Raw genomic sequence first — 115,343 nt, forward strand, 5'->3', positions numbered from 1 at the left:
ACACCAGGTGGGAGAGTAGGTCGCCGCCTTCCTCAAAGCCCGATACATAACGTATCGGGCTTTTTTGTTCCTGAAAATTTAATATGGTGCTTATATTTGTACCCTAATATCTCTTAAAGCGTTTATTCTTGCCCCAAAAATCAAATCCGGTTTTATTAGAGGAAAAATGGAATGCGTACTCGCATGCCCTTGGTATTGTGCTGGCTCTTTTTGGGAGTGTAATTCTTCTTCAAAAACATATCAGGGATACACCGTACCTTTTTGGAAGTGTTTTGGTGTATTGCATATCGTTGGTACTGTTGTTTACAGCATCAACAGTATACCACTCCGTACAAGATCCAAGGTTGAAGAAGAGACTAAGGATTTTGGATCATATCAGTATTTATTATTTGATAGCCGGTACGTATACCCCAGTATGTCTTACCGTACTTTTGCCCTCCAAAGGATGGCTGTTGTTTTTTTTGGTCTGGGGAATCGCCTTGTTTGGAACGATGTTAAAACTGTTTTTTACAGGCAAGTTTGAGGTATTTTCTTTGGTGCTTTACGGTGTTATGGGCTGGCTTATTGTCATTGATGTTCCCTTTTTGGTTAAGCACCTTTCAGCAACAGGATTGTTTTATCTATCGTTTGGAGGAGCCTTTTATACCTTGGGCATTGTCTTTTATGCCGTTAAAAAAATACCGTTTAACCATTTTATCTGGCACCTTTTTGTGCTGGGTGGGGCCATGAGCCATTGGTATTTGGTGTCTCTATTGTTTGGTAACAACTCATAAAAAAAGAGGGCGAAAACTCGCCCCCTCTGCAGTTAATGATTAGGTTGGTTGTTTTTTAGAATAGGTAGGCGGGTACAAAGACCAACGCATTGAGCTGATCAGGGCTTATACTGATTTGGGCAATATGTTTTAGCAGGTTATTGGTTAAATCCACTTCAGCAATATGGGTAGAGCCATCTGCATCATCAAGGCAAAGAGCGTACAGTTTACCATTTTGGTCACTAACCAAGTTCCTGATGTAATAATCGTCTACATTGGTGTTTACAAAACCATCTAGGTCCAAAGCAATGGTTTCGCTGATTTCCCCATTGAGATTGGATTTATGAATGGTGGCAGAGATATCCCCTACCCATACTTCGCTGGTGGTATCACCATACGTAAGACCTAGACCGCAGCATAAATCGGCACCAGTAAAGCTTATGGGCACTGTATCTGTACCATCCGTGCCAAAGCTTATCAAAGACTCACCTGATCCTTGACCAAGCGACATGGTGGCCAAAATGTTTCCCTCTGGGGTCATGACCAAATCGGCCAATCCAGCCCAAGCGTCATTGGGATTGCTATTGATGGTGGTCGCTTGCATGGTTGACAAATCCACGGAGTGAAGCATAGACTTTTCCATGGCATATTTTGCGGTGGAAACATACAATTTACGATCCGCGTAGTTGTAGATGGCACCACGTACGCGCAAAAGGTCTTCCCCGTCCAGGGTTATTATAAAGGCCTCGCTCTTTGTACCAAGATTAAGATTTAGTGTGTAAAATTGCCCCGTATTTCTATCTGATGTCAATATTTCCACCTTATCCACCACAGCAACCTTAATATCCAGATCAGTGCTGCCCACTACGAATTTAGCCAATGCTATATCCGAGGTTTGGGGTACGGGGCTGGAGTTTATCCAGGTAAAAGAAAAATCATCCTTGGAAATGTCCATGATCCCATTGCTGATGTTTACCAAAATCTCATCGCCTTCCGTAAGGTCGGTGGGTTTGTCCGTGGAATAGGAATCGCCGCCATCCGTGGAATAGAGGAAGGTCAAGTCTTCCGGGGCGGTATATCCCGTTTTGTCTATAATGGCTGTGACCACGTCCAACGTTTCTTCGGTCACGTTGATGGTAATGTTGGCCGTTTTGGCGACATCTTCAACCTTGGCCTGTACGGTGGCCGTAATGGTGGGATTGGTGGCAAACACAAAAACGGACGGGTCCGCTACGGTCAGCTGCCCCGAACTGGCATTGATGCTCAAAGCCCCTGATGGGGTTTGCCCCGTTAAGCTAAAGACCAAGGTCCCCGTATTGGTGCTGGCCGATACCGTGCCCAAGACTTGGTTTTCCACTGGATTTTCCTCAACTGAGGTCTCAAAATTGGAGATGGTAATCTCGGGATCCAAAACCTCGGGTCCATCATCCTTACGACATCCAAAATGTAGCGCTATCAAAAAAACGCTCAATACAATACTTACTTTTTTCATGATTTCTAGTGTTATGGAGTTATGTTATGAAAACCAAAGTATCGTATCGGAACCATGAAATATGTACCCAATTGACGGATGCCACATTTGGATTCACGGAATTGGGATATGGATTGACGGGCAATCTGGAGAAAAAGGAAAATAGGGCCTAATCGGCCATCAGGTATGCTACATATGCAGGGTAAAGTAGGCCGTGGCAATCCCCAAGATGATCACCAACAGTTTTTGAAGGTTAAAGGAATGTCCCTTCGAACTTTCAAAAAGGATAATGGTGGAAATATGGAAAAATACCCCAATGGCCAAGGCGGTCAATATATGTCCATAGCCTTGGAGTTTGGGCAACTGTGCGGACAAAAAGCTGCCCAAAGGTGTCATCAGGGAAAAGAAGACCACAAATAGGATGGCCCATGCCAGTCTCATTTTGGAATTGATCAAAAAGATACTGAGAATGATGGCAACCGGGATTTTGTGAATGATGATGCCATACAAAATGGAATTATTGTCGTGGATGGGGACCCCTTCCACCAATGCGTGGATGGATAAACTCAAAAAGAGCAGAATGGGAAACCGGTTCTGCTTGATATCGATATGCATGTGCCCATGTTCGGCCCCTTTTGAGAAAAACTCCAAAAAAATCTGGAGCAGGATACCGGCCAAAATATATAGGGCTATGGTCTTGGGGTCATGCCCTTCGTATACTTCGGGTAACAGCTCCAAAAAGGTGAGCGACAACAAAAATGCCCCGCTGAAGGCAAGGAGCAAATTGATGTTCTTGATATTCTTGGGCCGTGCGATGTACGCAAAAGCAAAACTGGCCCAAACGGCCAATATGGGAACAATATAGATGACGTAGACCGGAAAATCCATAAATAGGGTTGAAGGGTCAAAAATAGCCTATTTTTGCGGAAAGATTTTAGGAAAACATGGCAGGAAATTTTAAAATGTTGGCAAAGACCCTTTTTGGCTTTGAACCTCTTTTGGCCAAAGAGCTTCGGAACTTGGGAGCGGGAAATGTTGAGGAAGGTGTGCGCAATGTGTCTTTTGAGGGGGATACGGGGTTCATGTACAAGGCCAATCTGTGCCTTAGGACCGCATTAAAGATCTACAAGCCTTTGCGAACTTTCAAGGTGTACAATGAGAAAGATCTGTATAAGGCAGTGTACGACATCAACTGGTCCTCCATTTTTGGTCCGGACCAGACTTTTGCGGTGGATACCAACATGAACACTGAGATTTTCAACAACTCCATGTTTGTTTCGCTTAAGGCCAAGGATGCCATTGTGGACAAGTTCAGACGGGTGGAACGTGAACGTCCCAATGTGAGTACCCAAGATCCTGATGTACGGATTCATATCCATATTCATGATAACACCTGTACCGTTTCCTTGGACAGCTCTGGAAATTCATTGCACCAACGAGGTTATCGAATATCGACCAATATTGCGCCCATCAATGAAGTATTGGCGGCAGGTCTTTTGCTGAAGAGTGGATGGGATGGACTTACCGACTTTTTGGATCCCATGTGCGGGAGTGGCACTTTTTTGATTGAAGCCGCCATGATTGCCTGTAATGTCCCGGCCAACATCAATCGGGAATCCTATGCCTTTATGAACTGGAAGGATTATGATGCCGAACTGCACCAAAAAATTGTTGATGCCAGCTTGAACAAGGTTCGTGAGTTCCGTCACAAGATATTCGGTTATGATAAGGCGCCCTCTGCGGTTCGAAAAACCCAAGAAAATGTTGAGAATGCCAACCTCTCGGAATACATTACCGTGGAACGGAAAGATTTCTTCAGAACGGAAAAACCGGTAGACACAAAATTGCACATGGTCTTTAACCCTCCTTATGGTGAACGGTTGCCCATAGAGGTTGATGAGTTTTATGCCAAAATAGGGGATACGCTTAAACAGGAATATCCAGGAACGGATGTCTGGATGATAACCTCCAATTTGGAGGCATTGAAATATGTAGGGCTAAGGCCTTCAAGAAAAATCAAGGCTTTTAACGGAAAATTGGAAGCAAGATTGGTGTATTACGAGATGTATGAAGGTAGTAAAAAGGCAAAATACAATAAAGAAGATCAAGGAGCGTAAAAGGGGATTTTTCCACCTCAATTATAAATTGATTAACTTTACCCTAACCATTGGCTTAGGTCTTTGTTAAAGAATAAGCTAATTGACTCAAAAGAATAGAAGGATTATTCTAGACTAACTCAATTCAATTACCAAAAGGAGCCTGATGATTCAGGCTTCTTTTTTTTACATGACCCTTTAAGGTTCTTGAACTTCGGTAGTGGGTTTCTTTTTGTTCGACTTTTTGTAGAGCGGAATAAAATAGGAAAGGGTATAGTTATAGCTTACTCCAAAATTGCTACCATCGGTCACCTTGTTGAACCCAGGAATCCAAAGGTTGGGAAAGCGCTCATCCTCTTTGTTGGTGACCAAGAATCCCATACGGGCGCTCATGCCAATGAAAATGTTGGCAAAAAGCTCTGCTTTGACCCCTACCACAAATTCCAACCAAGAGGCACTAAGGCCACTATACTCCACATTGGGCTCCGAACCGGGTAAAAACCCAGGATTGTAGTAACGGTTACTATCAAAAATTTGATAGTCGTTCAAGGTTTGGCTAAAACTGGCCACGGCATATCTTCCTCCAATGGTTATGGCATTGTTCATCCCAAACCAATTTTCATAGGTGTTTATGTCGATCCCTGCTTTGATATAGCTCCCTGCGGTTTTGTAACTGTACAGGTCGGTACCGCCCAAATCCTCGTTTTGGGTTTTGGTTTCGTTCCCTAATTCGGCGGCCAAGTAAAGTTTTTGGGTAAGTCGATAGTCGCCCACCAGTTCCAGTCCGGTGTAGTCCTCATCCGCAAAGGAAAAAATAAGTCTACTGAGATCCGCACCGACACGCAAACCGTATTCCTGCTTATACTCCACAGTATCCTTGGCCTGAAGGTCTATAGGTTTACTCTGCCCAACAACCAGCAAGGGCAGTAGAATGGTAAAAAGACTAATGGAATATCTTGACATGGACGTTGTTGGAATTTTCTATGTTCTGTTGGACAATACGGATGTCCTGAATCCAATTTTCGGCACTTTCAGGCAAGGTTACGGAGACACCTTCATAATTTATCACAAAACCACAAGCTCTTGAGACAAAAGCCTCGTTTGTGGTATAGGAAACGGTCAATGTATCGATACTGCCAATTTCTTCCCCGGTTTCCCCATCATCTGCAGAGTTAGTAATAAAGGCAAATTGGGTACTGATGGCATCCCCACGAAGTGGAATCCCTATGGAGTCCAAATTATCGGAGCGGTCGGTAAAGGTGTTCACCGATTCATCCAAAATCACTTCCTTGATACGAAGGGAAGGAACCTCCTTGGTTGCGGTGGTATCTTCAATATCATAAAAACCAACGACGAGGAGGGGGGTATCGCCTTCCACACAAATATCATCCTTTTCACAAGAGGAAACATAAACGAGCACGGCGGTGATCAATGCAATGGGGAGAATTTTTTTCATTCCTGTATAAAGCAGATTTTTCATCAAAGATTATACCCGTTTTTCCAAAAGTACAACATTTTCAACGTGATGGGTCTGTGGGAACATATCCACCGGCTGAACTTTTACAACCTCATATTTTTCCTTCATCAATTCCAAGTCGCGCGCTTGGGTGGCACTATTGCAGCTTACATATACAATCTTTTTTGGGGCCACTTGCAAGAGTTGCTCCACGACCAGTTTGTGCATTCCGTCCCTTGGCGGGTCCGTAATGATCACATCAGGATGGCCATGTTGTGCTATAAACTCTGAATTGAACACGTTTTTCATGTCCCCCACAAAGAATTCCACATTGGAAATCTGGTTGTGTGCCGCATTGGCTTTGGCATCTGCAATGGCTTCCGGAACAGACTCCACTCCAATCACCTTTTTGGCTTTTTTGGCCACGAACTGGGCAATGGTACCGGTTCCGGTATACAGGTCGTAGACCAGTTCATTTCCACTCAGGTTGGCAAAATCCCTAGTTACTTTATAAAGTTCGTAAGCCTGCTCCGAATTGGTCTGGTAAAAGGATTTTGCATTGATTTTAAACTGCAACCCTTCCATTTCCTCAAAAATGTGGTCCCTGCCAGCAAAGCAAATGACCTCTTGGTCATAAATGGTATCGTTTTGTTTGGAATTGATGACGTAGAGTAGGGCAGTGATTTTCGGAAATTTTTGTTGGATGTGGTTCAAAAGCAATTCGCGTTGTTCCAAATCGTCCTCAAAAAACTGGAACAATACCATGATTTCACCAGTGGAAGTGGTTCTGATCATCATGGTTCGTAAAAGCCCTTCTTGCTTTCTTGGATTAAAAAAGGCCATATCATGTGCAACGGCAAAGCGTTTTACCTCCAATCGGATGGCATTGGAAGGATCTTCTTGCAGGTGGCATTTTTCAATATCCAAAATCTTGTCCCACATGCCCGGAATATGGAATCCGAGGGCATTTCTATGCTCAAAATCCGTGTTGGAATCAATTTCCTCTTGGGTGAGCCATCGGCTATTGGAAAAGGAAAATTCCATCTTGTTCCGATAGAAATACTGTTTTTCCGAACCCAGAATAGGGCTGATTTCGGGAAGTTCAAGATGACCAATGCGCTTGAGGTTGTTTTCCACCTCCTTTTGTTTGAAATGGAGTTGGTGTTCATAGCCCATGTGTTGCCATTTGCATCCTCCGCAGACCCCGAAGTGTTGGCATTGGGGAGTGGTTCGTTTGTCGGAAAGTATATGGAAATGGGTGGCCACCCCCTCAAAATACGCCTTTCGTTTTTTGGTGGTCATCACGTCCACCACATCGCCGGGAACGGCATTGGACAAAAAAATCACCCGTCCGTCAGGGGCCTTGCCCACGGTTTTTCCCTTAGCTCCCGCATCAACTACTTCGACCTGTTCAAAGGTCTGTCGCCTACTTTTTTTACGCATGGGGCAAAAGTAACTTCTTTTTGGTATTTGGCATTGCCCGAGGTCTTAAATTGCCCCTAAACTTTATGGTGAAATTGGATTTGACAAGCCTTGGTTTTGCGCAATAATTTGTAATTTGCGGGCACTTCTAGGGATGATTTCTCTCCCACGCTGCTTTTTCGAGTCTTCGAAAGAATAAAGGTATTGTAGGAATGGTTGTTTTATAAATTTTAATTAGAACTAAAATGGCTGTTTTAGAGCATTTAACGTCGCAGCAAGCGATAGATTTGGAAAACAAGTACGGAGCCCATAACTACCACCCGCTTCCTGTGGTTTTGAGTAGGGGTGAGGGAGTCTATGTCTGGGATGTGGAAGGTAAAAAATACTACGATTTTTTATCGGCCTACTCAGCGGTGAACCAAGGACACTGCCACCCCAAGATTGTTGGGGCCATGGTGGAGCAGGCCAAGACCCTTACCTTGACATCCCGTGCCTTTTATAACGATATGTTGGGAAGGTTTGAGGAGTATGCCACTTCTACCTTCGGTTTTGACAAGCTTTTGCCCATGAATACAGGGGCCGAAGCCGTGGAAACTGCTTTAAAGATTTGTAGGAGATGGGCGTATCAGAAAAAAGGTATCCCTGAGAACCAAGCCAAGATTGTGGTCTGTGAGAACAATTTTCATGGACGGACAACGACCATTATCTCTTTCTCCAACGACCCTGTGGCCAATACGGATTATGGACCTTATACGGAGGGATTCATAAAAATTGAATACGATAACCTAACCGCACTGGAAAATACCTTGAAAAGCAATCCGCATGTGGCGGGCTTTTTGGTGGAACCCATTCAAGGGGAAGCAGGGGTTTATGTGCCTTCCGAAGGATATCTGGCCGCTGCCAAAAGCCTTTGCGAAGAGCACAACGTCCTTTTTATAGCCGATGAGGTGCAAACTGGTATTGCCCGTACCGGAAAACTTTTGGCCGTGGACCATGAAAACGTAAAGCCAGATATCTTGATTTTGGGCAAAGCCCTATCAGGAGGTGCCTATCCGGTTTCAGCTGTTTTGGCCAATGATGGTATCATGGAAGTGATCACCCCAGGAAGCCATGGAAGTACTTTTGGGGGCAATCCGGTAGCTGCTGCTGTAGGCATGGCTGCTTTGGAAGTGGTCAAAGAAGAAGGATTGGCCCAGAACGCGGAGGAATTGGGTGCGTTGTTCCGGGAAGAACTCAACAAGTTTATCCCCACTTCGGATTTGGTGGTGAAGGTTCGTGGAAAAGGACTTTTGAATGCTATTTTGATCAATGATACCGAAGAAAGTTCCACTGCATGGGACCTATGCATGGCCCTTAAAGAAAATGGTCTTTTGGCCAAACCCACCCACGGAAATATCATACGGTTTGCACCACCTTTGGTGATGAACCGAGAACAATTAATGGAATGTGTTTCCATCATCATAAAAACGTTCAAGGAGTTTAAAAAGTAATTGGGATCAATAAACTGCGGATTCCAACAATTCCATGGTCATTTTATCTGCATTGAATGCCGCTTGGATACCTACGGGAACCGTAAAATTATTGGGAACATGCCCAAAGCTCATACCATAGGCTGCGGGCAATCCCAATGGAGCAATCCGGTCCATGATGACTTCTTTAAGCGTGAAATTATCTGTTTTCTTTTCCCGATCACAGCCTTTGCATACCCCAAAAACGATTCCCTTGGCTTTTGAAAAGGTAGGGCCTTCAATGAGTTGGGTGAGCATACGGTCTATACGATAGGGAGCTTCTTCCACATCTTCCAAAAAAACGAGTTTGTCGGTAAAGTCAATTTCGTGGGGAGTTCCTACCAATGCATTGACCAGGGTAAGGCTTCCCCCTGCCAATTCCCCTTGACAAGTACCAGGTGTAATGGTATATCGTTCGTACTCACTATTGTCCAGAAATTCGGGGTCTTTCAGCTTTACATTTTCTATGACCTGGGAATCCTTTCCCTTCATCAATACCTTTCGGAAGTATTTTTGACTATATGAATCGTCTATAGTGCTGCCTACGGGTCCGTGAAAGCATATCAACCCCGTTTCCCTGTAAATACCCTGAATCAACGCGGTAATGTCACTAAAGCCGATCAAGGCTTTGGGATTGTTTCGGATAATGTTGTAATCCAAGTAGTTAAGGATTCGGGTGCACCCATACCCGCCCCGGGCACACAGAATACCATCTATTTCTGGGTTGGCGAACATTTCGTGCAGGTCTTTTACCCGCTCTTCATCCGTATTGCTGAAATATCCATAATTTCCCAAAATTCTCGTAGTATGATAGGTTTTGAAACCCATCTCTTGTAGCGTGTCCAGTGCTCTTTGCAATACTTCAGGCTTTATGGCATAACCTGGTGCCACCAAACCTATGGTATCTCCCTTTCGTAGTTTTTTGGGTTTGATCTTGGATGGAAGGGTAGGTTGATTTTCATTTCCCATTCCGATTTTGGGAAGTAGCAATGTGGCCCCCATGGCAGAGGCCGATTTTAAGAAATTTCTTCTTTTGGACATGTGTTCAGATTAAAGTATACAAGAAACCTTGGCGTGGCCAAGGATGTGCCATAAAAATAAACGGAAAGTATGATTTTACCAACTATTTGCCCCGGCGCTCTATGCGACGAAGCTGTCTTTGGATTTTCTTGATGGCCGATTCAATGGATCTTTCTGGTTCTATAATGTTGTATTCGCCCCAAAAGTCAGGGTCGGAAAAACCAATGGCCTCATCACTTAGGATGATGGATTTTCTAATGCGCTCACGGTTTTTGGGCAATTTCCCGGTAATATTGGGTTCCCAGTCCGTCACGGCCATTTCCGCGGTCATGCTGTACACGGAATTGAACAGACGGTCTTCCCAATCCACTTTAAACTCTAGCATAACACTGCTATATCCATAATACCATTTCCCGTTTTTTTCACGATAATCAACCCGGTAAGATACCTCGGTGGGCCAGACATCAACACCTACGGGTTTTCTTCGGACAAAAAGCTGGGAGGCCAAATCCCTATCCGTAATATTCAGGGAATAGGTGGCACTGGTCAAGGTTTTATTTTCCACATCAATAAAAAGCTCCCCATGGTACAAAGGGTCCAAAATGGTTTCCCGTTGGTCGAATTTGATGACATAGATCAAACGGTCATTGATTCTAGTGGATCGGTCAAATGAGAATTTATAATTTGAGATGGAGCCATCGTCGAAAAGAAATTCGGGATACTTCATGATGTCCACATACAAGGCGTTGTACGGCCCTCCCTGAAGTTTTAATGCAACCGTGTCCAGTTTGCTGTAATCTGTACTTTTTCTGGCCTTGTAGAGTTCAACGGCGTCTTTTCGAATAGAGTTGTAGGGCGATTTGTATACACTGACAACAGCTTCGGAAAGGGATACATTTTTTCGGCGTTTGCGTATGGTCTCCCTGTAAAATGCAGTCATCAATGTAGGGTCGTCAAAATAATTTTCGTCTTTTCTGGCCAAGGTTTCCTTGACCAGGGCAGTGGCATCCTTAGGGGCATTGATATTGATTTCTGAAAGCTCGGTTATCGAAATCAGCAATGAAATCTTGTTCTTTTCAGGGTCAAGGGTGGAGAGGGGTAGGGTCTTGCTCTTGTACCCCAAAAAAGATACAATGATATTGGCGTTGGTGATATCTTTGGGGACCTTGAGCAGAAAATTTCCCTCCGTATTGGTAATGGTACTGATGTTGGTGCCTTCCACGGAAAGTGTGGCAAATACCAAAGGCCGGTTGGTGGATTCATCGACCACCTCGCCCTGATACTGATTGAAATCGACTGAAGGGTCATCCTGAAAAGCCACTGCCTTTGAAGGAGTCAATAACACGCAGGCCCATAGTAAAACCATTCCTGGCATGATGATTTTTCCTTTGGAAAGAACATTGTTGAAGTGTTGGGAAGCCATACCTATTTACCTAAAGATTTACTTTTAAAGGTACAAAATTTTGAAATCCCATTAATGATGGAAAATCTTAAAATAATAGACTTTTTAGTTTGATAATCAGGCAAAAAGCAGCTTAGTCCACCATAAAAAGGGCGTTGGCGAAGAATAACTTTCCGTTCTCCCAAAATCCTCGGAAAAGGGGATTGTCAACCATATACACCACCTGGCCCCTGCCAAAGTTCTCCACACCATACACCAAAGATTCCCCTATGCTCTCTTGGGCTATGCTTCCCGCGAATCCAGAAAACGGTTTGGTGGAACGGTCAATGTAAACGGCATTACCATTCTTCAAATAGTTATAACCTGCATTGCCCAATTTTAAGGTAAAATAGTCATTGCCATAGCCATAGGCCAAAGGATGGGTGTTGTCTACCTTGGTCTTGAAAATGGCTCCTGTGATAGCCGTTTTGATCCGTTCCCTTTCCATATTCTTATGGGGACTGGGTCTATTTTCTGTAGAGTCGCCCTCAACTTCCTTTTTGGCAATGCCAAATCCATCCTCTCCGTCAATAGCGTCAATGGCTCCTCCCATGGCAATGAGTTTTCCTCCTTTTCTTACCCAGTCGCGAAGCCTTTTAAGCTGCTTTCCATTGAAATGATCGTTGTACCGTCCACCAGGTAAGATCAAAATATGGTACTCATCCAAATCCACCGTTGCGGCATAAGAGTCATCAATTACCGTTAATGGATAGTGTAATTGTTGTTCAAAGAAATGCCAAATTTCCCCAAAACGAAGGGTAGAGGTAGGACCTCCGGACAAAATGGCGACCTTGGGTTTGGAGATCATGGTAACATATCCCGAACCAAAATCCTTGCCGGAGTCCACAAAACCCGTATGGGCTGGGGTAAAGTCCACTTTGTGTTTGGAAGCCACATCCATTAAGGAAGCGTAAAAATCAGATTGGTGCTCATTGTCCCCTTTGGTGACAATCAAAGTGCCGCGGTCATAGGATTTTCCTTCCATGGTAAAAGGATGGTCCGCTTTCCTTACACGGATGCCTCGGGTCAAAAGCTCGGCCAAAAAACGGGCGTCCTTCATGCTGTTCCAATCAAAAAGATAGGCATAGGCCTGGTCATTGGGTTTTCCAACGGATGAGCTCACCACAGCATCTTGGGCTTGGCTGGCCGGAGTGGCATTGACCAAGGCAGTGGATGCAATGGCATCCAATCCATAGGCATAGGGCAAGGACCACGCAGTGATATCATAGGTAAGCGAATCGCTGAGTTTGGCGTTGGGTTCAAACAATACCTTGACCAAGGTGCCCTTGGTTTGATTGGTTGAAACAACCAAACTGTTCGCAGAGGTTGACATACTTCCATTGCTTCCGGTATTGTAGTTAAAACCTTTGACCGAACTATTGGAAGGATGGCCATATGCGATCTTGTGCTTGTCCAACAACGCTTTCAAGGCATCAATTTTGTCCTTGTTTCCATTGAGGACATAACTTTTGTACTTGAAATTCTGATTTTGATAGAATTTTTGAAACTCTGTATTCAGTTTTTCGGCATTTTGCGAAGAAACTTCCACGGTGGAAAGCCCTGTGGTAAAGTGGTGGGCAATACGGTCTTTTAAGGTAAGGGTATCCCCAATGCGGGTAATAATGCCCAGCCCGGCACGGCCACTGCCTCCTTGTTCATAGGTCATGCCAATGGCGCCATTGTAGGTGGGATAGGTGTCCCCATAACTTGGATAAAAAAGGTCGAAAACCTCCTTGGTAAAGTAAAACCATCCATTGGCATCGAAATATTTGGCATGGTTTCGCCCCAAAATGGTTTGAAAATTCCGTTGAAAGTCGGTGATCACTTCATGATAGGGTTCTGCCGCCGGGGCAAAATAGTAAGGGTTGTCCACTCCTTGTTCGTGAAAATCCACATGAACGTGGGGCAGCCATTCATTGTAAACTTTTATACGTTGCTGACTTTCAACCTGTGTCAACCAGGCCCAATCACGGTTCAAATCGAACATATAGTGGTTGCTTCGTCCATTCCACCAACCTTCATGATGCTCCTTACTATTGGGATCTACTTGGTTTGGTGTGTTCTTATATTGATTGTACCAATTGCTGTATCGATCACGACCATCCGGGTTGATACATGGGTCCATGATTACCACAGTGTTTTCCAGATAAGCACTTTTGGCGGTCAAAAGCTCATAAATGGTCTTCATGGAAGCCTCTGTGCTCACACTCTCATTACCGTGCACGTTATAGCTTAGCCAAACAATGGCCTTGGAGTTGCTGCCCGAGCCTTGGGTGCTCTTTAAGTGTTCCTGTCTAATGGATTCCAAATTGGCCATGTTCTGGGCCGAAGAGACATAGACCAACAATAAAGGTCTTCGCTCATTGGTTTGACCATAAACGGTGAGTTTTACCCTATCCGGGGCCTCATTGGCCAAATATTCATAATAATCCACCACTTCGTGGTGACGGGTAAATTCCGAACCCAATTCATACCCCAAAAATTCCGAAGGGGATTTTAGTTGTTGGGCCGTTACGGAAAAAGTGAATAGTACAGTGAGGGAAAATAAAAATCTTGTCATGTAAGGGTCAATTAGTCGTAACCAAATCTAACAATAAATTGATTGGCAGTCATATTTTTTTGTTCAGCTGGGGATTTGAAGGGCCAAAAAATGTAATTAACGTATTTTTAGGATGAGAAAAAAAGAAGAGGGCTATCTTTGATCACCTCATTTCAGTTTTAATGGAAGTAGATTGTATACCCTTTAAGGAAACCGGTTATTTCTCCAAGCTCATTTGTGATTATTTGGACCAACGGAAAGACTTGCAGCCATTTTATAACCGATTCCCCCTACCTGAAAATTTTGCGGAACAAATCAAGGAAAAGGAGGCAAATTATGCCTTTGCCCATAGGGCAACCTTGGTACAATCCCTACGCAAACAGTATAAGGGCATCACAATTTCTGAACATACCGAAGCAAACCTGACCGCGTTGAACGCGAAAAATACGTTTACCGTGGTGACCGGGCATCAGCTGAACCTGTTTACGGGACCTTTGTATTTTTTGTACAAGATTGTCTCCACCATTAATCTGACCAAGGAATTGGGTCGGTTATATCCCGATCATCAATTTGTCCCGGTGTATTGGATGGCCACTGAGGACCATGATTTTGATGAGATCAATTATTTCAACCTGAACGGCAAGAAAATACAATGGAACCGCTCTGCTTCCGGGGCCGTGGGTATGTTGGACACCAAGGGCTTGGATGTGGTTTTTGAAACCGTATCGGCGGAATTGGGGAAAACAGGAAATGCGGAAAACTTGAAGGCTCTTTTCAAACAGGCATATTTGGAGCATTCCAATTTAACAGAGGCCACCCGCTATTTGGTGAACGAACTTTTCGGGGAACATGGTTTGGTGATTGTTGATGGGGATGATATTGCCTTGAAGAGGTTACTGGTTCCCTATGCGGAAAAAGATATTTTTGAACAGATTCCCTTTCAAAAGGTAACCGAATCAATTGGGGCCTTGGAGCAAGTTTCCACGGACTATAAGGTACAGGTGAACCCGAGGGAAATCAACTATTTTTATCTTAAGGAAGGACTCCGCGAGCGAATTGTGGCAGAAGGGGACACTTATCAAGTGCTGAATACCGACTTAAAGTTTTCGGAACAAGAATTGCGTGAGGAGCTGCATGCATACCCGGAACGGTTTTCTCCCAATGTGATCGCAAGACCCTTATACCAAGAAGTAATATTGCCCAATCTCACCTATATTGGAGGAGGAGGCGAATTGGCCTACTGGTTGGAATTGAAATCCTACTTCAATGCCATGGATATCACTTTTCCCATGTTGTTGCTTCGTAACTCGGCCTTGGTCATCACAGAAAAGCAGGCTGAAAAGATAGAAAGGTTGGATCTGAAAGTGGCCCACCTTTTTCTAAAACAGAATACGTTCATCAACAAGAAAATCAGGGAAATCTCCAATATTGATATTGACTTTTCCCCACAGAAAAAATACCTGGAGGAGCAGTTCAAACACCTGTACGAGTTGGCAGCTGAAACCGATAAAAGTTTCTTGGGAGCTGTAAAGGCCCAGGAGGTCAAGCAGAAAAAAGGGTTGGACGCCCTGGAAAAAAGACTGCTAAAGGCACAAAAACGAAAATTGAAAGATCAGGTCATACGCATGACCGATATTCAAAACGAGCTTTTTCCGAATAAGTCCCTACAGGAGCGGCAGCTTAATTTTTCTGAACTCTATCTGGAACTAGGTGAAAGTCTCATACCAAGCCTTTTGGATTCTCTTGATCCATTTTCTGGAGCGTTTTCAATTTTGAAATACTAGTAGTTCTCAGGAGGGATTTAGGAATTAGTAAAAAAATCAAATAGAAAGTAGGGTATTTTTCTTGGTAGTTGTTATACTATTGAAAATTGCTATGAAGATTTAAATAATGAGTTGGTTAACTCATATGTTTAGGTTGGTTTTGATTTTATTGAAAAGCCCCGGAGTGGTTCCCGGGGCTTTTTGCTTTTTCTATATTTTATATTTCTGTCAGAACAAGTCTGCAAAATGCGACTTTATCTCAAACAAGGTCGCTTCTTTCATGGTGTCAAACCTCAGGTCTGCATGGCCCACACGGTCCTTTGGTCCAATTCCTACGCTATGGAACCCTCCCGTTTTGGCGGCATCAATCCCTTTTTCGGCATCTTCCACCACGATGCAATTGTTGGGGGGCAGCTGAAGTTTTTCAGAGGCATAGAGGAAAATATCGGGTTCCGGCTTGCTCTTGGATACGCTGTTGCCATCACCGATCACATCAAAATAGGGCATGGCGTTCAATTGCTGCAAAACTTTAAGGGCATTTTTGCTGGCACTGCCCAAGGCAACACTAAAACCCTCCGTGCGCAGATGTGTCAATAACTCCCTCGCCCCGGGTAAATAATCCTCGGGGGTCATTTGGTCCAGACTGGCTACGTAAATGTCATTCTTTTTAGTGGCTAGGTCAACAATGGTTTTCTCGTCCAATGAGACCTTGTTGTGGTCCATAATGACTTTGATGGAATCCATCCGCGATATTCCGCGAAGCTTCTCGTTGACCTCGCGATCAAACTCCCAGCCCATTTCATCGGCCAGTTTTTTCCAGGCTTCAAAATGTAGCTCGGCAGTGTCGGTAATCACGCCATCCAAATCGAAAATGAATCCTTTGATCATGGTTTGGTTTATTTAGCAACCGCAAATAAATGACTAAAAATGTTAAGAAAAAAACTACAAAACGTTATGTTCATTTCAAAAGATACTGAATTTTTGAGCAGCTATTGGTTTGAATTTTAAAAATGGATGCCCACTTTCCTGAAAACTGGTGACAAAGGTTTGGCTCTGCATAACTTTTGAAAAGTTGTCATAAATATCCTTTAAAAGATCCTTTTCCAAAAAAACCAAATTGCTATTTTTGCCCATGCATAACAACGTACTCATCCTAGACTTTGGTTCCCAGTACACACAATTGATCGCAAGACGCGTAAGGGAACTCAACATTTACTCAGAAATAAAACCCTATAACAAGCTTCCCGAGGATTTATCGGAATACAAGGCGGTTATCCTATCAGGGTCTCCATCGTCCGTGAGGGCAGAGAATGCCCCGCACCCGGATTTGTCGGAGATCAAGGGCAAGAAACCCTTATTGGGCATCTGCTATGGAGCCCAATACCTGTCCCACTTCAATGGGGGAAATGTGGCACCTTCCGCTACACGGGAGTATGGCCGGGCCAATCTTTCATTTGTCAAGGAGGGAGAAGACTTTTTGGAAGGTCTGGGTAAAGGAAGCCAAGTATGGATGAGCCATAGTGATACCATTAAGGAACTCCCTGAAGGAGCTGTTAGACTGGCCAGTACCCATGATGTGGAGAATGCCGCCTATAAAATTGAAGGAGAGACCACCTACGGGATCCAATTCCACCCTGAGGTGTACCATACCACAGATGGAGCCAAACTGTTGGAAAACTTTTTGGTGAACATCGCCGGATTGAAGCAAGATTGGACGCCAGATGCCTTTGTGGAAACCACTGTGGAGGAACTAAAGAAAGAAATAGGGGACGAAAAGGTAATTCTTGGACTTTCCGGAGGTGTGGATTCCAGTGTGGCGGCCATGTTGCTGCACAAGGCCATTGGAAGTCATCTCCATTGCATTTTTGTGAACAACGGATTGTTGCGGAAAAATGAGTTCGAAAGTGTATTGGACCAATACGAACACATGGGGCTCAATGTGAAGGGAGTTGATGCTTCGGCACGCTTTTTGGACGCGTTGAAAGGAGAATCGGACCCGGAGAAGAAACGAAAGATCATTGGAAGGGTCTTTATTGAGGTCTTTGATGACGAATCCCACAAAGTGGAAAATGCAAAATGGTTGGCCCAAGGTACCATTTACCCCGATCGGATTGAATCCGTTTCGGCCAGTGGTGGGCCCTCCGCGGTCATAAAAAGTCACCATAATGTTGGTGGACTTCCAGATTATATGAAGTTGAAGGTTGTGGAGCCTTTGAAGATGCTGTTCAAGGATGAGGTGAGAAGAGTGGGGGCAAGCATGGGCATGGAAGATTTCATTTTGGGTAGACACCCCTTCCCTGGTCCCGGATTGGGAATCCGTATCTTGGGGGATATCACCGCCGAGAAAGTGGCCATTTTACAGGAAGTGGATGCCATTTTTATTGATGGATTGAAAAAATGGGGACTTTATGATAAGGTCTGGCAGGCCGGAGCCATGCTTTTGCCCGTAGATAGTGTAGGGGTCATGGGAGATGAACGTACCTATGAAAAATGTGTGGCCCTGCGAGCGGTGGAAAGTACCGATGGAATGACGGCAGATTGGGTGAATTTACCCTATGAATTTTTACAAAAGACCTCAAATGATATAATAAATAAGGTCAAGGGCGTTAATAGAGTAGTGTACGACATTAGCTCTAAGCCACCTGCAACTATAGAATGGGAATGAAAAAATATATCTTACAATTGGGCTTGGCGGTCATTTTTATGACCTCTTTCCAAGCTTTCGCGCAAGAATATGCAACACACGCCGTAAAGGAGGGAGAGACCTTACAGAGTATCTCCCAACAATATAGGGTTACGCCTTATAGCATTTTACAGGCCAATAAGGAAATCAAAAGTGCTTCGGATGTAAAACCGAATATCATTTTGGTGATACCATTGAAGGGCCCTATTGTTCAAAAAGAGAAACCCAAGGAAGAGGAACAGGAAGAAATTAAACCCATAGGGTTTACCCGCCACCGGGTACGAAGAAAGGAAACCCTTTTTGGACTCACGCAGAAATACGAGATTACCGAAGAGCAATTGAAACGCTATAACCGTGAGTTGTATTCTGAGCCCCTACAAAAAGGAATGGTGCTACAGATTCCCCAATTCCCTGAGATGGACCCGGAAGATGAACGCGAATTGGATTTTGAAACCTATACCGTTCAGCCCAAAGAGACCCGTTGGAGTATTGCCCATAAATATGGAATTACCGTGGACAGTTTATTGGTCTTGAATCCTGATTTGAGCAAGACTTCCAATTACTTGGCTGCTGGGCAAGAATTGAAGTTACCCCGTCCCAAAGGAGATAGCTTAAAGGAACAACAAGTGGAACTCTTCACTTCTTATACAGTACCTCCCAAAATGACCCTGTACAGTTTGGGCAAGGAATATGGAGTTCCTTCGGATTCCATAGTCAAGTTGAACCCAGAGATCATGGCTCAAGGTGGGTTAAAAGAAGGAATGGTAATTCGTCTTCCCAAAAAACGTGATACTTCTGGGGAGGTAAACACGGATAATTTCATTTTTTATGAGGTGAAACCCAAACAGAACATCTTCAGGCTTACCCAAAACCTAAAGATTTCCCGAGAGGAGCTTTTCCGTTTGAACCCAGATCTGGAGAACGGCCTTAAGGCCGGAATGGTACTTAAATTGCCCAAGGAAAGAGCGGAAGGACTACAAGTGAAAAATGCACTGGTATTGGATAAGGTGAATCTGGTGGACAGTATCAATCTTGAAAATAAGCCCAAAGTGGTCTTTATGTTGCCGTTCAGGTTAGATCGTATCGACCTTAATGATACTAAAAAGACCCAAAGTCAGATTGCTACAAGAAGGGATTTGGCGCTAAGCCTTGGATTTTATTCGGGAGCCTTGGTTGCCTTGGATTCCATTAAAAAGCTGGGGGTTTCGGTGGATGTGAAAACCTATGATACCGAACTGAGCCAGGCCAAGGTGAAGGAAATCCTTTTTAGGGAGAACCTACAGGGCGTAAATGCCATTATAGGGCCAGTGGCTGCTGGTGCCCTGAACGAAGTTGCCGTTGTGGCCGCTTCCAAGAACATACCGGTAATTGCCCCAGTGGCTTCGGATAGTGAGTTGAGCCATAGCAATGTGTTCTTTTCGGTGCCTAGGGAGCAAATACTTCGTGAGAAGATGCTTTCCTACATGAAAAAAATCCATAATAACGAAAATGTGATCATTATTGCGGATGCAGAACATCAGGTAGCCCATGATTCTATTTTGAGCAAGTTTCCAGCGGCCCAGATTGCAAAAATCATCGACAATAAATCCTTGCATTTAGATCGGTTTCTATTAAAATTATCTGAAACCAAGGAAAACTGGGTGTTTTTGGAAACCGACCAGCCCAATATGATTTCCAGTGTGACCTCCATTTTGAACTCGGCCATTACGGAAGACGTTAAGGTGCGTATGTTCACCACGAGCTATAACAACAATGCTTATGAGGACGATGCCGTGTCCAACACCCATTTGTCCAACCTAAGATTTACTTACCCCTCATTTTATAGGGAAGCAGGGAACGATTTCTTTACCAAAGCGTATCAGAAACGATACAATGGTTTACGACCCGATCGGTATGCGGTCCGTGGGTTTGATATGACCTATGATGTGTTGTTGAAACTGGCGCACAAGAACAATCTTTTTGAAACTTCCAAGATCATAGGCCAGACGGAATATACAGGAAACAGTTTTGATTATATCAACGATTGGTCGTCTGGGTATTTTAACAGGGCCTGTTACATCATGGAGTATGATAATCTACAAATCAAAGAAGTGAAACAGGATGACCTCAAAAGTAACCTATAACGGCAACCTCAGGACCACCTGTGTCCATATACGGTCGGGTAACGAGTACATCACCGATGCTCCTGTGGACAACAACGGGAAGGGAGAGGCCTTTTCGCCAACGGATACCGTGGCCACGGGATTGGCCAATTGCATGATGACCATGATGGGCATCAAGGCTAGGGATATGGAGGTGGATTTGACCGGTTCCACCGCTGAGGTGACCAAGCATATGGCTGCCAATCCAAGACGGATCTCAAAGATTGAGGTGAAATTGGAGCTGCCGGCCCATGTTTCGGAAAAGCATCGGAAAATATTGGTGCATACGGCCAATACATGCCCTGTACATTACAGTCTTCATCCCGATATTGAACGTGTAATCGATTTTCATTGGGTAAAATAGCAACCATAGGATGTTTGTTGCTCCTTGGTTTTTTGGGTTCTGCACAGGAAATTGAGGAGGGTGTCCCTTGGGATGCCGGCAAACGTCTGGTTTGGGCCGATTTTAAGGGGAAAGTGCCCCCGGCAGCCGTTCCTGCCGCCACAACGGCCAGTGGCATCAGTTATACCTACTCCGCGAATTTGATGTACCATGAGGTAAAACTGGATTATGAGGTGACCGCCTATTTCTATCCCAATGAATCATGGTACAAACGTGAGCTCGCTAATGATACCATTTTGAGCCACGAACAGTTGCATTTTGATATTGCCGAGCTCTTTGCCCGCAAGATGCGAAACCGATTGGACCGCACTTCCTTTTCCGATAATGTAAAGGCCGAGGTTCGGGAAATCTATCAAGAGATTTTACAGGAACTCAAAGAGTTTCAGGAAGCCTACGATTGGGAGACCAACTTTTCCCGAAATGTGGAAAAGCAATTGGAGTGGAACGCCAAAATTGCCAAGGAACTTCAGGTAGTGGAATAATTCCCCAACGAGGGTTCGCGTATTTTCCGAAGGAAAATGTATCGAGAACTTGTTTCCAATTCTCGATACGATTTTTTCCGTTGCACGTCAAAAATCACTCGAACCGACGAGCAAACGCCATGTTTTATTTCTTGTATTTATCGATGAACTTCTGGTCCAGTTCCTCGGAATCCTTGTACTTCACCCGCAGGGCCTTTAATTCTTCCTTCAATTCCTCCCGAATTTCAGCATAGGCAGGGTCATCGTACACATTTTGCATTTCGTGGGGGTCTTTGGCAAGGTCGTACAACTCCCATTCATCCACATCATGGTAAAAATGAATCAACTTGTACTGTTTGTTAGCCATACCGTAATGGCGTTTAACCATGTGTTCCGCAGGATATTCGTAATAATGATAATACACATTTTCCCTGTCCCACTGTTCCAAATTCCCGGTCAAGATGGGCATTAGGCTTTCCCCCTGCATGTCATCCGGAATAGCGGCACCGGCAGCCTCCAAAAAGGTTTGGGCAAAATCCAGGTTTTGGACCATTTCATCGCTGGTGATACCAGGTTTTATGGTATTGGGCCAACGAATCAATAAGGGCGTTCCAAAGGATTCTTGGTACATGAACCGCTTATCGAACCATCCGTGCTCACCCAAGTAAAACCCTTGGTCAGACGTATAGACCACCAAGGTATTGTCAGCCAAATTGGTTTTATCCAAATAGTCCAGTACCCGACCCACATTGTCGTCCACCGAGGCGATGGTGGCCAGATAATCCTGCATATAGCGTTGGTATTTCCAGCGGGTCTTTTCGGTATCGTCCATATTTGGCCATTTGGCCTTGAAATCTTCGGCAATGGCATCCAAAATGGGGAGGTACTCCGCTTGTTGTTCCTCGGTGAGGCGCGCCACTTCCCCACGACTGAAAAGCGGTCCGTTCCTAGGGTCAGTGTTCATGCCCAGCTCATCGGCAAGCTCGGGATAGACCTTGCAGTCGTAGCTGAGGAGCATGTGCTTAAAAATGTTCATCTCGGCGGTACGAGCCGCGGTGCCCCTACCCGTATAATCATCAAAAAGAGAGGCAGGTTCAGGGATTTCCTTTTCCAGATAGGCCTTGAACTTGTCCGCTTTGGGCCACCATGGGCGGTGTGGGGCCTTGTGCAGGTACATCATCAAAAACGGTTTTTCTGGGTCCCGTTTTTGGTCCAGCCACTCCAAGGTCATGTCGGTGATGATGTCCGAGGCATAACCCATTTTTTGAATGGTATCTCCCTTGGGCGTGATAAAATCCGGATTCATGTAGCGACCCTGCCCGGGTACGATCATAAACTCATCAAAACCCTTGGGGCTGTTGCCAAAGTGCAACTTGCCGAACATGGCTGTTTGGTAGCCCGCCTTTTGCAGCAACTGCGGAAAAGTGACCTGCGTGGTATCAAAAGGGGAGATGTTGTCTATTTTTCCATTGATGTGGGTATGCTTTCCGGTCAAAATAGTGGCCCGCGAAGGCGCACAGATGGAGTTGGTGACCGAGGCATTGGTGAACAACATGCCCTCCTTGGCCAAACGGTCTATGTTGGGGGTCTGTATCAAGGTGGTGTCATAGGCGCTGATGGCTTGGTAAGCATGGTCATCGCTCATGATGAACAAGATGTTGGGCCGGGACTTGGTGGTTTCGGCTTTTTGGGTGGACTCTTTGCATCCCATGATAAGGGAAAAACAAAGAAGGGGTAATACGGTCAATCTTTTTTGCATGGATGGTCTATTCATAAAAATTGTTTCTTGGTCAGGTTCTATACTGCCAAATCCTCTCTTCTGTGGGTCCTCTCATTTTTGCCCTTGTTTTTCAAGAGGGCAAACCCAAACGTCAAAACCCCTACGCGACCTATGAACATCAATATAATGATGAGTATTTTGCCCATAGCGGACAATTCGCCCGTGATGCCTGTGCTTAGGCCCACGGTGCCCAAGGCCGAAGCCACTTCAAACAGGATTTTGTCAAAACCAAAAGGCTCGGAATAGGTCAGTAGAAAGGTAAACAAAAAAATAAGACTGGTGTAGAGGATAAAGGTGGAGGTGGCCACATATAATCTATCAATAGGGATGGTGCGCTTTAAAAAGGACACCTTTCGTTGGCTGAACAGTCTACTCTTTAAAACAGAGATCATGGCAGTGAGAGTGGTGATTTTCATCCCCCCAGCGGTTCCCGATGGCGATGCTCCCACATACATCAAAAAGATGACCAAGAGCAGAATGGGCAAGGACAAACCTCCCGTGGAAATGGTGTTGAAACCTACTGTGGTCATGGCGGTCATGGCCTGAAAAAAAGATTTCATCAAGGGACTTCCGGATTCGGCGGTCATCATGGGCTCGGTGGTATAAATCAAAAGGGTTCCCAACCCCAGTAGCACCAAAAAGCCATACACAATGATCTTGGTGGTAAAGGAAATATGCTTGGACCGGCCGGTGACTCTATACCAAAGGTCCGTGATGACAATAAAACCCAACGATCCAGCAATGGACAGTATAGAAATGGTGATATTGATCCAGGTATTGTTGGAAAGACTTTCAAAACTATCGTTGAAAAGTCCAAACCCGGCCGTACAAAAAGTGGACACACTGTGGAATATGGAAAACCAAACGGCCTTGGGACCGGGCATTCCCATTTGGTGGAATGAGATAAAGAACGCCACGGCCCCCAAGGTTTCCATGACCAGGGTGAACACAATCACACTTTTAATAAAATCATTGATCTTAATGGTGTTGGGCAGGGTGAATTCGGTGCCAATGATCTTTTGGTGCCAATGGGTAATGCGCTTGGTGGTGAACAAGAGGTAATATGTGGTGAGGGTCATATACCCAATGCCCCCGATCTGGATCAGCAACATGATCACTAACTGCCCCAGAAAATTGTAGGAATCATAGATGCTGATGGTGACCAGTCCCGTGGTGGATATGGCAGATGTGGAGGTAAAAAGATTGTCCAAAAAGGGTATGCGCTCCTTGTGCAAAAATGGCATGGAAAGTAGCACAAAACCTAAAAAGGCATACAAAAAAAAGCCCCAAACTAGGTTCATTTGGGGCGATTTGCTTATCTGGAACTTAAGGTATCTGGTTTGAAATTTATCCAACATGGTCTTCAGATTCTGAATAATGGGATCAAAGCTACGATGGAATGTTGACTTTACGGAAATATTCCTTGAAAATCCGTTTCTGCCCATTGATATGATCCGTTATCAGGAGCTGAAACGGTATTATCTCCCATTGGGAAGTCTCTTGAGCTCCTTTTCAATTTTTTCTTGCATTATGTGCCCTCTACGTACAATGATCTTGGCCATCCGTCGGGTGCGGTAGGCATAGGAAAGTTCATGGTCGGTCAGTTGGCGAAACTTTTTTGTTTTCAATTCCTCCAAAAATTCAAGCATATCATAATTGCCGATATAGCCGGGATTTTCGTTGTCAAATGGCCTAATTGAATTGATATAACTGCCGTATTCCGTATGATATCTTTTGGATAATTCAGTTTGTATTTTCATATCGGTGTAGAACTCGGACAAATCTTTTCGTAAACTATCATTGTTGATCAATCGTAAATTACCGGTACTTACGAGTTCTTGGTAGGCTCCATTATCCGCTAGATAAAAACCGGTAAATGAGGCAGCTCCTTTTGTGATGGTATTGATAAAATTTGTGGTGTCCACAATGGCATAGGGTGCTTCCATATAGGTTTTGGCAAACCGTAGATTTTCAATTTTTTCATCAAATTGATTCACATAAATGCGTTGCGTATTAAAAGTTAAGTTTTCCAGATCTGCCAATATGGATATAAGGTAATCTTGTTCGAGGGCGGTATTTTTACGTCCCTCGTTCCAATTATTGATCCGTAGGGCGATCAAGATACCAATGACCACCAATACGATCTCGCCAAGGGCGTAGAGCAAGTACTTGGAGAACTTATTCTCGGAGAGCAGCCGTTGCCTGATCTTTCTAAAGAATTTTATCATGGGTCAAGACGGGTGAAATGTTCTTTTGTGTCAATTCAATGGAAATGTCAATCCAACGGCAAACGCGCCCGAATACTGCTCAACAGTGGGCTGATAGAAATAGGTTAGTCCAAGGTCAACATTATTATTTCTACCCAATTCCAATCCGAGGGAGAAGGGTATATGATAAATGATTCCACTTCTACTGATATATTTAAAAACGGTGGATGTTTCAAATTTTCCAAGGGAAACCCCAATTCCTCCTTCCAAATAGGGAGCTACCCAAGGAATTGGTGCCCGAACTCTTACTTTTCCTCCAAGATTAAATGCTTTGGATTCTGCCTTTTCACTGGTTGGATTGTTGTTCAAGTCCTTTCCGTTTGAGTTCGTAAATATGACACCGGCATAAGGTCTCAATTCCACCCAAGAAGCCGCCTTCAATATGAGTTCACCTTGAAGGAAAAAACCACCATCCGCTACATTTCCAACACTGTTATATGGTACACTGATTCCATATCCTATTTGGGCATTTATTGATTTTTCTTTGATGAATTGTGCTTGGGTCAGGTATGAAGTCAGAAGTAGTATTGAAACAAATAATATTTTTTTCATAAGGTGCGGACAAAGGTTGGTTTGTGATTAGTTCTGAAGTTTTTCAATCCGTGAGGTTTAAAGATAGAGAAAGATTTGGATCATTAAATACCAAGTTTATGTTTGGTACGATAGATAGGGCTACTGTTTTGAAAACAATTCGAGAACTTGCAGAAACAAATCAATATGAACAAATATGCCATCCAACAATCCAATAATCCAACTATCCAATTTTATAGAGGATGCTTATGGCACCCCCGAAGTCTTGGCCCAACATTTAGATCTCGCGGTGGAAATGTTGTTTTATGTGGAAGAGGATACCTTTTCCCGAAGGGAACTGCAGGAGGTGGCGTCGGCGCTCATGAGTGTGATGCGGGTTTTGAGGGGAATCTAATCCCTCAACTGAAACAATAGATCCATGACCTCGATTTCGGGCGGTTCGGACATTTCATAGGCCGCTGGAATGCTCTTGGCCAGATCGGATTCCTTATAGGCCATCAACGCTTCCTTGGATTCCCAGATATAGATGCCGCTGTACAGGCCTTCGCCCCGCTTCACGTAGTATTTTTGCACCAGTCCGGGAAATGCCTTGAACTGCGGTTCGCGTTCCTTGGCCCGGCGCAACAATTCGTCCTCGGACAAAGGGCTCTTTACTTTAACGATCAGTAGTATCATACGGTTTGGTTTTGCGGTCATAGACGCTCAAGGCGTCCCTTTCTTTTCACGATATTTTTATAGTCCCATTGGATTTCCCTCGATTTTTTGAGCCAACGCTGGAGTTTGCCCTCTTCAATTTCAGCAACTTCATTGAAGAAAATGGAGGCATCCTTGAATTTTTTTCCCCTAACGTTTAAATCGTCCTCTTCAAAATCGGCCCCGCTCCAGAACATCAATCGCACCCCTTGCTTTTGTTTGCTGTACCCCACTATGGGGTTGTCGTTCAAAAACCAAACGGGATGGCCATGCCAGATTTTGCTCTCGGCCTCGGTCAGTTCTTGGTCTATGAGCTGGGCCAAGGTGTTGGCAATGGCTTCATCCGAAGCGGTCTGCTGGGCATTGTATGTGACTATTTCAGCGTTCATTCCATTTTTAAAAAAGAACCTGAATTAAATATCGCACCGCAAAAATCCATCCTTCAAGGCGGCGATCTTATCTTCCCAAGTGGTCAGGAACTCTTGGGCCACATACCCTGTAAACCCGGTTTCATGGATGGCCTTGATGATGGCCGGGTAGTAGAGCTCTTGGGTCTCATCGATCTCGTTACGGCCGGGAACCCCTGCCGTGTGGTAGTGTCCAAAATAGGGATGGTAGTTGCGTATGCTGCGGATAATATCGCCCTCTTGGATCTGCATGTGGTAAATATCGAACAACAACTTAAAATTGTCGCTGCCCAAGTGCTTGCAGAGTTCCACGCCCCAAAGGGAGTTGTCGCACATATAATCCTTATGGTCCACTTGGTTGAACAGCTCCATCTGGATGACCACCCCGTGCTCTTCGGCCAAGGGGATGATCTGCGACAGTCCGTCCACACAGTTTTGCAGTCCCACATAATCGTTCATGCCCCTGCGGTTGCCACTAAAGCAGATGAGGTTGGTGTAACCGGCCTCGGCCACCTTGGGAATCATCTCCGTATAATTTTTAATGAGCTGTTCGTGGTATTTAGGGTCGTTCCACCCTTCGGTAAGACTTATCTCGGCCCCGTTGCACATGGAGCAGTGGATGTCGTATTTTTTCAATAAGGGCCAATCCTTGGGACCGATAAGGTCAACAGCCTTGATGCCCAAACTGTTCAGGGTCTTTAGAAAATCCTCCAAGGGAATATCGGCAAAGCACCATTGGCAGACACTGTGGTTGATGTTGTTCTTCAGTTTGAATTCTTTCTGTGGCGTTTGGTCTTGCGCAAGGCCGGAAACCGATGCCAAACCCGCTGAACCAGCTGCCGCCGTGGCAATAAAATTTCTTCGCTTCATGTTTTCGGAGTGATTGTTCCGGGAAAGATAGTACATTGCCCCTACAAATGGAAATGCGACCGGATAGAGAACAGCTGTTGGAAATGGCCCATTACAGAATGCCCTTTGGTAAGTTTAAGGGGCGGTATTTGGTGGACTTGCCATTACCTTATTTGGTGTGGTTCAGGCAAAAAGGCTTTCCCGAAGGGAAACTGGGCAACTACCTGAACACCATGCTTACCATTAAGGACAACAACCTGGAACCGCTCATCAGAAAACTTCAAAAAGAATTTCCGAAGGAATCCTCCTGATTTCTGCGCTGCAATTTGTACCTTTACGCCCCGTAATAGAAAGATTAATATGTCACAGACCAAGTACATTTTCGTTACGGGAGGCGTAACTTCATCCTTGGGTAAAGGAATCATCGCCGCATCCTTGGCCAAATTGCTACAGGCCAGGGGTTACCGGACCACCATTCAAAAATTAGATCCCTATATCAACGTAGATCCAGGGACCCTGAATCCTTACGAGCATGGCGAGTGTTATGTGACCGATGATGGTGCAGAGACCGACTTGGACTTGGGACACTACGAGCGTTTTTTGAACGTGCGCACTTCCCAGGCCAATAACGTTACCACGGGACGTATCTACCAAAGTGTGATCGAGAAGGAGCGAAGAGGGGAGTTTTTGGGGAAGACCGTTCAGGTGGTGCCCCATATTACCAATGAAATCAAAGAGCGTATCCAGATTTTAGGCAAAAGTGGCGATTATGATATCGTGATCACCGAAATTGGCGGTACCGTGGGGGATATTGAGTCCCTACCTTATATTGAAGCTGTGCGTCAGTTGCTTTGGGAACTGGGTGAGCATAACGGTATTGTGGTACACCTTACCTTGGTGCCATTCTTGTCGGCTGCGGGTGAGTTGAAGACCAAGCCCACGCAGCACTCCGTAAAAACCTTGATGGAAAGTGGTATTAAGGCCGATATCTTGGTCTGCCGTACCGAACACAATATTTCCGAGGATATCAAAGAAAAACTGGCCCTCTTCTGCAATGTACGAAAAGAGGCCGTGGTACAGTCCATTGATGCCAGTACCATTTATGATGTGCCAATCTTGATGCAGGAAGAAGGTCTGGATACCGTGGCGTTGGAGAAATTGGCATTGCCCAATGATACCCAGCCCAATCTGGACCAATGGAAAGAATTCTTGAAACGCCACAAAAACCCGAAGCACAAAGTGGTCATCGGGTTGATTGGAAAATATGTGGAGCTTCCGGATTCCTATAAATCCATTCAAGAGGCATTTATCCATGCCGGAGCGGCCAATGAAGTGCAGGTTGAGGTACGTTCCATCCATTCGGAGCACCTTACCGCCAAGAACATCGACAAAAAATTGATGGGACTGGATGGTCTTTTGGTAGCACCCGGATTTGGGGAGCGCGGTATTGAGGGGAAAGTAATGGCCGTGCGGTATGCCCGTGAGAACGACATGCCCTTTTTGGGGATTTGTCTCGGGATGCAAATGGCCGTGATCGAGTTTGCCCGCAACGTTTTGGATATGAAAGGCGCCAATTCCACCGAAATGGACAAGGAAACTGCCTATCCTGTCATCAGTTTGATGGAAGAACAGAAATCCGTGACGGATATGGGAGGTACCATGCGTTTGGGAGCTTGGGATTGCCATCTTACCGAAGGCAGTCAAGTGCAAAAGGTATATGGGACCACAGATATTGCCGAACGTCACCGTCACCGTTACGAGTTCAACAACACCTACAAACAGCAAATGGAAGAAGCTGGACTGGTACCCACCGGGTTCAACCCCAAGACCGGTTTGGTGGAGGTTGTGGAAATACCTTCGCACCCATGGTTTATTGGTGTGCAGTACCACCCAGAGTACAAGAGTACGGTGGCCAACCCACATCCATTGTTCGTAGGATTTGTAAAGGCCGTACTGGAACAGAAACAAAAACAAAAGAATGCCAGTTTGGCATAAACTGCGGTTTTGGGCATATATTTGCGAGCTGAATACCGATAAAGAAGATTTCTACTAAATAATTTTCATGGAAGAAAAGAAGCTGGATATCAATTCCATAATTGGATTTGTATTGATTTTTGGGATACTGATTTTTATGTTTTACCAAAATCAGCCTACCCCAGAAGAGCTGGAAGCGCAGAAAGCAGAGCAAGAACAGATTGAAGCAGCGGCAAAACAAGCCGAAGCCGCCGAAACCACCACAACCCCGGTACAACAAACCCAGACCTTGGATTTGAACGATTCCACCGCAGTGGCCAATTACAAGGGCTCTGTTGGGGCATTTGGGTTTACCCAAGCGGCTGAGGGGACCACCAAGCTGGAGAATGAAGTACTCTACTTGGAGGTGTCCAACAAGGGAGGACAGATCGTGGAGGCCAGGATGAAGAACTTTGTCACGTATGACTCCGTTCCCGTTTATCTGGTAAAGGATGGCAATGCCAGTTTTGCGCTCAACTTTTCGGCCAATGACAATAGGGTGCTTAACACCGCAGACCTGTATTTTGAGCCTTCCCTTTCCAAAAGCGGGGACAACCAGGTGCTTTCCATGAAGGCCAAGGTTGCCGACAACCGTTTTTTGGAATATCGCTATGAGATCAAGCCCAATGATTATTTGGTGGATTTCACCATCCGTTCCCAAGGATTGAATGGGGTGATCAACAGCAGCAAACCGGTTACCTTGGATTGGGACATGAAGGGGATCAGACACAACAAGAGTGTCAAATATGAGAACCGTTACACGCGTTTGACGTACAACCATGAAGATGGTAAGATCAGCAAACTTTCCGAAAGCAGTGACTTGGATGAAGAGACCGAGGAAGATATTAAGTGGCTTTCGTACCGTCAACACTTTTTTAGCTCCATTTTAGCGACAAAAGACCATTTTAAGACCGCGGACCTCAGCTCCAAAAATTTAGTGGAGGAGGAAGGTAAGGACGTAATGTTCACCAAAGAATACAGTACCAAGGCTCCTTTGGAGTTGCAGGGCGGAGAGCTTTCACAGAACATGTATTGGTATTATGGCCCAACAGATGTGAAGGTGTTGGATAATTATAAGGAGTTGGGGCTGGTAGATTCCATACCCTTTGGTTGGGGAATTTTTGGATGGATTAACCGATATGTCTTTACACCTTTCTATGACTTTTTAAGCTCGTTCCTTCCATTTGGAATCGCGATAATCGTAATGACCATTTTGGTGCGTTTGGCCTTGTCGCCCGTTACCTATAAATCGTACTTATCACAGGCCAAGATGAAGGTTTTGAAACCAGAGATCACGGAGATCAACGAGAAGTACAAGGATAATGCCATGAAAAAGCAGCAAGAGACCATGAAGCTGTACAACAAGGCGGGGGTCAGCCCTATGAGCGGCTGTATTCCAGCGTTGCTGCAGTTGCCTATTTTCTATGCGTTGTTCATGTTTTTCCCGACTTCATTTACCTTGAGGCAAAAAGCTTTCTTGTGGGCGGAGGATTTGTCATCCTATGATTCCATTTTTGAGTGGACCACGAATATTCCGGTCATATCCAGCTTCTATGGAAACCACGTGAGTCTGTTCCCGATTTTGGCTTCGATTGCCATCTTCTTCTATATGATGATGACCACGGGGCAGAGCATGCAGATGCAACAGCAGCCCGGTATGCCCAACATGAAGTTCATCATGTACCTGTCTCCGCTGATCATGTTGATTTTCTTTAACAACTACGCCAGTGGTTTGAGTTTGTATTACTTTATTTCCAACCTGATCACCATCTTTATCATGTTGGCCATTAAGAACTACATCTTGGACGAGGACAAGATCCACGCGCAGATTCAGGAAAACAAAAAGAAACCGAAAAAGGAAAACAAGTTCCAACGCAAGATGCGTGAAATGATGGAACAGGCCGAAGAGCAGAAAAAGACCGGAAAGCGATAGGCATCGGTATTGAAGTTTATGGGGTGGCCCGTTAAACCTTTTGGGTTTAGGGAAGTCATAGAGGCATCTAACCATAAACTTTAGTACATATGAAACATTTTCGAGTAGCCCTGTTCTTCTTGGTATTGTTTTCTTTGGGTTCTGTGGAATATGCAGAGGCCCAGGTTCGAAGAACCCCTCAAGAAAGGCGTATCGTCAAACGAAAGGTCCGTAGGCATAACCGTAGGGTGGTGCGAAGGACATTACGACGTTTGCCTGCCAACACTCGCCCCATTGTTTTTAGAAAGGTTACGTATTATCCCGTTCGGGGAATGTACTACATCCAACGAAAAGGGATTTATGTAAGGGCTTTTCCACCCCGTGGATTCCGTTTACGGTTGTTGCCCGCAACCGCTGTGGCCCTTACCGTGAGAGGTATGGCGTACAGTTATGCGGATGGGGTCTATTACCGCAAGGTCGAGGATGAATATGAGGTGACCCAGCCTCCCATTGGTGCCGTTTTGGAGGAATTACCGGAAGATGCCCAAGAAATAGATTTTGACGGAATATCGGCCTATGAACTCAACGAGGCTGTTTATAAGGCCATTGAAGATGGTTATGAAGTAATCGATGTTCTGGAAGAAGAGCGCCAAGATTAGTTTTGTAGCTTCGGAGAAAGTCAAAAAAAAACTCCCTCAAAAACTTTGGGGGAGTTTCCACTTGTAGGTGTAGTTTGGAAAGATTTGGGACTTCAAAGATGCGGCATTGCTATCGGGAAAAAAATAAATAGTTGTAAAAACGGGGGTTTTGTATGGTAAAAGAATCCCTTTTGATGTGTCATCGATGAATGGTACATACCTATCGATAAAAAGCTCCCAAGAACAAATCCTTGGGAGCTTTTTCGTAGTAACCAGCCTGCTTGAATATTAGTTGCTAGTGTCTGGGACGAGTACGCCGTCCAAGACATGGATCACACCATTGATGGCCTGTACGTCCACGGCGTCAATCCCTATACCTGTATTGCCTGAACCATCGGTCACATCGGCAATATTGTCGCCTGTTCCGGGTAGGTTGATGGTAATGGCATCCCCTTCCAGGGTTGTGGCCATGATACCATCGGTTAAATCCCCGGAGCGAACATTGGCACCTGCTACCACATGATGTTGTAATATCGGAATCAAATCTGCCTCAGCTGGAATGGCAGGTAGTGCGGCAAAGGCATCATTGGTCGGGGCAAATACGGTGAATGGGTCATCACCTGCTCCGTCTTGGGCCGACAGAACACTGACAAAATCCACACTTGGGGTAAGTTCGGTCAGGGCCTGAACCAAAGTGGAGAAATTGGGGTCTGCCACGGCAAAGGTCACCACGGTTGGAAGATCAATGACGGCATCAACAGCATGAATCACCCCATTGGTAGCCACAATGTCGGCAATGGCCACATTACTGACCCCATTCAAGGTTACCCCATCATCCGTATTGATGTACATGCTTAAATTTTCATCCGTATCAAATTCTGCCGCAGTGTTCACATAGGAATTGGTCAATCCGGAAGAGAAGGCCGATGCTCCCACAATCACGTGATTGGAAAGAATGGCGTTCAAATCGTTGGAGTTGGGATTGGTAAATGCAGCAAAAGCATCATTGACCGGGGCAAAAACGGTAAATTCCTCTTCTTCGTTGGATAACAGGTCCGTAAAGGTAGTGTTTCCACCATCCGTTAGGGCCGCCACAAGGGAAGTAAGATTTGGATTGGCCACGGCGTGATCAACAATGTTGGGTAGGCCAATAACTGCATCCACTAAGTGTACCACACCGTTCAATGCTTTTACATCTGGAGTGACCACTGAGGATACTCCATTAAAGGTAACCCCATCTGAAGTATCAAAGAAGATACTGATATTGGCGTCTTGTGCCCCTGTTGCAAGCGTAGAAGTGTACCCGGAACCAAGCCCTGTGAGGTCTGTGCTATAAATTGCACCTTCAATAACGTGGTTCAAGAGTACCTGGGTAAGTACTTCAACAGGGATGTCATCCAAAGAAGCGCCATCCAAGAAGGTTTCAAATGCCGCATCGGTGGGGGCGAGTACGGTAAATGGACCGTCTCCCCTAAGCACATTGGGCAAATCACCATCTGCGGCCATAAGGGCAGCTACCAGGTTTTCAAGGTTTTCATTGCCAAGGGCCAAATCTGTAATGGGAACTAGAATAATGTCCGCCAATTCATCCAAGATGGCTTGAGGCAGTAACACCTTATCTATAATGTGTACCACTCCATTGGAAGTCTCCACATCGGCAGTGGTTACTTGGGCAGCTGTGCTGGTGGCATCGGAGATGAAAACACCTCCATCGGTGCTCACGGTCAAGGTAGATCCTTGAAGTGTGGTAAGCGTTTGTCCATTACTCAGGTCGGTGGACATTGCTGCGGTACCGCTTACGACATGATAGGTAAGTATCACGGCAAGCAAATCCTGTAGCTGTTCTGAGCTAAAGTCATCCAAGGAATCAAAACCATCCAATTGGGCCAACAAATCTGTAAAAGCAGCATTGGTAGGTGCAAAGACCGTGAAAGGCCCTTCACCACTCAAAGCACTAACCAAGTCATTGTTGGCGCTTTCATCGGCTTTTTGCAGGGCACTTACCAAGCTGCTCAGTTCTGCAGTGGCTTGTGCGGCTTCCACAATAGTTGTTGTGGTTTCTTCAGGAGGGGTCATTCCGTTATCATCGTCCGAACAGGATACGAACAATAAAGTAAGGATCATTAAGGGTAATCGAATGCGTTTAATTAGTGCTGTCATGGGATTGTTGTTTAAAAGTGTTTAACATTACGAATATAAAGTTAAACAAAATAAATCAATTCTGTTTAACAATATTTATAAAAAGTTTAACAAAATTAATTTTGATTTTAGTTTGAAAGCTGTCGTTCGGATTTTGTGAACCTACCCTACAGTAGTTTAAATGGCTGTTATTTTGTAATTTTGCATCTTATTGAACATGCTATGAAAAAGGTGGTTATCGGACTTTCCGGCGGAGTGGATTCAAGTGTCTCGGCGTATCTCTTAAAAGAGCAGGGCTACGAGGTCATTGGCCTTTTTATGAAAAATTGGGTCGATGATTCCGTAATCCTATCCGAAGAATGTCCATGGGTAGAGGACAGCAATGATGCACTCATTGTTGCTGAAAAGTTGGGGATTCCATTTCAAACCGTAGACTTAAGTGCGGAGTACAAGGAGCGTATTGTGGATTATATGTTCAGTGAATACGAAAAGGGGAGAACCCCCAATCCCGATGTGCTGTGCAATCGCGAGATAAAGTTTGATGTCTTTCTGAAAATTGCACTGCAGTTGGGTGCCGACTACGTGGCCACGGGTCATTATTGTAGAAAAGGCATTCTTAAAAACGAGGACGGTACCGAAACCTACCAATTGTTGGCAGGAAAGGACCAGAATAAGGACCAGTCCTATTTTTTGTGTCAGCTTTCGCAGGAACAGCTTTCCAAAACCCTGTTTCCCATTGGGGAACTCACCAAGCCTGAGGTGAGAAAGATTGCCACAGAGAACGATTTGATCACGGCAGATAAAAAGGATTCCCAGGGACTTTGCTTTGTGGGCAAGGTGCATCTACCCGAATTTCTACAACAAAAACTCAAACCCAAAAAAGGGGTGATTGTTGAGGTGCCCAACACAGCCTCACAGTTTTCGGTCACTGTCCCCAGTTTTCAAAACAAGCGGGAAGAGTTGGCATTTAATGCTGAAAAACCTGTGTATTCCCAATCCGATGGAAAGGTGGTAGGAGAGCATCAAGGCGCCCATTATTTTACCATTGGGCAACGGAAAGGTTTAAATGTAGGAGGTACCAAGGAACCTCTGTTTGTTATCGAGACCGATGTGGACAAGAACATTATTTACACCGGGCAGGGGAAAACCCATCCTGGATTGTATCGTTATACCTTGTTTGTAAAAGAGGATGAATTGCATTGGGTACGCCCGGATTTGGCCTTGGAGGTAGACGGGACCATGGAGGTCATGGCAAGGATACGGTACAGACAACCCTTGCAAAATGCCACTTTGTACAAAACAGAAACAGGACTATACGTGGATTTTGAAGAAAAACAATCCGCCATAACCGAAGGTCAGTTTGTGGCTTGGTACATCAATGATGAACTTGTGGGGTCGGGAGTAATTTCATAATACCTATATTGAGGTATGAAAATATTTCGAACCATGGTTATAGCCTTGACCTTTGGTCTAGTTGTTTCTTGGTATTTTGATATCTGGCATTCACCAGTTGAAACCATCGATGAATTGATTGGGAAAAATTATGATTTCGCTGCAAGAAATTATTTTAAAAGTCCTCCTCAATATCAATATGAGGTAAATGTGAATCATGAACTTTCAGAATTTGATGGAGCAATCTTGCACCATAAAGAAAAACTCAAAGATTCCATAGTTCAAGTGTATACCTGGAAATTTATAAATCGCAAGAAAACCATTTGGGTGGGTAAAACCTCTGAATCCGATTCACAAATTATCGATGCAATCCGATATAAGAATGATATTAAATTTTAACTCGCTTAGTTAGAATGCAAAACAGAATCACTGAACTTTTCGGAATTGAATATCCCATTATCCAAGCAGGGATGGTCTGGGCCAGTGGTTGGCGTTTGGCCTCCGCGGTTTCCAATGCAGGAGGTTTGGGGTTGTTGGGGGCAGGGAGTATGTATCCCGATGTCTTGGAAGAGCACATCATAAAATGTAAGAAGGCAACAGATAAACCTTTTGGGGTCAATGTTCCCATGCTGTACCCCGATATCGACAAATTGATGCGGATCATTGTGGACCATGGGGTGAAAATCGTGTTCACTTCTGCTGGAAACCCCAAGACATGGACCAGCTTTCTCAAAGAGAACGGAATTACCGTGGTACATGTGGTGAGCAGTGTAAAGTTTGCGCTGAAGGCCCAAGAAGCTGGAGTGGACGCCATAGTGGCCGAAGGCTTCGAAGCAGGAGGCCATAACGGAAGGGACGAGACCACGACCATGGTGCTGATTCCCTCGGTCAAAGAGAAAATAGAGATCCCACTCATTGCCGCTGGAGGTATTGCCACTGGAAAGGCCATGTTGGCGGCCATGGTCTTGGGTGCCGATGGGGTTCAAGTGGGTAGCCGTTTTGTGGCCAGTCCTGAAGCCTCATCCCACGAACTTTTTAAGCAATGGGTGGTAAAGGCCCAGGAAGGGGATACCCAACTGACCTTGAAGGAACTGGCACCGGTACGACTGCTGAAGAACAAGTTTTTCCAAGACGTTCAAGAAGCCTATGCCCATGGGGCCACGGTAGAGGAATTAAAAGCACTGTTGGGCAGGGCTAGGGCCAAACGCGGCATGTTTGAAGGTGATATGGAGGAAGGGGAGTTGGAAATAGGCCAAGTGTCCGGTTTGATACATGATATTACCCCCGCTGCGGAAATTGTCCGGGAAATGATGGCGGAATTCAACCTTGCCAAACAAAAAACACAAGAGTATTAGCAGTTTAGCGGTATAAATGCGCAACTTTTTCATACTTTTAACCGCGCATGAGAACACTAATCCCCACATTGGTCCTTTTTATGCTCGTTTCGCATGGATATAGTCAAGTGGAGCGGGACAAAGCACTTCATTTTTTAGGAGGTAATCTTTTCGGTCTGGCCGGAGCAGGTATTGCCAAACAAATGTCCGAGGGCAATCGGGTGTGGACCTTTGTAGGTTCCGTAGCCGGAAGCGCCCTTGTTGGGGTGGCCAAAGAAGCGGTGGATGCGGGGCAAAGCGGAAACGGTTGGGACAATGACGACTTGGCCGCTACCGTACTCGGAGGGGTCACGGTAGGGGTTACCATCGACATCTTTTCCAAAAAGAAGGACAAAAAAAGGCTAAGGGGCAATTATGCGTCCGTTCCCAAAAGAAAGTTGAATATCCCGAGCCATAATAAGAATTCCGAGGTATTGGTACTGCAGACCATGCCATTGTCTTTGAACTCCCTTACGCTTTTTCCAGCCATGGAAGAGTAAGGAATTTGAAATTAAATAAGTCCCCGAGCTTTTATTTCCAAGTATTTATTGATGGTGCTGATGGTCAAATTTTCGGGTTTGGTCAAAATGGTTTGAATGCCATGCTTGCGCAATTCGTTCACAATCAGCTTTTTTTCGTAGATGAACTTTTCCGCCATGGTCTGGTCAAAAATTTGACGAACGGTTTCCGCTTTCCTGTCCGCAAATTCATTCAGCTCCGTATTTTCAAAGAAGATGACCACCAATAAATGCTGTTTGGCCATGGCCAACAAATAGGGCAATTGTCTATGCAAGGCATCCAGCGTTTCAAAATTGGTGTAGAGTAGAAGGAGGCTACGTTGGTTCAGGTTTCGTTTCACATCAACGTACAAACGGCTAAAATCACTTTCAATAAAATTGGTTTCCAGATTATATAGCGTTTCCAGGATGAGGTTCATTTGTGAGCTTCTCCGTTCGGCCACGACCCGGTTCTCTATCTTATTGCTAAAGGAGAACATGCCTGCTTTATCCTGTTTTTTTAGCGCAATATTACTGATGACCAAGGTGGCATTGATGGCATAATCCAAAAGACTCAATCCATTGAAAGGCATTTTCATGACCCTTCCCTTATCAATTACCGAATAAATAGGTTGGGATTTTTCGTCTTGGAATTGGTTGACCATGAGTTGTCCCCGCTTTGCGGTAGCTTTCCAATTGATGTTGCGTATGTCATCGCCCAGAACGTAATCCTTGATCTGTTCGAACTCCATGGTGTGCCCGATGCGTCTTATTTTTTTCAACCCATACTCATGAAGCCGATTGGTAAATGCAATAAGGTCGTATTTCTGCAACTGCAAAAAAGAGGGATAAACAGGTACCTTCTGGGCTTGGTCAAAACTATATTTCCGAGCCAGTAACCCAATGGGGGAGCTGGCAAAGATGTTTAGGCTCCCAAAAGAATACACGCCCCTTTCTGTGGGCCGTAGCTCGTAATCGTATGTCTTGCTATTGCCCGAAGCTATTTTACTGACCAGACCGAAATCCCTTTTCTGGAATTGAAATGGAATTTCATCAATGATCTTTACCACCACCTGAAAAAGATAGGTGTTGGTAATCTTCAACAGGATGGGGTTCTCGTCCCCATTGGAAAGCTTATCGGGGAGCACACGTTTCCCTTCAATTCTTCCTTTGGAAGCGAACAGCAACAATACATCAACAATAACAAGGAGGACCAAAAGGTAGAACAAAACCTTTACGGCGCCATACAGATTAGGTATCATGAAGGATACCAAAAAACCAACGATGATAGCCGTCAAGGCTATAAAAAATCGTTTCTGCAGGTATATGGGCCTAAAAAGTTTCTTCACAATTCGTCTATCTGGGAATTTCTATACTGTCCACAATCTGTTTCACCACCTGTTCCGAGGTCAGGCCTTCCATTTCCCGCTCCGGGGTGAGCATAATACGATGCGCCAATACGGGGCCGGCTACTTTTTTGATGTCGTCCGGGGTAATAAAATCCCTCCCGTTGATAGCGGCCAAGGCCTTGGAGGCATCCATAATGGCAATGGAAGCCCGTGGCGATGCCCCTAAATACAGGTTGGCATTGGTTCGGGTATTGTCCACAATGGAGGCGATGTATTTTAATAGGTTCTTTTCAACCACGATCTCTTTGATGGTGCTCTGGTAACCCGCTATTTGTTGGGCCGATAGCAGGGCACTGACCAAGTCTTCCTCAATTCGGGTTTTTTGCTCGTGCTTGCTTTCCAGAATCTGTATTTCTTCCTCAAGGGAAGGGTAGTTGACCTTGATTTTAAATAGAAAACGGTCCAATTGGGCTTCGGGCAAGCGATAAGTACCTTCCTGCTCAATGGGATTTTGTGTGGCAAACACCAAAAAGGGTGGTTCCATGGCGTATTCCACACCGTCCATGGTAATCTGTCGCTCGGCCATAGCCTCAAAAAGAGCGGCTTGGGTCTTGGCAGGGGCGCGGTTGATTTCATCGATCAAAATGATGTTGGAGAACAAAGGCCCTTTTTTAAACTCAAACTCCGAGGATTTGAGGTTAAAGATGGAAGTCCCCAAAATATCGCTGGGCATAAGATCCGGTGTAAACTGTATGCGACTAAAATCCACATCCATGGTCTTGGCCAGCAGTTTTGCGGTAACGGTCTTGGCCACGCCGGGAACCCCCTCGATCAGGGAATGCCCATTGGCCAAAATGGAAATGATGAGCAGCTCGATCATGTCCTGTTGTCCGATAATGACCTTGCCCAATTCGGATTTTATGCCAGCAACGGCTTCTTGCAGTTGGGTAAGATCTACCCGATTGCTGAATTGTAAGGCGTCGTCTTGTTGTTCGTTTTCTTCCATGGTTACAGCTTAAATGCGTTTATTTTTTTATTGAGTTCTATACTATCCTGCTCAGTATGGGTCTTTTTTTGTTTCAAGTGGAGGATAAATTCAATCAAACCTTTGGTCTCCTCCATACTTTTCCCGGCGCGCGATGCCAAAACCTGAATGGTTTTTTCGCTAAGTGTTCCCGTGTCGATATGGTAGCGACTTCTCAAATGAGCTAGAAAATAGTTTATTTTTTTGTGGATCAAGTCCGTGTAATCCTTGTTCTGATGATATAAGGATCCTACAGCCTGGGCAAACTCCACCGAAGAATTTTTTAAGGGTTCAATGACAGGAATGATGCGTTGTTCCCGTTTTCCCCGAAACAGTACGAATACCAAAATACCCAAAACCGCCAAATAGTAGGCCCATTTCAGCGAGGCCTGTGTCAGCACAAAGCGCATGGGGGAATCTATGATGATGCGACCTGCTTTTTTGTAGTTGTCCCAATAGAGCTGCTCATTATCCTCCAAATAGGAGAAGGTGTGCGATGCATAGTCCTGGTTTCCCTTGAGCATATAATAATTGGAGTAGGCCTGTGGGGTGGTATTGATGATAAAGTTGCCTTTCCCAAATTGGGTTTTGATGAAATTGGGCTTGGTGACCTTTTCATCAGGTTGTCCTTCCAAAAAGTTTTCCTTGATGTAGGTGATATGTCCCAAGATGGTGGTGTTGGTGGAATCCACACTGGTAAAATGGGAATTGAAGATACCTCTGGACAATTCAAACTTTTTGGTGTTGAAGTTGGAATGGGTCAAGTTGAGCACGGCGGTTCCCTCTTTGAGGGAATAATCAGAACCAATGGAAATGTTCAAGGTATCCATCAAAGGCCAACCAAAACCTGTAGCAGCCATAAAGACCGTATTCCCTTGGTGTACGTAGTCCAAAAGCTGATGGGTTTCCTGTTCGTCTAAGTCTACATATTCGTTAATGAGGATATAATTGGAGGACAATAGGGTGTCCCTTTCTACCAAGGCGTCATACACACTTTCCTGGACGGTTTCAATGCTGCTGTTGGGAAAAATGTTGGGCAGTTCGGAATAAAGGACGTAGCACCCAAAAGGGATTTTGTCCACTGCCGTGTAGGACGGCCTCCAGTTGATGGGTTTGGGACGTACCATTTCCGTGATGATGATTCCCAGAACCACCAAGGCAAATAGAGCAATGACTATTTTCGATTTCCGATCCATGGTCATTACGGAATTAAAAGGTTCAGGGTGTCAAATCGGGAACTGGTCTTGGCGTACCCTTGTTCATCAATAGGTTGCTCACCATACCAAATGTTTTCATAGAGGTAGGATGCTTTTTTGAACTCTTCCTGCAGTCGGGCTTCCTTGATTTCCCTGCCATAGTCCAGATTGGTCTTGTCAAAGTGCCACTCAATAATACTCTTTTGGGAGAGAAGCTTTAAGACTTTCAGGAATTGGTAACGTACGGCCAAACGGTAATCTTTTTGTTTCAAGGCAGCATTCATAAGGGCGTCCAAATCTATGGTCTCGATATGGTGTTCGGAAAGGTCTATATCCAAAATGGATTTGGCCTTCTTGGAAAAAATGGCATTGAACTTTTCATTGATGAACATCCGTACAAGCAGATAAATCGCCAAAAGCCCCATCAAGGCATAGATGATGTATTCCAAGATCAGTAAGGTCTGTGGAGGAATATCAAGACCAAAGGTTTCCCCAAGGCTGTTAAGGACCCATCGGATGAATCGGGCCAATAAATTGGAAGATTCCCCCGTCTTGACTTCGTAGTTAAACTCATCACCCGTATATTTTTGGGAAAGGTCTTCGCCGATTTGCCGGTCGGTGAGTACCGATGCCTCATCAACAGGAATGGGAATACTGTCGTTTTGGGCCATGGAAAACATGGTCCATATCAAGAAGAATATGGTGGCAATGCGTTGGATCACTGATCGGTTTGTCCTATTTGTTCAATTTTACTTCGGGTGTTCACATTATAGGTCTTTTCGTGCAGGGCATAAAAAAGGATGCCATTCACGAATTGTGATAGGCATTGGGCATAGATCATAAGGATGAGCAACAGGCAAAGCCCCAAGGTATATACCACAGTGGAAACCACGGAAGCTCCCACATCAACACTACTTTCCACAACATGAAAGGTATATACCCCAATAATGATCATGGGTATCAGCAAAATGATGAAAAACAATAGGCCATTGAGCAGTCCCAAAATGAAGTTAACCCCGATAGCTCTCCAAAAGTTCTTACTGATGAGGTTCCATCCCTCTCCAAAACCTTCCGTAACCCCTTTGTTTTCTGAAAGCATGCTAAAATAAGAGACCCCCACCCAACTAGTTATAAAAAACTGAAGGATGTACTGGGCAAACATGCCCAACAGCGGAATAAAGGCGAAAATAATTGAGGCAATAATAAATCCCAAGTAAATGGGAATGAGCAACAAAATGAATAACAGGGTATTGCCCAAGTTGTCCTTGGTCAGTTCCCATACCTTGGTTTTGTCAAAATGCATTCCTTTGTGTTCTTCGTACTTGATCAGGTAAGAAGAGCTTAAACTAAAGTTGAGACCACCTACCACTAAAAAAATCAAAAAGAACAGGATGCCTCCGGCAATGATATAATACCAGTAGGTGTCGTCAGAGCTTTGACCACTACTGATTCCATACATACCGGAACTTTCCGAAATCAACCCCACAAAACCGGACACCAATAGATAACTGGTAATCAAAAGACCAATAAGGAATATTCCATTGTAGCTAAGAAAAACATTGGTGAATTTCTTGATGTTCTGCCGTAAAAATTCAAAGTAGGTGGTAAGGATGTCTCCAAAATCACGGTTGATCCTAAGTTCTATGTATTTGTCTTTCATGCGATCTATTGAGTACAATTGGATAAATGATATAGTAATAGACAATGAGGAACAACGATCCCCCAATGATTAAAAACGCCAACCAGTTGGGCATATTGGCGTAGCGGGTAATAAAGCCTTCAATGAAGCCCGCAATGATAAAGAAGGGAATGGTACTCACCACTACCTTTAAACCATCTTTGGCGCCTTTCATAAAGGAAACCCGCCTAGAAAATGTTTTAGGAAACAAAATACTGTTGCCCATAATGAGTCCGGCACAACCCGCAATGATGATAACCGAAATTTCTATGGTGCCGTGCAGCCAAATTTGTCGGTTGGCCTCAAAAAATACCCCTTTGGTATAAAAAAAAGTAACAAAGGCCCCTAACATGACCCCATTACTGAATAAAATATAGGCGGTCCCTAAACTGGTGATTACCCCAAAGGCAAAGGCCAGGAAGGCCACCCGGATATTGTTGATGGTAATGCCCAAAAAAGTTCCGATTTCACTTCCGCTTTTATAAATGGCGGTTGGCTCCCCTTTGGCAATATTGTTCAAGGTCTCGTTCACATAGGCATCTCCCAAAATAAGTCTAAGGAAGGCAGAATCATTGATGGCGGAAATACATCCAATGGCTGTGGCCACCGCAAAAATTAAGAAGGCCACCCCCAAAGTGCTGTGATATTGTTTAAAAAACAGCGGAAATTCCTTGGCCCAAAATTCAATGATACGGTTACCGGATTCCTTTTTGTTCCTATAAATTTTTTGATGTGCCTGTGAGGCCAGGGAATTCAAGTACAATAAAGTCTTGCTTTCAGCGTAATACGTTTGTGTGTAGGCCAAATCGTTTGTGAGTTGGATGTAGCCATCCACAAGGGCATCGGGGTCGGTATGGGAACCCATGGAAATTGCTTTTTCAAAAGCAATCCATTTTTCCTTATTTTGTTTCACAAAAGCAGCCTCGCGCATACGTGGAAAATTCCTATCAGTTAAAATTACGGTTATATGGATAACCTCCAAATCAATACAACGCAAAATGTCAACTTAGATTATAAAATCGTTGGTATTGGAGAGCGGATCGTGGCTTTCCTCATCGATGGACTCATCCTGTACATGTATGCGTTTCTGGTGAACTTGGTAAGTGATGCTTTGGGTTACATCTATGAGGATACCTGGACCCAGCGTGGGTTGGCAGCCCTAATTTTTTTACCGGCCATGTTTTATTCATTGTTGATGCACAGCTTGTTCAACGGACAGACCGTGGGCAAAATGTTGATGAAAATGCGGGTGGTCCGTTTGGATGGCACCCCGGTACACTGGAGCAACCTTTTGGTGCGATGGATGCTTCGGCTGGTGGATATTTGGATTTTTTTGGGCTCCATAGGCATATTGAGCATCCTGTTTTCAGAAAAACGCCAACGGGTAGGGGATGCTGCAGCGGGTACGGTGGTCATCAGTACCAAAAAGAAGACCAAGGTCTCGCATACCATTTTGGAGGAGGTCCATGACGAGTACACTCCACAGTTTACCAACGTTACCTTGCTTACGGACAAAGATGTGAGGTTGATCAAGGAAACGTTTTACATCGCTAAAAAAAGTGGGGATTTTAAGACCTTGACAGCGCTTCGGGTAAAAGTGGAAAGCATACTCCAGACCAATTCACAGCTCTATGATGTTCCGTATTTGGATACTGTTCTAAAGGATTATAACTACTATACCCAAAACATGTAGGTATGCTGTATCAGGTAATAGATATTTTAGGTACGGTGGCCTTTGCCATATCTGGGGTCTTGGTGGCCATGGAAAAGAAGTTGGACCTTTTTGGGGTACTCATCATTGCCTTTGTCACCTCGATCGGGGGAGGAACCTTGCGCGATCTTCTCATTGGAAACACACCAGTGGTCTGGATGCGTGATCTCACCTATGTCACCACCATATTTATCACGGTGGTCTTGGCCATTATTTTTGTGAATCAACTTAAATATTTAAGAAGATCCCTTTTCTTGTTTGATACCATAGGCATCGGTCTTTACACCATGTTGGGTGTAGAAAAGGGCCTCCAGGCAGAATTGTTACCTGTAATGTGTATTGCCTTGGGAACCATGACCGCCTGTTTTGGGGGAGTGATTAGGGATATGCTCTGTAATGAGATTCCCATTATTTTTAGAAGAAAGGAAATTTATGCCACTACTTGTATTTTGGGTGGGGCAAGTTATTTCTTGTTTGTGACCTTTCCCATTCCTGAAGATTATGCCTATATCGCGGCGATTATGGTCGTAATCGGTTTGAGGCTCTTGGCCGTTAAGTTTGATATACGTTTGCCCAACATCTACAGCAAGGAAGCATAGTTTCAAGAGATTTCTATAGATCCATGTATCATCGTCTGCCGGCATTAACCTTTGGTTAATGGAATTAACCCTTTGTTAAGCTTTCTTACTTTCTCGTTAATCTCCCCTTGTGCCATATAGTCCTACTTTGGCACCAAGTTTAGTTGTCTTTATAAATACTAGCAAGGCCGTCCTATTTAGGTCGGCCTTTTTAGCTAAACCATCAACCAATCAATCAGTATTATGAAATCTAAAAAACTACTTTACACCCTATGTGGTTCGGTCCTTCTCTTTTTTGGAGTTAAAAGCGTTCAGGCGCAAGGATGTGTGGCCATTAGGCATTTTTCCTCATGTGTGGGCAATACTTTGGAAAGCAATTTGTTAGGTCCTGGTGATATCCAAATTGGCACTAACTATCGCTATTTTAAATCGTTTAGACATTTTAGGGGAACGGAGGAAGAACCGGACAGGGTTGCCAATGGATCCGAGGTGATCAACCATTCCCATTCGTGGGATTTTTTCCTCACGTATGGGATTACGGACCGATTGTATACCAGCATTACCATTCCTACGGTAATCAACACCAGATCTTCTTTATATGAGCATGGAAGGGAGGAACGGAACATGACCTATTCCAGAGGTCTGGCAGACATAAGGGTCGGTGTGGGCTATTGGTTGTTCGATTTGGAAAAACACCAGAACGGAAACTTGGCTTTGGGTCTGGGATTGAAATTGCCCACCGGAAACTACAACGCCTCGGACATATTTTACAATGTGGGGCCAGAAGGAAGCCCCCAAGTAAGACCTGTAGATCAAAGTATCCAACCGGGCGATGGTGGTTTCGGGATTACCTTGGATTTCCAATTTTACCAAAAGATAGCCGAAAAGTTTTTTGCCTATGGAGGGGGGTTCTATTTGCTCAACCCTAGGGAAACCAACGGAACGAGAACGTTTCGGGAAACCTTGAGCCCCATTCTTGAGAATGAGGCCATCATGGCCGTTCCAGACCAATTCTCGGTACGGGCTGGGGTGAGCCATAGCTTCTCTAACACCATCTCTGGGTCTTTGGGAGCACGATATGAAGGCGTTCCCGTAAAGGATCTTATAGGCGGCAATGAAGGATTTAGGAGACCGGGGAATGTACTCTCCATAGATCCTGGAATTGCTTTCATGAAAAATAGTTTCTCATTGAACCTGAATGTACCCTTCGCGGTGCGGAGAGATCGTCCACAAAGTGTCACCGATAAACAAACTGAGGAAGCCACCGGAAACCCAAGGAACGGTGACGCCGCCTTTGCGGACTATTTGATCAATGTTGGGGTGTCCTATCGGTTTGCCAACAAAAAAGTAAAAGTGGATCCAGCCTTGATGAACGAATTCAAAAATTAGGAGATAGTATGAAGCAGACCGCAAAGCACAATTTTCTGGCAATTACCATTGGGGTGGTATATCTGTGGTTTGGGGCCCTTAAGTTTTTTCCGGACCTCAGTCCGGCCGAAGGCTTGGCCAAGAGTACCATCCATATGCTCACATTTGGGCTTATTCCGGATGCTGTTTCCATAATTTTATTGGCCCTTTGGGAAACCATGATAGGGGTATGCCTGATATTTAACCTATGGCGCAGGACCATGGCGGTATTGGCCTTGGTGCATATGGTGTTCACTTTTACACCTTTGCTTTTCTTCCCCGACCAGGCCTTTGGGGAAGGGCCTTTATATCTCACGCTGGTGGGGCAGTACATTATTAAGAACCTTATCATCATAGCGGCACTTTTAAATCTTGTTGACTTTAGTGCGGAGAACATCAAAAACAAGCTCAAATATTCAATTCCGTCACCAGCAGGACTCCATCGTTTAGGATTGATTGGTGAAAGGATCCATCAAAAAAATCTCAAAAAAAGTAAATGATACAACAAAGGCAATCCCACTTACTGGGAACCCTCCTATGCTTTCTATTTTTAAGTATTTCCTCTTTTTCGCAAACCAAACTCACCGGTAGGGTAGTTGACGCGACCGATTTACAACCCTTGATCGGGGCGCAAATTATTTTGCAGAATGGTCAATTGGGGGGTGTCACCAATGAAAGCGGATACTTCGAATTCAATGTCGATACAGAAACACAAAGCATCCTGATAAAGTATTTGGGATATGAAGAAAAGCAGATTACCATAACCCCTACCACCAGTGATTTGGGAACCCTGGAACTGAACAGGGCCAATACCACATTGGAAGAGGTCATTGTGAGCGCTTCGCCCCAAAACTTTAAAGAGGAGTTTAAGGGCAGTAATTTTCGTATTAATCCGGTTGCATTAAAGAGAATTAACCCACTGAGTACGGAAGAAGTATTGCGTACCATTCCAGGGGTCAACATTGTTGGGGACATGGGATTGTCCAACAGGCCCAACATCAGTATACGTGGTTCTTGGGGGCGACGATCAAAAAAGGTATTGCTCATGGAGGATGGGACACCATCTGCCCCGGCACCGTATATAGCTCCAGGCGCCTATTACAATCCTGTGAGTGACAGAATCGCTTCCATAGAAGTGTACAAGGGGGCGGACATGCTCAAGTACGGACCCAATAACATGTATGGGGCGGTAAACTACATTACTGCCTTGCCACCCCAAAAACCCACCTTACGGTTAAAACTCACGGGAGGTCAACGCAATTATTCATCAGGACTGTTCTCCTATGGAGGTACTTGGAACAATATTGGCGGACTGGTGGAAGGTGTTTATAAGAAGTTCGATGGATTCACGGACAATTCCTCTGTGGAAATATTGAATCTGAACGCCAAGATTTTTGCCAAATTATCCGAGAATCAATCCTTGTATTTTAAGGTAAGTGGACAATTTGAGGATAACCAGGCCTCTTTGAGTTCCCAGACCCCGTTTACCTTTGAGACCGATCCCACTCAAAATCCATTGGATGCCGATCAGTTTACCATGAGGCGATATGGGGTGGATATCATCCACAAGTGGTTGCCCACGGAGCAATCCAGTTTTACGACCAAGGTGTATGCTTCCGATTTTGAAAGGGATTGGTGGCGACAGGTCACAACCAAGGTAAGGGCCTCTGAGGTGCAGGCTTATGTGGGCCCAGAAATTTTTAACGAGCGGTATGGCTATCTAAATGGAAAATCTTTTGATGATGAGGATTATGTTATCGTGGGCCGTGTGGTGAACGGATTGGAAAGTACTACAGATAGTCGTTGGATATACAGGGTGTCGGGAATAAAGGAAACTTTCAAGACGGCATGGGAGGCCTTCAATGCCCCCAGTCATTTTGAAGCCAGCATCAATCTTCATAGGGAAACGTTTAAGGATGTGTTCTTGGAGGCCGATAACACCCGATGGGCACGCTATGGAACGGCTACCAAAGACCTTTGGTATCGATTATGGTCCGTAAATGGCTATGTAAGGAACGAGTTTCAAATAGGTAAGATAGGCGTCATTCCCATTTTACGCTTTGAACATGTGGACATGTACCGTCAAGATTTGATTGCACAAGCCCAAGACCCCACCCTTCAAGGTACAACAGAGGGTAGGGAGCCCAATGTGTATGATCAGTTTTTACCGGGACTCACCATCAACCATGAATATAAGAACGGAGAATTCTTTGGGAGCATCTATCAGGGAATGATCGCCCCATCCAAAGTATTTGGTTTTTTGGTGGAACAGGATGGCGTGGTGACCAACCCGCTTGAGGGGCAGAGCATAAACATTGACCCGGAACTGAGTTGGAACAAGGAAGTGGGATGGCGTGGCAGTCTTTTTGATAATTGTATCAATGGGCAACTGACTTATTTTCACAATGCCAGTCGAAATTTTTATGCCGGTGGGCGCAATGAGGTGTTTCAAGAGTTAGGCAAAATCAATGTACAAGGAGTGGAAATGGCCTTTAATGCCGAAGTTTTGAACGATGGAGGGCATCAACTCCATTTGTTGGGAAACCTTACCTACATGCATTCCAAGGTAAAAGAAGGTAGGCTGGAAGACAAAGATCTTTTTTCCCAAGTGGTGCATAGCACGGACACCCAAAATGAATATATCCAGAAAGTGAATTCGAACCGGAATGCCTATGAGGTTTATGCCGATAATGGAGGAGGGGAGACCTTACTGACGGATGCAACTTTGGATGCTTCGGATTTTCCCAACATTACCAGGAGCATTATCACCTTTGGGGATGAAGGCATCAAAGATGCCGAGGCACCCTACACGCCCAAAATCAATATGACCATTGGTCTAAACCATGATTGGAAAGGATGGTCAAGTGGTATCAATTTGCATTATGTGGGTGAACAGTTTACCGAGTTCCACAATTTTGAACAGGAATCGGCGGATGGCGCCATTGGAAAATTGCCATCATTTACCACGGTGGACGCCTTTGTCAACTATGATTTTAAGCTGGGTGACCAAATGGACGCCACAGTTTTTGTGAACGGGAAGAACATAACGGACCGGGTGTACCGGGCATCGCGGTTGAACAGGGCCACTTCTGGGGTTTTTGCAGGAGGATTTCGGCAAATCATATTCGGAATCAACCTGAAAATATAAGTCAGCCTTTTGATGGTTCCTAAGGATGGCTACAGCACTTCTGCTTTTAGGATATAAACGCTTTTCCAAGGCCAGTCCCCATCGCCAACGGGAACTTGATTTATGGCATCCACTACATCCATTCCTTCAATCACACGGCCAAAGGGCGTGTAAGCACCATCCAAATGGTAGGAGCCTGGTTTGGTGACCACAATAAAAAATTCATACGGGGAGGCCAATTTGTGGGGATTGTCCCGCTCGCTACTGGGCATGGATATAGTACCTCTATGGTGTTTGTGCCCTTTTTGGGTATCGGGCGGAAGCAGGTATCTTCCTATTTTTCCTCGCTTTTGGGCCGTTTTTTTGTCATCGGAATTTCCTCCTTGGATGATAAAATCCTTCACCACTCGATGAAATTGGGTGCTATCAAAATACTTCTTGCGGGCCAGATAAATAAAGTTTGCCTTGTGATAAGGAACATTGTCAAAGAGCTCAATGGTAAAGCTTCCCATGGTAGTGGTGAGTTTTACCTTGTCCTTCTTAAGGTTCTTGGCATAATCAAAAAAGAAGTCGATGGCATTTTCCTCATCCAACACAAAGGCTTCTTCTTTTTCCTCTTCGGGCTCAGGGGTTTTATTGCTTTCAGCTGGGATGGAATCCTTTTTAAAGCTGGTTTCCGTTGTTTTGGATGTATCTTTTTTAGGGTTTTCTCCACAGGATACCAGAAAAAATAATAGTATACTTGTGGCCAAAGCCGATGCTTTCAATACCATGAATTTTATCGATTTTAGTGAAATAGCCCTAAAAATAAAAGATCTTCCCCTACCTGGGGAGGAATCCCACTATAAAATGTCCCCGGAACTTCGGGTGCAATGGTTAAAATCCAATAAGGTAGAGGAAATAAAAACCAAGAAGGCTGGGGTCATGGCCCTATTTTATCCAGATGTGGAACAAGAAGCAAGGTTGCTGCTGATTCTTCGTAAGGCTTACGAAGGCGTGCATTCCAACCAAGTAGGGTTTCCGGGTGGCAAGGTGGAGCGTGAGGACCGGGACCTTTTGGACACGGCGCTTCGCGAGACCCATGAAGAGGTTGGGGTAGTCCCTACGTCAGTTGAGGTGATCAAGGAACTCAGCAATGTGTATATTCCCCCAAGCAATTTTATGGTAACTCCTTTCATGGGAATCTATCCAGAACCAGAACCTTTTGTCCTCCAGGAAACCGAAGTGGAACGTTTGGTGGAGGTATATGTAAAGGATTTTTTGGATGATGCCAACCTGATTGAGGAAATCCTGACCACTTCCTACGCAAAAAACATTCGTGTACCCGCTTATAAATTAAATGGTTATACTGTTTGGGGTGCTACGGCCATGATGCTGAGCGAGATTAGGGAACTTTTACGGCAAGTGCTTTGACCGCTATTTTGTAAATTTGCCCCCAACAATTGTACTATGGGTCTATTCAAGAAAAATCCTTTTGGTCATATCCTGTTTTTAAAACGCTGGTTGATACGCGTTGCGGGAGCAATGACCCATCAGCGTTATAAAGGATTCAATACCCTTGAAATAGAAGGCTCCCAGGTGATACGTGACCTGCCGGAGACCAATGTGCTTTTTGTAAGCAATCACCAGACCTATTTTGCCGATGTTGTGGCCATGTTCCACGTTTTCAATGCCAGTTTGAAGGGGAGGGACGATTCCATTAAAAATTTGGCCTATCTCTGGAATCCCAAGCTCAATATCTACTATGTAGCGGCCAAGGAAACCATGAAGAAAAGCTTGCTCACCAAGATTTTGGCCTATGCGGGATCTATAAGCATTGAGCGCACATGGCGTGCCGATGGGCAGGATGTAAACCGTCAGGTGAAATTCAGTGACATTAGCAATATAGCCAAGGCCTTGGATGATGGGTGGGTGATCACCTTCCCCCAAGGTACCACAACCCCTTGGAAACCCTTGCGAAAGGGAACGGCCCATATTATAAAACGATACAAACCCGTGGTAGTGCCGGTGGTCATTGATGGGTTTAGACGTTCGTTTGATAAAAAGGGACTTCGGGTCAAAAAGAAAGGTATTTTGCAGTCCATGCAGATCAAACCGCCTTTGGATATCGATTATGACAATGAGTCCATTGATTCCATCTTGGAAAAATTGGAATACGCTATTGAGCAGCATCCTTCTTTCTTAAAGGTCATCTCCAAAGAAGAATTGGCGGCCTACGAAGCCGAAAATCAAAAAAGAAGATACAGCTATCGGGGCGATTAGACTTCCAATTGTTCCAGTTCCCTATAATTTTGTTTGAGTCGTTTTAAAAGAATGCCGTAGAGCAGTCTATAGAAAAGCCATATCAGTAATAAAAGTAAGGCAATGAGCACTATGGATATGATTACGACCATGACCCAAAAGAGGGTGGTGTCCCCATTTTGCACGGCATTTTCAACAATTTGCTGCCCCTTGGAGTCATAAATAAGGATTCCGTAAATGCTGATGATCATGGAGACGGTAAAAATGGCCAGGTTGAACCAAACATATTGGGTGACCGTTCTTTTGACATCCAGAATGGTCCTCATCAGTTTTTTGGAAGAGTCCGTGAAGGATATTTTACGGTAATTGGTATAGAACTTATAGATGAAATATAAAATGATGCCGTAGTTGATCAGGTTAAGTACTATGATGGCAGTATGGATGTGCATCGCCTTGAGTTCCTCCATGGACTCGGTATCACTGAACATGATGTTAAGCCCCGCCCAGAATACAAATTCAATTAGGCTGATGTAAAAAATCCATTTTACGATGGAAGATGATTTTTTCCATATCATCTTGTAGATTTCGTCATAGGTAAGTTTAGGAAGCTGCGCCTCCTTCTTTTGCCAGTCTTTTTTCAAGAGTTCCAATTCATCCACCATGGTCTACGGATTTAATATGGTTCTTAATTTGTTTTTCACCCGGTTCATTTTAACCCTTGCATTTACCTCGGTAATCCCCAAGGTTTCCGCTATTTCGGAATAATCTTTGTCTTCAAGATACAGAAATACCAACGCTTTGTCAATATCCCCAAGCTGTCTCACGGCATCATACATCAATTTCAACTGTCGTTCCTCCGTATCATCATAGGTGTCGGCCTTGATTTTGTGTACTACCGAATCATAATCTTGGGTCTGTACCCTTCTTTTTGATTTTCGATACATGGTAATGGCCGTGTTCAGGGCCACTCGGTACATCCATGTGCTGAATTTGGAGTCTCCCCTAAACTTCGGATAGGCTTTCCATAATTGTATGGTAATCTCTTGAAAGAGGTCACTATGGGAGTCCCTGTCGTTGGTATATAGGCTACATACTTTGTGAACAATATTTTGATTGTTCTCAAGCTCCGTCACAAAACGATGTTCCAGTTCTTTATTCAATGGTTGGTAAGTGATTTGCTTATATGTAGCAATAAAACCGTTTTTGTTACACTACCCCAAAAAATGAGTTTATTTTCGGTAATCCAATGCTGGGGGCCTGTTGCCCAATAAAGGAATATATTCAAAATCTTCCCCGCGTCTTTCAATAAGCTCTGCCTTGGCGGTTTCAACAGTTTTTGGGTTTTTAAAAATATCCATGGCAGTCAAAGTAAGGGTCTTTGCGGCGACCATCATTCCTTTGGTGCCTATGGAAGTTCCCCCGGCCGCAACGGCTTGCCAGCTGTGCGCAGGGGTTCCTGGGACCCAGGTGGCCGTCCCCAAACCTGCCGTGGGAACGGTGAAGCTTACATCGCCCACATCCGTGGAACCATAAGCTCTGGCTTCTTCTTGGTAGGGTTGTATGGTTTCAGCGGTCTTCAAATCCAAGGTTTTTGCTCCCAAGGTCTGGGAAATTTTTTCGGCAAAAGCTTTTTCTTCATCCGTATAGGTTACCCCACCCACCTTGGTGAGGTTGTCATACATGATTTTTTGAAGGGTCAGGTTGGGTAAAAGCTCATGGGTACCCCCGATCATTTCATAGTCCATGGTAGTGCCTGTACCCAATGCAGCTCCTTCGGCAGCTTTTACAATTCGATCGAAAATATCAATGACCACATCTCTTTTGCCATGTCGGGCATAATAATAGACTTCGGCAAAGTCAGGTACTACGTTGGGTGCCTTTCCGCCATTGGTGATCACGTAGTGTATCCGTGCATCTTGGGGAATGTGCTCACGCATCATATTGACCATATTATCCATGGCTTCAACACCGTCCAATGCAGATCTACCTCTTTCTGGGGCTCCTGCGGCGTGGGCCGAAATACCGTGAAATCTGAATTTGGCCGATTTGTTGGCCAAGGCAGCTCCAGCACTGGCTGCATTTTGTGCTCCTGGATGCCAGTGAAGGGCCACATCCACATCATTGAAGACCCCTTCCCGTACCATGTATACTTTTCCAGACCCACCTTCCTCGGCAGGACATCCATAAAACCGAATGGTTCCTTGTATCTTGTTGGACTGTAACCAGTCCTTTACGGCAATGGCAGCAGCTGTGGAAGCGGTTCCAAAAAGGTGGTGTCCGCAAGCATGCCCCGCAGCTTTGTTGGCCGATGTCTTTTCTGGAACAGCCTGTTGTGATAGCCCGGGGAGGGCATCATATTCCCCTAAAATTGCTATTACCGGATAACCGGAGCCATATTCGGCCTTAAAGGCAGTGGGAATTCCTGCGATTCCTTTTTCAATGGAGAAGCCGGCATCGGATAGGGTTTTTTGCAGCAAAGCGGAACTTTTCTCTTCCAAATACCCCATTTCGGCAAGGTCCCAGATTTGATGGGCGATATCACCGTATTTCTGGGTTTTTGTATCCAGTTCGTTCAAAATGGTTTTTTGGCTTTTTTGGGAAAAGCCCATGGCAATACAAAGAACAAGTGCCGTACCGATTAGGAGGGTATTTTTCATTTTCTTGAAGTTTTTAGTCAGGCTTTAAATATACTAAAAAAAGCCTCTTTTATGGAGAGTTGCCTGCAAGGGAATGTGTACATTTACATCCATGTCCACAATGAATATTCCACAATCCAGTTTCCCAAGGGTCGTAATCATTGGCGGCGGTTTTGGGGGCATCGCACTAGCTAAGAAACTCAGTAAAAAGGAAATGCAGGTAGTTTTGCTGGACAAGCATAATTACCACAACTTTCAACCCTTGTTGTATCAAGTTTCAACAGGAGGGTTGGAGCCGGATTCCATTGCCTACCCTATTCGAAAAGTATTGCAGGGCTATCCTAATTTTTACTTCCGTTTGGCCAAGGTCATGACAATAGACACTGCGTCTCGCAAAGTAAAGACCAATATTGGCGAAATCAATTTTGATTATCTGGTAGTGGCCGCAGGCTCCGAAACCAATTTTTTTGGGAACGAGAATATCGAGGCAAAGGGTATGGCTATGAAAACCATACCGCAGTCATTGAACCTCAGGAGTCTTATTTTGGAAAATTTTGAGCAGGCCCTACTTACGGACGACCTCCATGAAAGGGATGCCCTTATGAACTTTGTGATTGTGGGGGGAGGGCCAACAGGAGTTGAGCTGGCTGGAGCATTGGCCGAGATAAAAAAGGGAATTTTACCCAAAGACTACCCGGATTTGGATACACGGAGGGCCCAAATAAACCTGATCCAGAGTGGGGAACGTATTTTACCGGCCATGAGTGGGCAGGCCTCACGAAAGGCAGAGCAGTTTTTAGAGCGTTTGGGCGTAAATGTGTGGAAGAATATTAGGGTCAACGATTACGACGGAAATAAGGTAACCACCAACACGGAAACATCCTTTGAATCCGCCACATTGGTGTGGGCAGCAGGAGTGCAGGCAGTCGGTATCAAAGGGTTGGATGCCAAAGAGGTATTGTGTAGGGGAAATAGGCTGCGGGTCAACCAGTTTCATCAGTTGGAAGGGTTCAAGAACATATTTGCCATTGGTGATGTGGCCCAAATGGAAACCGAAGACTTTCCCCATGGTCATCCCATGATGGCACAACCGGCCATTCAACAAGGAAGGAATTTGGGTGACAATCTAGTGCGGTTGATTGATGGGAAGCCTATGAAACCCTTTGTGTATAAAGACAAAGGAAGTATGGCCACCATTGGAAGGAATAAAGCCGTGGTGGACCTTCCAAAGTTCAGGTTCCAAGGGGTATTTGCATGGTTTGTGTGGATGTTCGTTCATTTGTATTTCCTCATCGGTTTTAGGAATAGGGTGGTGGTGTTCATCAACTGGGTCTACAACTATATCCGGTTCGATCGCGAAGCCCGATTGATCATCAGACCCTATAAAAAACAAAATCAGGGATTGAAAAATCAGCTGAAAAAGGGGAGTTGACCCCAACAACCCTATTGTTGTTTAAGCCCTATTTTCTGGGGTGATATTTATTCAGCACCTTGGCTAAATGGGCACGGTTCACATGCATATATACTTCCGTGGTGGTAATACTTTCATGTCCCAACATTTGCTGTATGGCCCTTAAATCGGCTCCGTTTTCCAAAAGATGGGTGGCAAAGGAATGTCTAAAGGTGTGCGGACTAATGCTTTTTTTTAGTCCGATTTTTTGCGCCAAACGTTTGATTATGGTGAAGACCATGGCTCGGGTAAGCTGTTTTCCCCTTCGGTTTAAAAAAAGAATGTCCTCATGCTCTTTTTGAATGGGTAAATGCACCCGTATTTCGTTCCGGTAAATATTTATGTATTTTTTGTTGATATCGCTTATGGGTACGAACCGCTGTTTGTTGCCTTTTCCTGTGACCTTGATAAAGTCCTCTTCAAAATAGAGGTCGGAAAGTTTAAGGTTCAACAACTCCGAAACCCTTAGACCGCATCCATAAAGAGTCTCGAGGATGGCCCGGTTCCGCTCTCCTTCGGGCTTGGATAGGTCAATGGCCAAGATAAGGGCATTGATCTCGTCAATGGACAAAGTGTCCGGGAGTTTACGGCCTATCTTGGGAGTCTCAATGAGGTCCATGGGATTATCCGCTCGGTAATCTTCAAAAATGAGATAGTTAAAAAAACCTTTCAAGCCCGAAATGACCCTGGCCTGGGTCCTGGGATTTACTGTTTTGGCAATGGTATAGACAAATCCTTGGACGGTCTCCATATCAATTTGAACGGGAGATGTTTCCATATCATGGTCCTGAAGGTAATTGGCCAGCTTTTGAAGGTCAAGAGTATAATTGGTAATGGTATTTTTACTGAGACCGCGTTCAATCTTCAGATAATTCTGGTAGTCCTGTATTGCCTGTTTCCAGTTCATGGTTTAAATATAGAAACAATAATGGGTAGAAATTTGATGTAATTGAACGATTGGTCAATTCAAAAGGGCCTTTGATCAAATGGGAGCTGATTGGAACTTCAAGTTTGGATATTTTTCACAAAGATTTTATTGGATTTAAAAAAAGGACATTTTGTAGGGTTTTTACTACGTAAATACACTATATCCCGTATTGTTACGTTTTAGCCATTACAAAAATTTAACAATAATGAGAAAAGCATTTTTATTGACACTAGGCCTATTGGTATTGTCCTTTTCCGCAATGGCACAACAGGTAGACAGAACCAGGTTTAAGGCGGGGCTGCAGGCAGGTATTCCCGTTGGGGACGCTGCGGATATATCCAAGTTCAGTGTTGGGTTGGACATGGCCTACTTTTGGGGCGTATCGGAACTTGTTGATGCCGGATTGGCAACAGGTTTTATCAATGCCTTTGGGGAAACCAATACGGTGACCGTGGGCAATGTTACCGTGGAAAGCGAGTTTGAAGATTTTCAGTTTGTCCCATTGGCCGGAGCATTTCGACTTTATCCCACATATGATTTCAATTTCGGGGTCGACGTGGGTTACGCCGTGGGTATCAATGAGGGCAACGAAGGAGGGTTTTATGTGAAACCTTCCATGGGATACAATATTACAGGGAACACGGAACTCAATGTATCCTATATCAATATCAGCAATGATGGAAATTTTTCCATAGTGGCCCTTGGGGTGCTATTCCTGTTCTGATATGTAAAGAGATCCAAAGAAAAACTGGGCACAGCCTCAAATAGCACAGTTGAATTAGTATAAACCATAAACTTAGAAAAATGAAAAAATTACTAGTTGTTTTTGGCCTTGCCCTATTGGGTACGGTAACTGTGAAATCCCAAACAAGCTACAAAGCGGCTCTGGGTCTTGGCGTTGATGCGGTTAATAGTGCCACCTTTATTGGGGCTACTGGAAAGTATTTCTTTACCAGCAACCATGTGGGTCAGGCCGATTTAGGATTTGAGGATGGGGCTACCATGATCACCATCCTGTATTCGTACCACAAAAGATTCGTTGGTGCTGGAGGCTTGCGCTGGTATGCCGGGGCAGGTCCGAGTATTATGCTGGTGGACAATATGGATAATGCTTTTGCCTTACGCCCGCATTTGGGACTGGATTTTAAAGTGAACGGAGTGCCCTTTGTGGCCAATTTTGATTGGAGACCGGCCATTGTGCTCAGTGATGGGGATAATGAAGTGGGTGCCTTCGGATTTGGATTGCAATTTGCATTCAACTAATTGATATTAAATAATTTATAATTAAAAAAAGGAGCAGTGAAACCCTGTTCCTTTTGCAAAAAAAATAGGATTTCGATGTTGATATAATAAAAACATTCCAAATTTCCTATTATTCTTAACCTTGTGGCATTGCTATATTTGTGCCCTCAACTAAAATTTATACATCGTGAGAAAATTAATTGTTTTAGCAGTATTTTTTACTAGTGTAATCGTTTCAAACACCTACGGCCAGGAAGGATTCGCGGTCAAGGCAGGTCTTAACAATGTGTCCATGAAGGTGGATACAGGAGATGATTTCTTTGGAAGTGTAAGCGACAGTGAGCTTGGATTTTATCTGGGTGGTAGCTATAACTTTGTGGCATCCGAAGAGTTTGACATTGAGCCTTCGGTACTTTTTAGTTTTGTAGACGATTTGACTTCTTTGTACATTCCTATCATGGCCAAGTACAAAATAAACAACTTCAACATTCAGGCTGGTCCGCAGATCAATTACCTATTGGAGGATATTCCTGATGGTGAGTTGGGTCTTGATATTGCTTTTGGTGGTGGATACCAAATCGATGACAACTGGTTTGTTGAAGCAAGATACGGTCTTCAGATATCCAGAGGAGGAGATTTTGGTGATGTTGTGGACATCAACACCCTAACTTTTGGAGCTGGATATAGATTTAACTAATCAAGTCCAACAAAGCACAAAAAAGCGGGAGTCTTCACTTCCGCTTTTTTTATGCCTTAAAATAATTGGTACTTTTACGATATGAAATTAATGATCATCAATGGGCCCAATCTAAACCTGTTGGGAAAACGGGAGCCCGAAGTATATGGCAGCACCACTTTTGAAGACTATTTTGCCGAATTGCAACAAAAATTTCCACAAGTGGAATTGGAATATTTTCAGTCCAATATTGAGGGTGAGCTTATAGGTAAAATACAGGAAGTAGGGTTTGATTATGATGGGATAGTCCTAAATGCTGCGGCATACACCCACACTTCGGTGGGCATGGGGGATGCGGTGAAAGCGGTTTCCACCCCAGTGGTCGAAGTACATATATCCAATACCCACCAACGGGAAGAATACAGGCATGTTTCCTACATATCACCGGGAGCCAAAGGAGTTATCCTTGGTTTTGGATTGCAAAGCTATGATTTGGCCATCCAGAGTTTTCTAGGCTAGTTCCTTTAGATACTTTTCATCCGCATAAAAAGTACCAAAGGGTAATAGGGAGGCCATAAAGAGCATCACAAACTTTTTGATGCCCCATTTGCGCTGCCAACAAAATGCTACGGCCAAGACCACATATAAAATAAAGAGAACCCCATGGGCGTAGCCCACAATTTTATTGGGTTCCATGATATCTGCCCAATACTTCAAGGGCATGGTCATCCCAAACAAAGCGATATAGGAAATGCCCTCCAAAATGGCCGTGGCCCTAAAAAGTTTAAGCATATTCTTTGGATTAAATGTGGATCACTTCATCATAGGCAGCTGCTACGGCTTCCATAACGGCTTCACTCATGGTTGGGTGGGGGTGTACCGCTTTAAGGATTTCATGGCCTGTGGTTTCCAGTTTTCGGGCCACCACTGCTTCGGCGATCATATCGGTAACACCAACTCCGATCATATGGCAACCCAACCATTCACCATATTTGGCATCAAAGATGACTTTTACAAATCCATCTGCATTTCCACTAGCTTTGGCTTTACCACTGGCAGAAAATGGGAATTTTCCAATTTTGATGTCGTACCCTTGTTCTTTGGCCTGTTTTTCAGTAAGACCAACAGAAGCAACTTCGGGGATACAGTAGGTACATCCGGGGATGTTTCCATAATCCAATGCCTCAACATGCATTCCCGCAATCTTTTCAACACAAAGAATACCTTCGGCAGATGCCACGTGGGCCAATGCTTGGCCGGGAGTTACATCGCCAATGGCGTAATATCCTGGGATATTGGTCTGGTAATAATCGTTCACCAAGATTTTATCACGGTCCACAGCGATTCCTACATCCTCCAAGCCAATGTTTTCAATATTCGTTTTGATACCCACGGCTGAAAGAACGATATCGGCTTCCAAAACCTCTTCACCTTTGGACGTTTTTACGGTGGCTTTTACACCATCACCTGAAGTGTCCACTTTGGTCACTTCCGCAGAAGTCTTGATTTTGACCCCGGCCTTTTTGAAGCTGCGTTCCAACTGCTTGGATACGTCCTCGTCCTCAACAGGAACAATATTGGGTAAGTACTCCACTACGGTCACTTCCGTGCCCAAGGAGTTATAGAAATAGGCAAACTCGATACCAATGGCACCACTACCTACTACGATCATTTTTTTAGGTTGTTTTTCCAAGGACATGGCCTCACGGTAACCGATCACCTTTTTACCATCTTGCGGTAAACTGGGCAATTCACGGCTTCTGGCCCCTGTGGCGATGATGATATGGTCTGCGGAGTACTCGGCAGTATCACCATGCTCTCCTTTTACCAAGACTTTCTTGCCAGGTTGCACCTTGCCATATCCATTGAGGACCTCGATTTTATTTTTTTTCATCAAGAACTGAATGCCCTTGCTCATGCCTTCGGCTACACCACGGCTTCGCTTTACCACGGCACCAAAATCGTAATCCACATCTTTGGCACTAAGTCCGTAGTCTTCGGCATGCTTCAGATATTCAAAGACCTGGGCGGATTTTAAAAGGGCTTTGGTGGGGATACAGCCCCAATTGAGACAAACGCCTCCCAAACTTTCCTTTTCCACAATGGCGGTTTTGAATCCTAGCTGTGAGGCCCTGATTGCGGTAACATATCCACCGGGACCACTGCCCAGAACAATTACGTCGAACTTGCTCATTAGATCTTGATTTTAGTTGTTAAATTGGAAGCCAGCCTTTGGGCAGGCAGGTGCAAAAGTACGGAATTCAATCCCCAAATCCCAAGCTTGAAAAAGGCAAAATTGGCTTTGTTTGTGAAATCAGTTCGGGTCTTTGCCGAACATCTTTTGATTGAAGGCTTGGGAGCCCCCTTTTGGAATGGAAAGTGATACCCATTCGTCTCCTTTTATCATTCTTCCCACAAAGGCAATTTGTCCAACATGACTGGCATAATGGGCCAATTGTCGGTTGATGGCCGCTGGAATGGAATGCTCTTCGTCACGGATTTTTATTTTGTTATTGAAATTGGAAGCATTGATGCTTTCCAAGGCTTGGAACAGGCACTGCCATCCTTTTTCCCAGGCGGCCAATAGTTCAGCTTTGGAGGTATAGGGTTCTTCAAACTCCAGTTCCCTGTTGCGCCAGGTTTTTTCACCATCCTCGGTCAGGAAATTGGTCCATCTACTCAACATATTCCCCACCATATGCTTTACAATGATGGCGATGGAGTTGTCCGTTTTGCTATACTTCCACAGAATGTCACTATCGGAAAGTTGGGCAAAGGTTTTATCGCCCATGGTTTTGTACCGATGGAATTCGAACAGGGCACTTGCCATATACTCTTCTTGGAAATCCATTACTCTTCAGAAGGATTGAAACCAATGCTCACGGAGTTGATGCAATACCGTTGCCCTGTGGTCTCTTGGGGTCCGTCATTGAACACATGCCCTAAATGTCCACCACAGTTGGCACAGATGGTTTCGGTACGAATCATACCATGGGAGGTGTCACGGATGTATTCAATGGCCCCTTCCACAGCTTGATCAAAAGAGGGCCATCCACAGCCGCTTTCAAACTTGTGTTCGCTCTCAAACAGCTTGGCATGGCATGCCCTGCAGTGATAGTCCCCATTTTCAAAATGGAGGTTGTATTGCCCGGTGAATGGGCGTTCCGTTCCCTTTTGTCGTAAAACGTAATATTCTTCGGGGGAAAGGGATTGTTGCCATTCCTCCTCGGTTTTTTCCATACCGTATTTTTTATCCATAGAATGGGGTGGTTTACTTGCCATCAGGAATAAAATCCAAGGCAATTCCATTGATGCAGTGTCTTTTTCCTGTGGTCTTTTTAGGCCCATCATCAAAAACGTGGCCTAAATGTCCGCCACAGGTGGCACAATGTTCCTCTATTCGGGTAACACCGTACGAGTTGTCTTCTTCATAGGCCACATTTCCTTCAATCTCACGGTCAAAGCTGGGCCAACCGGTACCGGACCTATATTTGTTTTCACTTCGGAAAACCGGGGTGCCGCAACCTGCGCAGACATAGGTTCCCTTTTCTTTGTTTTCCAAAAGGTCGCTGGTAAATGCATTTTCGGTAGCCGCTTTACGGAGCACATAATATTCCACTTCTGTAAGCTCTGCTTTCCACTCCGCATCGGTTTTGGTTACCTTATAGGCGACCTCTTTTTCGGATTCATTTTTCTTTTCCTGCGATATGCCCTTGCACCCTAAACAGGCTAGAAAGGCCACCAAAAACAATTTTTTTCCCATTTTTCTGACTCTTTTAATGAATAGACGCAGTTTTGGCAGTATCCTTTCAAAAATACCATAAAAAGAAAAAGTCCCTTCGGAGAAAGGGACTTTTATTCATATTGCGGACTGGAAAATTACTGTAGTTCCAATTTCTTCACTTGGTCTTCGCCAATACCCAAGGAGGACATTACATTTTCAATATTTGAGGTATCCATTTTTGAGGCATCGGCATATTCACTGGGGATAAAGACAATCCTGAAAAGTTGGTTGTCCGTAAAATCCGTGCTTAGGGTGGAAAGGTCAAAATTTCCATCGATGAACAGTTCCACATCTACATAGGTATGCTCAAAAACATATTGTATGGTGCCTTCGGGCAGAAAATAGTTTTGTGGAATCTGGCTCCAAACGTCGGCAGTGCTGCCATCATCCAAATCCACGGTTCCGGTATATCGATACACCAAAACGGCATCTTCCGGAATGGTCTCAAAATCGGTGACGTCACCATAATTGATCAAGGTGCTGAAGAGATTGGCATCTCCATCATAGTCAAAATTTATTCCATCCACTTCCACTACTTGTCCTTGGATGCCGTCAAGACCGTCCAAACCGTCCAGGCCATCAAATCCATCCCGGCCAGGAGGGCCTTCTGGGCCTTCGCAGGCAACGGTGAACAAGACTATAAAAGCGCCAATAATTGTGTTGAATTTATTCATGATTCTTGGTTTTTGATTTGAATTCATCAGGTTTCTTTTTTCATCAAAATCAAAAAGCATTCCATTTTTTCACCAAGTACAATTTTCTTCGAAAGGATTTGATGAAAATCGTAATCTTGGCCAAGAAGTATTATATTGTGAATACTAAAACACAAATATGTCCAAGGTAGTTGCCCATAGTTTGTTCACGGAGTTTGATATTGACCTTTTTAAGGCGGGAAAACATTTTCGATTGTATGAAAAATTGGGATCCCACCTTACGGAAGTGGCAGGTGAAAAGGGCACTTACTTTGCGGTTTGGGCGCCATCGGCAAAATCCGTGTCGGTCATTGGGGATTTCAACCATTGGAACGCCGATGAACATAAACTCAATGTCCGTTGGGATTCCAGTGGTATTTGGGAGGGATTTATCCCCGGGGTTGACCAAGGCACCAAGTACAAGTACAAAATACGGTCGCACAACAATGACATTTCGACCGAAAAGGCGGATCCCTTTGCCCGGTATTGCGAGCAACCACCCAAAACGGCTTCCATGGTCTGGAATGCAGAACACAACTGGAAGGATAAAAAATGGATGGACGAACGGGAAAAACACAATGGGTTGGACAGACCTTATTCCGTTTACGAGGTGCATTTGGGTTCTTGGCGAAAAAAAAATGGCTGGGAATATCTTTCCTATATGGAATTGGCCGATGAGCTTGTGGACTATGTGGACGAAATGGGTTTTACCCATGTGGAGTTCATGCCGGTCATGGAATATCCCTATGATCCCTCTTGGGGGTATCAATTAACGGGGTATTTTGCCCCAACCTCCCGATTTGGCAAGCCAGAAGATTTTAAGCTGTTGGTAGATAAATTCCATCAAAAGGGCATTGGGGTCATCTTGGATTGGGTACCGTCCCATTTTCCTGAAGATGCCCATGGATTGGGCTTTTTTGACGGTTCCCATCTCTATGAACATCCAGACCGTAGACGGGGCTATCACCCAGATTGGAAGAGCCTTATTTTCAATTACGGAAGGAATGAGGTCAGGGCCTTTTTGATCAGCAATGCCGTTTTTTGGTTGGATCAATACCATGTGGATGGACTTCGGGTGGATGCCGTGGCCTCCATGCTCTACTTGGACTATTCACGCGAAGATGGGGAGTGGGAGCCCAACATCTATGGCAACAATGAAAATTTGGAGGCGATTTCTTTTTTACGGGAAATGAACCAAGAAGTATACGGAAGCTTTAAGGGTGTGCAGACCATCGCCGAAGAGTCCACTGCCTTTTCCGGGGTGACGAAACCAGTACATTTTGGTGGACTTGGTTTTGGTATGAAATGGATGATGGGTTGGATGCACGATACCTTGGAGTTCTTTAAAAAAGACCCCATCCACCGTTCCTATGATCTTAATGAGATTACCTTTAGTTTGACCTATGCCTTCACCGAAAATTTTATGTTGCCTTTTTCCCATGATGAGGTGGTCTATGGAAAGCAATCCCTTTTATACCGTATGCCAGGGGACGAATGGCAGCGTTTTGCCAATTTGAGGATGCTGTTTGGGTACATGTTCACCCACCCGGGAGGAAATCTCCTGTTCATGGGTGGTGAGTTTGGGCAATCTTCGGAGTGGAATTTTCAGGAAAGCTTGGAGTGGCATCTTACCCAATACGATTTTCATTCTGGAATCCAGAAAGTTATCAAGGATTTGAACAAAATGTACAAAACCAACCCTGCACTGTACGACAAACAGTTCAGTAGCGATGGATTTCAATGGATAGAATACAATGATCAGGAGAATACGGTGGTAAGCTATATCCGAAAAGGAAACGACCCTAAGGACGATATGATCGTGGTCTGCAATTTTACCCCTGTTCCCCGTGAAAACTATAGGGTTGGGGTTCCCAAGAACTCCCAATTAAAGTTGATTTTTAATAGCGATGATACCAAGTATTCGGGAAGTGGAATGGGCAAAAAAACACTCAAGCCGGGAAAAACGTCTTGGAACGGACATTTGCAATCCGTTTTGATGACACTTCCGCCCTTATCCATCGTTGTCTACAAATAGCGGCCAAACTATAACGATATAGTGGCGTGTTGTTCAAAACATCTTTTTATTTTGTCCGCCTAAAGTATTTCTTTTGTTAGTCTCAACAAACTGAAGATGATAACCAACACTGAAATAGAGAAACGGGGCAATCAGCACCCAAATCATATTGTAGACTTTAAACAGGAGAACCGAAAACTCCTTTTTACCACCCAGAACGGGGTTATTTTGGAAGTGTCCATTTTACGGGATAGTGTGGTACGGTTTCGGTATGCTACCGAGCATGTTTTTGAACCGGATTTCTCCTACGCCATCAGCAATGACGTAAATACGGGATTCAATCAACTTGAGGTTCAGGAAGAGATTCCGGAATATGTGGTTATCACCAATAAAATCAAGATTTATATCAATAAGTCCAATCTCAAGGTCCAGATAACGGATTTGGAAGACAATGTGCTCAACGAGGATGAGCTGGGATTTCATTGGGAAGAGAACTATGATTACGGGGGTAATGTAGTGAAAATGAGTAAGATATGTCATTCCGGGGAAAGCTATTACGGCATGGGGGACAAGGCTTCGCATACCAACCTGAAGGGCAAGCGATTGAACAATTGGGTAACGGATTCCTATGCCTATGGTAAGGACCAGGAGCCATTGTACAAAGCCATTCCCTTTTATGTGGGGCTCAAGGAAAGTGTCGCTTACGGTATCTTTTTTGACAATTCTTTCAGCACCTATTTTGATTTTGCCAATGAAAAAAGGAACGTGACCAGTTTTTGGGCCGATGGGGGGGAGATGAACTATTATTTTTTCTACGGACCCAAAATGAGCCAAGTGGTGGAAGCCTATACCGATTTGACCGGTGTTCCGGAATTACCACCCCTTTGGGCCTTGGGTTTCCATCAATCCAAATGGAGCTATTACCCAGAACGAAACGTAAAAAAAATCGCCGCTACCTTTAGAAAACTCAATATTCCCTGCGATGCCATTTATCTGGACATTGATTATATGGAGGGGTTTAGATGCTTTACTTGGAACAACCGCTATTTCCCCAATCCCAAGAAAATGGTGCAAGACTTGGAAAAAGATGGTTTTAAGGTGGTTACCATGATTGATCCCGGAATCAAGATCGACCGGGATTATTGGGTATACCAGCAGGCTATGGATCATGGCTTTTTCTGCAGAAGGGCAGATGGCCCCCACTTTAAGGGAAAAGTATGGCCAGGGGAATGTAAATTTCCAGATTTCACCAACCCCGAAGTTCGGGAATGGTGGGCAGGTCTGTACAAGGAAATGATAGCTGAGATAGGGGTGCGTGGGGTTTGGAACGATATGAATGAACCTGCCATTATGGAAGTTCCCTCCAAAACGGCCAATTTGGACGTGCGTCACGATTACGATGGCCATCCCTGTAGCCATAGAAAGGCGCATAATGTGTATGGGATGCAAATGGTAAGGGCCACATATGATGGGGTTAAGAAATACACCTTTCCAAGAAGACCTTTTGTGTTGACAAGGGCCGCATATTCAGGAACACAGCGCTATTGTGCTACATGGACCGGGGACAACGTGGCAACTTGGGAACACCTATGGATCGCCAATGTACAGATGCAACGGATGTGTATGAGTGGATATTCCTTTGTAGGGTCGGATATTGGCGGTTTTGCCGAACAGCCCAACGGCGAATTGTTTGCCCGATGGGTACAGTTGGCCATTTTCCATCCCTTCTGTCGGGTACATTCAAGCGGGGACCACGGGGATCAGGAACCTTGGTCCTTTGGAGAGGAAATCACCAATATTGTTAGAAAATATATAGAGCTTCGCTATCAATTGTTGCCCTATCTCTATACCATGTTCTACAAGTATATCAATAACGGTATGCCCATGCTGCAATCTTTGGTTTTTTATGATCAAGAGGATTCCCAGACCCACTTTAGAACCGATGAGTTCCTGTTTGGGGAGCATATGCTGGTATGTCCGGTACAAGAACCCAATGCGCAGGGTAGGCGCATGTACTTTCCAAGGGGAAATTGGTACAGCTATTGGACGGACGAAGTGATTGAAGGAGGAGTTGAAAGATGGGTGCCTGCAGAAATCTATAAGATTCCACTTTACGTAAAAGAAGGGGCCATGATACCAAAATATCCGGTGCAGCAGTATGTAGGTGAAAAGGAAATCAAAGAATTAAGGATCGATGTCTATTACAAGGAAGGTATAGAAAATTCCAGCGTGTATGAGGACCAGCAAGACGGATATGACTATAAGAAAGGAAGATTTAGTCTTAGAAAGTTCAGGTTGAGAGGTAAGGAGAACGAGTTGATCATTCAACAGTTCAAGGATGGAAACTTCACCACTTCTTATAACACTTTTAAACTGAATTTTCACGGTCTACCCTTCACCATTGGAACTGTAGAGGTGGATAATGAGGAAGTTGACTTTTCGGAAATCAAATTGAATGGTAACAACTCCATAGAGGTGACCAAGGATTTCACGGAACTCCACCTGATCGGAAAATAATTTTTTGTACTTTTCCTAGACTAAACACTCACACATATTATGAAACGATTTATTCTTACCGCCTCCATTTTTTTGGTAGTTGCTGCGTGTAAAACAAATCCATTTACGGGGAAGAGCACATTGAATTTCTACCCCAATAGTCAAATTTTTCCCATGGCCTTTGCCCAGTACGATCAGTTTTTGGGCGAGAACAAGGTGATTACGGGAACATCGGATGCGCAAATGATTGCCCGGGTGGGCCAACGGATTGCCTCTGCGGCGGAACGCTGGTTGGATTCCAATGGCTATCCTGGCTACCTTAAGGATTACAAATGGGAATACAATTTGGTGCAGGATGAAACCGTCAACGCTTGGTGTATGCCTGGAGGAAAAATTGTGTTTTACACTGGAATTTTACCTATAGCCCAAGGGGAAACCGGAGTAGCAGTGGTAATGGGCCATGAAGTGGCACATGCCTTGGCAGATCATGGAGCACAACGAATGAGTGCCGGTATGGTACAGCAGATTGGGGCTGTGGCCGGGAATGTGGCCATACAGGATCCTGAAAAGCGGAACATGTTCAACCAGGCTTATGGATTGGGATCTACTTTGGGGGTTATGCTCCCCTTCAGTAGAGGTCATGAAACCGAAGCCGATAGGATTGGACTACAGATTATGGCCATTGCAGGATATAATCCTGATGAGGCTGCCAATCTGTGGAGACGGATGAAAGAAAAATCAGGGGGACAGGCCCCTCCAGAATTTATGAGCACACACCCCTCCAACGATACCAGAATCCAAAATTTGACCGCTTGGGCACCAGCTGCCAAACAAGAAGCAAGAAAGTTTGGGGTAACCTCATTTAAATAAATTGATTGATAACATAAAGATGTCATTTCGAATACGTTAAAAGACCTATTTTTATCTGCGATGGGTCTTTTAGCCATCGGGATGACATCTTCTTTTATAGACATTATTCATGGCACAGGCATTGGCATTAAAAGGAAGTAAAAAACTATTGAACGCGTGGGCGTTTTATGATTGGGCCAATTCCGTATACAGTTTGGTCATTTCCTCGGCCATTTTCCCTATTTTCTATGGAGCCCTGTTCCGGGTAGCGGGTATAGAGCGAGTGGTCATATTTGGAGGAGAGATAGCCAGGGCCCCGTTGATCAGTTATGTGACCTCCCTCGCTTTTGTGTTCATTGCCATTGTAACCCCATTGGTTTCGGGGATTGCCGATTATTTGGGGAATAAAAGATTGTTCCTGAAATTTTTCTGTTACCTCGGTGCCTTGTCGTGTATCGGTTTGTACTGGTTTTCATTGGAAAACATCTATTTCGGACTAGTATGCTATTTCTTTGGCTTGGTCGGCTTTTGGGTGAGTTTCGCCATCAACAATTCCTATTTGCCGGATATAGCCTTTCCGGAACAGCAGGATGGAATCAGTGCCAAAGGATTTTCATTGGGGTATGTGGGTAGTGTTATTTTGTTGATATTCAATCTAACCATGGTAATGCAGCCTGATGTCTTCGGCATAACGGACAATGGGGGTGAAGTGGCCGAAATCAAGGCGATGAAATATTCGTTTATTTCCGTGGGGATATGGTGGATACTTTTCAGTCAATACACCTTTGCCCACCTGCCAAAAGGCTATAAGCGGGAAGGGGAACGAAAAAATATAGTACTCAACGGTTTTAGGGAGTTAAAGAACGTTTGGCACCAATTGGGGGAAAACACAAGATTAAAGCGGTATTTAGGTGCTTTTTTTGTCTACAGTATGGCCGTTCAGACCATTATGCTCATCGCTACTTATTTTGGGGAAGAAGAAATCACCTGGGGCTCGGATAGTGAGCGTACCACAGGGTTGATCATCAGTATTTTGGTAATCCAGATTGTGGCCATTTTTGGAGCTACCGTCACGGCGAGGGTCTCAAAAAAGTATGGAAACATCAATACCCTTATGGTCATCAATTGCATATGGGTGGCCTTGTGTGTGTATGCTTATTTCTTGCAAACCCCAATGGATTTTTACATTGCGGCTAGTTTTGTTGGGGTGGTCATGGGGGGAATCCAAGCCCTGTCCCGATCTACCTATTCCAAGTTTTTGCCCGAAACCACCGATACCACATCCTTTTTCAGTTTTTATGATGTGGCCGAAAAAATAGGAATCATCATCGGTACATTCTTGTACGGAGCCGTGGCCCAACTCACGGGGAGTATGCGGAACAGTACCATCTTTTTGGGCTTGTTCTTTTTGATAGGAATTTACCTGTTGACCAGGGTCAATAGCGCCAGAAAATAGAAAACATCACACATTATACACAAAAGGCCCCGACATTTGTCGGGGCCTTTTGGTTTCTTGATTGATGGCTAAACTCCTTTATCCTTTTGAAATATCTCCGGAGCCTGATGATTTACTGTCTATTTTCTTGGGATTGCCTTGGTAGCTAATATCGCCTGAACCGGAGACCCTAGCCTGTATGGATTCATTTGCGGTAACCCTGACATCGGCAGAACCGGAAACCGCAACGGTAACGAAATCGGCCTCAAGTTCATAGGCCTTTACGTCCCCGGAACCGGATACTTGGATGTCCAGATCAGTGGTTTTACCGGACAGATTGATGTCACCCGAGCCTGATAGGGCGGCGTTCACACTTTTGGCGTTTACGGTCAGAGAAACGTCGCCAGACCCAGAAATCCTAGTGCTGAAATCATTGGCTGCCAAAGTGGTTTTGCCTACAATATCCCCAGAACCGGATAGCGATACCGAACTTATGGATTCAACGGGTACAGTGATTCGGATTCCCTTGCCCCATGAAGAGGGTTTTAGGTTTACTCCTTTTTCCACTTTAATGAGTAAAGTGCCGTTCTTGACTTCGGTTTTAATGTGTTCCAATAAATTGGATTCCCCTTCAAGGGTAAGTTCCCCTTCTTTGCCGGATACTAGGTCCACATCGAACCAACCGGCCAAGGCCACCTCGTCATAATCGCCCACCGAACGTTCAATGGTTACGATGTTGCCATCCCCATTGATGCGTTTTCCCCATTGGGCGTTGGTGGTGGCTACGGCACAAAATGCCAGTGTTAATGTGATGAGTTTTTTCATGATTGTGTTTTTAGTTTTGTTCTTTGATTTGATTTATTAATTCTGATAGAAGGTGATGCCCCCATAATCACTGGTAATGTTTATCATGTTACCAGAGTTTTCTTTTCCGTAATATCCCTTGAAATACTTTTCGTGGGATTTTTCTATACTGACGTTCAGCTCAAAATCATCCTTGCCACTTACACCGGCATATTCCGTTCTGATCTCAAAGTCAAAAGCATACTCGGGATGGTACCCTATTTTTATTCCGGTATAGTCCGTTCTAATGGTCACGTTTCCGGCATCAGGGGCCAATCGATCTATTTTTAAGGAACCGTAATCCCCTGTGATGGAAACATTGCCATGGATTTCTCCCAATTTCACCCCAATGTAGTCCCCGTTTCCGGTCACGTTTTTGGCATTGTTCACTTCTATGGACCCATAATCGCTGGAATAGTCCAAATCTCCCATTTCTTCTATGACTGCGTTGGTATAATCGGCCCGAATGCGCAAATTGCCAGCCTTTTGAATCGTGAAGCCTGAGTAATCGGCCACAATTTCACCACTGTTGATATAGTCAAAAGTGGATCGGGAAGTATAGTCGAACTTAAGCTCGTTGTTTCGGCCCCGCAACTCACCCACATCGATCTTGCCATAATCACATTTTATCTTGGCATGGCCATCTATGCGGTCCAAGAAGATGTTTCCATAGTCATTGCTCAGGTTTACGCTGTTCTTAACAGGTAACTTAATAGTATAGTTTACCTGTACGTTTACGTTTCTTCGCTTTCCCCAGTTCCATCCCCAACTGCTACCGCGGTCCCCAAACAGGGTACGGGCCGATACCATGCTGGAGCTGTTCTCAAAATCCACATCAATTTCGTCCAAGCGCTCCTGCACGCGGTCCTCGTCATTGCCATTGGTCTTGATGTTGACCTCGATGACCACCCTGTTTTCATTCCATGAGGTAATGTTGAGGTTGCCGTAGCTGTTGTTCACTTTAAAGAGTGCATCGGAGTTTACGTTAAACTCTTTCTTAATGGTCTTTTCCTTGGTGTACTTGCCTTCCATTTCCCCTGTACCTGCACTTAGTGCAAAAGGAAGCAGTGCTAAGGCCAAAAGGATGATTTTATATCGTAATGTTTTCATCATTGAATGATTTTAAGTTTTTGATGTTTTCTATCTGGTTCAATACCTCTTTTAATAAGTCTATTCGGGTTTGGAAGTTGGTAATCATGGCATTCAAGATAATTTTACTGTCACCGCCATTGACCAAATCCTCTTCCAGGGATTCGTAATCGTTTTTTAGCTTTTGCAACTGAAATAGCGTGTCATCAACCAATTGGGCTGTTTCGGGCGATTTTTCGCTTTCCAATAGCTCTACCTGTTGCTCAATAAGATTGGCAAAGTAAAATTCGGTCTGTGAAACCTCCGGAGCAATCTTGACCACTTGCTCTTTCAAACTGGGTTTTGGCCCCAATGCCTGAAAGGACAGTACGCCAATCAGCGCAATGGATGCTGCAATGGATAACGGTTTCCACCAGTTCACCTTCTTTTTGTTCAGGGAAATTGTGCCCTTGTCTTGGTTCAGTTTCTCCAAAAAGCGTCCTTGGTGCCCGTTTTGGGGCTCTTCAAGGTCAAATTGTCCGTGCAGCCTCTCAAACAGTTGGTCTATAGTATCCTCTTTCATGGCAAAACGTTTTGGTTCAATTTTTTTCGTAAGCTTTCCTTGGCCCGTGATATGGTAGTCCTGCAATTGGCGTAGCTTATATTCATAATTTCACTGATTTCTTCGTAATCGTAACCTTCAATTAAATGTAAGGTCAAAGAAACTCTGTAATTGTCTTTCAAACTTTTCATGGTCTCCATCACTTTTTGAGCCTTCAGTTCTGTGTAACCATTGTGGTCTGGAGCAACTTCATCATTATCTTCGACCTTGTACATTATGTCATCCAAGTCCACAGCCCGTTCTTTCTGCTGCTTTTTGTACTGATAAATGCTGTTATTGATCACAATCCGCTTTAACCATGCGCCAAAAGTGACCTCCCCTTTAAATGTGTGCAGTTTCGTGAACGCGCTCAAGAACGATTCCTGCATTACATCTTCCGCTTCGGCCGAGTCTTTCACAATTCGGTAGGCCGTGTTGAACATGGCTCTGTAATACCGATTGTAAACCTCCATTTGTGCACTTTGTTGGCCTTTTAGGCACAGCTCCAGCAGTGCGTCAATATGTTCATTTTGGTGGCTCAAAAAATGAATGGTTTGTCTTATAGAGGTATGAATTTATCAATTGTTACACTTTTTTTGGAATTTTTAAATTTTAATGGCACAGGAATTGCCTTTTAACAAATGAAAAAAAGCTGTTTAAGGACTATAAACGTTGATTATAAAGGAGTTAAAACAGTTTTTTGAAAGAATAAAGACATTATCATTTTGTTGATTATGACAAAATGACCGAAAAGATGATATGGGAGAGATGAAAATTTCAAATTTTGACAATATAGACTTTCAAGGCTTGGATGAGGATGCGGAATTGATTCCGTTGCTCACCCCAGAGGACGAGGAACAGATGAACCGGGAGAGCCTACCGGAAACCTTGCCGGTTTTGCCGCTTCGGAACACCGTGCTGTTTCCTGGTGTGGTAATCCCGATTACGGCCGGTAGGGATAAATCCATTAGCCTGATCCGTGATGCCAACAACGGTTCCAAGACCATAGGGGTGGTTTCCCAAAAAGATGAGGAAACGGAAAACCCGGGGGTGGACGACATCAATACGTTGGGAACGGTCGCGCGCATATTGCGGGTACTGCAAATGCCCGATGGGAATACCACCGTTATCATTCAAGGGAAAAAACGCTTTCAGATAGAGCAGGTCATTTCGGAAAAACCCTATATGACCGCAACAGTAAAAGAGGCTGAGGAAGTACGCCCCGAAGAGGGCAATAAAGAGTTTGGTGCCATCATTGATTCCATCAAGGAATTGGCCTTTAAGATCATTAAGGACAACCCCAATATTCCCAGCGAGGCCACTTTTGCCATCAAGAACATCCAGAGTAATTCGTTCTTGATCAATTTTGTGTCGTCCAATCTTAATTTAACGGTTGCCGAAAAACAGCAACTTCTGGAAATCCCGAATTTGCAGGATCGGGCCTTGGCCACTTTGCGCTATATGAACATGGAGCTTCAAAAACTGGAGTTGAAGAACGATATCCAGTCCAAGGTTCGTAGCGATATGGACCAACAGCAGCGCGAATATTTCCTTCACCAACAGATGAAGACCATCCAAGAGGAATTGGGTGGCATGTCCTATGAGCAGGAAGTGGAAGAGATGAAGGAACGCGCCAAGAAGAAAAAATGGAGCAAAAAAGTCAAGGAACACTTTGAGCGCGAACTGGGAAAAATGCAGCGCATGAATCCCCAAGTGGCCGAATATTCCATCCAGCGCAATTATCTGGATTTGATATTGGACCTGCCGTGGAACGAGTATTCCAAGGATAAGTTTGACCTGAAACGGGCCCAGCAGATTTTGGACCGTGACCATTATGGCCTCGAGGATGTAAAACGTAGAATCATTGAGTATCTGGCAGTTTTGAAACTCCGAAACGATATGAAATCGCCTATACTTTGTCTGTATGGCCCTCCCGGGGTAGGAAAGACCTCCTTGGGTAAATCCGTGGCCGAGGCGTTGGGTAGGGAGTATGTACGTATGTCCTTGGGTGGACTTCGGGACGAAGCGGAAATCCGCGGTCACCGAAAAACCTATATCGGGGCCATGCCCGGTCGTATCATCCAAAGTTTGAAAAAAGCCGGGACATCGAATCCTGTTTTTATCTTGGATGAGATCGATAAGCTTTCCAACAGTCATCAAGGGGACCCTTCCTCTGCCATGTTGGAGGTATTGGACCCAGAGCAGAACGCCGAGTTCCACGATAATTTCTTGGAAATGGGTTATGACCTTTCCAAAGTGATGTTCATCGCCACGGCCAACAACCTGGCCACCATTCAGCCTGCGTTGCGCGACCGAATGGAAATCATCAACGTGACAGGCTATACCATTGAAGAAAAAGTGGAAATCGCAAAAAGGCATTTGTTGCCCAAACAATTGAAGGAACATGGACTGTCCACCAACGATTTGAAGATCGGCAAACGCCAGTTGGAGAAAATCGTGGAAGGCTATACCCGTGAATCCGGGGTGCGTGGATTGGAAAAGCAACTGGCCAAAATGGTTCGGTATGCCGCAAAGTCCATCGCCATAGAGGAAGAATACAACGTGAAGGTCACCAGTGAGGATGTGGAAAAAATTCTGGGTCCTGCACGATTGGAGCGCGATAAATATGAAAACAACGATGTGGCCGGAGTGGTCACAGGATTGGCATGGACCAGTGTTGGGGGCGATATCCTCTTCATAGAATCCATTTTGTCCAAAGGAAAAGGTGCCTTGAACATTACAGGGAACCTGGGCAAGGTGATGAAGGAATCGGCCACCATTGCCATGGAATACATAAAATCCAACGCGGAAGCCTTTGGCATAGATCCCAATGTGTTTGAAAAGTACAATGTGCACATCCACGTTCCTGAAGGGGCAACGCCCAAGGATGGGCCCAGCGCGGGGATTACTATGTTAACATCCTTGGTGTCGCTGTTCACCCAACGCAAGGTGAAGAAAAGCTTGGCCATGACCGGGGAAATTACCCTGAGGGGTAAAGTATTGCCCGTAGGTGGAATCAAAGAGAAAATCTTGGCGGCAAAACGGGCACGGATCAAGGAAATCATTCTTTGTGCCGATAACCGAAAGGATATTGAGGAAATCAAAGCTGACTATCTCAAGGGGTTGACATTTCATTACGTAACCGATATGAGTGAGGTAATCGATATTGCCATCACCAAGCAAAAGGTGAAAAATGCGAAAACCCTGTAATGGAATGACAGATGTCATGATCTCATAAAACCTTTTCTACCTATTTTTGCGGCATGAAAAAAATCACCATAGCCATTGATGGCTATTCTTCCACGGGAAAAAGTACTATTGCCAAGCGTTTGGCCAAAGCCTTGAACTATATTTATGTGGATACCGGTGCCATGTACCGGGCCGTGGCCTTGTTTGCCCTTGACCATGGGTTTGTGGATGGGGAAGACAATATCCCCGAATTGATCACGCATTTGCCCGAAATGGAGTTGAAGTTTGTGCCCAACCCGGATTCTGGAAAATCCGACATGTACTTGAACGGCCAAAATGTGGAAGAGGAAATCCGGACCATGAGGGTATCCGGACAGGTGAGCAAAGTGGCCGCCATTGGCGAGGTACGTACCAAGTTGGTGGAAATGCAGCAGCAAATGGGCAAGGACAAGGGCATTGTTATGGATGGCCGTGACATTGGTACGGTGGTGTTCCCGGATGCCGAGCTAAAATTGTTTATGACCGCCTCCCCAGAGATCAGGGCCACCCGACGCTACAAGGAGTTGTTGGACAAAGGGGAGCAGGTGACCTTTGAGGAGGTGTTGAAAAACGTACAGGAACGGGACCGCATAGACTCTACCCGGAGCATATCCCCACTACAAAAGGCCAAGGATGCCATTGAGTTTGACAATAGCGATATGGGCTTGGAAGAACAGTTTGAGCGTATTTACGATTTTTCCCAACGGGTGATCGCGAAGCAGGGTTAAGGAAAAGACAGTTTTGGAGTTGCACTTATAGCCGTTGTTGTACGCTGGCCTTTTTTCTTATTAACAAAATCAATTCGTTCAAATTCTTATTCATTTCCTTGTTAATATTCCATTCCAAAGTTTTATTTCCTACCGTGAGTTGGCAAAAAAGTCCGTCAAGAACGATTCCATCTATCTTATTTTTATTCAATTCCTTATTGATTAACTTTTGTAGATCTAAAAATTCCGAATCAGTGATTTTAATTTTTTTCTCATTTATTGCGAGTCTATCTAAATTAAAGAAACCGTTTTCAAATCCTTCTCTATAAAATTTGGTATTCCAGTTCTTAACTCTCAAAAAGTTGTTGTCTGATGTGGTTAAGCTAACTGAAAATCCGTGAGTCAATAGTTGTCCTATTTCACAGTAAGTGAATCTCAATTTTTCATTTTCGCCTAAATCTAATTCAGTTAGTTCTTTTTTAAGTTCAATAAATAAAGCTACTGTATCTCTTGATATTCGTTCCATTTTTCAGCTTGCGTACAACGTTCTAAAATATGATTCGTTTAAAAATGAATTACATAGACCGATGCAGAAACAAGTTCGGCATAGGTAAGTGAAGTTGCGCTTTTTTCATTGAAGATACCACTGGAAATGGACGGATCTATTGTTTGGGTTGACAGAACACGGTTTCCAATTGATGGGGAATGTTTATGAAAAAAATCCTTCATGTTGCCAAGGTATAGGTTTGGAAGAGTAATTTGAACCTATTTGATATTAATGGCAATAATTGGCCAGCAATACATGAAATAAGGGCTTTATCAGTAAGGTTCTCCAAGTTGATTTCACGGCTCCATCATTAGCAACAGCTCTATTTAAGGAGTGTTGTCATTCGCTAAGAACTTCTATTTTGCTTATTTTAGAAAGGCCATAGAGTACTTCTTGTTCAAAATACACACTACTATTTTCAAGATTTCTTGGGGCGGAAACTGAAACTTGTATAGAGTTTAGCTCAACCTTTGTCCAGTCATCTGGATTTGAAAAGTCTAAATTGCTCTCTCCATTAAGTTCTTCTATATTAAACACGCCGGTTAGTACTCTTCCATTACGAAGCGTTAAACGCACTACCTCGTTTACTATTTTCCCAAGGCTGAATATAGCGTATACCATTCTGTCCTCGAGAGAAAGACCCACTTTGGGATTGGTCGAATTAATAAGTGTCAGTTGTTCTTTGCTAAATTCCATACAGTATATGTTTTCTGGTTAAAAAAGGAAATGCATTATGGAAAATGCATTCTTAATATGTGAAGGTGTTGATTAAAAAAATAAATCTTCGTTGGAAATTGACAGATACATCATTTGGGTTAACAGAAAGCGGTTTCCAATTGACGGAAGAATTTACTTCCGGAAAAAATTGAATGCATTTACGACTTTTCCCAACGGGTGATTGCGAAGCAGGGGTAAGGTTGGTAGAGGACTGTTTTGGAGTTGCACTTATCGTTCTAGGATATGATTCGTTTTGAAACGAATTATATCAACCGATACCGAAACAAGTTCGGCACAGGTAAGTGAAGTTGGCCCTTTTTCATTGAGAATGTCACTGGAAATGGATGGATGCCTACTTTGGATTGAAAGGACATGGTTTCCAGTTGATAGAAAATCACCGTATCACCCCACATTAACGTTGAACAGATACCCCACCAAAGCGGTAAGCCCCATGGCCACGGTTCCCCAGAAGCTGATCCTGAGGATGGCCTTTCCAATGCTGGAGCCTCCGGTTTTGGCGGCCAAGGCCCCCAGAATGATCAGAAAAAAAAGCGCAAAACCGTAAAGGGAATATTCCATGCTCTCCAAAGGCAGGAAAAGGGTGACCAGAAAGGGGAGCGATCCCCCTGCGGTAAAGGCAGCGCCCGAGGCCAAGGCAGCCTGCATGGGTTTGGCCTGACTGATTTCATTGATGCCCAGTTCATCCCGGATATGGGCGCCCAAGGCATCATGTTCGGACAGTTCTTTGGCCACTGTTAAGGCGGTCTCCTTTTTCAAGCCTCTTTTTTCATAGATTTCGGCAAGTCGCTGCAATTCAATTTCGGGCATGTCGTCCAGTTCTTGTTGTTCGCGTTCAATGTCAGCTTTTTCCACATCGGTCTGCGAACTGACTGAAACATACTCCCCGGCGGCCATGGACAGGGCGCCGGCCACAAGTCCGGCCAATGAGGCCAAAATAATGGGTTCCCGCAGGTCACTCGCGGCCGCCACCCCAATGGCGATACTCGCGGTGGATAAAATCCCATCGTTGGCACCGAGCACAGCGGCCCGTAACCAATTGCTTCGGTGTATGTAGTGGTTGTCCAAATAATTGTCCAGTCCTCTGGTTTGTTCTGCCATTGTATTAGGTGTTCAAATTGAGTACAGCAATGAAGTTAACCATTTTGGATCACAGAACGACCTTAAAATACGATTGAGGTGCTTGCGTCAAGGCTTTAGCCTTTCCACTAGCATGGAAGAAAAATAGTTGATCCCGGTCCGGATGCATTCCTCATCCACTTGAAAAGTAGGGGAGTGGGGCATGGAAATGATGCCCTTTTCGTAGTTGGAGCCCCCCAGGAAGAAATAGACCCCGGGCACCTCTTCCTGAAAATAGACGAAATCATCACCATGGTAACCGGGGAACACCCCGTACAAGGGGATGGTGTTTTGTGCACCGTAAATGTTGGCAATACTGTTCAAGGCAGGTAGTGCCAAACTTTCATCATTATAAAGAATGTCCTTTTCATAGGAGTACACCACGGAAAGCAGATCTTTGGCGTATTTGGAGTTCATAATCTCCGTTTTTACATTTTTTAGCAAGGCATCCAGTTGTTGCCGATCACTGGAATTGATCAGACTGCTTAGGGTAATTTTCCCTTCGGAATCGTTTATCTTGATGTCTTGCAACAAGGTCAAATAGTCCTTAAAGATGGTATTGGGATTGGCCAAGCCAATTTCAGGGTCCAGCGTATTACGGGGGTCCCAAAACTTACTATGGGCCCCTACGGTTTGAAAGCTTTGTAGCAGTTCTTTGGTGTAATCAACAAGTGCCTTTTTGTTTTGGGTGGTATTTTTATAGCTGATTTCAATGGCATTGAGATAGGCATAGAGTGGTCCCGGTTTGGTAAATACCGTTCCCTGGGGTGATGGGGTGATGTGGGCGGCGTAAATTTCTTCGGGTTGGATAGTTTGGAACAATGAATCCTGGATCATGGCCTTGGCCCCGGCATAGGTTTCTTCCGCAGGTTGAAAGATAAAATAGATCGTCCCTTCCAAATGTTCTTTCTGACTGGCCAGCACATGGGCCATCCCCAGTCCAATTGTGGTGTGCACATCATGGCCGCAGATATGGCGCACCCCTTTGTTTTCTGATGCGAAATCCACAACATCGGGACGGTCCGAAGGCAGCGCATCAATGTCTGCCCTCCAGGCAATGTGCTTTCCTTCTTTGGCGCCTTTTAGGATGCCTACCACCCCATGGCCCCCGATATCTGTTTTCACCTCCAAACCAAGGGAACGCAAATAGTCCTGTATTTTTTGGGCAGTCCGTTCTTCCTGTTCCGCCACTTCAGGGTGTCGGTGAAAGTCCCTCCGGAGGTTCACCAAGCTGTCAAAAATTGCATCAGTCTGGGTTTGGATGGATTGATGGATGGAAGAGGGCATTACGTTTTGGCTATACATGCTCCACCCGAACAGAAAAAAAAGTACGGATACTGCGATTTTGGCTGCTTTTGTGGCTAGGAACATAATCTCTTGTTTTTCAGTGATGCTGTAAAATTATCCCGACCCCATGTTTTTTAACTGTCACCTATGTGACAAAATCACTTTTTGGCCAGATTGCTGCGTATTCTGCTCAATGATTGGCGCTCAATACCCAAATAGGAAGCCAAATGGGAGAGGCTTATCCGGTTTAGGATGTGCTTGTGGGTCTCCAAGAAATTCAAATACCGTTGTTCGGCATTCTCAAATAAGAAACTTTCCACCCGGTCTGTTTCCCGGGTCAGGACCATTTCGGCAATGAGTCTGCCATACATTTCACTGTCCTTGAATTTGCGATAGGCCTCTTGGAGCTTTTCATAGGGCATTTCAACCACAATGGTCGGTTCCAGGCATTCCATATAATATTTGGTTGGTCTTTGGTTCAAAAAGGAAGGATAGTCCGTGGCATATCCCTGTTCACTGGTAAAGCTTGTGGTTATGGTATTGCCTTTTTCATTGATGTAGTACCGTCGCACAAGCCCTTGGCAGATATAGGGGATGGCGGTTTGTACATCCCCGGCTTTGGCCAAGAACTCTTTCTTCTTGTATTTTTTTAGTATCAGGATGGAACGCGTAAATTTTTGGGTCTCCACTTCCATATGCGGAAATTGTTCCATGAACTGGTCAAAATAAGGCATTGCTTCTTCTTCCAAGGTGATTGCTTTGTGTATAACTTGGGTACTCCATAAACCAAAAGACGCCCTAAGGCGTCTTTTTATGATTCATGAAGAAACGGTTTTTACAAATTCGGGATCACCAACACCTGATCGGGATGGATGATATCCGGATTTTTTAAAATATTGGTGTTCGCATCAAAGATTTTGGTGTACTTCATGGGGTCACCATAATAATGCTTGGCAATTTTGCTCAAGGATTCCCCGCTTTTTACCGTATGTCTGTGGTATACGGAATCATCCTCCACCGTGATATTGGCCTTGAGGTCCGCGGGCTTTTCCCCACCGATCTCCTTTATTTTGTCCCAAAGGATGTTCTTTTCGTATTGGGTGGCAGCCATTCCCTTTATTTTTAAGACGCCATTTTCCTCGGAAACATCCCCGTCCTTGATGCCCAATTTAAGGCCAAGGTCCAACACGGGCTGATACTTTGCTTTTACACTCATAATGGTATTTTTTTAGTTAACAATTAGAGCTTTCAAGATAGCCATTATGAAAATGTTTTGCCATTAAATTTTTGTAATACTTTTTTGGGGATAAACCTTTGGCCCGGATACTTTGTAAATCAAAAGATTAATTGTAATTTTGCACTCCTTTTTGGCGAATATCAGGAGATAAAAGGAATTAGTAAAAAACAAGTATAAATCACTTTCACGGAATCGCCCCGCTCCTGTAAAACGTGGAATACAAATTTAAATCAGCACATGGCTGAAGAAAAAGCAAACGTTGAGGTAGAAGAAACTATCGCAACACAAGAAGTACAAGAAGAAGTTCAGACCCAACAGGACCCCAAGGAGTTCCTTGATAGTTTTGATTGGGACAAGTATGAAGAAGGAATTGAGCGCGTAGACGATACAAAGCTCAAGGAATTTGAAACGCTTGTTGAGGAAAACTTTGTGGACACTGCAGATGAGGAAGTTGTTGAGGGAACCGTGGTCCACATGACCGATCGCGAGGCCATCATCGACATCAATGCCAAGTCTGAAGGGGTAATCTCGTTGAACGAGTTCCGTTACAACCCAGACCTTAAAGTAGGTGACAAGGTTGAGGTCCTTATAGACATCCGTGAGGACAAGACAGGTCAATTGGTACTTTCGCACAGAAAGGCCAGGACCATCATGGCTTGGGATCGTGTAAATGCGGCCCACGACAAAGAAGAGATCGTTACCGGTTTTGTTAAATGTCGTACCAAAGGGGGTATGATCGTCGATGTTTTTGGAATTGAGGCGTTCTTGCCTGGTTCACAAATCGATGTGAAGCCTATCCGTGACTACGATCAGTATGTAGGCAAGACCATGGAGTTCAAGGTAGTGAAAATCAACCACGAGTTCAAGAACGTAGTGGTTTCGCACAAAGCCTTGATCGAAGCTGATATCGAAGAGCAGAAAAAAGAGATCATCGGTCAATTGGAGAAAGGCCAAGTATTGGAAGGTGTAGTGAAAAACATCACGTCTTACGGGGTATTTATCGACCTTGGAGGTGTAGATGGATTGATCCACATTACCGATCTTTCTTGGAGCCGTATCAACCACCCCAACGAAGTTGTGGAGTTGGATCAGAAATTGAACGTGGTTATCTTGGACTTCGATGATAACAAATCAAGAATCCAATTGGGTCTTAAGCAATTGGAGAAACACCCATGGGATGCCCTTGGTGATGAGATCAAAGTAGGTGACAAAGTAAAAGGTAAAGTTGTTGTGATCGCTGATTACGGTGCCTTTATCGAAGTTGCCGAAGGTGTTGAAGGATTGATCCACGTTTCTGAAATGTCTTGGTCTACGCACTTGCGTTCTGCCCAGGATTTCGTGAACGTTGGTGATGAGGTTGAGGCTGTTGTTCTTACCTTGGACCGTGAAGACCGTAAAATGTCATTGGGTATCAAGCAATTGACTCCAGATCCATGGACCGATATCACTACGAAATACCCAGTTGGTTCCAAACACAAAGGAATTGTAAGGAACTTTACCAACTTTGGTGTATTTGTTGAAATGGAAGAAGGTATCGATGGTTTGATCTATATCTCCGACCTTTCTTGGACCAAGAAAATCAAGCACCCATCCGAGTTTGTTGCTGTTGGCGATACCTTGGAAGTGGAAGTTTTGGAATTGGACGTGGAAGGACGCAAGTTGAGCTTGGGTCACAAGCAGACCACAGAGAACCCTTGGGACAAATACTCCGAGGAGTTTGCTGAAGGTACAATCCATAAAGCTTCCATCGCAGAGATCGTTGACAAAGGAGCTACCATTGACTTCAATGAGGATATTGTTGGATTTGTTCCATCAAGACACTTGGAGAAAGAAGATGGCAAGAAATTGGTAAAAGGTGAAGAAGCAGAATTCAAGATCATCGAGTTCAATAAAGATTTCAAACGAGTTGTGGCCAGCCACACCGCTATCTTTAGAGAGCAAGAAGAGAAGAATGTAAGAGCTGCCAAGAAAAGGTCTACTTCGTCTGACGAAGCTGCACCAACCCTTGGTGATGCCAATGCTCAATTGCAAGCCTTGAAGGATAAAATGGAAGCTGATTCCAAGAAGAAGTAATCAGACCATCCTGAATATAGCGAAAGCCCTGCTGGAAACAGCGGGGCTTTTTTTATAGTGTTGGCATTTTAAAGAATTGCTTACTTTTGCATACAAATGAGTCGGTCGCAAAGCATATGAGTCAAAAAGTACTGCTTACTTCAAAGGAAATAAATATCATACTGCACCGGCTGGCCTGTCAGCTTTTAGAAAACCATTTGGACTTTACCAATACCGCCTTGATCGGCATTCAGCCGAGAGGCGTCTTTTTAGCCGAACGTCTGGCCAAGATTCTTAAACAGGAATATAAGATCAAGGATATCGCCTTGGGCTTTTTGGATATCACATTTTTTCGGGATGATTTTGGAAGAGGAGAGATTCTTAAGGCCAATTCCACCAAGATGAACTTCTTGGTTGAGGACAAAAAAGTGGTCTTCGTGGACGATGTACTCTATACGGGACGAAGTATTCGGGCCGCGTTAACGGCCATCCAATCCTTTGGAAGGCCCCAAAGCATTGAATTGTTGACATTGATCGACAGGCGTTTTAGCAGACACTTGCCCATACAGCCCAATTATAGGGGACGGCAGGTAGATGCCATCAATGATGAAAAAGTTAAGGTGATGTGGGAGGAAAATGACGGGGAGGACATGGTATATTTAGTAAGCAAATAGATTAAAATGAGTGAACTGAGTGTAAATCACTTGCTGGGGATAAAATATCTGAACAAAAAAGATATAACGCTCATTTTTGAAACGGCGGACCATTTTAAGGAAGTGATCAACCGATCGATCAAAAAAGTTCCCACTCTGCGGGATACTACCATTGCCAATATCTTTTTTGAGAACAGTACCCGTACCCGACTCTCTTTTGAATTGGCTGAAAAACGACTTTCAGCGGATGTTGTCAATTTTTCTGCGGGACAGTCATCGGTGAAGAAAGGGGAAACCCTTATTGATACGGTCAACAATATCCTATCCATGAAAGTGGACTTGGTAGTGATGCGTCACCCCAACCCGGGAGCGGGAATTTTTCTGTCCAAACATGTAAAGGCCGCGATTGTGAACGCTGGCGATGGCGCCCATGAACATCCTACCCAAGCCCTTTTGGATTCGTATTCCATTCGTGAAAAATTGGGAGATGTGGCCGGAAAGAACATTGTCATTGTAGGGGATATTCTGCACTCACGTGTGGCCCTTTCCAATATTTTTGCCCTAAAATTGCAAGGGGCCAATGTAAAGGTATGTGGTCCAAAAACCCTGATTCCAAAGCATATAGAATCGCTTGGGGTATCGGTGGAAACTAATTTAAGGAAAGCGTTGGAGTGGTGCGATGTGGCCAATATGTTGCGTGTACAGCACGAACGTATGGACATCAGCTACTTCCCCTCCATAAGGGAATATACCCAACAATTTGGGGTAAATAAACAGCTGTTGAACAGCTTGGACAAAGAAATTGTGATCATGCACCCTGGGCCTATCAATAGGGGCGTTGAGATTACAAGTGATGTAGCGGATTCCGATCAGTCCATTATTCTGCACCAAGTAGAAAATGGAGTGGCCATCCGTATGGCAGTATTATATTTATTGGCATCAAAAATTCAGTAAGATGATTTTCGACAAAGAAGGTACGACCACCATCGTTTTTCAAGAGAAGACCTCGCTTTCCACCTTCATGGACAATCTGAACAAAGCGTATCCCACAATCAAGCATGATAATATCATTGTCAACCTGTTTTCTTTCAGTGCGTTGAAGTCGGGAGATATATTGGAGTTTTTGGATATATCCAATACGCATAAAGGCTCGGGAAAATCCTTTGTGCTGGTCACCAATACCGTCTCGTATGATGACGTTCCCGATGAGATCAGTGTGGTGCCCACCATTCAAGAGGCCAAGGACTTGATTGAAATGGAAGAAATTGAACGCGATTTGGACATTTGAAAATTGAAAGTGACAAACTGAAAACGCTTTAATTTGAAGAAGGAGAATACCATTCAAAGCAAAAGTTTTGATTTTGCACTTGGGATAGTTCGTTTAACAAAGCGATTGGAAAAAGACAACAAGGAATTTGTGCTGTCCAAACAGTTGTTGCGTTCGGGTACAGCCATAGGAGCATTGATTCGAGAGGCAGAGCATGCAGAAAGCAAGAAAGATTTTATTCATAAAATGTCAATTTCCTTGAAAGAGGCCAATGAAACAAGATATTGGTTGGATTTGCTTATGGCATCAGATTTCATTGAGAAGCCAGTGCACAAAATTCTCAATGATGAAATCACACAAATTATTAGGCTTTTGGCCTCCATTGTAAAGTCTTCAAAACAAAATATTTAAATGTAAATGGATTTTAATAAACAAATAGTGGCATTAAATTTTCCATTTTTAATTTTCAATCATTCGTGAAACTTACTATTCTAGGATGTTATTCCGCAACTCCAAGAACGTTTACCAATCCAACTTCACAGGTATTAGAAGTTAAGAACCACCTTTTTTTAATTGATTGCGGGGAAGGTACCCAGGTACAACTGAGAAAGTACAAGCTTAAATTCTCCAGAATAAAACACATTTTTATATCCCATCTGCATGGCGACCATTTTTTTGGTTTGCCAGGCTTGATTTCAACGTTCAGGCTGCTGGGCAGGGATAGTGAAATGCACATATATGGCCCCAAGGGAATTAAGCAAGCTGTGACATTATTGTTGAAACTTGGGGATTCTTGGACCAATTTTCCACTTATTTTCCATGAATTGGAATCCAAGGAATCAGAGCTTTTGTTCGAGGATGAGAAGGTTGGTGTCCGTACCGTGCCATTGGAGCATCGTGTGTACACCAACGGGTTTGTGTTCCACGAAAAACCGGCCCCAAGGACCTTGGATGTGGAAGCGGCCAAAAGGTTGGGTGTAGATCGGAGTCAATACAATAACATCAAGAACGGGGCAGATGGCATTTCCAATAGCGGAAAAATAGTTCCCAATGTTAAGCTTACCTCGGACCCGCCTAAGCCCAAAAGCTACGCGTTTTGCAGCGATACAAGTTATCATGAGCCCATAGTTCCTCTTATTGAGGGGGTTGATGCCCTTTATCATGAATCCACTTTTTTGGAAACCGAATCCCATCTTTGTGCCAAAACCAAGCATTCCACCGCCAAACAAGCCGCCCAAATAGCCCAGCAGGCCCATGTGGGAAAATTGATCTTGGGCCATTATTCCACAAGGTATAAATCCTTGGAACTTTTTAGGGAAGAGGCCATGCAGGTGTTTCCCAATGTGGCTTTGGCCGATGATGGCAAAACCTTTGAAATCTAAGGGGAGACCTTAACATAAATAAAACAACTTTTCCAACCGCGATGCTTTGCTGAGATTTGAATTTTGACGAAATTCACGGTATGCAGAAAGATTTGAGCGATTACAGAAAATCCTACGAGAAAAGTGCCTTGTTGGAAACTACCATCAAGGAAAATCCCATGGAACAATTTCAAAAATGGTTCTATGAAGTGGAGGCCACGGATGGATTGGATGAACCCAACGCCATGACCGTTTCCACCATTGGGTTGGATGGTTTTCCCAAGAATAGGGTGGTCCTTATGAAAAAGTACACCCATGAAGGCTTTATTTTTTATACCAATTACGATAGCGAAAAAGGGAGGGCCATAGCGGCCAATCCATCCCTGTGCCTCTCATTTTTTTGGCCCAATTTGGAGCGACAGGTGATCATAAAGGGTACGGCGGAGAAACTCGCCGAAAACCTTTCGGACGGGTATTTTGAATCCAGGCCGGTTGGCAGCCAATTGGGTGCCGTCGTTTCCAACCAAAGTGAGGTCATTGGGTCACGGGAGGTTTTGGAAAAGGAATTGGAAGCCTTGGAAAAAAAATATGAGGGGAAGGAAATCCCTAGACCATCCAACTGGGGAGGGTTTTTGGTACGACCGGTCTCCATTGAATTTTGGCAGGGGAGACCTAACCGACTGCACGATAGGATCAGATATACACTCCAGGAAGATTACGACTGGAAGATACAACGTTTGGCACCATAACTCTAGTGAACATGAAACAGCTGATACTCATGAGACACGGAAAATCCTCTTGGGATTACGAAGTGTCCGATAAGGATAGACCCTTGCTCCAAAGGGGAATCAATGACGCCCATTTGGTGTCCAAAACCTTTGGAAACCATGCGCCTAAAATAGATTTTGCCTATTCCAGCCCAGCAATTAGGGCCTTGCATACAAGTATGATCTGTCTTAGGAACCTGGATTTTGACTTGAATTGGTTCAAGGTGGATAAGGCACTCTACGACTTTTCCGGTGATAGTGTCCAACGATTTGTGGGCAAACTGGATAATGACCTTCAAACCGTTGCGATTTTCGGACATAATTATGCCTTCACTTCGCTTGCAAATACTTGGGGAGATCAGTATATTGAAAACGTTCCCACAGCAGGACTTGTGCACATTATATTCAATGTGGACGATTGGTCCAAGGTTTCCAAGGGAACCACTGAGCGAACAATCTTTCCAAAACACTTAAAATAAAGAATGGTCAAAACAAAGAATGAATATATAAATAGGGAAATCAGCTGGCTACATTTCAACGCCCGGGTACTTCAAGAGAGTGCGGACAAGAAAGTGCCCCTGATTGACCGACTTCGGTTTTTGGGTATTTTCAGTAATAATCTGGATGAGTTTTTCAAGGTGCGGTATGCCACGGTAAAACGTATTGTGGATGCTGGAAAAACAGGAAAAAGTGTGTTGGGGGGCGAAAGGGCCAAGGACCTTTTGGAAGAGATTACCAAGATTGTGATTGCCCAGCAGGCCCGTAGTCTGGAAATTTTCAATGAGATTGAAAAGGAACTCAAGGAAGAAAATATTTTCATCATTGATGAGAATGAAGTAAACGATAGTCAAGCCGAGTTTATCCGCGATTATTTCTTTCACAAGGTCAATCAAGAGTTGATGACCATCATCCTGAACGACCTTACCGAGTTTCCATTGTTGAAGGACACCGCAGCCTATTTGGCCGTAAAAATTGTCATGAAAAACGGTTCAGGGGAACGGAAACACAATCGGTATGCCCTAATCGAGATTCCAAAGGGCATTGACCGTTTTGTGGTGCTACCCAAGGAAGGGGACAAGAATTATATCATCATTCTGGATGACTTGATCCGGTTCTGTTTGGATAGCGTATTTACCATGTTCGAGTTTGAATCCATCTCGGCACACATGATCAAGATTACCCGGGATGCCGAATTGGACATTGATAACGATCTGAGCAAGAGCTTCATTGAGAAGATTTCTTCCAGTGTGGAGCATAGAAAGATCAGTGATCCGGTCCGTTTTGTTTATGACAAAAATATCGATAAGGATACGCTTCAGTTCCTCAAGGAAAAGATGGACATTATGGGAACGGATAGTGTGATTCCTGGCGGACGTTACCATAACAGACGTGACTATATGGGTTTTCCCAGTCTGGGAAGATATGATCTCATGTATGACAAGATAGATCCGCTTCCCGTGAAAGGACTCAGCATGGAAGGGAGTCTGTTGGAAATGATAGCGCACAAGGATTATATGATCTATGCGCCCTACCACACTTTTAGCTATATTACCAAGTTTTTAAGGGAAGCGGCCCTAGACCCCAAGGTAAGAACCATATTGATTACGGTATACCGATTGGCCAATGATAGTCAGATAGCGTCCTCATTGATCAATGCCGTAAAAAATGGAAAGCATGTTACGGTGCAGATAGAATTGCAGGCCCGTTTTGATGAGCAAGCCAATATTGAGTATGCCAACCAATTACAGGCGGAAGGCATCAACTTGATTTTTGGGGTTCCAGGTCTAAAGGTACATAGTAAGATCTGCATGATTGAGCGGGAAGAAGCGGAAGGCATCAAACGCTATGGTTTTATAAGTACTGGAAACTTTAATGAATCCACAGCAAAGATCTATACGGATTATACCCTTTTTACGGCCCATCAAGGAATCCTGAAGGATATGAGCAAGGTCTTTGGGTTCTTTGAGACCAACTATAAGATCAATAAGTATAGGCACCTGATTGTTTCCCCGCACTACACCAAATCTACTTTTATCAAACTTATTGATAGGGAGATAGCCAATGCCAAAGCGGGTAGGGAGGCCTATATCAAAATAAAGATGAACAGCCTCACTTCGTACAAAATGGTGGACAAACTATATGAAGCCAGTAGGGCAGGCGTAAAGATCCAGATGGTGGTACGTGGAATCTGTTGCCTTATTCCGGGTGTACCGGGCATGAGTGAGAATATTGAGGCCATTAGTATTGTGGACAAGTTTTTGGAGCATCCAAGATTGTTCATCTTTGGAAACAATGGTGACCCCAAGGTCTATATCTCCTCAGCAGATTGGATGACGCGAAACCTTGATTTTAGGGTTGAAGTAGGGTGCCCCATTTACGACCCGGATATCAAACAGGAGCTTTTGGATACCTTTGAAATATCTTGGAAGGATAACCTAAAGGCCCGGGTGTTCTCGGAAAAACAGGATAATGCCTATAGGCAGCGTGCAGAAGGTGAGCCGGAGCTTAGATCGCAGTTTGAACTCTACCACTATTATCAGAAGAAGTTGGAATCTTAATACCCCATAAATTTGTTAATACGAAAGTTTGCGGCCATAGACATTGGGTCCAACGCCATACGATTGCTTATCAACAACGTTATTGAGCAGAAAGACAGGCCTACCTTGTTTAAGAAAAGCGAGTTGGTGCGCGTTCCCGTTCGTTTAGGAGAAGATTCTTTTTTGCGGGGAGAGATTTCGGACATAAGTCTTAAACGGCTTATTAAAACCATGCAATCCTTTGACCTGTTGATGCAAGTCTATGGCGTGGAAAAATACATGGCCTGTGCCACTTCTGCGCTTCGTGAGGCGAGAAATGGTCAGGAGGTCATTGAACGAGTACAGCAAGAATCCAACATCAACATAGAGATTATTGATGGCAAACGCGAAGCGGCCATCATAGCATCCACAGATTTAAAAGACGTGATAAAAACCGACCGACTCTATCTCTATGTGGATGTAGGGGGCGGAAGCACGGAATTCACCATTTTTGACAAAGGAGCGCCTGTAGTCTCGCGTTCTTTTGAAATAGGCACCGTCCGTATTCTCAACAATTTGGTCAAGGATACCGTTTGGGACGACATTAAGGCGTGGATAGCCTTACACATAGGGCAGGACAGGTTGGTGGAGATCATTGGTTCGGGGGGAAATATCAATAAGCTGCACAAAATGTCCGGGCGGAAGATTGGACAACCCTTGTCCTATATCTGGTTGAATGCCCAATACCACTTCCTGAACAGTATGGAATATGAAGACCGCATTGCCGAGTTGGGCCTTAACCAAGACCGTGCGGATGTGATTATACCTGCTACTAAAATATTCCTGAATGCAGCCAAATGGAGCAAGGCCAAGAAAATCCATGTACCCAAAATAGGATTGGCCGATGGGATGATCAAGACCTTATACTATCAGTAAGATTACTAGCCGTGCATGGTTTCTCTCTTGCCCAAGTCTTTCATAAGACCGGCCTCATAATCCAATAGGTCCTGCCATTTTTGATCTACTACATCCTTATCGCCATACTTTCGGGCAAAAGTTAGGAACATGGTGTAATGGTTGGCTTCACTGACCATAAGATTGCGGTAGAATTCGGAGAGTTCCTCATCTGCAATTTCTTCAGAAAGTAAACGGAAACGTTCACAGCTTCGTGCTTCAATCAAAGCCGCATAGAGCAGTTTATGCACCAAATGGGTTTCTTTGCTACCTCCTTTTGGGAAAAACTTCATCAACTCAATTACATATTCGTCCTTACGCTCACGGCCTAATACCCATCCCCGTTTCAGGATTTTATCATGGACCATGTTAAAGTGGCCCATTTCCTCACGTGCCAAGGCGGTCATTTCCTTGACCAACTCAGATTTTTCAGGAAAACCTATGATGAGTGAAATGGCGGTACTGGCCGCTTTTTGCTCACAATAGGCATGGTCGGTAAGGATTTCTTCAATGTTCTTTTCAACAATGTTCACCCATCTGGGATCGGTCGGTAATTTAAGCCCTAGCATAGTGGTACTTTTCAAGATTTAGCTGCAAAGATAATGGAATGGGCTGGGATGACTAAAAATCCAAGTCGAACTCCTTGCGCAAGAGGTCTATGGCGGGATTCTTTTCCCGTAGTTTCTCATACTTTTCTTCTGGGGTAAAGGCGAATTTTTTGGCCACTTCCTCATTCACGGTAATATGAAGGGTGATGGAATGGTTGTTCAGCTTTTCCTTGAGGTAGTTGAGCATTAGACTTTGTTCCCGTTCTACCTCTTTTTTCATGGTGCTGTTGGGAAGCTCTATCCAAATGGTGTAATCATTCTTTAATTTGGGTACATCGGTTTGGAGATTACTGGCCAAAATTTTTCGGCCTTTGTCTTCCAATTGATCTACAAAATCGTCCCAATGGGCTTGCATTTCCTCTTCGGTAAACGGCTCTTTGGGGAGCTCCTCGTGATCAACCTCGGGTGTTTTGGTGTTCTCGTGGGCTTTTTTGGCCTTAATGCTGGATAGGGACAGCCCGGATACCCTTTTCTCCGCAGACTTTATTTGAATTTTCTTTGCGGGTTGATATTCTTCCTGGGGCTCTTGTGCCAATACCGGTTGGGGTTCAGGGGTTTCTGGAACAGTTTCCGTCACCGAAGTGGCCGCAGTTTTAGGTTTTTCGTTGGTTTTTGGGGGAGCAGCTCCATTGGTTTTGGGCCTTCCAGAAAAAAATGAAGCTGGGATTATAAAATCAGACTTTTTTTTTTCTCCATCATAAGTGATGGAGGCCAATTTCATAAGGGTAAGTTCAACCAACAGACGTTGGTTTTTACTGGATTTGTACTTGAGGTCGCAATCATTGGCCAGATCAATGGCTTTTAAGAGGAAATCCTTGGAGGTTTTGGCAGCCTGCTCCTTATATTGGTTCTTGACATCCTCACCTACCTCCAAAAGGGCTATGGTCTCGGGATGTTGGCATACCATTAAATCCCTGAAATGGGATGCTAGGCCCGTAATAAAATGATGGCCATCAAACCCATAGGACAACGTATCGTTCAAAAGTATCAGGAGCTCTGGAATCTTGTTTTCTAGGATAAGGTCCGTTGCAGAAAAATAGGTGTCATAATCCAACACGTTTAAATTTTCCGTCACGGCTTTACGGGTCAATTCCTTGCCCGAAAAACTTACTACCCGGTCAAAAATGGAGAGGGCATCGCGCATGGCGCCATCTGCCTTTTGGGCTATAATGTGAAGGGCGCTTTCCTCCGCCTCAATCCCTTGTTGTTCTGCAATATATTTGAGGTATTCCGAGGCATCCTTTACCGTGATGCGCTTAAAATCAAAAATTTGGCATCGGGATAGAATGGTTGGGATTATTTTGTGCTTTTCAGTGGTGGCCAAAATAAAAATGGCATGCTTTGGTGGCTCTTCCAGCGTCTTTAAAAAAGCATTGAATGCTGATTGGGAGAGCATGTGTACCTCGTCAATGATGTAGACTTTGTATTTACCGACCTGGGGAGGTATCCGTACTTGGTCGATCAGACTTCGGATGTCATCCACGGAATTGTTGGAGGCGGCATCCAGCTCAAAGATGTTGAAGGCAAAATCCTCATCGTCCCGTTCGGTACCATCCTGATTGATTTTTTTGGCCAATATCCGTGCACAGGTGGTTTTGCCCACACCCCTTGGTCCACAGAATAAAAGCGCTTGTGCCAAATGGTTGTTCTCTATGGCATTCAGCAATGTATTGGTAATGGCACCCTGGCCCACCACATCCTTAAAAGTCTGCGGGCGATATTTTCTTGCCGATACAATAAAGGGTTCCAAAATCAATGATACAATTGCGTTCCTACAAATATAAAAATAGCAACCGTCAAAGTGGTACAAGAGGCATCATGTAACCCTTTTTTTATTAACAATTGCGTTACCTTTGTCGCCAGCAGGCCACCTTACCGCTGCAGCTTTGGGCAACCAAGGTTGAAGAGGAAAGTCCGGACACCATAGTGCAGCATAGCGGGTAACGCCCGTCCGTTGAAAGGCGAGGACCAGTGCAACAGAAAGCAAGTACAGTTCGGCTGTAGTGAAATCAGGTAAACTCTATGCGGTGAAACGCCACGTAAACCAATGTTTGAGGGCTGCACGTCCAAATTGGAGGGTAGGCGGTTGGAGCTTTTGGGCAACCAAAAGCCTAGATAAATGGTAAGGCTCGACAGAATCCGGCTTATGGCCTGCTTTTTTATGCTTCAAAAAAACTGAACACGCTGCCGCCGTATTTACGACTTTCAGAAAATTTTGGGTGTTGGGACAAGTCGGTTTTATCGGAATGTTCAATGATCAATAGACCGTCATCCAACAGCAGTTCCCTTTCAAACACCAAATCCGGAATTTTTAAAAACTGATTCTGGTCAAAGTTGTAAGGGGGGTCTGCAAATACGATGTTGAACTTTTCCGGGCTTCGTTCCAAAAACTTGAATACATCAGACTTGGCCGTAGTGATGGGAAGGTCCATTTCCTTGGTCATTTTGGAGATAAAATGTACGCAGCCGGCAAAACTGTCCACGGCCATGATTTCCCCCGCATCACGAGAGGCAAATTCAAAACTGATATTCCCGGTTCCGGAAAATAGGTCCAACACCTTGAGTCCATCAAAATAGAACCGATTGTTTAGGATATTGAAAAGACCTTCCTTGGCCATATCCGTGGTAGGGCGTACAGGAAGTTTTTTGGGTGCCGTGATTCGCTTTCCCTTATATTTTCCAGAGATGATTCGCATTATAGCGTGCTGAGTATGGAAAAATCAATAGTCTCATCTTCCAATTCCTCATAAGGAAAGGGAAGGTTGCCCGGAATAAAGACGGAAACATGCTCTATGTACTTACGACAAAGTTCATAGACGGCATCACCTTCCTCGATGTTCCCAAACAATTTTAGCTGCACTTTTCGAGTATCCAACTGCAACTGTTCCATACTGAATAGGAGGTAGTATAGAAAATCTTCCTTGGTCTGATATTCAAATTGGTTATAGAAAAGCAGTTTCTTGTTGGAAACCACCATCATTTCCATATCTTTTTCGGATACCTGGATATAACATACAGTTTGGTCCGAAATTCTATTTTGGTTCAGCAATGTACTGATCAGGACCGTTCCGCTATGTTTGAATTCAAATTCACCAAAAAGGTCAAAAATGTAGTTGTTGACATTGGTATAGGGTACATACACATTGACGATATCCTGATTGGGTATTTCATCATGGGCAATGAGGTCATTTGCCATGATCTTGGCATTGAATTTTAAATAGTTGGGGAGTTCCTCTGCATTGAAAAGGGGCTTGGGCACCAAGCTGAACATATTGTTTTTATGGATGACCAAAACCTCGGAAAATTCACTTCCAATATTGCTTTTTTGACCCAACATATTCTTAAGCTCCTTTAGCATGAGATATGGCGTGGAAGGAACTTTGAAAGTTATTTTCTCAAAAGCAAGTATTTTATTGGATACTGTATCCAGCACACAAAAAGAAAGTCCATTCAAGCCGACTTGAATGGACAATTTTCTAAAAATGTTATTTGTCTTTGACTGTGCTATATCAGTTGCTTTTTCTGTCATAGATAGGAGGCCAGTTACCATTTGTGCTTACGTCGGTAAGTGAGCCCACTTTGATTTCGGTTCCATTGACCTCTTCCACACTCTGATGTGCGTTCTCCCTATCCAACAAATCTTTGGGTTGGTCATATAGAACAACGTTCTTCTTTACCTTGGCTTCAAAAACAGGAACTTTGTACCCGCTTTTATCAATGATGTTAGCCTTCATTTCAAATTGCTCACCATTCTGGGCATATGGCACATTCATCATGGTCTTGTAACGGCTATCGGCACCAAACAAGGAATCCTTTACTTTTACCTGTCCTAGGGTATCAATGATGACGGTGTCTTGTTGAAGTTCAATTTGGTACACTTTGTCGTATCTCATGAAAGAGGAATCTTTTTGAGAAGTAATAGTGTAGTTTCCAGTATCGATAAACTGTATTAGGCTATTGAAATTGCCGGCATATCTTCCATTTACGGTTTTATAGGCTTCTTGTGAATCCCTAATGTCTTTAAGTTTGGCAATTACTTGTGAAAATCTTTCTTTTCTTACTTTGTTAAATTCTATGGGGGCATTAATGGATTGGTAAATTTTATATCCGAGGAAAATGCTCAAAAGACCAAAGGCAATTACAAGTACAGGCTTTATTTTTTGAGGTAAAAATCTGTCAATCAGGAATACAAGCCCTATGGTCAAAAGGGCAATCAATACAACAATAAGGATTAAGTTTAACATATCTGCTACTGTCTTTCTAAGTTAATTTAGTGGTTACAGACAAATCTACAATTTTTTTTTAATCACGAAACTTTTTGCTTTAAAAATCCATGCTTACTTTAGATGCTCATGGACCATCCCACAGCACCTAAATTTTTAAGCATTTTAGCCGAAAAGTTCCCCCATCTTCCTACCGAAAAACAGGAGGTGGCCTTAACAAAATTGGCCCAATTTGTATTGAATGGCAAAAAGGACGAGATATTTCTGTTAAAGGGGTTTGCCGGAACAGGAAAAACCACTATTGTGGCCACATTGGTGAGCAGCCTTTGGAAGGTAAAGATGAGCGCCGTGCTCATGGCCCCGACCGGAAGGGCGGCCAAAGTCATGTCGGTCTATTCTGGTAGCCAAGCCTTCACGATCCACAAGAAGATCTACTTTCCCAAAAAACAATCCGGAGGAGGAGTCCAATTTGTCCTGGCACCGAACAAGCATAGAAATACACTGTTTATAGTGGATGAGGCTTCCATGATTCCTGATAGCCCTGCCGATTCCAAACTTTTTGAAAATGGTTCCCTGCTGGACGATCTTATCTTTTATGTGCACTCCGGGCATAATTGTAAACTCATATTGATCGGGGACACGGCACAGTTGCCCCCGGTGAAATTGGAATTGAGTCCGGCCTTGGATGAAGATCGACTGTCCCTTAATTATAATAAGGAAGTCAATTATTTGGAACTGGATGAAGTCATGCGGCAAACCAATGATTCAGGAATCCTGTACAACGCTACCAATTTAAGGGAGCAACTACAAACCCATTTTTTTGATGGCTTCAAGTTTCAACTGGGCTCCTTTACCGATATCGTCCGCCTTATTGATGGAACGGAAATACAAGAGGCCATAGACAGTTCATATCATCAGAATGGCAAGGAAGAGACCGCCATCATTGTCCGTTCCAACAAACGCGCTAATCTGTACAACCAGAATATACGGGAGCGCATCCTTTTTTTGGACAATGACATTGCCGTGGGGGATTATATGATGGTGGTGAAGAACAATTATTTTTGGCTTAGGCCCAATTCCGAAGCGGGATTTATTGCCAATGGCGATATTATTGAAGTACTGGAGCTTTTTGCCATAAAGGAGCTCTATGGGTTCAGGTTTGCCGAAGTGAAGGTGAAAATGGTGGACTATCCCAATCAGAAGCCTTTTGAAACGGTGCTATTATTGGATACCATCGATTCGGTGACCCCATCACTTTCCTATGAAGACGGCAATAAACTATACCAAGAAGTACTAAAGGATTATGCCCATGAAAAATCCAAGTACAAAAAGTTCTTGGGAGTAAAGAACAATAAGTTCTTCAATGCTCTGCAAGTGAAGTTCTCCTATGCCATTACCTGTCATAAATCCCAGGGAGGGCAGTGGGAAACTGTTTTTGTGGAACAACCTTATTTGCCCAATGGGGTGGACAAAGATTATTTGAGATGGCTTTACACTGCGGTGACAAGGGCCAAGCGACAACTCTTCTTGATTGGATTCAAAGATGATTTTTTTGTTGACGGGGAATAGCCTATTTTAGACAAGACCATGAATATTGAACCGAATACCATTATTAGTATTTTCTTGGGCATTGGCTTGGCGGCTTCCGTTGGGTTTAGGGTGTTTTTACCCCTTTTTGCGCTCAGTTTGGCGGCCTATTTGGACGTTTGGGAGCTCAATGCCAGCTGGCAATGGATTGGCAGTTTGGCGGCATTGATCACCTTAGGGGTGGCGACCTTGGTTGAAATTTTTGCGTATTTCATTCCTTGGGTAGACAATGCCTTGGACAGTTTGGCCGTTCCCTTGGCCGGAATTGCCGGTACGGCGGTAATGGTATCCACCGTGGCCAATTTGGACCCAATGACCACCTGGACCTTGGCCATCATTGCCGGAGGTGGAACTGCAACAGCCATTAAAGGGGCCAATGCGGCAGGTAGAATGACCTCGACCGCTACCACTGGCGGAGTGGCCAACCCTATAGTCTCCACTGTGGAAACAGGAGCGGCAGTGGCTGTTTCAACCGCTTCCATATTGGCACCCCCCATCGCAGCCATCCTGGTCATCATTATTTTGGTGATCATTTTTAGGATTTACCGCAGAATACGACCGAAAAAGTAACCTCAATCAATAATTTTTAGATAAGTGAAGATAATTTCCATGATACCGGCCCGGTACCAGGCCTCAAGATTCCCTGCAAAACTGATGCAAGACCTTCAGGGCAAACCAGTTATTGTTAGAACCTACGAAGCTGCCGTCAATACAGGACTTTTTGATGAAGTCTACGTGGTGACCGATAGTGATATCATCTCCAAAGTTATCTCCGAAATAGGAGGTAAGGTGATCATGAGCAAGGAAAAGCATGAAAGTGGGAGCGATAGGATAGCGGAGGCTGTGGTTAATATGGAAGTGGATATCGTGATCAATGTACAGGGCGATGAGCCCTTTATAGATGGCGAAAGCTTGGAAAAAATCATAGCGGTGTTCAGGAAGGATGAAAAAAAAGAAATAGATTTAGCTTCGCTAATGACGCCAATCACGGATTGGGAGGAAATCTCTAATCCCAACACGGTAAAGGTCATTGTGGACAATCAAAATTGTGCACTGTATTTTTCCCGTTCCCCCATTCCCTATCCAAGGGACCAAGAGGTGGAAGCCACCTATTACAAACATAAAGGCATATACGCCTTTAGAAAAAGAGCATTGATGGATTTTCAACGGTTGCCCATGTTGCCTTTGGAAGCCAAGGAAAAAATAGAGGCCATCCGCTTTTTGGAATATGGTAAAAAAATAAAAATGGTGGAAACCCATGTAACAGGCATAGAAATTGATACCCCTGAAGACTTGGAACGAGCCAATAAAGCATGGAAGTAGATTTTAGCAACATAAAGGTCATAGGATTTGACGCGGATGACACCCTTTGGGTGAACGAAACCTATTTTAGGGAAACCGAAGAACACTTTGCCGAATTGTTGGAAGAGTATGAGACCAAGAACAAGGTGGATCAAGAATTGTTCAAAATGGAAATGGACAATCTGGAACTGTATGGATATGGTATTAAGGGGTTTATGCTTTCCATGATAGAATCCGCCTTGGACCTGTCCAACGGAAAGATTTCCCAAGAGACCATTTCGAAAATACTCGAGTTGGGCAAAAATATGATTGCCCACCCTGTGGAACTGTTGGATGGAGTGGAAGAAGTACTTTCCCAACTTGTGGGAAGATATAGATTGATTGTCTTGACCAAGGGCGACCTTTTGGATCAAGAAAGAAAATTGGAAAAATCCGGACTCTCCAAATATTTCCATCATGTGGAAGTGTTGAGCGAGAAAAAGGAAACTAATTATAGCAATTTATTGGAGCATCTGAACATTGATGTCAACGAATTTTTGATGATAGGGAACTCCCTAAAATCAGATGTATTGCCTATATTGAACATTGGGGCTAAGGCGGTGCACATACCCTTCCATACCACATGGGTACATGAGATGGTGCCGGAAACGGAACAGGTGAACGACCATTTGAAGCTTAATGGCCTCAAGGATGTTTTGAAGTATTTGTAGAATATTGATGATAAGGAGTGATTTGAGAAAAGAAACGATTTCAACGAATAGAATTAAGACCTATAGAAATTTCCCCATGGTACCCCGGGTGGTTTTTGGCCGTGGAAGTTTTTCGCAATTGAACGAAATCTTATTACCTAAACGGAAAAATGCTGATGCACCCTTCATCTTTTTGGTGGATGATTTTTTTGAGGACAAGGATTTTGTATCCCGTATTCCGTTGATGTTCAACGACCAAGTTATTTTTATTTCGGCGGATGAAGAGCCCAAAACGGCACAAGTGGATGCTTTGGTGTCGCGTATAAAGGAACAATTTGATGAGTCTCCTTCCGGGATCATTGGTATTGGAGGAGGGACACTATTGGATTTGGCCAAGGCAGTGGCCATTTTGTTGAACAATACAGGATTGGCCAAGGACTACCAAGGATGGGACTTGGTAAGTAGGCCCGCGGTCTACCACGTAGGCATTCCGACCATTAGTGGAACAGGGGCGGAAGTTTCCAGAACTACGGTCTTATTGGGCCCCGAGAAAAAATTGGGAATCAATTCGGACCATACTACCTATGATCAGGTGATTTTGGACCCAGACCTTGCCGTTACCGTGCCCAAAGAACAATGGTTCTATACGGGGATGGACTGTTTTATTCATTGCGTGGAATCGCTGACCGGAAGTTATTTAAATGCTTTTAGCCAAAGTTATGGCGAAAAGGCCATGGAGCTTTGCAAGGAGGTTTTTCTCGGAGATATATCTGAAAGTGAGTCACGGGACAAGTTAATGATGGCATCCTGGCACGGAGGAATGAGTATTGCCTACTCCCAAGTGGGGATTGCACATGCCATGAGCTATGGACTCTCCTATCTTTTGGGAACCAAGCACGGAATAGGAAATTGTTTGGTGTTTCAACATTTGGAAGAATATTATCCCGAAGGAGTGGCGCTTTTTAGGCAAATGCAGGAGAAACATCAAATAAAGCTTCCTCAAGGAGTGTGTTCCAATCTAACCCAGGATGATTTTGATATTATGATAAATGTTTCCTTGGGCATGGAACCTCTATGGGAAAATGCACTTGGAGAGGACTGGAAAAAAATCATGACCCCGGAACGTCTTCAGGCTTTGTATCAAAAAATATAGGACACCTTGGATACCTATCAAGGGTCTTAAAAAGAAGAATGCATAAACTGTCCAAATTCATATACTTCAAGATTTTGGGCTGGAAACTCAATGGTTCGTTTCCAGATTTGGATAAATGTGTGGTCATTGTAGTGCCGCACACCCATTGGTTGGACTTTTTCTTGGGACTGTTGGTACGAAAGGTTGTCAACCAAGAAATCAACTATATCGGAAAAAAGAGTCTGTTCAAGCCCCCTTTTGGATGGTTTTTTAGGTGGACAGGAGGTGCGCCCGTGGACCGCTCCAAAAGCTCCAATACGGTGGACGGAGTGGTTCAGATTTTTAAGGAGAGAAGCATCTTTAGGTTTGCCCTTGCCCCAGAAGGCACCCGAAAAAAAGTGGATAAATTACGGACGGGCTTTTACCACATTGCCCAGAAAGCTAAAGTCCCGATTCTAATGGTGGCCTTTGATTTTGGAAAAAAAGAAGTGAAAATTGCCGAACCCTTCCATCCAACGGAGAATAGGGAACAGGATTTTCAGAAAATCCATGAATTCTACAAAGGCGTGACAGGTAAGGTATCGGAGTATAGCTTTTAACCTATTCCTGCATGCTGTGGAAGACGTTCTGTACGTCATCGTCCTCCTCAATTTTTTCGAGAAGTTTTTCCACATCGGCAACTTCTTCCTCGGAAAGCTCCTTGGTCACTTGCGGAATACGCTCAAAACCGGAGGAAATTATTTCGATTTCCCGTGACTCCAATTCTTTCTGAATGGACCCGAAATTTTCAAAGGGGGCGTAGATATGAATGCCGTCCTCATCCACAAAAACCTCTTCGGCGCCAAAATCGATAAGTTCCAGTTCCAGCTCCTCCGGATCCAGACCCTCTCCATTGATGGTGAAGTTGCAGGTATGGTCAAACATGAATTCCACCGAACCCGAAGTACCCAGACTACCATTGCATTTATTAAAATAGCTGCGGATGTTGGCCACGGTGCGGGTATTGTTGTCCGTAGCGGTTTCTATCAATATCGCAATCCCGTGGGGGGCATAGCCTTCGAACAAAACCTCTTTATAATCGCCTTGGTTTTTATCGGTAGCCCTTTTAATGGCCCGATCAATATTGTCCTTGGGCATGTTCACCGCCTTGGCATTCTGAATTACCGCACGCAATTTTGAATTGCCATCAGGATCTGGGCCTCCTTCTTTGACGGCCATGACAATATCCTTCCCAATTCGGGTAAATGCTTTGGACATTGCTGCCCAACGTTTCATTTTTCGTGCTTTTCTAAACTCAAATGCTCTTCCCATCAAGTATTAAATTATGGATAAGGGCAAATTTAGAAAAAAAAGAAGCCTTGTCAAGTGGTTGAATGTAGTTCAGTGCTTAAGAAGCCAAAATAGTCTCTATGATCTGCGCCAGTTTAAAATCCTTCTCGGTGACCCCACCGGCATCATGTGTGTTTAATTTTATGACAAGGGTGTTGTACACATTTTCCCAATTAGGGTGATGGTTCATCTTTTCACACTCAAAAGCAATGCGGGTCATGGCTGAAAAGGCCTCCTTGAAATCCTTGAAGGTGAACGATTTTATGATAAAATTGTCCACAAATTTCCAACCCTGCAGCTGTGCAAGACGTTCCTCAATTTCCGATGGTTCAAGGCGCTTCGACATAGGTTTCTGAAAATTGGATAAAGGTAAAGCATTCAGGGACGTGCGAGTCCCACACACCATGGCTGCTCCATGCCCAACCCCCTGAATCCACGGCAGGTTCTGCTTCCTTATACTGGTTGAAACGGGAGAAATCCATGCGCCATTCATCACCATGTTTAGGAGGTGTGGTTTTATCACTGTTCTTGGTCAAAATGTCCAGACTGCTCCACGGAAGCGCAAGTTCAACGGTCCATCCGCGGTCCCTGTCATCAGACTTGTTGATGGTGCCATCCACATGCACGGCAGTTTTAAGTCCTTGTAGATCCCAATTCCAAAATCCATAGCGATTGCCTCTGGGATGTCTGTAGCCAACCCCTTTGAAATCCCTTTTTTTCTCTTCATTGGGGCCAAGGTTGGGCACTTTGTCATATCCTTGGGAGAGATAAGCATCTTCCCAAACAAAGAACACCTCGTAAATGGTGCCGAACGAATTGATTTCAAACTCATAGTACGCATCCTCTCCGGCAACGAATAGTTCCACGTCATTATTTTGGTAAATGGGCGAATCCCGTTCCGTCAAGGTGGCGGTCACATCCGGCTCAGTGACCCAATAGGCCACATACAGGTACTCCTCGTCCCAAACCACTGCAGCCTTGGTTTCATGGATGGTCTCATTGCCATAAATTAGGTCTTTGAAGTTTCCTGATTTTTTTGCCTTTTGCCAGACTTCTTCATCGGGCTTCCCGTCCAGCGTAATGGGACTTTTTATCTTTTGTGCCGTATACCTTGGGATTTCTGTTATATCACAAGGCGGATATTTTTTATTTTCTTTTGATTTCTGTCCGATGGCACTGAAAATCCCTAGTAGGGCCAGGATTGCAAAAAAATTACGTTTACTCACTGTGTTGGTTATTAGGTTGGTGGGTCACTATTGACGCACTTAAAAATAAGCATATTTCTTTGCGTTTTATAGTTTATTCAAAAAATAACCAAAGAAAAAGAAAGCTTTGTCAATCCACTGGAATGTGATGATCAATGATTTCCTGACAGCTCACCATGAGGTTTTTTGGCAATAAATTGTCCTTGGGAAGGGCAGCCAAATATCGATCTTCGTTAGTGGTGTATACCCGCTTTATCAGGGGATGGTAATTTCCCATGCGTTTTATGATGTCCCTAATGAATTCTTCATGATGGATAAGGTCCCTGCTGCCCAAATGAAAAATCCCGGTTTTGTTCCGGTTGATCAAATAATGGATTTGTTGGGTCAATCGGTCGTCATTGGTCACGTTGATGATGAGGTTGGGGAATACTTCAATGGCCTCGTGGTTCTCCAAGTTCATTTTAATTTCCCTGACCCGGGGAGAGGTATTGCCAAACACCATGGGCACCCTCAATATGGCGGTTTTTTGTTTGGGCAATCGCATCATCATGTTCTCGATTTTGATTTTCAGGCGACCATAAACACTTACGGACAGCGTCTTGTCAAATTCATAGGAAGGAAACTTGCTGTAAGCATCAAAAACATTGGCCGATGAAATAAAGTACAGCTTGGCCGTGCTGTTCATCAGATACTCCATGAGGTGTTGATGCGCTTGGATCTGTGCGCCAAAGTTTCCCCTTAATGCGGAAATGATCACATCTGGATGTACTTTCTCCAGTACCCTGAAAATATCATCCTCCTGCAGATCATACTTTAAAAATTGCTTGTTCGATGCAAAGGAAGTGTTGGAGCAATAGGTGCCATACGTATCAAAATAGGAGCAGAGTTCCTTATATATGGCATTGCCCACAAAACCGCTTGCTCCTAATATGAGTATCTTTTTTTTGTCCAAACGCTATGATGAGGGTTTATAAAAAGGCAGTTTCACAAGGGTTGCCGGCACTTTGTTGATTCGGATTTGAATATGGATGGTTTGGTCTATTTTGGAGTGTTCAACAGGCACATAGCCTAGGCCTATTCCTTTGGAAAGGGAAGGGGACATGGTACCCGAGGTCACTTTTCCAATTTCATTGCCATCGGCATCCAAAATGGGATATCCGTTTCTGGGAATCCCTCTTTCTTCCATTTGAAAAGCGATAAGTTTTCGTTTCGGACCCTCTTCCTTTTCTTTGGCAAGGGCCTCGCTGTTCACAAAATCCTTGGTGAATTTGGTAATCCAGCCCAGCCCGGCCTCGAGCGGGGAAGTGGTGTCATCAATATCATTGCCATACAGGCAATACCCCATTTCCAATCGAAGGGTATCACGTGCGGCCAACCCTATGGGTTTTATGCCATAATCAGCGCCCGCTTCCAACACCTTGTCCCAAACCTGCTGTACTTCAGAATTTTTGCAGTAGATTTCAAAACCGCCGGAACCGGTATATCCTGTAGCTGAAATGATCACATGTTCTATCCCGGCAAAATCGCCTACCACAAAACTGTAGAAGCCAATGGCGGAAAGGTCAACGGAGGATAACGATTGCATGGCCTCTACCGCTTTGGGTCCTTGAATGGCCAAAAGCGAATAGTCGTCCGAAAGATCGCGCATATCCGCACCTATGGACTCGTTGTATTTTGAAATATGATCCCAATCCTTTTGGATATTGGAGGCATTGACCACCAAAAGATAGGTTTCCTCCTTGATGCGGTATACGATCAAATCGTCCACAATACCACCGGTCTCATTGGGCATGCAGCTATATTGCGCTTTGCCAATGGTCAATTTGGAAGCGTCATTGGAACTGACCTTTTGAATAAGGTCCAAAGCTTTGGGGCCTTCTATCAAGAATTCACCCATATGGGAAACGTCAAATACACCCACACTCTCCCGTACGGTTTGGTGTTCAATATTGACTCCCTCGTAAGAAACAGGCATGTTGTAACCTGCAAACGGGACCATTTTCGCCCCTAATGCCTCATGTGTTTTGGTAAGTGCGGTGTTTTTCATGGACGTCATTTTTTGCCACGGCAAATGTATAGAATTAATTAGGGATACTCTTGCATTCGAATCTTATGATTTTTATAAATATTTGTATTTTGGACGAAACATAATTACATGCAAAAGACCGTATTGACTTTTTTGTTCGCACTCCTTTTTGTGTGGGGAATGACCCCTCAGGACACCCCAAAGGATTATTTACAAGCCGATTTTCATAAACAACGAAGGGATGAGTTGAGAAAACTATTGCCCCCCAATACAGCCGTGGTCCTTTTTGCCAATGCAGAACGGAATCGGGCCAATGACGTGGATTATGTGTATCACCAAGACCCTAACTTTTACTACCTCACCGGATACCATGAGCCCAATGCGGTACTCGTGCTTTTTTCTGATACCCAGACGGATGCCTCAGGAAAAAAGTTTGATGAGATCATTTATGTCCAAGAACGGGACCCTCAGGCCGAGCAATGGACCGGAAAGCGTTTGGGCGTTGAAGGGGTAAAGGAAAAACTGGGTTTTGATATGGTTTTTAACGGGAAGGAATTTGAAAAGTTCCCGTTGGATTTTTCAAAATTCGATATGGTTTCCTTTGAGGATTTTCACAATGATTATCGTGATAAATCCGGGAATGCAGATTTGTTCGACCTTATCAAGACCTTCAAGGAAAAAGCCAATTATCCCTCCAATTACAATTCTACCCGTAATCAATTGTACGCCATGATATCCGCTGCCGATGATTCCAACAGTGGAAATTTGGCTTCGACCATTAAAAGGGCATTGACACGGGATCCCGAGTTAAAGGATGATCCCTTGTTAAATGGATACGTGAATGCTGCAAATGATGATTTGCGGAAAGAAATCAAGAATACGGTATTGGTGGTCCAAAGCGAAAGCAATTTGGATTCTAGGGTGTTGTCCATGGCCATGGCTAAACTGAGGGAGGTAAAGACCCCTGAGGAGATCAAACTTTTAAAGAAGGCCGTTGAAATTTCATCGGTGGGCCAAATTGAGGTTATGAAGGCCATGCACCCCAATATGTCCGAGACTGAGATTCAGGGTGTCCACGAATACGTGTACAAGAAATATGGTGCGGAATACGAAGGTTATCCATCCATTGTGGGTGGAGGAAACAATGGTTGTATTCTTCATTACATTGAGAACAACAAGACCAAGGTGGGCAATGATTTGGTGCTGATGGACTTGGGTGCGGAATACCATGGCTATACCGCCGATGTGACCCGTACCATTCCTGCCAATGGAAAATTCACACCCGAACAAAAAGCAATTTATGACATTGTTTATGATGCCCAGGAAGCGGGTATAAAAGCCAGTGTGGTGGGAGCTTCTTTCCGGGAACCTCACATAGCGGCGTATGAAGTAGTGGCAAAACGTTTAATGGCTTTGGGGATTACCAAAGATGAAAATGAAGCCAGAATTTATTTTCCGCATGGGACATCACATTACCTTGGGTTGGATGTTCATGATGCGGGCACCTACGAAGCCTTTAAAGCCAACTCGGTCATTACAGTGGAACCTGGAATTTATATCCCAGAAGGAAGCAAGTGCGACAAGAAATGGTGGGGCATTGCTGTGCGTATAGAAGATGATATTTTAATCACCGAAAATGGTCCCGTCAATCTATCGGAAATGGCACCAAGGACCACAGAGGCCATCGAGGCCATGATGAAACAGCCCAGCCCCCTGGATGATTTTAAACTTCCGGAGTTGGATTAGTTTTTATCCAACAAATAGCTTTTAAGGTCTTCGTATGTTTTTATGAGGATGGAATGCTTTTCCTTATCCATAATTTTTTGGATTTGGGCGGGAATTTCCGGACTTAACCCAAGCGTGTCCTCAACCACATCGAGAAACTTTACCGGGTGAGCCGTTTCCAAGAAAATACCAAAGGTATTTGGATGGGTCTTTTGAAATTCCTTCAACCCCAAATAACCAACGGCCCCATGGGGATCCATAACATACCCTGTTTGGGCATACACCTCTTTCATGGCCGTTTTGGTTTCCTGGTCAGTAAAGGAATAGGAAGAAAGGTTTTCTTGAAGTGTGGCCAAATCGTCTTGGTACAAATGCCGGATACGGACAAAATTACTGGGGTCTCCCACATCCATGGCATTGGAGATGGTGGCAATGGAAGGCATGGGTTCATAAATCCCTTTTTGCATGAATTTGGGTACTACGTTGTTCACGTTGGTAGAGGCCACGAAATGTTTAACAGGCATCCCCAGTTTTTGGGCAACCATTCCTGCGCAAATATTTCCAAAGTTTCCAGAAGGCACCGAGAAAACAATTTTCTTTCCTTTGGATTTGGCTTGTTTGTAAGCAAACAGGAAGTAGAACAATTGAGGTAACCATCGGGCTACATTGATGCTATTGGCCGATGTAAGCTTTTTGTGTTCGGTGATTCCAGCATCCAAAAAGGCTGTCTTCACCATGCGCTGGCAGTCGTCAAAAGTGCCATCCACTTCCATGGCCACAATGTTCTGTCCCAAAGTGGTCAATTGCTTTTCTTGGATGTCGCTCACCTTGCCGCTTGGGTACAAGATCACCACGTTTACACCATCAACTCCCAAGAAACCATTGGCTACGGCGCCACCGGTATCCCCAGAGGTAGCTACCAACACCGTGACTTCTGTGGTTTCACCTTGGGAAAAATATCCCAAACAGTTGGCCATGAAGCGTGCGCCTACATCTTTGAAAGCCATGGTAGGGCCATGGAACAGTTCAAGGGTGCCTACATTTTTTTCAATGTCAACTACGGGAAAATCAAAATCCAAAGTGTTGGCAATGATTTCCTTTAAGACGGTATCCGGAATATCATCACTCACAAATTGATGAATGGCCTGGAATGCGATTTCGTGATGGGAAAGTTCATCGATATGTTCAAAAAAATCCGTTGGTAGGGGTGTTATGCTTTCCGGAAAGTATAATCCTTTGTCCGGGGCAATACCCGCAATCACGGCTTCTTTGAAAGTGGCCTTTATATGGGAATCGTTTAAGCTGTAAAATTTCATGTTCTATCCTAATTTTTTTACGCCATGGATATTGACCTTTGAGATATGGATGTCAAATGGGACTCCTATGGTCTTGTAGGTTTCCTCCATGGATTTTGCAACATTTTGGGCATTGTTTTCGCCTTTGCTCAAGGCAAAGATGGAAGGGCCCGATCCAGAGATGCCACAACCCAGTGCCCCGGCATCCATTGCATTGGTTTTGATATCGTCAAAAGCGGGTATCAATATAGATCGGATGGGTTCCACAATATGGTCCTCAAGGGAGCGCCCGATGAGGTCATAATCGCTCTGGAACAGTCCGGCAACCAACCCACCCAAGTTGCCCCATTGTTTGATTCCCTTTTCAAGGGAAATGGTGGTCTTCAATATTTTTCTGGAATCCGAAGTCTTTATTTCAATCTGCGGATGGATCACCGTGGCGAAAAGCTCATCCGGGGTAGGAATGGGGACAATGTCCAAAGGGGCATAGCTTCGAACCAAGGTGAAACCACCATAAATGGCTGGGGCCACATTATCGGCATGGGCTACATCACTGGCCAATTTCTCACCTTCCATGGCAAATTGAACCAGTTCCAATTTGGAAAAGGGTTTGCCCAAAAGCTCGTTCATGGCCCAAACGGCGCCTGCTGAACTGGCCGCACTACTTCCAATGCCGCTGCCCGGTTTTATGCGTTTGTCGATTTCAATCTCAAAACCACCGTCATAATCACTCTTCTCCAAAAGGGCCAAGCCCGCTACGCCAGAAACATTCTTCCCGGTTTCCAGGGGTAGATCCTGACCGATGATCTTGGTGATGCGGATTTCCTTTTCAGGGATTTTCCGAACCACCATTTCATCGCCAACGGAATCCAAGGCCAGACCAAGTACGTCAAAACCACAGGAAACATTGGCAATGGTGGCCGGACAAAAAACTTTGATTTCTTCCATGATCAATAGTTTCCAATTCTGATAATATCCGCAAAGATACCTGATGCAGTAACATCTGCACCAGCGCCGGCCCCTTTTATGATCAAAGGTTGGTTGGGGTATCTTTCGGTAAAGAACAGTACAATGTTGTCGCTTCCTTCCAAATTATAAAAATCGTGTCCCTTTGGTATTTTTTGAAGTCCTACCTTGGCCTTGCCTTCTTCAAACTGGGCCACGTATTTGAGCTTACAGTCTGCATCCGCTGCTTCCTTATACATTTTTTGAAAATCGGCCTCGTACTTTTTCAAGGATTCAAAAAAGGCCTCGTTGGAATTGGTCTCCAAGCTTTCCTTGGGTAAAAAAGCTTCATTCTCTATGTCCTCAATATCCAATTGATAGCCACTTTCCCGGGCCAAGATCAAGATTTTCCGCATTACATCTATTCCGCTGAGGTCAATGGTAGGGTCTGGTTCTGTGTATCCTTGTTCCTGTGCCTGTTGCACCACATCGTGGAAGGTAACCGTATCATTGAAGGTGTTGAACACAAAATTGAGACTCCCTGAAAGTACAGCCTGTATCTTTTTCACTTTGTCCCCGGAGGCAATTAAATGCTTCAGGGTGTCAATAATGGGAAGACCGGCCCCGACATTGGTCTCAAACAAAAATGGAGCGTTATATTTTTTGGCCAACTGTTTTAAATCCTTGTAGTAGCCATAATCGGAAGAACAGGCAATCTTGTTACAGGTAACCACGGAGATGCTGTTCCGCAAATAGTCAGGATAGCTTTTGGATACCTCGGCATTGGCCGTATTGTCCACAAAGACACTGTTGCGATAGTTCAGGGATTTTACACGGTCAAAGAATGCTTGCTTGTCCGCTTTCTCCCCTTGGTCCAAAAGATTTTTCCAATCTTTTAGGGCAATTCCACCTTCATCAAAAACCATGTTTCTGGAGTTGCTGATGCCAATGACCCGAACATTGAGTTTAAGCTCGTCTTTCAGGTATTTTTTTTGCTGTTGGATTTGCTCCAGGAATTTGGAACCTACATTGCCCACTCCCATAACAAATAGGTTGAGCTGTTTGGTGTTTTCCTCGAAAAAGGTCTCGTGCAAGGAGTTGAGTGCTTTTTTTACATCTTCTTTTCGGATTACCGCAGAAATATTTCGTTCTGAGGCACCTTGTGCAATAGCCCTGATATTGACGTTGTTTTTGCCCAAAGTACTGAACATTTTTCCGCTCAACCCTTGATGACTTTTCATATTGTCACCCACCAAGGCCACAATGGTAAGGTCTTTCTCAACAATAACAGGCTTTATCTTTTTGGTGGCCATTTCATATTCGAAAGCTTCATTGACCGCCTTTTCCGCTTTTTGGGCGTCTTCGTCTGAAATACCCACGCATATGGAATGTTCCGATGAGGCTTGGGTAATCAGGACAACACTGATGTTTTTTAGGGACAGGGTCTCAAAAAAGCGTTTGGAGATTCCTGGGATACCGATCATACCGGAGCCCTCCAAGGAGAGCAGGCAAATATTGCCCACATGGCTGATGCCCCGAACCGTTTTGCCATTGCCATTGTTATTTTTGGCAATGAGTGTCCCTGGGTTTTCAGGGTCGAACGTGTTTTTAATGGCAATGGGGATACCCTTGCCCAATACGGGTTGAATGGTTGGGGGGTAGAGGACTTTTGCTCCAAAATGGGAAAGTTCCATGGCCTCCTCGTAACTAATATGCGAAATGCATTTGGCCTGTTTCACCAATTTTGGGTTGGCGGTATACATTCCACTCACATCGGTCCAAATTTCAAGAATATCCACTTGTTCTGCCGCAGCAATGATGGCGGCGGTATAATCCGAACCACCCCTACCCAAGGTAGTTGAGTCCCCAGAATCACTTGAGGCCACAAATCCAGGTAGCAATACTATTTTGTGTTCATTGGTTGTAAAGAAGGCATGGCAATTGGCATTGGTCTTTTCAAAATCCACATTGGCCTTGCCGTAATTGTCATCGGTGGTGATAAGCTCACGGCTATCCTTGAAAATGGCATCCAGCCCCTCTGCTTTAAAGAATTCACTGATAATGTAGGCAGAGAGCAGTTCGCCATAGCTTACAATTTTATCAGAGAGTTTTTGGGTGACCTCCCCAATTAAAAAGGAACCTTCCAGAAGCGTTTCCAACACGTTGAGGTCGCTTTTGACCTTGCTCAGGACCGCACTTTGATGTTGTATGGGAATGAGTTCCTTGATGGCGTTGAGATGTCGGTTTTCTATTTCTTGCAGGGATTCTTTGTAGGCCACATCTTGGTCCGAGGCCAGCTTTAAGGTGTTTAGGAGTAGGTCTGTAATCCCGCCAAATGCGGATACCACTACTGCGGAATTACTGTCCTCAAGGTTCTGTACTATGGACTTGACCTTGCGTATATTTTCTGGATTGGCTACCGAAGTGCCACCAAATTTTAAGACTTTCATGATGAAATATGAGTGTAAATATGTTGTATGAATGGATTAAAAAAACGGACGGATGATATATAGCAGACTTACCCCAAAGGGGTGGTGGTAATCAAAGTGAAGATAGATGGAGTGCTTTCCATTGTAATATGATTACTATCCGTTTGTTTAACTTGCATTGTTCAATAATGAGGTGATAAAAGTAGTACTTTTGAAAACTTCGTCAAATGATTCTGGTCGTTTTTGCGAAATCCGTACAAATAATCAAATTTTTGTGTTGAATGAAAATTTTTTCTGCCCAGCAAATCTATCAAGCTGATAAATTCACAATAGAAAAACAGCAAATCACCAGCGATGTTCTCATGGAGCAGGCTGCCACCAAAATTTTTGAATGGATACACGCCCGCTTGCGGGGCACCAGTGTGAACATTCAATTGTTTTGTGGAATAGGCAACAATGGAGGGGATGGAATAGCCTTGGCCAGACATCTTCAGGAACATGGGTACGCCATTACGGTGCATGTGGTGAATTACAGTGAAAAACGGTCCAAGGATTTTCTATTGAACTTGGAGCGACTTAAGGACCGAAAGATTTGGCCAAATTTTATCAATACAGAAAGTGACCTGCCCGAAATCTCACCAAACGATATTGTAGTGGATGCCATTTTTGGCATTGGCCTGAATCGCTCCCTAGATGATTGGGTAGGCCAATTGATAGGGCATATAAATGCGTCCCAAGCCTTTACATTGTCCGTGGATGTTCCTTCGGGATTGCCGTTGGATAGGGCGCCGTGGAACCCAAAGTATGTTATAGAGTCAAGTTATGTGCTTAGTTTCCAAGTGCCTAAGTTGGCTTTTTTTCTACCAGATACGGGTGTTTACCTGAACCAATGGGAAATTTTGGATATTGGATTGGATCCTGAATTTTTAACCCGGGAAGAGGCTGATTATGAATTGGTGGGGAAGCATCAAATAGTATCACTATATCGACCGAGATTAAAGTTTTCGCATAAAGGAACCTACGGCCATGCTATGATTGTTGGAGGGAGTTACGGTAAAATTGGAGCGGTACAATTGGCCAGTAATGCATGCTTGTCCTCAGGTGCGGGATTGGTAACGGCCTTTGTTCCACAATGTGGCTATCATTCCCTTCAAACGGCAGTGCCTGAGCTAATGGTCTTAACGGATACAGATGAACATTGCATTACCGAGATCAGTATGCCGTTTGCGCCCAAAGTGGTCGGAATAGGGATGGGTCTGGGGACGAAGGAGCCTACCATAAAGGCGTTCAAGGACTTTTTAAAACAAATGGAGAGTCCTGTTGTAGTGGATGCAGATGGCCTCAATATTTTGGCGATGGCCCCAGACATGTTAAAGGATGTTCCCCCACAGTCCATTTTTACACCTCACCCCAAGGAGTTGGAACGTTTGATCGGTACATGGAAGGACGATTTTGAAAAATTGGAAAAAGCAAAAGCCTTTTCAATCAGCCATGATATTGTTTTGGTAATCAAAGGGGCGCATACCATAATCCTGTACAAAGGGAAGGGTTATGTGAATACCACGGGCAACCCTGGAATGGCCACTGCGGGCAGTGGAGATGTTCTTACAGGAATGGTAACGGGGTTAATGGCCCAGGGCTACACATCGTTGGAAGCCGCTATTTTTGGGGTTTATCTGCATGGTTTGGCAGGCGATATCAGTGCTTCGCAAAATGGGTATGAAGCCTTAAAGGCATCGGACATTGTGAATTCAATAGGTAGGGCCTATGTGGAAATTTTAAGCCCTCCAGATGTTGAAGAAAAAGAGCAAGAATAATTAGGAATCCTTTATTTTTTTCGGTTTGATTCTTTTCTTCACCCATGCCAAGGCATTTTCAAACTCAATGAAAAATTCCATAGGCTTCTTGTAGAAAAGTTTTTCTATTTTGAAGTTGTGCATATCTATCTCTTTTTTGGAAACGATGGCAAAGGCCTTGAGGTTTTCCAATCCCCTTAAGTAATTGTAGATGGTGGGATCAACGGCATAGGAGTTTCTTCGAAGGCTGATATAGCCAAATTCCCTGTCCCTGAAGTGTATTTCAGAAATCCCGATGATTTGATAGGCACGTTCCAGCGTAACCGTAGCACCTTCGTCAAAGGTTGCGACCATATAGTTGTCAAAGACCTGTACCGATCCTATGTCCAATTGGTACTCTCGTACCACTATGGTCTTCTTTGTAGAAGTAAATTTCATTCCCCAAAAAGTTATAGTGTCTCAAGGCGAAAATAGATTGAAAGGGAGGGGGGGTGAAAAATATTAGATTAAAAGCGCAAATATCGTTTGTATGGTAATATTGGGGTATAAAAAAAGCTGACAACTGTCAGCTTTTTTGATCTGTAACTTTTATTTTATTTTTCGGCTTCCGGAGATTTTTCCGTTTTCTTTATTTTGATGGTAAGCTCTTCTTTCTTTTCATCCAAATCCATAAAGATGCTGTCTCCTTCCTCCAGTTTGGAGTTTACGATTTCCTCGGCAAGGGCATCCTCAATATATTTTTGGATGGCCCGCTTCAAAGGTCTGGCCCCATACTGCTTGTCAAAACCTTTATCGGCTATATAATCCTTGGCTTTGTCCGTAAGGCTCAATACGTAACCAATATCCTTGATTCGCATGTACAGCTTGTCCAATTCGATATCAATGATTTTATGGATATCCTCTTTTTCCAAGGGATTGAAGACAATTACATCATCAATACGGTTAAGGAACTCCGGGGCAAAAGCCTTTTTCAGTGCGCTTTCAATAACGCTTTTCTGATGGCTGTCTTCCTGCGCTTTTTTGGCAGCAGTGCCAAAACCTACGCCTTGTCCAAAGTCCTTCAACTGGCGGGCGCCAATATTGGAGGTCATGATGATGATGGTATTCCTAAAATCGATTTTTCTACCGAGACTGTCTGTTAAGAAACCATCGTCCAATACTTGCAACAGCATATTGAAGACATCTGGGTGGGCCTTTTCAACCTCATCCAAAAGGATGACGGAATATGGCTTGCGACGGACTTTTTCGGTCAACTGCCCACCTTCTTCATAGCCTACATATCCGGGAGGTGCTCCCACCAATCGGGAGATAGCGAATTTTTCCATGTATTCGCTCATGTCTATTCGGATAAGGGCGTCTTCGGAATCAAAGAGTTCCTTGGCAAGAATTTTGGCCAATTGGGTTTTACCAACCCCCGTCTGACCCAAGAAAATAAATGAACCAATAGGTTTGTTGGGGTCTTTCAACCCGGCACGGTTACGTTGGATGGCCTTGGCCACTTTGGCCACAGCCTCATCCTGACCGATGACAAAACCTTTGATCAAATCGGGCAATTTGGCCAATTTGTTGCTCTCGGTTTGTGCTATTCGGTTCACGGGAATGCCACTCATCATGGAAACCACATCGGCTACGTTGTCCTCACTTACGGTCTCCCTGTGGAGTTTGCTTTCCTCTTCCCAACGTTCTTGGGCAGAAGCCAATTCTTTTTCGAGACGTTTTTCGTCATCCCGGAGCTTGGCGGCCTCTTCGTATTTTTGTTTTTTCACGACGCTGTTTTTCAGCTCGCGGACATCTTCCAATTGACTTTCCAGTTCCAAAATCTGTTTGGGCACATCCATATTTACAATGTGCACACGGGAACCGGCCTCATCCAAGGCGTCTATGGCCTTGTCTGGTAAGAAACGGTCCGTCATGTATCTATTGGTCAACTTAACGCAGGCCACAATGGCT

Annotated in this window: 113 protein-coding genes and 1 other RNA gene (1 of these 114 running past the window's edge); 55 read left to right on the forward strand and 59 right to left on the reverse strand. The window is 44.3% G+C overall.

Annotated features, from left to right (window positions below; all coding sequences use genetic code 11):
* The first annotated feature begins 128 nt into the window (after positions 1–128).
* The gene (gene trhA, locus F8C76_RS00005) at positions 129–773 is read left to right on the forward strand and encodes a PAQR family membrane homeostasis protein TrhA (RefSeq protein ID WP_152129918.1); all 645 of its coding nucleotides are present in this window, start codon (positions 129–131) and stop codon (positions 771–773) included.
* A 55-nt stretch (positions 774–828) separates the two neighbouring features.
* Here trhA and F8C76_RS00010 read toward each other — a convergent pair whose 3' ends face one another.
* On the reverse strand, positions 829–2,244 hold the full coding sequence (locus F8C76_RS00010) for a cadherin repeat domain-containing protein (protein ID WP_152129919.1): 1,416 nt from the start codon (positions 2,242–2,244) through the stop codon (positions 829–831).
* A 26-nt stretch (positions 2,245–2,270) separates the two neighbouring features.
* On the opposite strand from F8C76_RS00010, the gene F8C76_RS18985 reads away from it, so the two are divergent.
* Complete coding sequence (locus F8C76_RS18985) at positions 2,271–2,396, forward strand: hypothetical protein (protein WP_283016247.1); 126 nt, start codon at positions 2,271–2,273, stop codon at positions 2,394–2,396.
* Positions 2,397–2,412: 16 nt separating this feature from the next.
* Here F8C76_RS18985 and F8C76_RS00015 read toward each other — a convergent pair whose 3' ends face one another.
* Entirely contained in the window at positions 2,413–3,111 is a 699-nt protein-coding gene (locus tag F8C76_RS00015; protein ID WP_129654067.1) for a ZIP family metal transporter, read from the reverse strand.
* A gap of 56 nt (positions 3,112–3,167) precedes the next feature.
* On the opposite strand from F8C76_RS00015, the gene F8C76_RS00020 reads away from it, so the two are divergent.
* Entirely contained in the window at positions 3,168–4,340 is a 1,173-nt protein-coding gene (locus tag F8C76_RS00020) for a THUMP domain-containing class I SAM-dependent RNA methyltransferase (RefSeq protein ID WP_152129920.1), read from the forward strand.
* A gap of 177 nt (positions 4,341–4,517) precedes the next feature.
* Here F8C76_RS00020 and F8C76_RS00025 read toward each other — a convergent pair whose 3' ends face one another.
* Genes F8C76_RS00025 through rlmD form a run of 3 tightly spaced genes read right to left on the reverse strand, consistent with a single transcriptional unit; the run spans position 4,518 to position 7,218 of the window.
* Positions 4,518–5,282 carry a DUF6048 family protein gene (locus F8C76_RS00025; RefSeq protein WP_152129921.1) on the reverse strand — a complete coding sequence of 255 codons (765 nt, stop codon included), beginning with the start codon at positions 5,280–5,282 and terminating at the stop codon, positions 4,518–4,520.
* Complete coding sequence (locus F8C76_RS00030) at positions 5,263–5,775, reverse strand: DUF6452 family protein (protein WP_152129922.1); 513 nt, start codon at positions 5,773–5,775, stop codon at positions 5,263–5,265. Before F8C76_RS00030 ends, F8C76_RS00025 begins: the two co-directional genes overlap by 20 nt.
* A 30-nt stretch (positions 5,776–5,805) precedes the next feature.
* Positions 5,806–7,218: a 23S rRNA (uracil(1939)-C(5))-methyltransferase RlmD gene (gene rlmD, locus F8C76_RS00035; RefSeq protein ID WP_152129923.1), complete on the reverse strand. Its 1,413-nt coding sequence runs from the start codon at positions 7,216–7,218 to the stop codon at positions 5,806–5,808.
* 224 nt (positions 7,219–7,442) lie between these two features.
* On the opposite strand from rlmD, the gene rocD reads away from it, so the two are divergent.
* Complete coding sequence (gene rocD, locus F8C76_RS00040) at positions 7,443–8,687, forward strand: ornithine--oxo-acid transaminase (RefSeq protein ID WP_152129924.1); 1,245 nt, start codon at positions 7,443–7,445, stop codon at positions 8,685–8,687.
* A 6-nt stretch (positions 8,688–8,693) separates the two neighbouring features.
* On the opposite strand, the gene F8C76_RS00045 is transcribed toward rocD, so the two are convergent.
* The 3 genes from F8C76_RS00045 to F8C76_RS00055 form a co-directional block, all read right to left on the reverse strand.
* On the reverse strand, positions 8,694–9,746 hold the full coding sequence (locus tag F8C76_RS00045) for a S66 peptidase family protein (protein WP_152129925.1): 1,053 nt from the start codon (positions 9,744–9,746) through the stop codon (positions 8,694–8,696).
* Between the two features lie 82 nt (positions 9,747–9,828).
* Positions 9,829–11,100 carry a carboxypeptidase-like regulatory domain-containing protein gene (locus F8C76_RS00050; protein ID WP_152131412.1) on the reverse strand — a complete coding sequence of 424 codons (1,272 nt, stop codon included), beginning with the start codon at positions 11,098–11,100 and terminating at the stop codon, positions 9,829–9,831.
* Between the two features lie 160 nt (positions 11,101–11,260).
* Positions 11,261–13,726 (reverse strand): M14 family metallopeptidase, encoded by a 2,466-nt coding sequence (locus F8C76_RS00055; protein ID WP_152129926.1) that lies wholly within the window; start codon positions 13,724–13,726, stop codon positions 11,261–11,263.
* A gap of 161 nt (positions 13,727–13,887) precedes the next feature.
* Here F8C76_RS00055 and bshC point away from each other — a divergent pair, with 161 nt between their 5' ends.
* Positions 13,888–15,489 (forward strand): bacillithiol biosynthesis cysteine-adding enzyme BshC, encoded by a 1,602-nt coding sequence (gene bshC, locus F8C76_RS00060; protein ID WP_152129927.1) that lies wholly within the window; start codon positions 13,888–13,890, stop codon positions 15,487–15,489.
* A 207-nt stretch (positions 15,490–15,696) separates the two neighbouring features.
* Here bshC and pgmB read toward each other — a convergent pair whose 3' ends face one another.
* A complete protein-coding gene (gene pgmB, locus F8C76_RS00065) occupies positions 15,697–16,356 on the reverse strand; it encodes a beta-phosphoglucomutase (RefSeq protein WP_129654075.1) in 660 nt (219 codons plus the stop codon).
* 244 nt (positions 16,357–16,600) lie between these two features.
* Between pgmB and guaA the strand changes: the two genes are divergently transcribed.
* The 4 genes from guaA to F8C76_RS00085 are packed head-to-tail and all read left to right on the forward strand — an operon-like array spanning position 16,601 to position 21,177.
* Positions 16,601–18,133, forward strand: a complete 1,533-nt coding sequence (guaA, locus tag F8C76_RS00070) for a glutamine-hydrolyzing GMP synthase (RefSeq protein WP_152129928.1) — start codon at positions 16,601–16,603, stop codon at positions 18,131–18,133.
* Positions 18,130–20,274: a LysM peptidoglycan-binding domain-containing protein gene (locus F8C76_RS00075; RefSeq protein WP_152129929.1), complete on the forward strand. Its 2,145-nt coding sequence runs from the start codon at positions 18,130–18,132 to the stop codon at positions 20,272–20,274. Before guaA ends, F8C76_RS00075 begins: the two co-directional genes overlap by 4 nt.
* Entirely contained in the window at positions 20,252–20,656 is a 405-nt protein-coding gene (locus F8C76_RS00080; RefSeq protein ID WP_152129930.1) for an OsmC family protein, read from the forward strand. Before F8C76_RS00075 ends, F8C76_RS00080 begins: the two co-directional genes overlap by 23 nt.
* Positions 20,644–21,177, forward strand: coding sequence for a DUF922 domain-containing protein (locus tag F8C76_RS00085; protein WP_152129931.1), 534 nt, complete (start codon positions 20,644–20,646; stop codon positions 21,175–21,177). The genes F8C76_RS00080 and F8C76_RS00085 overlap by 13 nt, the downstream gene beginning before the upstream one ends.
* A 124-nt stretch (positions 21,178–21,301) precedes the next feature.
* Here F8C76_RS00085 and F8C76_RS00090 read toward each other — a convergent pair whose 3' ends face one another.
* The 4 genes from F8C76_RS00090 to F8C76_RS00105 all read right to left on the reverse strand — a co-directional run bounded on the left by F8C76_RS00090 (position 21,302) and on the right by F8C76_RS00105 (position 25,755).
* Entirely contained in the window at positions 21,302–22,915 is a 1,614-nt protein-coding gene (locus tag F8C76_RS00090) for a sulfatase family protein (protein WP_211372084.1), read from the reverse strand.
* Between the two features lie 38 nt (positions 22,916–22,953).
* Positions 22,954–24,237 carry a TrkH family potassium uptake protein gene (locus F8C76_RS00095; protein ID WP_249042325.1) on the reverse strand — a complete coding sequence of 428 codons (1,284 nt, stop codon included), beginning with the start codon at positions 24,235–24,237 and terminating at the stop codon, positions 22,954–22,956.
* A 177-nt stretch (positions 24,238–24,414) separates the two neighbouring features.
* Complete coding sequence (locus F8C76_RS00100; RefSeq protein ID WP_152129934.1) at positions 24,415–25,164, reverse strand: DUF6090 family protein; 750 nt, start codon at positions 25,162–25,164, stop codon at positions 24,415–24,417.
* Between the two features lie 30 nt (positions 25,165–25,194).
* The gene (locus tag F8C76_RS00105) at positions 25,195–25,755 is read right to left on the reverse strand and encodes a hypothetical protein (protein WP_152129935.1); all 561 of its coding nucleotides are present in this window, start codon (positions 25,753–25,755) and stop codon (positions 25,195–25,197) included.
* 175 nt (positions 25,756–25,930) lie between these two features.
* Between F8C76_RS00105 and F8C76_RS00110 the strand changes: the two genes are divergently transcribed.
* A complete protein-coding gene (locus tag F8C76_RS00110) occupies positions 25,931–26,128 on the forward strand; it encodes a hypothetical protein (RefSeq protein WP_152129936.1) in 198 nt (65 codons plus the stop codon).
* Here F8C76_RS00110 and F8C76_RS00115 read toward each other — a convergent pair.
* From F8C76_RS00115 to F8C76_RS00125, 3 genes are read right to left on the reverse strand one after another with little or no spacing between them, the layout of a single operon-like run.
* On the reverse strand, positions 26,125–26,409 hold the full coding sequence (locus F8C76_RS00115) for an antibiotic biosynthesis monooxygenase family protein (RefSeq protein ID WP_152129937.1): 285 nt from the start codon (positions 26,407–26,409) through the stop codon (positions 26,125–26,127). The genes F8C76_RS00110 and F8C76_RS00115 overlap by 4 nt on opposite strands.
* 17 nt (positions 26,410–26,426) lie before the next feature.
* Entirely contained in the window at positions 26,427–26,816 is a 390-nt protein-coding gene (locus F8C76_RS00120) for a DUF1801 domain-containing protein (RefSeq protein WP_152129938.1), read from the reverse strand.
* Between the two features lie 24 nt (positions 26,817–26,840).
* Positions 26,841–27,704: a hydroxypyruvate isomerase family protein gene (locus F8C76_RS00125; protein ID WP_152129939.1), complete on the reverse strand. Its 864-nt coding sequence runs from the start codon at positions 27,702–27,704 to the stop codon at positions 26,841–26,843.
* Between the two features lie 47 nt (positions 27,705–27,751).
* On the opposite strand from F8C76_RS00125, the gene F8C76_RS00130 reads away from it, so the two are divergent.
* The 4 genes from F8C76_RS00130 to F8C76_RS00145 all read left to right on the forward strand — a co-directional run bounded on the left by F8C76_RS00130 (position 27,752) and on the right by F8C76_RS00145 (position 32,267).
* Positions 27,752–27,994 (forward strand): DUF3820 family protein, encoded by a 243-nt coding sequence (locus F8C76_RS00130; RefSeq protein ID WP_152131413.1) that lies wholly within the window; start codon positions 27,752–27,754, stop codon positions 27,992–27,994.
* Positions 27,995–28,043: 49 nt separating this feature from the next.
* The gene (gene pyrG / locus F8C76_RS00135; RefSeq protein WP_152129940.1) at positions 28,044–29,678 is read left to right on the forward strand and encodes a CTP synthase; all 1,635 of its coding nucleotides are present in this window, start codon (positions 28,044–28,046) and stop codon (positions 29,676–29,678) included.
* 67 nt (positions 29,679–29,745) lie between these two features.
* Positions 29,746–31,629, forward strand: coding sequence for a membrane protein insertase YidC (gene yidC / locus F8C76_RS00140; RefSeq protein ID WP_152129941.1), 1,884 nt, complete (start codon positions 29,746–29,748; stop codon positions 31,627–31,629).
* 89 nt (positions 31,630–31,718) lie between these two features.
* On the forward strand, positions 31,719–32,267 hold the full coding sequence (locus F8C76_RS00145; RefSeq protein WP_152129942.1) for a DUF6515 family protein: 549 nt from the start codon (positions 31,719–31,721) through the stop codon (positions 32,265–32,267).
* Between the two features lie 267 nt (positions 32,268–32,534).
* Here the strand turns inward: F8C76_RS00145 and F8C76_RS00150 are convergent, their stop codons facing one another.
* Positions 32,535–34,406 (reverse strand): fasciclin domain-containing protein, encoded by a 1,872-nt coding sequence (locus F8C76_RS00150; RefSeq protein ID WP_152129943.1) that lies wholly within the window; start codon positions 34,404–34,406, stop codon positions 32,535–32,537.
* 189 nt (positions 34,407–34,595) lie between these two features.
* On the opposite strand from F8C76_RS00150, the gene mnmA reads away from it, so the two are divergent.
* Genes mnmA through F8C76_RS00170 form a run of 4 tightly spaced genes read left to right on the forward strand, consistent with a single transcriptional unit; the run spans position 34,596 to position 37,650 of the window.
* Positions 34,596–35,798, forward strand: coding sequence for a tRNA 2-thiouridine(34) synthase MnmA (gene mnmA, locus F8C76_RS00155; protein ID WP_283016254.1), 1,203 nt, complete (start codon positions 34,596–34,598; stop codon positions 35,796–35,798).
* A gap of 33 nt (positions 35,799–35,831) precedes the next feature.
* Entirely contained in the window at positions 35,832–36,176 is a 345-nt protein-coding gene (locus F8C76_RS00160) for a hypothetical protein (RefSeq protein WP_152129945.1), read from the forward strand.
* Positions 36,177–36,190: 14 nt separating this feature from the next.
* Entirely contained in the window at positions 36,191–37,132 is a 942-nt protein-coding gene (locus F8C76_RS00165; RefSeq protein ID WP_152129946.1) for an NAD(P)H-dependent flavin oxidoreductase, read from the forward strand.
* Positions 37,133–37,179: 47 nt separating this feature from the next.
* On the forward strand, positions 37,180–37,650 hold the full coding sequence (locus F8C76_RS00170) for a YfiM family lipoprotein (protein WP_211372085.1): 471 nt from the start codon (positions 37,180–37,182) through the stop codon (positions 37,648–37,650).
* A gap of 11 nt (positions 37,651–37,661) precedes the next feature.
* On the opposite strand, the gene F8C76_RS00175 is transcribed toward F8C76_RS00170, so the two are convergent.
* The 6 genes from F8C76_RS00175 to F8C76_RS00200 are packed head-to-tail and all read right to left on the reverse strand — an operon-like array spanning position 37,662 to position 43,825.
* Positions 37,662–38,996: a DUF58 domain-containing protein gene (locus F8C76_RS00175; protein WP_249042326.1), complete on the reverse strand. Its 1,335-nt coding sequence runs from the start codon at positions 38,994–38,996 to the stop codon at positions 37,662–37,664.
* A gap of 7 nt (positions 38,997–39,003) precedes the next feature.
* Positions 39,004–40,002, reverse strand: coding sequence for an AAA family ATPase (locus F8C76_RS00180; protein ID WP_152129947.1), 999 nt, complete (start codon positions 40,000–40,002; stop codon positions 39,004–39,006).
* A gap of 2 nt (positions 40,003–40,004) precedes the next feature.
* Positions 40,005–41,216 carry a DUF4350 domain-containing protein gene (locus tag F8C76_RS00185; protein ID WP_170283918.1) on the reverse strand — a complete coding sequence of 404 codons (1,212 nt, stop codon included), beginning with the start codon at positions 41,214–41,216 and terminating at the stop codon, positions 40,005–40,007.
* Between the two features lie 5 nt (positions 41,217–41,221).
* A complete protein-coding gene (locus F8C76_RS00190) occupies positions 41,222–41,938 on the reverse strand; it encodes a DUF4129 domain-containing protein (RefSeq protein ID WP_152129949.1) in 717 nt (238 codons plus the stop codon).
* A complete protein-coding gene (locus tag F8C76_RS00195; RefSeq protein ID WP_152129950.1) occupies positions 41,935–42,876 on the reverse strand; it encodes a hypothetical protein in 942 nt (313 codons plus the stop codon). The genes F8C76_RS00190 and F8C76_RS00195 overlap by 4 nt, the downstream gene beginning before the upstream one ends.
* Positions 42,851–43,825 (reverse strand): stage II sporulation protein M, encoded by a 975-nt coding sequence (locus F8C76_RS00200; protein WP_152129951.1) that lies wholly within the window; start codon positions 43,823–43,825, stop codon positions 42,851–42,853. Before F8C76_RS00200 ends, F8C76_RS00195 begins: the two co-directional genes overlap by 26 nt.
* Before the next feature lie 36 nt (positions 43,826–43,861).
* On the opposite strand from F8C76_RS00200, the gene F8C76_RS00205 reads away from it, so the two are divergent.
* From F8C76_RS00205 to F8C76_RS00225, 5 genes are all read left to right on the forward strand, one after another.
* Complete coding sequence (locus tag F8C76_RS00205) at positions 43,862–44,587, forward strand: RDD family protein (RefSeq protein ID WP_152129952.1); 726 nt, start codon at positions 43,862–43,864, stop codon at positions 44,585–44,587.
* Positions 44,588–44,589: 2 nt separating this feature from the next.
* Complete coding sequence (locus tag F8C76_RS00210) at positions 44,590–45,204, forward strand: trimeric intracellular cation channel family protein (protein ID WP_129654098.1); 615 nt, start codon at positions 44,590–44,592, stop codon at positions 45,202–45,204.
* A 222-nt stretch (positions 45,205–45,426) separates the two neighbouring features.
* Positions 45,427–46,572: a hypothetical protein gene (locus tag F8C76_RS00215; protein ID WP_152129953.1), complete on the forward strand. Its 1,146-nt coding sequence runs from the start codon at positions 45,427–45,429 to the stop codon at positions 46,570–46,572.
* Between the two features lie 8 nt (positions 46,573–46,580).
* Positions 46,581–47,090: a DoxX family membrane protein gene (locus F8C76_RS00220; protein ID WP_152129954.1), complete on the forward strand. Its 510-nt coding sequence runs from the start codon at positions 46,581–46,583 to the stop codon at positions 47,088–47,090.
* Complete coding sequence (locus F8C76_RS00225; protein WP_152129955.1) at positions 47,087–49,738, forward strand: TonB-dependent receptor; 2,652 nt, start codon at positions 47,087–47,089, stop codon at positions 49,736–49,738. The genes F8C76_RS00220 and F8C76_RS00225 overlap by 4 nt, the downstream gene beginning before the upstream one ends.
* A 29-nt stretch (positions 49,739–49,767) precedes the next feature.
* Here the strand turns inward: F8C76_RS00225 and F8C76_RS00230 are convergent, their stop codons facing one another.
* Complete coding sequence (locus F8C76_RS00230; protein ID WP_152129956.1) at positions 49,768–50,490, reverse strand: peptidylprolyl isomerase; 723 nt, start codon at positions 50,488–50,490, stop codon at positions 49,768–49,770.
* Between F8C76_RS00230 and F8C76_RS00235 the strand changes: the two genes are divergently transcribed.
* Both F8C76_RS00235 and F8C76_RS00240 read left to right on the forward strand, forming a co-directional pair.
* Positions 50,489–51,130: an NUDIX hydrolase gene (locus F8C76_RS00235; protein ID WP_152131415.1), complete on the forward strand. Its 642-nt coding sequence runs from the start codon at positions 50,489–50,491 to the stop codon at positions 51,128–51,130. The genes F8C76_RS00230 and F8C76_RS00235 overlap by 2 nt on opposite strands.
* A gap of 36 nt (positions 51,131–51,166) precedes the next feature.
* The gene (locus F8C76_RS00240; protein WP_129654103.1) at positions 51,167–51,979 is read left to right on the forward strand and encodes a lysophospholipid acyltransferase family protein; all 813 of its coding nucleotides are present in this window, start codon (positions 51,167–51,169) and stop codon (positions 51,977–51,979) included.
* Here the strand turns inward: F8C76_RS00240 and F8C76_RS00245 are convergent.
* The 3 genes from F8C76_RS00245 to F8C76_RS00255 all read right to left on the reverse strand — a co-directional run bounded on the left by F8C76_RS00245 (position 51,976) and on the right by F8C76_RS00255 (position 54,615).
* Complete coding sequence (locus F8C76_RS00245) at positions 51,976–52,620, reverse strand: DUF8845 family protein (protein WP_152129957.1); 645 nt, start codon at positions 52,618–52,620, stop codon at positions 51,976–51,978. The genes F8C76_RS00240 and F8C76_RS00245 overlap by 4 nt on opposite strands.
* A gap of 3 nt (positions 52,621–52,623) precedes the next feature.
* Entirely contained in the window at positions 52,624–53,118 is a 495-nt protein-coding gene (locus F8C76_RS00250; RefSeq protein WP_129654105.1) for an RNA polymerase sigma factor, read from the reverse strand.
* A gap of 69 nt (positions 53,119–53,187) precedes the next feature.
* Positions 53,188–54,615: an amidohydrolase gene (locus F8C76_RS00255; protein ID WP_152129958.1), complete on the reverse strand. Its 1,428-nt coding sequence runs from the start codon at positions 54,613–54,615 to the stop codon at positions 53,188–53,190.
* Positions 54,616–54,715: 100 nt separating this feature from the next.
* Between F8C76_RS00255 and F8C76_RS00260 the strand changes: the two genes are divergently transcribed.
* Positions 54,716–56,026 (forward strand): NAD(P)/FAD-dependent oxidoreductase, encoded by a 1,311-nt coding sequence (locus F8C76_RS00260; protein ID WP_152131416.1) that lies wholly within the window; start codon positions 54,716–54,718, stop codon positions 56,024–56,026.
* 28 nt (positions 56,027–56,054) lie between these two features.
* Here F8C76_RS00260 and xerD read toward each other — a convergent pair whose 3' ends face one another.
* Positions 56,055–56,951: a site-specific tyrosine recombinase XerD gene (xerD, locus tag F8C76_RS00265; protein ID WP_152129959.1), complete on the reverse strand. Its 897-nt coding sequence runs from the start codon at positions 56,949–56,951 to the stop codon at positions 56,055–56,057.
* A gap of 226 nt (positions 56,952–57,177) precedes the next feature.
* On the opposite strand from xerD, the gene F8C76_RS00270 reads away from it, so the two are divergent.
* The 4 genes from F8C76_RS00270 to aroQ all read left to right on the forward strand — a co-directional run bounded on the left by F8C76_RS00270 (position 57,178) and on the right by aroQ (position 59,409).
* Complete coding sequence (locus F8C76_RS00270) at positions 57,178–57,696, forward strand: hypothetical protein (protein ID WP_152129960.1); 519 nt, start codon at positions 57,178–57,180, stop codon at positions 57,694–57,696.
* 80 nt (positions 57,697–57,776) lie between these two features.
* Positions 57,777–58,235 (forward strand): hypothetical protein, encoded by a 459-nt coding sequence (locus F8C76_RS00275; RefSeq protein WP_152129961.1) that lies wholly within the window; start codon positions 57,777–57,779, stop codon positions 58,233–58,235.
* 166 nt (positions 58,236–58,401) lie between these two features.
* The gene (locus tag F8C76_RS00280; protein ID WP_152129962.1) at positions 58,402–58,911 is read left to right on the forward strand and encodes an outer membrane beta-barrel protein; all 510 of its coding nucleotides are present in this window, start codon (positions 58,402–58,404) and stop codon (positions 58,909–58,911) included.
* 81 nt (positions 58,912–58,992) lie between these two features.
* Positions 58,993–59,409 carry a type II 3-dehydroquinate dehydratase gene (gene aroQ, locus F8C76_RS00285; protein WP_116219266.1) on the forward strand — a complete coding sequence of 139 codons (417 nt, stop codon included), beginning with the start codon at positions 58,993–58,995 and terminating at the stop codon, positions 59,407–59,409.
* On the opposite strand, the gene F8C76_RS00290 is transcribed toward aroQ, so the two are convergent.
* From F8C76_RS00290 to F8C76_RS00315, 6 genes are all read right to left on the reverse strand, one after another.
* On the reverse strand, positions 59,401–59,682 hold the full coding sequence (locus tag F8C76_RS00290; protein ID WP_129654111.1) for a DUF3817 domain-containing protein: 282 nt from the start codon (positions 59,680–59,682) through the stop codon (positions 59,401–59,403). The genes aroQ and F8C76_RS00290 overlap by 9 nt on opposite strands.
* 10 nt (positions 59,683–59,692) lie before the next feature.
* Positions 59,693–61,084, reverse strand: a complete 1,392-nt coding sequence (lpdA, locus tag F8C76_RS00295; RefSeq protein ID WP_129654112.1) for a dihydrolipoyl dehydrogenase — start codon at positions 61,082–61,084, stop codon at positions 59,693–59,695.
* A gap of 120 nt (positions 61,085–61,204) precedes the next feature.
* Positions 61,205–61,741 (reverse strand): DUF1572 family protein, encoded by a 537-nt coding sequence (locus tag F8C76_RS00300; RefSeq protein WP_152129963.1) that lies wholly within the window; start codon positions 61,739–61,741, stop codon positions 61,205–61,207.
* Positions 61,741–62,148, reverse strand: a complete 408-nt coding sequence (gene msrB / locus F8C76_RS00305) for a peptide-methionine (R)-S-oxide reductase MsrB (protein WP_152129964.1) — start codon at positions 62,146–62,148, stop codon at positions 61,741–61,743. Before msrB (F8C76_RS00305) ends, F8C76_RS00300 begins: the two co-directional genes overlap by 1 nt.
* Before the next feature lie 13 nt (positions 62,149–62,161).
* Positions 62,162–62,653, reverse strand: coding sequence for a peptide-methionine (R)-S-oxide reductase MsrB (gene msrB / locus F8C76_RS00310; protein WP_129654115.1), 492 nt, complete (start codon positions 62,651–62,653; stop codon positions 62,162–62,164).
* A 116-nt stretch (positions 62,654–62,769) separates the two neighbouring features.
* Entirely contained in the window at positions 62,770–63,348 is a 579-nt protein-coding gene (locus F8C76_RS00315; RefSeq protein WP_129654116.1) for a collagen-like protein, read from the reverse strand.
* Positions 63,349–63,505: 157 nt separating this feature from the next.
* Here F8C76_RS00315 and glgB point away from each other — a divergent pair, with 157 nt between their 5' ends.
* The 4 genes from glgB (at position 63,506) to F8C76_RS00335 (ending at position 70,181) form a co-directional block, all read left to right on the forward strand.
* Complete coding sequence (glgB, locus tag F8C76_RS00320) at positions 63,506–65,401, forward strand: 1,4-alpha-glucan branching protein GlgB (RefSeq protein WP_152129965.1); 1,896 nt, start codon at positions 63,506–63,508, stop codon at positions 65,399–65,401.
* A gap of 96 nt (positions 65,402–65,497) precedes the next feature.
* Positions 65,498–67,897 (forward strand): glycoside hydrolase family 31 protein, encoded by a 2,400-nt coding sequence (locus F8C76_RS00325; protein ID WP_152129966.1) that lies wholly within the window; start codon positions 65,498–65,500, stop codon positions 67,895–67,897.
* 39 nt (positions 67,898–67,936) lie between these two features.
* Positions 67,937–68,746, forward strand: a complete 810-nt coding sequence (locus F8C76_RS00330; RefSeq protein ID WP_129654119.1) for a M48 family metallopeptidase — start codon at positions 67,937–67,939, stop codon at positions 68,744–68,746.
* A 109-nt stretch (positions 68,747–68,855) separates the two neighbouring features.
* Entirely contained in the window at positions 68,856–70,181 is a 1,326-nt protein-coding gene (locus tag F8C76_RS00335; protein ID WP_152129967.1) for an MFS transporter, read from the forward strand.
* 78 nt (positions 70,182–70,259) lie between these two features.
* On the opposite strand, the gene F8C76_RS00340 is transcribed toward F8C76_RS00335, so the two are convergent.
* The 4 genes from F8C76_RS00340 to F8C76_RS00355 are packed head-to-tail and all read right to left on the reverse strand — an operon-like array spanning position 70,260 to position 73,214.
* Positions 70,260–70,985 carry a head GIN domain-containing protein gene (locus tag F8C76_RS00340; RefSeq protein ID WP_152129968.1) on the reverse strand — a complete coding sequence of 242 codons (726 nt, stop codon included), beginning with the start codon at positions 70,983–70,985 and terminating at the stop codon, positions 70,260–70,262.
* A gap of 36 nt (positions 70,986–71,021) precedes the next feature.
* On the reverse strand, positions 71,022–72,113 hold the full coding sequence (locus tag F8C76_RS00345) for a DUF4097 family beta strand repeat-containing protein (RefSeq protein WP_152131417.1): 1,092 nt from the start codon (positions 72,111–72,113) through the stop codon (positions 71,022–71,024).
* Positions 72,094–72,654: a hypothetical protein gene (locus F8C76_RS00350; RefSeq protein WP_152129969.1), complete on the reverse strand. Its 561-nt coding sequence runs from the start codon at positions 72,652–72,654 to the stop codon at positions 72,094–72,096. Before F8C76_RS00350 ends, F8C76_RS00345 begins: the two co-directional genes overlap by 20 nt.
* On the reverse strand, positions 72,651–73,214 hold the full coding sequence (locus tag F8C76_RS00355; RefSeq protein ID WP_152129970.1) for an RNA polymerase sigma factor: 564 nt from the start codon (positions 73,212–73,214) through the stop codon (positions 72,651–72,653). The genes F8C76_RS00350 and F8C76_RS00355 overlap by 4 nt, the downstream gene beginning before the upstream one ends.
* 217 nt (positions 73,215–73,431) lie before the next feature.
* Between F8C76_RS00355 and lon the strand changes: the two genes are divergently transcribed.
* Both lon and cmk read left to right on the forward strand, forming a co-directional pair.
* Positions 73,432–75,882 carry an endopeptidase La gene (gene lon, locus F8C76_RS00360; RefSeq protein WP_152129971.1) on the forward strand — a complete coding sequence of 817 codons (2,451 nt, stop codon included), beginning with the start codon at positions 73,432–73,434 and terminating at the stop codon, positions 75,880–75,882.
* 53 nt (positions 75,883–75,935) lie between these two features.
* Positions 75,936–76,628, forward strand: a complete 693-nt coding sequence (gene cmk, locus F8C76_RS00365; protein WP_152129972.1) for a (d)CMP kinase — start codon at positions 75,936–75,938, stop codon at positions 76,626–76,628.
* Between the two features lie 25 nt (positions 76,629–76,653).
* On the opposite strand, the gene F8C76_RS00370 is transcribed toward cmk, so the two are convergent.
* From F8C76_RS00370 to F8C76_RS00395, 6 genes are all read right to left on the reverse strand, one after another.
* Positions 76,654–77,133 (reverse strand): hypothetical protein, encoded by a 480-nt coding sequence (locus F8C76_RS00370; RefSeq protein WP_152129973.1) that lies wholly within the window; start codon positions 77,131–77,133, stop codon positions 76,654–76,656.
* 360 nt (positions 77,134–77,493) lie between these two features.
* Positions 77,494–77,850 carry a hypothetical protein gene (locus F8C76_RS00375; RefSeq protein WP_152129974.1) on the reverse strand — a complete coding sequence of 119 codons (357 nt, stop codon included), beginning with the start codon at positions 77,848–77,850 and terminating at the stop codon, positions 77,494–77,496.
* A gap of 423 nt (positions 77,851–78,273) precedes the next feature.
* Positions 78,274–78,990, reverse strand: coding sequence for a VIT1/CCC1 transporter family protein (locus F8C76_RS00380; protein WP_152129975.1), 717 nt, complete (start codon positions 78,988–78,990; stop codon positions 78,274–78,276).
* A gap of 87 nt (positions 78,991–79,077) precedes the next feature.
* Positions 79,078–80,379, reverse strand: a complete 1,302-nt coding sequence (locus F8C76_RS00385) for a M20 metallopeptidase family protein (protein ID WP_152129976.1) — start codon at positions 80,377–80,379, stop codon at positions 79,078–79,080.
* Positions 80,380–80,453: 74 nt separating this feature from the next.
* Positions 80,454–81,044 carry a Crp/Fnr family transcriptional regulator gene (locus F8C76_RS00390; RefSeq protein ID WP_249042327.1) on the reverse strand — a complete coding sequence of 197 codons (591 nt, stop codon included), beginning with the start codon at positions 81,042–81,044 and terminating at the stop codon, positions 80,454–80,456.
* Positions 81,045–81,130: 86 nt separating this feature from the next.
* A complete protein-coding gene (locus F8C76_RS00395; RefSeq protein ID WP_152129977.1) occupies positions 81,131–81,511 on the reverse strand; it encodes a LysM peptidoglycan-binding domain-containing protein in 381 nt (126 codons plus the stop codon).
* 258 nt (positions 81,512–81,769) lie between these two features.
* Here F8C76_RS00395 and rpsA point away from each other — a divergent pair, with 258 nt between their 5' ends.
* The 10 genes from rpsA (at position 81,770) to F8C76_RS00445 (ending at position 91,084) form a co-directional block, all read left to right on the forward strand.
* A complete protein-coding gene (rpsA, locus tag F8C76_RS00400; RefSeq protein ID WP_129654132.1) occupies positions 81,770–83,605 on the forward strand; it encodes a 30S ribosomal protein S1 in 1,836 nt (611 codons plus the stop codon).
* Positions 83,606–83,721: 116 nt separating this feature from the next.
* Entirely contained in the window at positions 83,722–84,258 is a 537-nt protein-coding gene (gene pyrR, locus F8C76_RS00405; RefSeq protein WP_129654133.1) for a bifunctional pyr operon transcriptional regulator/uracil phosphoribosyltransferase PyrR, read from the forward strand.
* A gap of 6 nt (positions 84,259–84,264) precedes the next feature.
* Positions 84,265–85,191 (forward strand): aspartate carbamoyltransferase catalytic subunit, encoded by a 927-nt coding sequence (locus tag F8C76_RS00410; protein WP_116219245.1) that lies wholly within the window; start codon positions 84,265–84,267, stop codon positions 85,189–85,191.
* A gap of 1 nt (position 85,192) precedes the next feature.
* Positions 85,193–85,525 (forward strand): ribonuclease Z, encoded by a 333-nt coding sequence (locus F8C76_RS00415; protein ID WP_152129978.1) that lies wholly within the window; start codon positions 85,193–85,195, stop codon positions 85,523–85,525.
* Between the two features lie 33 nt (positions 85,526–85,558).
* Positions 85,559–85,915 (forward strand): four helix bundle protein, encoded by a 357-nt coding sequence (locus F8C76_RS00420; RefSeq protein WP_152129979.1) that lies wholly within the window; start codon positions 85,559–85,561, stop codon positions 85,913–85,915.
* A 65-nt stretch (positions 85,916–85,980) separates the two neighbouring features.
* The gene (locus F8C76_RS00425) at positions 85,981–86,886 is read left to right on the forward strand and encodes a ribonuclease Z (protein WP_152129980.1); all 906 of its coding nucleotides are present in this window, start codon (positions 85,981–85,983) and stop codon (positions 86,884–86,886) included.
* Between the two features lie 80 nt (positions 86,887–86,966).
* On the forward strand, positions 86,967–87,614 hold the full coding sequence (pdxH, locus tag F8C76_RS00430) for a pyridoxamine 5'-phosphate oxidase (protein ID WP_152129981.1): 648 nt from the start codon (positions 86,967–86,969) through the stop codon (positions 87,612–87,614).
* Between the two features lie 11 nt (positions 87,615–87,625).
* Positions 87,626–88,111 carry a SixA phosphatase family protein gene (locus F8C76_RS00435; protein ID WP_152129982.1) on the forward strand — a complete coding sequence of 162 codons (486 nt, stop codon included), beginning with the start codon at positions 87,626–87,628 and terminating at the stop codon, positions 88,109–88,111.
* 3 nt (positions 88,112–88,114) lie between these two features.
* A complete protein-coding gene (gene ppk1 / locus F8C76_RS00440) occupies positions 88,115–90,190 on the forward strand; it encodes a polyphosphate kinase 1 (protein WP_152129983.1) in 2,076 nt (691 codons plus the stop codon).
* 12 nt (positions 90,191–90,202) lie between these two features.
* Entirely contained in the window at positions 90,203–91,084 is an 882-nt protein-coding gene (locus F8C76_RS00445) for a Ppx/GppA phosphatase family protein (RefSeq protein WP_152129984.1), read from the forward strand.
* A 5-nt stretch (positions 91,085–91,089) separates the two neighbouring features.
* On the opposite strand, the gene F8C76_RS00450 is transcribed toward F8C76_RS00445, so the two are convergent.
* Both F8C76_RS00450 and F8C76_RS00455 read right to left on the reverse strand, forming a co-directional pair.
* Positions 91,090–91,671: a MiaE family protein gene (locus F8C76_RS00450; protein ID WP_152131419.1), complete on the reverse strand. Its 582-nt coding sequence runs from the start codon at positions 91,669–91,671 to the stop codon at positions 91,090–91,092.
* Between the two features lie 52 nt (positions 91,672–91,723).
* Positions 91,724–93,460 carry a DNA polymerase III subunit gamma/tau gene (locus F8C76_RS00455; protein WP_152129985.1) on the reverse strand — a complete coding sequence of 579 codons (1,737 nt, stop codon included), beginning with the start codon at positions 93,458–93,460 and terminating at the stop codon, positions 91,724–91,726.
* Between the two features lie 109 nt (positions 93,461–93,569).
* Here F8C76_RS00455 and rnpB point away from each other — a divergent pair.
* Positions 93,570–93,872, forward strand: an RNA gene (gene rnpB / locus F8C76_RS00460) — RNase P RNA component class A.
* Here rnpB and F8C76_RS00465 read toward each other — a convergent pair.
* Genes F8C76_RS00465 through F8C76_RS00475 form a run of 3 tightly spaced genes read right to left on the reverse strand, consistent with a single transcriptional unit; the run spans position 93,870 to position 95,867 of the window.
* Positions 93,870–94,406 carry an RsmD family RNA methyltransferase gene (locus F8C76_RS00465; RefSeq protein WP_152129986.1) on the reverse strand — a complete coding sequence of 179 codons (537 nt, stop codon included), beginning with the start codon at positions 94,404–94,406 and terminating at the stop codon, positions 93,870–93,872. The genes rnpB and F8C76_RS00465 overlap by 3 nt on opposite strands.
* Positions 94,406–95,260, reverse strand: a complete 855-nt coding sequence (locus F8C76_RS00470) for a DUF3822 family protein (RefSeq protein ID WP_152129987.1) — start codon at positions 95,258–95,260, stop codon at positions 94,406–94,408. Before F8C76_RS00470 ends, F8C76_RS00465 begins: the two co-directional genes overlap by 1 nt.
* Complete coding sequence (locus tag F8C76_RS00475; protein WP_170284006.1) at positions 95,220–95,867, reverse strand: hypothetical protein; 648 nt, start codon at positions 95,865–95,867, stop codon at positions 95,220–95,222. Before F8C76_RS00475 ends, F8C76_RS00470 begins: the two co-directional genes overlap by 41 nt.
* Before the next feature lie 195 nt (positions 95,868–96,062).
* On the opposite strand from F8C76_RS00475, the gene F8C76_RS00480 reads away from it, so the two are divergent.
* The 6 genes from F8C76_RS00480 to F8C76_RS00505 all read left to right on the forward strand — a co-directional run bounded on the left by F8C76_RS00480 (position 96,063) and on the right by F8C76_RS00505 (position 101,242).
* Positions 96,063–97,502 (forward strand): ATP-dependent DNA helicase, encoded by a 1,440-nt coding sequence (locus F8C76_RS00480; RefSeq protein WP_152129989.1) that lies wholly within the window; start codon positions 96,063–96,065, stop codon positions 97,500–97,502.
* Positions 97,503–97,520: 18 nt separating this feature from the next.
* The gene (locus F8C76_RS00485; RefSeq protein WP_129654146.1) at positions 97,521–98,090 is read left to right on the forward strand and encodes a DUF4126 domain-containing protein; all 570 of its coding nucleotides are present in this window, start codon (positions 97,521–97,523) and stop codon (positions 98,088–98,090) included.
* Between the two features lie 39 nt (positions 98,091–98,129).
* Positions 98,130–98,843 (forward strand): 3-deoxy-manno-octulosonate cytidylyltransferase, encoded by a 714-nt coding sequence (gene kdsB, locus F8C76_RS00490; protein ID WP_211372133.1) that lies wholly within the window; start codon positions 98,130–98,132, stop codon positions 98,841–98,843.
* Entirely contained in the window at positions 98,834–99,532 is a 699-nt protein-coding gene (locus tag F8C76_RS00495; protein ID WP_152129991.1) for an HAD family hydrolase, read from the forward strand. Before kdsB ends, F8C76_RS00495 begins: the two co-directional genes overlap by 10 nt.
* A 76-nt stretch (positions 99,533–99,608) precedes the next feature.
* Complete coding sequence (locus tag F8C76_RS00500; RefSeq protein WP_152129992.1) at positions 99,609–100,664, forward strand: iron-containing alcohol dehydrogenase family protein; 1,056 nt, start codon at positions 99,609–99,611, stop codon at positions 100,662–100,664.
* A gap of 38 nt (positions 100,665–100,702) precedes the next feature.
* Positions 100,703–101,242, forward strand: coding sequence for a 1-acyl-sn-glycerol-3-phosphate acyltransferase (locus F8C76_RS00505; RefSeq protein WP_152129993.1), 540 nt, complete (start codon positions 100,703–100,705; stop codon positions 101,240–101,242).
* A 1-nt stretch (position 101,243) separates the two neighbouring features.
* Here the strand turns inward: F8C76_RS00505 and F8C76_RS00510 are convergent, their stop codons facing one another.
* From F8C76_RS00510 to gcvT, 5 genes are all read right to left on the reverse strand, one after another.
* Positions 101,244–101,954 (reverse strand): YebC/PmpR family DNA-binding transcriptional regulator, encoded by a 711-nt coding sequence (locus tag F8C76_RS00510; protein WP_152129994.1) that lies wholly within the window; start codon positions 101,952–101,954, stop codon positions 101,244–101,246.
* A 76-nt stretch (positions 101,955–102,030) separates the two neighbouring features.
* On the reverse strand, positions 102,031–102,318 hold the full coding sequence (locus F8C76_RS00515) for a 4a-hydroxytetrahydrobiopterin dehydratase (protein WP_152129995.1): 288 nt from the start codon (positions 102,316–102,318) through the stop codon (positions 102,031–102,033).
* Complete coding sequence (locus F8C76_RS00520; RefSeq protein ID WP_170283919.1) at positions 102,302–103,198, reverse strand: carbohydrate-binding family 9-like protein; 897 nt, start codon at positions 103,196–103,198, stop codon at positions 102,302–102,304. The genes F8C76_RS00515 and F8C76_RS00520 overlap by 17 nt, the downstream gene beginning before the upstream one ends.
* Before the next feature lie 109 nt (positions 103,199–103,307).
* Complete coding sequence (locus F8C76_RS00525) at positions 103,308–104,129, reverse strand: sugar nucleotide-binding protein (protein WP_129654159.1); 822 nt, start codon at positions 104,127–104,129, stop codon at positions 103,308–103,310.
* Positions 104,130–104,132: 3 nt separating this feature from the next.
* Positions 104,133–105,224, reverse strand: coding sequence for a glycine cleavage system aminomethyltransferase GcvT (gene gcvT, locus F8C76_RS00530; RefSeq protein WP_152129997.1), 1,092 nt, complete (start codon positions 105,222–105,224; stop codon positions 104,133–104,135).
* 108 nt (positions 105,225–105,332) lie between these two features.
* Between gcvT and F8C76_RS00535 the strand changes: the two genes are divergently transcribed.
* Positions 105,333–106,949 (forward strand): aminopeptidase P family protein, encoded by a 1,617-nt coding sequence (locus F8C76_RS00535; RefSeq protein ID WP_249042328.1) that lies wholly within the window; start codon positions 105,333–105,335, stop codon positions 106,947–106,949.
* On the opposite strand, the gene thrC is transcribed toward F8C76_RS00535, so the two are convergent.
* From thrC to thrA, 3 genes are read right to left on the reverse strand one after another with little or no spacing between them, the layout of a single operon-like run.
* On the reverse strand, positions 106,946–108,244 hold the full coding sequence (gene thrC, locus F8C76_RS00540; RefSeq protein WP_152129998.1) for a threonine synthase: 1,299 nt from the start codon (positions 108,242–108,244) through the stop codon (positions 106,946–106,948). The genes F8C76_RS00535 and thrC overlap by 4 nt on opposite strands.
* A gap of 3 nt (positions 108,245–108,247) precedes the next feature.
* Positions 108,248–109,171, reverse strand: coding sequence for a homoserine kinase (locus tag F8C76_RS00545; protein ID WP_152129999.1), 924 nt, complete (start codon positions 109,169–109,171; stop codon positions 108,248–108,250).
* A gap of 2 nt (positions 109,172–109,173) precedes the next feature.
* Positions 109,174–111,618, reverse strand: a complete 2,445-nt coding sequence (thrA, locus tag F8C76_RS00550) for a bifunctional aspartate kinase/homoserine dehydrogenase I (protein WP_152130000.1) — start codon at positions 111,616–111,618, stop codon at positions 109,174–109,176.
* 260 nt (positions 111,619–111,878) lie between these two features.
* On the opposite strand from thrA, the gene F8C76_RS00555 reads away from it, so the two are divergent.
* On the forward strand, positions 111,879–113,414 hold the full coding sequence (locus F8C76_RS00555) for an NAD(P)H-hydrate dehydratase (RefSeq protein ID WP_152130001.1): 1,536 nt from the start codon (positions 111,879–111,881) through the stop codon (positions 113,412–113,414).
* Here F8C76_RS00555 and F8C76_RS00560 read toward each other — a convergent pair whose 3' ends face one another.
* Together F8C76_RS00560 and F8C76_RS00565 are read right to left on the reverse strand one after the other, a co-directional pair.
* Complete coding sequence (locus F8C76_RS00560) at positions 113,415–113,831, reverse strand: STAS/SEC14 domain-containing protein (RefSeq protein ID WP_152130002.1); 417 nt, start codon at positions 113,829–113,831, stop codon at positions 113,415–113,417. It lies immediately after the preceding gene.
* Positions 113,832–113,986: 155 nt separating this feature from the next.
* On the reverse strand, positions 113,987–115,343 hold the 3' portion of the coding sequence (locus F8C76_RS00565; protein ID WP_152130003.1) for an ATP-dependent Clp protease ATP-binding subunit. The gene runs 1,199 nt beyond the window's last position; only the last 1,357 of its 2,556 coding nucleotides appear in the window; the start codon falls outside the window, past its right edge — the gene reads right to left on this strand; it ends in the stop codon at positions 113,987–113,989.

Source organism: Flagellimonas olearia (assembly GCF_009184425.1).
GTDB lineage: Bacteria > Bacteroidota > Bacteroidia > Flavobacteriales > Flavobacteriaceae > Flagellimonas > Flagellimonas olearia.

Excerpts from the sequence above, each read along its gene's own strand:
- F8C76_RS00010 (WP_152129919.1), bottom strand. The coding sequence starts at position 2,244 with ATGAAAAAAGTAAGTATTGTATTGAGCGTTTTTTTGATAGCGCTACAT.
- F8C76_RS18985 (WP_283016247.1), top strand. The coding sequence starts at position 2,271 with ATGAAAACCAAAGTATCGTATCGGAACCATGAAATATGTACCCAATTG.
- F8C76_RS00015 (WP_129654067.1), bottom strand. The coding sequence starts at position 3,111 with ATGGATTTTCCGGTCTACGTCATCTATATTGTTCCCATATTGGCCGTT.
- F8C76_RS00020 (WP_152129920.1), top strand. The coding sequence starts at position 3,168 with ATGGCAGGAAATTTTAAAATGTTGGCAAAGACCCTTTTTGGCTTTGAA.
- F8C76_RS00025 (WP_152129921.1), bottom strand. The coding sequence starts at position 5,282 with ATGTCAAGATATTCCATTAGTCTTTTTACCATTCTACTGCCCTTGCTG.
- F8C76_RS00030 (WP_152129922.1), bottom strand. The coding sequence starts at position 5,775 with ATGAAAAAAATTCTCCCCATTGCATTGATCACCGCCGTGCTCGTTTAT.
- rlmD (WP_152129923.1), bottom strand. The coding sequence starts at position 7,218 with ATGCGTAAAAAAAGTAGGCGACAGACCTTTGAACAGGTCGAAGTAGTT.
- rocD (WP_152129924.1), top strand. The coding sequence starts at position 7,443 with ATGGCTGTTTTAGAGCATTTAACGTCGCAGCAAGCGATAGATTTGGAA.
- F8C76_RS00045 (WP_152129925.1), bottom strand. The coding sequence starts at position 9,746 with ATGTCCAAAAGAAGAAATTTCTTAAAATCGGCCTCTGCCATGGGGGCC.
- F8C76_RS00050 (WP_152131412.1), bottom strand. The coding sequence starts at position 11,100 with ATGCCAGGAATGGTTTTACTATGGGCCTGCGTGTTATTGACTCCTTCA.
- F8C76_RS00055 (WP_152129926.1), bottom strand. The coding sequence starts at position 13,726 with ATGACAAGATTTTTATTTTCCCTCACTGTACTATTCACTTTTTCCGTA.
- bshC (WP_152129927.1), top strand. The coding sequence starts at position 13,888 with ATGGAAGTAGATTGTATACCCTTTAAGGAAACCGGTTATTTCTCCAAG.
- pgmB (WP_129654075.1), bottom strand. The coding sequence starts at position 16,356 with ATGATCAAAGGATTCATTTTCGATTTGGATGGCGTGATTACCGACACT.
- guaA (WP_152129928.1), top strand. The coding sequence starts at position 16,601 with ATGCATAACAACGTACTCATCCTAGACTTTGGTTCCCAGTACACACAA.
- F8C76_RS00075 (WP_152129929.1), top strand. The coding sequence starts at position 18,130 with ATGAAAAAATATATCTTACAATTGGGCTTGGCGGTCATTTTTATGACC.
- F8C76_RS00080 (WP_152129930.1), top strand. The coding sequence starts at position 20,252 with ATGACCTCAAAAGTAACCTATAACGGCAACCTCAGGACCACCTGTGTC.
- F8C76_RS00090 (WP_211372084.1), bottom strand. The coding sequence starts at position 22,915 with ATGCAAAAAAGATTGACCGTATTACCCCTTCTTTGTTTTTCCCTTATC.
- F8C76_RS00095 (WP_249042325.1), bottom strand. The coding sequence starts at position 24,237 with ATGAACCTAGTTTGGGGCTTTTTTTTGTATGCCTTTTTAGGTTTTGTG.
- F8C76_RS00100 (WP_152129934.1), bottom strand. The coding sequence starts at position 25,164 with ATGATAAAATTCTTTAGAAAGATCAGGCAACGGCTGCTCTCCGAGAAT.
- F8C76_RS00105 (WP_152129935.1), bottom strand. The coding sequence starts at position 25,755 with ATGAAAAAAATATTATTTGTTTCAATACTACTTCTGACTTCATACCTG.
- F8C76_RS00110 (WP_152129936.1), top strand. The coding sequence starts at position 25,931 with ATGCCATCCAACAATCCAATAATCCAACTATCCAATTTTATAGAGGAT.
- F8C76_RS00115 (WP_152129937.1), bottom strand. The coding sequence starts at position 26,409 with ATGATACTACTGATCGTTAAAGTAAAGAGCCCTTTGTCCGAGGACGAA.
- F8C76_RS00120 (WP_152129938.1), bottom strand. The coding sequence starts at position 26,816 with ATGAACGCTGAAATAGTCACATACAATGCCCAGCAGACCGCTTCGGAT.
- F8C76_RS00125 (WP_152129939.1), bottom strand. The coding sequence starts at position 27,704 with ATGAAGCGAAGAAATTTTATTGCCACGGCGGCAGCTGGTTCAGCGGGT.
- F8C76_RS00130 (WP_152131413.1), top strand. The coding sequence starts at position 27,752 with ATGGAAATGCGACCGGATAGAGAACAGCTGTTGGAAATGGCCCATTAC.
- pyrG (WP_152129940.1), top strand. The coding sequence starts at position 28,044 with ATGTCACAGACCAAGTACATTTTCGTTACGGGAGGCGTAACTTCATCC.
- yidC (WP_152129941.1), top strand. The coding sequence starts at position 29,746 with ATGGAAGAAAAGAAGCTGGATATCAATTCCATAATTGGATTTGTATTG.
- F8C76_RS00145 (WP_152129942.1), top strand. The coding sequence starts at position 31,719 with ATGAAACATTTTCGAGTAGCCCTGTTCTTCTTGGTATTGTTTTCTTTG.
- F8C76_RS00150 (WP_152129943.1), bottom strand. The coding sequence starts at position 34,406 with ATGACAGCACTAATTAAACGCATTCGATTACCCTTAATGATCCTTACT.
- F8C76_RS00160 (WP_152129945.1), top strand. The coding sequence starts at position 35,832 with ATGGTTATAGCCTTGACCTTTGGTCTAGTTGTTTCTTGGTATTTTGAT.
- F8C76_RS00165 (WP_152129946.1), top strand. The coding sequence starts at position 36,191 with ATGCAAAACAGAATCACTGAACTTTTCGGAATTGAATATCCCATTATC.
- F8C76_RS00170 (WP_211372085.1), top strand. The coding sequence starts at position 37,180 with ATGAGAACACTAATCCCCACATTGGTCCTTTTTATGCTCGTTTCGCAT.
- F8C76_RS00180 (WP_152129947.1), bottom strand. The coding sequence starts at position 40,002 with ATGGAAGAAAACGAACAACAAGACGACGCCTTACAATTCAGCAATCGG.
- F8C76_RS00185 (WP_170283918.1), bottom strand. The coding sequence starts at position 41,216 with ATGGATCGGAAATCGAAAATAGTCATTGCTCTATTTGCCTTGGTGGTT.
- F8C76_RS00195 (WP_152129950.1), bottom strand. The coding sequence starts at position 42,876 with ATGAAAGACAAATACATAGAACTTAGGATCAACCGTGATTTTGGAGAC.
- F8C76_RS00200 (WP_152129951.1), bottom strand. The coding sequence starts at position 43,825 with ATGCGCGAGGCTGCTTTTGTGAAACAAAATAAGGAAAAATGGATTGCT.
- F8C76_RS00205 (WP_152129952.1), top strand. The coding sequence starts at position 43,862 with ATGGATAACCTCCAAATCAATACAACGCAAAATGTCAACTTAGATTAT.
- F8C76_RS00210 (WP_129654098.1), top strand. The coding sequence starts at position 44,590 with ATGCTGTATCAGGTAATAGATATTTTAGGTACGGTGGCCTTTGCCATA.
- F8C76_RS00215 (WP_152129953.1), top strand. The coding sequence starts at position 45,427 with ATGAAATCTAAAAAACTACTTTACACCCTATGTGGTTCGGTCCTTCTC.
- F8C76_RS00220 (WP_152129954.1), top strand. The coding sequence starts at position 46,581 with ATGAAGCAGACCGCAAAGCACAATTTTCTGGCAATTACCATTGGGGTG.
- F8C76_RS00225 (WP_152129955.1), top strand. The coding sequence starts at position 47,087 with ATGATACAACAAAGGCAATCCCACTTACTGGGAACCCTCCTATGCTTT.
- F8C76_RS00235 (WP_152131415.1), top strand. The coding sequence starts at position 50,489 with ATGAATTTTATCGATTTTAGTGAAATAGCCCTAAAAATAAAAGATCTT.
- F8C76_RS00230 (WP_152129956.1), bottom strand. The coding sequence starts at position 50,490 with ATGGTATTGAAAGCATCGGCTTTGGCCACAAGTATACTATTATTTTTT.
- F8C76_RS00240 (WP_129654103.1), top strand. The coding sequence starts at position 51,167 with ATGGGTCTATTCAAGAAAAATCCTTTTGGTCATATCCTGTTTTTAAAA.
- F8C76_RS00245 (WP_152129957.1), bottom strand. The coding sequence starts at position 52,620 with ATGGTGGATGAATTGGAACTCTTGAAAAAAGACTGGCAAAAGAAGGAG.
- F8C76_RS00255 (WP_152129958.1), bottom strand. The coding sequence starts at position 54,615 with ATGAAAAATACCCTCCTAATCGGTACGGCACTTGTTCTTTGTATTGCC.
- F8C76_RS00260 (WP_152131416.1), top strand. The coding sequence starts at position 54,716 with ATGAATATTCCACAATCCAGTTTCCCAAGGGTCGTAATCATTGGCGGC.
- xerD (WP_152129959.1), bottom strand. The coding sequence starts at position 56,951 with ATGAACTGGAAACAGGCAATACAGGACTACCAGAATTATCTGAAGATT.
- F8C76_RS00270 (WP_152129960.1), top strand. The coding sequence starts at position 57,178 with ATGAGAAAAGCATTTTTATTGACACTAGGCCTATTGGTATTGTCCTTT.
- F8C76_RS00275 (WP_152129961.1), top strand. The coding sequence starts at position 57,777 with ATGAAAAAATTACTAGTTGTTTTTGGCCTTGCCCTATTGGGTACGGTA.
- aroQ (WP_116219266.1), top strand. The coding sequence starts at position 58,993 with ATGAAATTAATGATCATCAATGGGCCCAATCTAAACCTGTTGGGAAAA.
- F8C76_RS00290 (WP_129654111.1), bottom strand. The coding sequence starts at position 59,682 with ATGCTTAAACTTTTTAGGGCCACGGCCATTTTGGAGGGCATTTCCTAT.
- lpdA (WP_129654112.1), bottom strand. The coding sequence starts at position 61,084 with ATGAGCAAGTTCGACGTAATTGTTCTGGGCAGTGGTCCCGGTGGATAT.
- F8C76_RS00300 (WP_152129963.1), bottom strand. The coding sequence starts at position 61,741 with ATGGATTTCCAAGAAGAGTATATGGCAAGTGCCCTGTTCGAATTCCAT.
- msrB (WP_152129964.1), bottom strand. The coding sequence starts at position 62,148 with ATGGATAAAAAATACGGTATGGAAAAAACCGAGGAGGAATGGCAACAA.
- msrB (WP_129654115.1), bottom strand. The coding sequence starts at position 62,653 with ATGGGAAAAAAATTGTTTTTGGTGGCCTTTCTAGCCTGTTTAGGGTGC.
- F8C76_RS00315 (WP_129654116.1), bottom strand. The coding sequence starts at position 63,348 with ATGAATAAATTCAACACAATTATTGGCGCTTTTATAGTCTTGTTCACC.
- glgB (WP_152129965.1), top strand. The coding sequence starts at position 63,506 with ATGTCCAAGGTAGTTGCCCATAGTTTGTTCACGGAGTTTGATATTGAC.
- F8C76_RS00325 (WP_152129966.1), top strand. The coding sequence starts at position 65,498 with ATGATAACCAACACTGAAATAGAGAAACGGGGCAATCAGCACCCAAAT.
- F8C76_RS00330 (WP_129654119.1), top strand. The coding sequence starts at position 67,937 with ATGAAACGATTTATTCTTACCGCCTCCATTTTTTTGGTAGTTGCTGCG.
- F8C76_RS00335 (WP_152129967.1), top strand. The coding sequence starts at position 68,856 with ATGGCACAGGCATTGGCATTAAAAGGAAGTAAAAAACTATTGAACGCG.
- F8C76_RS00340 (WP_152129968.1), bottom strand. The coding sequence starts at position 70,985 with ATGAAAAAACTCATCACATTAACACTGGCATTTTGTGCCGTAGCCACC.
- F8C76_RS00345 (WP_152131417.1), bottom strand. The coding sequence starts at position 72,113 with ATGAAAACATTACGATATAAAATCATCCTTTTGGCCTTAGCACTGCTT.
- F8C76_RS00350 (WP_152129969.1), bottom strand. The coding sequence starts at position 72,654 with ATGAAAGAGGATACTATAGACCAACTGTTTGAGAGGCTGCACGGACAA.
- lon (WP_152129971.1), top strand. The coding sequence starts at position 73,432 with ATGGGAGAGATGAAAATTTCAAATTTTGACAATATAGACTTTCAAGGC.
- cmk (WP_152129972.1), top strand. The coding sequence starts at position 75,936 with ATGAAAAAAATCACCATAGCCATTGATGGCTATTCTTCCACGGGAAAA.
- F8C76_RS00370 (WP_152129973.1), bottom strand. The coding sequence starts at position 77,133 with ATGGAACGAATATCAAGAGATACAGTAGCTTTATTTATTGAACTTAAA.
- F8C76_RS00375 (WP_152129974.1), bottom strand. The coding sequence starts at position 77,850 with ATGGAATTTAGCAAAGAACAACTGACACTTATTAATTCGACCAATCCC.
- F8C76_RS00380 (WP_152129975.1), bottom strand. The coding sequence starts at position 78,990 with ATGGCAGAACAAACCAGAGGACTGGACAATTATTTGGACAACCACTAC.
- F8C76_RS00385 (WP_152129976.1), bottom strand. The coding sequence starts at position 80,379 with ATGTTCCTAGCCACAAAAGCAGCCAAAATCGCAGTATCCGTACTTTTT.
- F8C76_RS00395 (WP_152129977.1), bottom strand. The coding sequence starts at position 81,511 with ATGAGTGTAAAAGCAAAGTATCAGCCCGTGTTGGACCTTGGCCTTAAA.
- rpsA (WP_129654132.1), top strand. The coding sequence starts at position 81,770 with ATGGCTGAAGAAAAAGCAAACGTTGAGGTAGAAGAAACTATCGCAACA.
- pyrR (WP_129654133.1), top strand. The coding sequence starts at position 83,722 with ATGAGTCAAAAAGTACTGCTTACTTCAAAGGAAATAAATATCATACTG.
- F8C76_RS00410 (WP_116219245.1), top strand. The coding sequence starts at position 84,265 with ATGAGTGAACTGAGTGTAAATCACTTGCTGGGGATAAAATATCTGAAC.
- F8C76_RS00415 (WP_152129978.1), top strand. The coding sequence starts at position 85,193 with ATGATTTTCGACAAAGAAGGTACGACCACCATCGTTTTTCAAGAGAAG.
- pdxH (WP_152129981.1), top strand. The coding sequence starts at position 86,967 with ATGCAGAAAGATTTGAGCGATTACAGAAAATCCTACGAGAAAAGTGCC.
- F8C76_RS00435 (WP_152129982.1), top strand. The coding sequence starts at position 87,626 with ATGAAACAGCTGATACTCATGAGACACGGAAAATCCTCTTGGGATTAC.
- ppk1 (WP_152129983.1), top strand. The coding sequence starts at position 88,115 with ATGGTCAAAACAAAGAATGAATATATAAATAGGGAAATCAGCTGGCTA.
- F8C76_RS00450 (WP_152131419.1), bottom strand. The coding sequence starts at position 91,671 with ATGCTAGGGCTTAAATTACCGACCGATCCCAGATGGGTGAACATTGTT.
- F8C76_RS00465 (WP_152129986.1), bottom strand. The coding sequence starts at position 94,406 with ATGCGAATCATCTCTGGAAAATATAAGGGAAAGCGAATCACGGCACCC.
- F8C76_RS00470 (WP_152129987.1), bottom strand. The coding sequence starts at position 95,260 with ATGGTAACTGGCCTCCTATCTATGACAGAAAAAGCAACTGATATAGCA.
- F8C76_RS00480 (WP_152129989.1), top strand. The coding sequence starts at position 96,063 with ATGGACCATCCCACAGCACCTAAATTTTTAAGCATTTTAGCCGAAAAG.
- F8C76_RS00485 (WP_129654146.1), top strand. The coding sequence starts at position 97,521 with ATGAATATTGAACCGAATACCATTATTAGTATTTTCTTGGGCATTGGC.
- kdsB (WP_211372133.1), top strand. The coding sequence starts at position 98,130 with ATGATACCGGCCCGGTACCAGGCCTCAAGATTCCCTGCAAAACTGATG.
- F8C76_RS00495 (WP_152129991.1), top strand. The coding sequence starts at position 98,834 with ATGGAAGTAGATTTTAGCAACATAAAGGTCATAGGATTTGACGCGGAT.
- F8C76_RS00500 (WP_152129992.1), top strand. The coding sequence starts at position 99,609 with ATGGTACCCCGGGTGGTTTTTGGCCGTGGAAGTTTTTCGCAATTGAAC.
- F8C76_RS00505 (WP_152129993.1), top strand. The coding sequence starts at position 100,703 with ATGCATAAACTGTCCAAATTCATATACTTCAAGATTTTGGGCTGGAAA.
- F8C76_RS00510 (WP_152129994.1), bottom strand. The coding sequence starts at position 101,954 with ATGGGAAGAGCATTTGAGTTTAGAAAAGCACGAAAAATGAAACGTTGG.
- F8C76_RS00515 (WP_152129995.1), bottom strand. The coding sequence starts at position 102,318 with ATGTCGAAGCGCCTTGAACCATCGGAAATTGAGGAACGTCTTGCACAG.
- gcvT (WP_152129997.1), bottom strand. The coding sequence starts at position 105,224 with ATGAAAAACACCGCACTTACCAAAACACATGAGGCATTAGGGGCGAAA.
- F8C76_RS00535 (WP_249042328.1), top strand. The coding sequence starts at position 105,333 with ATGCAAAAGACCGTATTGACTTTTTTGTTCGCACTCCTTTTTGTGTGG.
- thrC (WP_152129998.1), bottom strand. The coding sequence starts at position 108,244 with ATGAAATTTTACAGCTTAAACGATTCCCATATAAAGGCCACTTTCAAA.
- F8C76_RS00545 (WP_152129999.1), bottom strand. The coding sequence starts at position 109,171 with ATGGAAGAAATCAAAGTTTTTTGTCCGGCCACCATTGCCAATGTTTCC.
- thrA (WP_152130000.1), bottom strand. The coding sequence starts at position 111,618 with ATGAAAGTCTTAAAATTTGGTGGCACTTCGGTAGCCAATCCAGAAAAT.
- F8C76_RS00555 (WP_152130001.1), top strand. The coding sequence starts at position 111,879 with ATGAAAATTTTTTCTGCCCAGCAAATCTATCAAGCTGATAAATTCACA.
- F8C76_RS00560 (WP_152130002.1), bottom strand. The coding sequence starts at position 113,831 with ATGAAATTTACTTCTACAAAGAAGACCATAGTGGTACGAGAGTACCAA.